Genomic DNA, 82,715 nt, shown 5'->3' on the forward strand with positions numbered 1-82,715 from the left:
GTATGCACCGGGAGGGTGGTCGTCGAGCGCGGATCGAGGACGAGTTCGGCGCCGAGCAAAGGCGTGAACGTCCGCACCGGGGAGGTGTCACCTGTGAGGGATCCCAGGAACACTCTGATTTCCGCCCCGCCCATCCGCACCGGGCTCGGCACGTAGTGCCGGAAGTCACGGCCGGTGTGCCGGTGCTCTTCGGGCAGAGCCACCCACAACTGGACGCCGTGCAGGATCGTGGTGCCGGCGGTGGAGGCTTCCGAATGGCTGATGCCGTACCCGCCCGTCATGAGATTCAGCTCGCCGGGCCGTACGAATGCATGGCTGCCCAGGCTGTCGCGATGCTCGATCTCCCCGCTGAACAGCCAACTCACGGTCTGCAGACCGGTGTGCGGATGGGGAGCGACGTCCATGCCGCCCGTGTCGGCGACGTCGTCCGGCCCATAGTGGTCGACGAAGCACCAGGCCCCGATCAGCGTTCGGGCCCGCTGCGGCAACGTGCGCCGCACCGTCATCGCTCTTGGGCCGCCCAGCGGGACGTCCCGCGCGGACAGCACGTCGACCTGCGGCTCGGGCCGGCCGTGGTCGCCGGTAGCGCAGCGCAGCGCGGTGGGATCCACTTCGACGTTGCTCATCGAGCGCCCTCTCCATCCGGATGTGATTTCATATTCAACAATCATGTCTGATAGTAAGTCCGTGTCCCCTCGTATGCGCTGCGGAGCGAGCGAAGGTCGGGGGCGGCCCTGAAGGAGTCCAGATTGACTGACACCACAGCAGATCCGGCGACCCGGCGAGTCTTCATCGACAAGCAGAGCCCCAAGGCCTACCACGCACTGGTCGAGACGGCGGAGGCGGTCCGTGCGGTCGCCGCCGAGGCGGCGCTGGACCGTAGCTTGGTAGAGCTGATCAACCTCCGTGTGTCACAGATCAACGGCTGCGCCTACTGCCTCAACGTGCACACCAGGGCCGCGTTGCGCGCCGGCGAGACCCCTCAGCGTCTGGGCGTGCTGGCCGCGTGGCGCGACACCGAACTGTTCACGGAGCGGGAGCAAGCGGCCCTCGCCCTGGCGGAGGCAACCACCGAACCCGCGAACGCCGTCGCTCAGGAACGCGCCTACGAATGCGCTCGCCAGCTCCTCGACGACGACGAGATCTCCGCGGTGATCTGGGTGGCGATCGCCATCAACGCGTTCAACCGGGTCTCCATCCTGAGCAAGCACCGTGTCACCGCCTCCCCTGACAGTCGGTCCTGACGTGGGTGATCGCTGCCTCTGCCCGCTCAGCAGGCAGCGCGCAGGATCAGGTCGGTAACGGGGCCGGGGTCGCTCACGGCGACCGCGTGGGGTGCGCGGACCGTGATGGTCCGGGCGCCGGCCCGTTCGGCCATCCCCTGCTCGGCGGCCGGTGGGATGTTGCGGTCCTCGGCAGCCACGAGATACCAACTGGGGATCTCCTTCCACGCGGCGGCGATGGCCTTCTCCTGGAGGGCGGCCACCGCGACCGGACGCTGACCCGCGGCCATCACCTGAGCGGTCGGATCAGGGACGCCGGCCGCGAACTGTGCGCGGAACAGGTCTCTTTTGATGATCAGCTCCTCACCGGTGCCGCCACCGGGCAGCGGGTAGGACTGGGTGGACGTGGCCTGCGCCAGGGTGCTGCCCGGGTACTTGTTCGTCAGCTCCAGCGCGCTTTCACCGATATCGGGGACGAAAGCGGCTACGTAAACCAGGGCCTTGACACGCGGAAACTCAGCTGCGGCCTGGCTGATGACGGACCCGCCGTAGGAATGGCCCACGAGCAGGATCGGTCCCGGAACGCTGTCCACCACGCTGCGGACATAGGCGGCGTCGCTCGCCAGCCCGCGCAACGGCAGCGCCGGCGCCAGTACGTGGTGCCCCTGCCGCAGGAGGCGCTCGACGACAGCGCCCCAGCTGGAGGCGTCGGCGAACGCACCGTGGATCAGGACGATGGTGGGCTTGGCCGGGTGCCGGTGCGGGTCGGCCCGCTGGTTGTCCGCTGTTGACGTCGCCGAGAAGGCGGCACCGGGGGTTGCCAGGACGACGGCGCCAGCCAGGAGGGAGGCGGTGACAGCGCGGCGGGAGATCGATGATTTCATCGGTGACTTCCTACGGGGTGGCGAAGGGGGACGCGTCCCCGGGACGGACGGGGACGGGGACGGCGTGTGCGCCGGGCACCGCAAGGTTCGGTGACAGCCCGGGTCGGCCGCGTTCGTGGATCACCGCGGTCGGGCAACGAAAGCGCCGTGTGCCGATGCCGGCCCGCGGAGCCCGGCCATGAGCGCCCGGGTGGCGGAGGAACCGCCGCCGGCCGGCTGTCCGGGCAGCGGCCGCCCATCGAGGGAGAAGCCGGGTCAGTCGGCGGCGGTGGCCCGTACGGCCTCCTCGATCAGCTGGATGACGCGCTCGGGGTGGGCGAGCATCACCAGGTGCGAGGAGTCGACCTCGACGGTGGTCATGCCGGCCCGCTGGTAGCCATATCGCTCCACATCCGGATTGATGGTGTGGTCGGCTGTGGCGACTACACCCCACGAGGGCTTGGTCTTCCAAGCCGCCTTCGGTGCCTTCTCGCTGAAGGCACCAGCGGCCAGCGGACGCTGGGAGACGGCGAGTACGGAGGCGAGGCGGGGTTCGACGTCGGCGGCGAAGATGGACGGGAACTTCTCGATCTGGACCGACACATCGGTGCCGGGAACAGAGGAACCCTCGATCGGGAAGGGGGTGTAGACGAGCGCGGCGGCGAGGTCGGAGTCGGGGAAGCCGCCCTGCAGCTCGCCCAGGCTCTCGCCTTCTTCCAGGGCGTAACCGGCCAGGTAGACCAGCCCTCTGACGTTGTCCTCCACGCCGGCGACGGTGATGACGGCACCGCCGTAGGAGTGTCCGACCAGGACGACAGGTCCAGGTATCTGACGGACGATCGAGGCAATATAGGCGGAGTCGCCGAGCAGGCTTCGGTTGGGCACCGCCGGCGCCACCACGTCCAGGCCGCGGGCGATCAGGCCCGGGATGACGCGGGCGAAGCTGGAGGCGTCGGCGAAGGCGCCGTGGACCAGGACGACGGTCGGGCTGTCGGAACGGGACAAGGCACAACTCCCTGTTGATGTCATGGTGATCGGCGTTGCACTGCCGGGCGGTCGGGAACGGGTTCACTGCCTTGCCGGGAGCGAGTGGCAGCGGAGAAACGAACGCTGCCTCAGCCGTTTTGCTTCGCCGGGCCGGATCGGCGCGCGCGGCGGCCGGGCCGGGGATGGACCGCGGGCGTGAACAGCACATTAGAGGCGACCGGAGGAGGTGACTTGTCTGTCGGTGCATCGCCCGTGGTCTGTCGGCGCCCGCGGGGAGTGCCGGCGAGGGACGCCCTCGAGGAGCCTTGCACAGCAGCGTGCCGGAGCACGTCCCCGTCCTGGCACTCCCAGGCAATAAGAGGTGCGCTCGATGACAACACGCGGTGGAACGCTCGCCCTAGCGTGCTGACATACCGCACCGCGCAGGCCACGAATGCCCGGACGTCGGCAGCCGATGCCCCGATGCCGTCCGTACAGCACCGTCCCCCATCGAGACGGAGCGTGGTCCTGCGTGCGCCAGTCACTCCGGAAGAAGGAACGAGATCTTGCCGTACATCACCGTGGGCCAGGAGAACTCCACCAGCATCGACCTCTACTACGAGGACCACGGCACCGGCCAGCCGGTCGTCCTCATCCACGGCTTCCCGCTCGACGGCCACTCCTGGGAGCGGCAGAGCGCCGTACTGCTGGACGCGGGCTACCGCGTGATCACCTATGACCGCCGCGGCTTCGGGCAGTCGAGCCAGCCGACGACCGGCTACGACTACGACACTTTCGCAGCGGACCTGAACACGGTGATGGAGACCCTCGACCTGCGGGACGCCGTCCTGGTCGGCTTCTCGATGGGCACCGGTGAGGTCGCCCGCTACGTGTCCGCCTACGGCTCCGCCCGGGTCTCCAAGGTCGCTTTCCTGGCCTCGCTGGAACCCTGCCTGCTCAAGACGGACGACAACCCCGACGGGGTCGCCCCGAAGGAGTTCTTCGACGGCATCGTCGCGGCTGTCAAGGCGGACCGCTACGCGTATTACACGGACTTCTACAAGGACTTCTACAACCTGGACGAGAACCTCGGTACCAAGATCAGCGAGGAAGCGGTCCGCAACAGCTGGAACGTGGCGGCAGGTGGCGGCTTCTTCGCCGCCGCGGCCGCGCCGTCGACCTGGTACACCGATTTCCGGGCCGACATCCCGGCCATCGACGTGCCGGCCCTGATCCTGCACGGTACAGGCGACCGGATCCTGCCCGTCGAGGGAACCGCGCGGCCGTTCCACAAGGCGCTCCCGTCCGCCGACTACGTGGAGATCGAGGGCGCCCCGCACGGCCTGCTGTGGACCCACGCGGAAGAGGTCAACACCGCGCTCCTCGGCTTCCTGGCGAAGTGACCCTGCCGCAGGCCCGCCCGACGGGCCTGCGGCCCGAGACTGCCGTCGGGGTATAAGGACCAGCCCGCCATGGGCACGTCGCACACGGCGACGTGCCGCGGATCCCTGATGGGTGTGTGCGCCTTCCACGATCGAGCGGTAAGGGCGATAAGTGCCGCGCCTTCACAAGAGTGGCGGTCTCGCCATCATGTCTGTCCATCCATGACACCCCTGACGTGCGGCGCGCTGACAGGAGTGCCCCCGGGCGGGGTTGTGGCGCCCATCCGCCCGGGGGGAGGCAGCAGGCGCCTTTGTGCCGGGGCAGGCTCGGTATCCCCCGTAACCGGGTCTGCCCCTTGCATGCAATGCCGCCGCAATGGCACTGCCGAATCCTGGACTTCCTGGCGCGCACGCTCCCTCCCTTTCGGGCGGGCGGTCACTCATGAGGGGCAGCGGGGCGCCCCCCGCCGCCGGCCTGCCTCATGCGCGCGGCACGGGCCCTACGGCTCTCTGGGGAAGGGGCCGTAGCCTGGGCGCCCGTGATCCGAATGACCGCAACGGGGACGACGCCGGGGACCCACGTAAAGCTTCCGGTCCGGTGGTCTTTGCGGTTGGGCAGGAAGATGGGCACGATGCTGCCGGTGGCGGCGCCGATGATGGTGCGGCCGACGGTGACGCCGAGCCGATCGCCTTGGTCGCCGGTGTAGCCGCTCACGATTCCGTCGGAGGCGCGTGGGGTCTCCCAGAACAGGTGGCGTTTGCCGCATCCGGTCTTCAACTTGCCGGTCGGGCACGGTCGCACGGCTGCCGCGATGCAGAGCCAGTCGGCGAGGACGCGGAATCCTCCGATGAGGGGGAGGTCGGCGGCGTTGTCGATCTCGCGCCAGGTAACGTCGCGGATCAGCATCCACTGGGCCCGGTCGACGAGGTGGAAGGTGTCGTCGTGGGTGATGGCGCTGGCCCAGTGTCAGGAGGATGGCGAGCGGGCGTCCCTTGCCGTCACAGGCGAGGTGGATTTTGGTGGTCAGTCCTCCTCGGGATCGGCTGCCGAGGGCGTGATCGTCCGGTTCGTCCGCTTGTTGCTGCCCAGGACTGCTGGGTCGTGAAGAAGACTTCCCAGAGGCTCCGGGTCTATAGGAGCAGCCTGACCACGAAAGCGGCCAGACGTAAGCCATGACTGAGGGAACTGGGCCAACAATCACTGGCTTTCACCACCTGTCCTTCGCCGTCACGAGCCTGGAATACCACGTATCGTTCCAGGTGGTACGCATGCCGACCTGGAAGCCTGGATGACGTGGCTGGACGAGTTGGGAGTCGAGCACACTCCGATCAGGGATGAAAAGAAACCGTTCGTGTACTCGGCGGCCGTATTCCGCGACTCGGAAAAAAATCAAAATCGAGTTCGTTGCCGTCGGCCGGGCGGGGAAACCGAAGGCACCGGGATAAAGTGGCGTCGAGGCCGGCGACCTCCCGGGAATTCGGTGACGAACCTTTGCCCACCACAGTCCGCGGCAGTGATGTCGTGATTCTGAGTTCACTCGAATGGCCCCTGCGCCAGGACGAGCCGTCAGGTGCCATCGAATATGGAATCCCGGGCGTCGTCCGACGTCCCCGCACCGAAGGACCGGCATGCGAATATCCCGCGAGTCCCTCCGTATCGTGCACACGGCCCGTTGGACTGCGGCTCTTCTGGCCGTATCGGGATTCACCTCCGCACTGACAGCCGAAACGGCGCCGGCCGGTGGTCCGGGCGGCGATCCCGGCCGGGAGAAGCCCACCATCGTGCTCGTGCACGGCGCCTTCGCCGACGCGTCCAGCTGGAACGGGGTCGTACAGCGGCTCCAGCAGAACGGCTACACCGTGGACGCGCCGGCCAACCCGCTCCGCGGCATTCCCCAGGACTCGGCCTACCTCGCAAGTTTCCTGAAGTCTGTCAAGGGACCGATCGTCCTGGTCGGCCACTCCTACGGCGGAGAGGTGATCTCCCAGGCCGCCACCGGAAACGACAACGTCAAGGCCCTCGTCTACATCAACGCGATCATGCCGGACACGGGAGAGTCCTTCTCCAGCCTCTCCGCGAAGTTCCCGGCCGCGCCGCTCACCAAGGCCCTAAAGCGGGTGCCCTTCAGCAACGGTGACAGCACCACCGGCACGGACGTCTACGTACAGCCGGACAAACTGCACCAGGTCTTCGCCGCCGACCTGCCCACCAGCCAGACCAACCTCATGGGAGCCACCCAGCGACCGATCGCCCTATCGGCGTTCGCGGACAAGCTCACCGGCGCCGCCTGGCGGAACAAGCCCGTGTACGTACTCGTCGGCAGACAGGACCAGGCGATCAACCCGGCCCTAGAGCTGTTCGAGGCGAAGCGCGCGAACGCCCGCAAGACAGTGGAGATCAACTCCTCGCACGTCTCCCTCGTTTCCCACCCGCAGGCGGTCAAGAACCTGATCGTCGACGCCGCCGAGGACTATGTGCGGAAGAAGTGAAATGAAAGGCTAGGCCCGCTCAAAGGTGCCGTACAACGTCGCTCTCGCAAGTCCGTGGCTGAACAGGAGAAACTCCAGGTAGGCAGGGGTCGTTTTCCCGGACACCTCCAGTTCTTCCACGTCGACGGCGTGTACCACAAGGAAGTAGCGGTCCGGACCGTTGCCCATAGGCTTTGATCATGGCAATCCTCCGAAATATTCTGCTGTCGGGGCCGCGCGCATCCTATTTTTCGGCGCCAGAATTCCATTATCGTTTTGACGCTCACATACGATACGCGTAAACCAATCGGCCGCAAGTTGCAGTTTCCGAGTTTTCTGCTCACGCTTGATATGGAAGTCTCAAACTGGCCATACTGCACCCTCCCCGGGTGGCATCTTCTAGAGGAGCATCCCATGGCCAAGATGTTGTGCGTGATGACCGGCGCAAGCTATTGGACCTTGAAGGACGGGCATCGGCACCCCACCGGCTACTGGGCCGAGGAGTTCGTGGCGCCTTACACCGTGTTCACCGATGCCGGACACGAGGTCACCGTGGCAACTCCGCGGGGCGTCATTCCCGTTGTGGACACGATGAGCCTGCGGCCCGGTATGGCAGGTGGCGAGGAAAACTCCCTCCGGGAGGAAGCCGTCATCGAGAAGGCCGAGGAGCTGCGGCACCCCATCTCCCTCAAGGACGTGCGTCTCGATGACTACGACGCGGTCTACTACCCGGGAGGCCACGGCCCGATGGAAGACCTTTCGGTCGACCCGGATTCTGGGGCGCTCCTGCGGGAGGCACTTGCCTCCGGCAAACCCCTTGGCGTCGTGTGTCATGCCCCGGCCGCTTTCCTTGCGACCCGTGACGCGAACGGCAACACGCCCTTTGCGAACTACCGGGTGACGGGTTTCTGCAACGAGGAGGAGGCCGGTGTCGGTTTTACCGACAAGGCAAAGTGGCTGTTGGAGGACGAGCTGAAGGAGCTGCCTACCGACTATTCGCGTGGCCCTGCCTGGGAGCCCTATACGGTCGCGGACCGCAACCTCATCACGGGCCAGAACCCGGCGTCCTCGGGGCCCCTCGCCAAGGAACTCGTCAAGGCTCTGTCCTCCTGAAAGCATCTGCTGACTCTCGGTCACAGGAGCCGGGCTCCCGCCGGGTTGAGGCCCGACAGGGCTGACTGTTCTGATCAAGGGGCGTCGGCGGACGCCTGATTCCCGGATGCCGGACCGTGCTCGCGCCACCCGGGGTGACTGCTGCCGGCGGCAGGCGAGCGGATCGCCGACGCCTCAGCAGCCGTGCTGGAACAGCTCAGTGTCCCCCGTCACACCGGTCGATACGCGAGACCCCTCGCGTCGGAGCAGCCTCTCGAAGCTCCCTCCTACCTGGGGCCTGCATTTGGGGACGCCACGCAAGCCGCACACCGGTCCGCCGCCGGCACAGGCGCAGTTGACTTGATCGACCCACGGAGGTGGAGTCCGGCCGCGTAACTGTCGGGTGCCTTGTCGTAGCGTGTGGCCAGGCCGCGCCAGGTCTTGATCTTCTGGAAGCAGAGTTCGACGGTATTGCGCTGTTTGTAGCGTTCCTTGTCGTAGGTGACGGGCCGTCCGCCGACCGAGCCCTTCTTCTTCCGGCTCGGCTGCTGGTCGATCTTCTCCAGGATCACCGCCGTGATGCAGCGCCGGCGTAAGTAGGCCCGGTTGCCCTTGGAGGAGTAGGCCCTGTCTGCAGCGATGGGCTCCGGCCGGGTGCGGGGGCGACCAACCGGCCCCGGTATGCGGATCTTGCCCAGCACGGTCTGGAACTGAGGGCTGTCCCCGGCTTGTCCGGGGGTGAGGACGAACGACAGCGGCAGTCCCGTGGCGTCGACCGCGGCATGGACCTTGCTGCTCAGCCCGCCTCGGGACCGGCCGAGCCCGGCGGCCTCCGCCCTGGCCCTGCGACGCCGTCGCACTGCGGCCCGGTCCGGGTCCGGCGCGCGCGTGCCGTTCGCGTCCGCACCGGCCGTCGACGGATCACCCGCAGCACGGGCGGCTGACCAAAGGACGCCCGCTCGCCATGCCACCCTGCTGGGCGAACACTTGCCCCGCACCCCGCAGGAGATCATCCCGGAGCTGACCGAACTGGCCGACCCGCTACACGAACACCTCACCGCCCTGGCCCGCGCAGCCGCCGGAGCCGAGACCGTGGCCCCGGACGGGGCGTACGTCATCAGCTTGAGCGTCATGGCAGAGCGGTTGATCGTCTCCCTCAGCCGTCCGGTGTAGCGCGAATGCGCCAGCCAGTTGTGCCAGAACGCTATGGTGTCCTCCAGAAGGCGCTCGCATTCCTCCGGCGGAACGATGCGGGGCGGACCGTCGGCGAACGTCTCCAGCACGGGGCCGCAGGTCATACCGGCTCGCCGGCCTAATGGACATGAGCGCGTTACCTGCGCGGATTCTCCGGTCGTCCAGGCGCTCGTTGTCGAGTGTGTCCACCACATGGATGGTCAAGTCCGTGCCCTGGCCGGCGAAATGCCAGCCGCCCATGGACGACGTGACCTCATGCGGTTGCCGCGCGTAGTCGAACCGCGGGGCGATCTCGATGTCGAACGAGATCTCGCCACGCGTGCAGCGCAGCATGCGGACCAGCCGGTGCTGGTTCGTCGGACTGCGTGGCGAGGCGGGAGGCATGAAATCCACGACCGAGCCGACGCCTTGCTCGGTCATGAATCTGGTGAGCAGCACACAGGTGTCCGGGTAGTAGAGCTGCTTGGTCGCATACGTCGGCGCGTGGGGGGGTGATCGCCCAGTGACCGCCGCTGTCACCGTCGAGCAGTGCGGCGAAGATGCTCGGCGAGTCGTCGCGGGCTGCAGAACCAGTCGATCGTTCCCCCGGTGGACACCAGCGCGGCCGTGTGCAGGTCACCGATGAGTCCGTGGTCTTCGATCAGCGGATGTTCGTTCATGGGGCCTCTTCCCGACGCGCCGGGCGTCAGCGGTGACGTCGCCACTGCCAACCGTGCGACTTGAGGACATGCCATGCGCCCCACCTCCAGACTGCCCGGGGTGCGCAGGCTTCGCATTCCTCCTGGAAGCGGTGCGACTGCGCGCCCCTTCTTCTCAACCGGTGTGAGGGATTCGCGCAGTGCGCCTTCCTCGCCCCGGACGTCTTCCCGCTGCACGGCGATGAGGCGCTGCTCTACACCTCACGCTTCGACGAGGCACTGCGTGACCAGGTGGAACAAGCCGCGGCTGCCTGCCCGGTCCAGGCCATTCTCGTCGACTTCTCCGACGAGCCGACGAAGGGGGTGGAGGGCCGTGTCGGCTGACACCGATGCCGAAGCCCTCCGGCGGGAGGGGCGCATCGTCGTCGGCGCCTCGCTGGCCGGACTGCGCGCGGCGGAGGTCCTCCGCGACCGGGGCTTCACCGGCTCGCTCACCCTGATCGGCGACGAGCCGTACGACCGGCCCCCGCTGTCCAAGCAGGTGCTGCTGGGGCTGGAGGATGCCGAGGCCACCGCGCTGCCGCGCAGGCGTGACATCGACGCCGAATGGCGTCTGGGCCTGGCCGCCGCGGGCCTGGACCGAACCGCCAAGCAGGTGATCCTGACCGACGGCGACACCGTGCCCTACGACCGCCTGCTGATCACCATCGGTACCAAGGCCCGGCCCTGGTTCCACCCGGACCAGGCGGCGCTGGACGGGGTTTTCGTACTGCGTACACGCCACGACTCCGCTCGGCTGGTCCGGAAACTCGCCACCGGCCCCGTCGGACGCTGGTGATCGGCGCCGGCTTCACAAGCTCCGAGATCGCCTCCGACTGCCGGGAGCGCGGCCTGGAGGTGACGATCGCCGAACGCGGCCCGGCACCGCTGGTCGGCGCCCTCGGCGGGGTGCTCGCGACGGTGGCGGCCCGGCTCCAGCGGGATAGCGGAGTGGACCTGCGCTGCGGAGCCAGTATCACCGCGCTGGAGGGCGACCAGGCCGGACGGCCGCGGCGCGCCCACCTGTCCGACGGATCGGCGATCGACGTCAACGTGGCGGTGGTCTGTCTCGGCGCCATCCGGAACACCGAATGGCTCGCCGGCTCCGGAGTGGCCGCCGGCCCCAGGGGAATCGCCTGCGACGCGGGATGCCGGGTGTTCGACGTCAACGGCATCGTCACCGACGACATCTATGCAGTGGGCGACGTCGCCCGCAGCCCGCACCCGCTGTTCGGATACCAGTTCCTGTCGCTGGAGCACTGGGGCAACGCGGTCGAACAGGCCCGGATCGCCGCCCATGACATGATCAGCCCGGGCCCCGAGCGCCGCCCGCACCTGTGGGTGCCGATGTTCGTGGGTGTGCCGACGCTGGGCGACCAACTGGTCCTGGCGCAGGGGGCACTCGCCGAGGAGCGGTTCGTCGCGGTGTACGGGTATCGCGGCCGGGTCATCACCGCGACTTCCTTCGACGCGGGCAAGTGGCTGGGGCACTACCGGCAGCAGATCGAGACCGGAGCGTCGTTCCCGGCGGACTACCCGGTGGTGGACGGCCGTACCGACGCCGCGCAGCCGGTCGATCCGGCGTTCCCGACCCCCACCTGCCCACCCACGAACCAACCGTCACCCTGACCGGCCACTCACCGACCGAGCGGCGTGTCCTGCCACCTCGTCCGAGCGATGACAAGCGTTCCCCGGCGAGAACCCGGTCATCCGCCAGACCCAGGCCCCGACACCGAGGCGGGAGCACCGCCTGGGCCCGAGCCGCCTCCCCGTACCGCAACGGACCCGCCCCGGCGCGACCCCCGTCGAGACCCTCGACCGGCACGGCCACCACCACTGACGTGCCTTGGCCGACCCGGTCGCCAAAAGGGTGTCGGCTTCCGGAGCGGCCGCGCTGGTGAGCGCCGGATTACCGAAGAGGCGCTTACCTTCGGCAGGATGGGCGCATGACCGAGATCCGCACACCCCGTCTCCTCCTCCGTAGCTGGCACGACGACGACCTCGCGCCGATGGCGGACATCAACGCGGACCCACGGGTCATGCGCTGGATCGACGACGGCTCGGTGCGCGACCTGGACCACACGGCCGGGGACATCGAGCGGTGGGAGGAGGAGTGGGATGAAGAAGGCTTCGGACTCTTCGCCGTCGAGCTGCTGGCCTCGGGCGAACTGATCGGCTTCACGGGACTGTCCGTGCCTGAGTTCCTGCCGGAGGTGATGCCAGCCGTGGCGATCAGCTGGCGGCTTGGCTCACAGTTCTGGGGCCAGGGATACGCGTCCGAAGCCGCCCACACCACGCTGGAGTTCGCGCTCCAGGACCGAGGCCTGGACCGCGTCGTCAGCATTAACCGGGTGGGGGACAACGCCTCCGAGAACGTCATCCGCAAGCTCGGCATGGTGCCCGAGCGGGAGACGGTACACCCGGTGTACGGCTATCCACTGCGCGTTCACGCCATCGATCTCACCGAGTTCCAGGCATGATCGGGCCGAGCCGTCGATCACCACAAGGCAGCCGACCAGCTCCTCACCACCATCGAGCGCATCGGCCAGTTGTTCTCCGTACTGTCAGCTGAAGTGGATGTCGCTGAGGACGAGCGAGACCATGACCTGATCGAGGGTGGGATGGCCATCGGCGGCACGGCGGTACGCCCGGCGCTTGGTGGGCAGCACGATGCGTCCGCCTCCACGATGTCGTAGACGTACTGCACGGCGGCGAATCCGCCTGCCACATCGACGTGATAGTCGTGTCGGCGCAACAGCCGGTCGGGGCCGAAGTAGAAGTCCTGGTGGGTGCTGTGGCTGGCAATCTCGTGGCACGCAGTCCTCGCCAGAATTCGTCTCCTTCCCGCCACGGCTCGATCTCGGTGACCGTGAAGCCGGGCATGGCCAGCAGGAACGGGGTGGTGAAGTAGGTCCACAGGGCATAACCGTTGAAGTAGGTAACCGTTGAAGTAGGCGCGGTCCAGCGGGTCCCAAGGGGTCTCCAGAGTGTGGCCGGTGAAGGACGACCGTGGGTCCTCGCGTTCGGCCACCACCCACCCGTCGAGCTTGTCGATGCTCACACGTCCGGGCATGAAGTGGGTTCTTCTGGTCCGGAGCTCCGAAGGGCCTGACCGACGCGTCGTGGAGGAGAACGGTCATCTCGCGCGGCGCGGGATCCTGCGGCAAACCTTTCACGGCGAACAGATCACCGCCGCTGACAAGCGTGGCTCGCGCCCGGGTGAGGCGGCGCCAGCGTGCCTTCCCGCCGTGGGCTTCGATCGCCTCGGTGGGCAGTTCGTTCATTTGGTCTCCTGGGTGCGGCGCCAGGGGAATCCGTGGGCCCGTGATCATCGAAGCCCCGAACGAGAGCCTGAATTCCGACAACCGCCGGTGACCAGCACCGACCGCCACCTCACAGCAGGCCGTGACCGGACAGCTGCAAGATGGTGGACCTTCATTGTGCCGAGACTGATCACGGGATGTCAGAGCAGTGCGACCGCTCCCGTGCGGATGGCGCGCATGGCGCGCTCGGCGGTCTCCCGGTTTTCGCCGACCGGAGCAACGTAGCCGATGACCTCGCGCGCGGCTTCCTCCCCGAGCATCCGGGTGATAACCCAGGTGGCGAGGTACTGGGACGCCATGCAGCCTCCTGCCGTGGCGATGTTCCCCTCCGCATGGAAGGGCGCGTCCAGCACGGTCACGCCGCAGGCTTCGATGAAAGGCCGGCTCTTGATGTCGGTGCAAGCCGGAATGCCGCCCAGCAACCCCAGCCGGGCAAGCACCAGCGCGCCGGAGCACTGCGCACCGACGAGCTGTCGCGAAGGGTCGAGCGGCAGCAGGGAGATCAGCCGGTCGTCGGCGACCACGTCTCGTGTCTTCACGCCACTACCGATCAGCACGACCTCGGCTTCGGTCACGAACTCCATCGGGCGCTGCCCGGTCACCTCTACACCGTTCATCGACATGACCACCGGTGTCGGCGTCGTGATGAAGGCTTCCAGACCGTCCTTGGAGCATCGATTGATCAGCGCGGAAGCGATGAAGCTGTCGAGTTCGTTGAACCCGTCGAAGGTGACCACGGCTACCTGCATCACATCTCCTTCAAGCACGGCGTCAGATCTGCACTCTTCCCTGGCACGCCGTTCCGGGACCAGAGCCAGTCAGCGACTGATGGCATGTCTGTCGCCCGTCCAAACAGTAGATCCGGCCCGAGGAGGTTGCGATAGCCTCGACCAGAGTCGACACGAGCGCAGTCATGCCAAGGCCGACCTGGCGCTCGCCGCCTAGGAACATGCCCTTGAGCCCAAGCGGCTGCAGCTGACCCCAGACGGCCACTTCGACCGAACAGTAGATCGGGCAGGTCCGCCCCACCTACTGCTGACGCTCATCGCCGAGCACCACGGCACCACCGGCGCACGGCCCTGGAGTGGTTCCAGTCGAACCTCGGCCCTTTCCCAGCTCCCCTCCGCTCCCTTCACCCAAAGAAGAGATCATGAGCTTCGCCTACTCGTCGATTCGGACCCGAGAGGAGGCCGGTGTCCTGTTCGCCACCCTCAACGCCGGCTCCCTCAACCTCATCGGCGTCGACCTCGTCCGTGACCTGGTCTCGCTCGTCGACACGCTGTACACAGACCCCGGCGACGTGCGGGTCGTCGTCATCGACAGCGCCTCACCCGAATTCTTCTCGGCGCACGTGAACCTCACGGCGATCCCGCAGTACACCGCAGAAGCCGCCAAGGCCGGCGGCCCCGGTGACGCCTCGCTCGGCATGTTCCTGTACAAACTGGCGCACGTCCCGCTGATCACCATCGCCAAGGTGCGCGGCAGGTCCCGCGGCGGTGGCAACGAACTCGCCCTGGCCTGCGACATGATCTTCGCCGCGCGCGAGAACGCGGTCTTCGGGCAGTTCGAGTCCGGCACCGGCGCCCAGCCCGGCGCCGGCGGAATCCAGCACCTGACCCGGCGGCTGGGCAGAACGCGTGCCATCGAGGCCATCACCGGCACCGACGACTTCGACGCCGACCTCGCAGAGCGCTACGGCTGGATCAACCGCGCCCTGCCCGACCTGGAACTGGACGGCTTCGTCGAGTGCCCGGCCAAGCGCATCGCCGGATTCCCACCCGCGGGGGTCAGAGCCGCCAAACGCGCGATCAACGATCTCACGCCGCCACACCCAGCGAATGTCCGCTCCGACTCGGCCACGTTCCTCAGCCTGGTCGCACTGCCCGGAACCCGCGAGCGCCTGGACTACCTCGCGAACCGGGGCCTCCAGACGCCTGGTGATCTCGAACGCGACCTCGGCAAGGCCGTGGCGGAGTTCCCTCGCTGACAGCGCCAGCGGCTGCCACGTCGCAGAATCAGCACCTTCTCGGCGAGTGTGATGACCCCACACAGGCTAGACGCAGGACCCTGCTGGCCTCATCCTCGCCGCCGACCCGACCAAGCCGGTCAGCGCCAAGGTCGGGGGAGTCGCTGCGAACGGTGAGGTCGGCGATCCGTCGTGTGCGTCGAACGCTGGACGTCCGCGCCCTTTCCGTCTCGTCGCTGGAAGGACGCCGTGACCGATCCCGACGTGCAGACCTCCGATACACCCTGGGTATCGCGCCCGGCTCGCTCCCGGCCGTGGGGCACGCCCCGCAACTCGTGCGGAACCCGCTCGGCTCCTTCCGCAACCGCGTCAAGGTCCTCGCCAAGGCGTGGACCGACCCCGACTACCGGCGGCGCCTGCTCCAGGACGGCACCGCCACCATCAACGTCTTCCCCGGCTGGCTGCACACCTACTGGCTCACCAACACGGCCGCCTCATCAGGGCCATGGCCGAACGCAACGCCAGCATCGTGCGCTGGACCGAGTTGGACCGCGGTGGCCACAAACGATGAAAACGATCAGGCAGGACATTCCTTCGTGGCCTGGACGGCGCTGCAGCTCACCGAATGCAGCCACCCCTCGTGCGGTACCACGAGCTCACCGTCGAGCACGAGGGCCTCGCTCAGCTCGGCGGCCGCGGCGGCAATGTCAGGATCACCACGAGTCCGGCACGCGCGAAGGGCTGGCCCGGAAACCGTCCACTTTCTGCTCCGCGATCCCGTACGCCGCGGAGGCTCATCCCCAGGCGGCGATCGTCGTGCTTCGGCGAGTGTCGGCTCGACCGGGGGGGCCGGCGCCACACCGTCACGTAGGCCATCTGGCAGCCGGCGCTTGCGCCTAGTGCGGGCATGCGTTCGGCCGGCAAGCGGATGCCAGAGCATCCCTCTCTTCCACCCGGCCTGCCCAGATAGCCGGCCGGCGCTGCGCCGACGGAGGCCACATGCCCATCTGCACCACCCGCGACGGTGTCGAGATCTTCTACAAGGACTGGGGCCAGGGACGTCCCGTGGTGTTCCTCCACGGCTGGCCGCTCAACGGCGACGCCTGGCAGCACCAACTCAAGGCCGTCGTCGACGCCGGATACCGCGGAATCGCGCACGACCGCCGCGGCCACGGACACTCCACGCCCGTCTGGGACGGCTACGACTTCGATACCTTCGCCGACGACCTCAACGACCTGCTCATCCACCTCGACCTGCGAGACGTCACCCTGGTCGCGCACTCCATGGATGGCGGCGAACTCGCGCGCTACATCGGCCGACACGGTACCGGGCGGCTGCGCTCGGCGGTGCTGCTGTCCGCCATCCCACCGGTGATGATCAAGTCTGACAAAAATCCCGAGGGCGTTCCGGACGAGGTGTTCGACGCCCTCAAGAACGGCGTCCTCACCGAGCACTCCCAGTTCTGGAAGGACACCTCGGAGGGCTTCTTCTCCGCCAACCGCCCCGGCAACAACGTCACCCAGGGCAACAAGGACGCCTTCTGGTACATGGCGATGTCGCAGACCATCGAAGGCGGCGTGCGATGCGTGGACGCCTTCGGTTACACCGACTTCACCGAAGACCTGAAGAAATTCGACATCCCCACCCTGGTGGTGCACGGCGACGACGACCAGGTCGTGCCCATCGACGCCACCGGCCGCAAGTCCGCCCAGATCATCCCGAACGCCGAGCTGAAGGTGTACGAGGGCAGCTCCCACGGCATCGCGATGGTGCCGGGCGACGAGGAGAGGTTCAACCGGGACCTGCTGGAATTCCTCAACAAGTAGAAGCCGACCCTGTCAGCCGCAAGTTCTTGCTCGCCGTCGCCCAGGACGACGAAGGAACGCCCGCGCCCTCGGACTCGGGCCGGCCTCCCGGCTCGCCTTCGACGACACCGGCTTCTGGCTGGCCGCCGACGGCACACCCGATGTGGCCGTCTGGGACTTCTCCGGCAAGGGCCCGGAGGGCACCGCACCGCGCTCGCTCCGCTGCCACGAGACGGTGACCGCGCCGGCCTGGCGGCCATCTGGCCAGCCGCGGCGACGGCACCGTAGCCCTGTGGCACACCACAGCCGGGCGACCGCAGGCACGCCTGCGCCGGATGCGCGAACTGGACGGCACGGGCGCGGCGGTCGCCGCGCTGGCCTGGGCGGGCCCGCGCCTGCGTGCTGTCGCGTGGCGGGACGGCCGGCTCCGGACGTACGGCGTACCGTCCCGGACCTCGCTGTGAACCGGTCCGTGATCCGGGCAGCCGCTCCCCGCCCCTGCGGAGCGCGCGCGCCCTCACCTGGTCAGCAGTGCAACCTCGCGGTCTGCGGGAGAAATCTGGGAGGGGTTGAGTCGGCCGCGTGGCTTTCGTCATCGACAATCACAGCGCACCACCGGCCGTCGCTACGACCGTGCTCCCCCGGTCTCCACCCTCGAATCCACGACAGATCCAGGCATCACGACGCACTCCACACGTTGAACCGCCAGGACCCGGAAACGGTCGAGCAGAATCTACCGGATTCATGAATATGCAGGTCGGCGATCCAGCGCCATAGCTGGACCCACGGTGACCGCACCACAGTTCATCAGGGCCGGCAGGACGGCCGGACGCTGAGCAGCTCGGTCCGCAGCACGGGCATGCCGTCGACAGGCGCCGGGTCCTGCGAAGTTGGCTCGATTCCGCCAGCAGCGATCTTGTCGAGCGTCTTCAGGCCGGCGCCACCGACGGTGCCAAACACCGTGTAGTTCGGTCGGAGCGCGGAGTCGCCGTAGACGACGAAGAATTGCGAACCGTTCGTGTTCGGCCCGGCGTTGGCCATCGCCAGCAAGCCGCGCCCGTAAAGGCGACGGACGCCGGTCGGATCGCTCGGTGCCGGCGGCAGGTCCACCGGCAGCTCGTCTTTGTACTTGTACCCCGGCCCACCCTCGCCAGTGCTGGTCGGGTCGCCACACTGCAGGACCTTCAGCGTCGGATACGCCGTCAGCCGATGGCACACCGTACGGTCGTAGAACCGGTGCCGCGCCAGGTGCACGAAGCTCTGGACCGTGCACGGCGCCTTCGCCCGGTCCAGACGCAGCGGGAGCGAGCCCTGGCTGGTCCGGACAGCCATACCGACCGTGCCGTGACTGGGGGTGTGCCGCGGATCGGGCGGCAGGGGAACCGGCCGCGCCGCCGGCTCGTCCGGGGTCTGGGTGTACTGGCAAGGACCGTGCGTGGTTCGCGGCGTGGCATCGGAAGCGGAGGCGGTAGTGCTGCCCCCGGACACGACCAACGCTGCTGTCGCCAATGCGGTCATGAGAGCTCGGTTCATCCTGCACACCCTCCAAAAGATCGTCAGATTTCGGAGCGGTCGCAGTCTAAAGTGCGGCCCGGCGGGTGAGGACCCGTCCGCAAGCCACATCCGCCTCCCAGCCTTCGGCCCGCGGCCGCAGGCCACTTCGTTCGGATGCGGCAAGCGCCGGCTGGCCGATCAGGGCGTCCACCCGGTGCACCACGGATGCTCCCCGAACCAGCCCTGTCCTCCCGAAGCTACGGCGAAGTGACGAGTAGCACTCTGAAATCAGCGTGACGCCCGGTCAGGGGTAGCGGGGCGGGGTCCGGGGACTTCGCCGACCTGGAGGGAAGTGAAGTCGGCGTGGGCCTGTTCGACGGCTTCGGGGTGCGCCTCGCGCTTGGCGTGCTCGGTCAGCGCCCGATAGATGCTCGCCACCGAGGGGGGCTGGCCCTTGCGCTTGCCGGTGGGAATGATCAGGTCGGGCTGGATCTGCTCGTCGGACGCGCCGCCCGCGCGGCGCCGGAGCACGGTGTGGAGCATGTCGTCGGTGATGACCGGGGGCCGGCCGCCGTGCTTTCCCTTGCGTGCCGCGGTGTCGAGCCCTCCCAGGGTCGACTCACGGATGTTCGCTCGAGCGGAGGTGAACGGGGGCCCCGCGAGATAGCTGGGTTGACGGCAGTGTTCGCGTTCAGGCAGATCAGCTGTTCCTCGGCCCGAGGTCGACCCGGTTACCCCCGTCGTGCCAGTCACTCTGCCCAGGTGCACCGGCCACGGTCCTTTCAGGACGTAGGACCAGTCACCGAAGGTCCCGTACATGCAGGGCGCCCCGTCGCTTTGGTCGAAGTCCCGGTAGGGGACGGCCGCGGACATCTGACGTGGGTAGCGCCGAGCTGAAGCAGCACATCCGCGACGGGCATCCGGTGCACTGCGGTCAACGAGATCCCGCCCGACGTCCCGTACGCGGACGTCCCACCGTAGGCGTGCGCTCCGATCCACTCCAGACTGTCGCCCATCAGAAACCTCCCGGCGTGGGGTGGCCCGCTGCGTTTCCCCGCCACGGAATGTGACGGGCAACGGCTCGGTCACCGGGAATCCGGACCCACCACTGGGAAGACCACCCCACCCGCGACCCTGACCCCCGTACCTATCCGGGCGAGCCCCTAATATCATCGGGCGTTCTCCGACGGACGCTGACGCCCGCTGGATCGTGCCCGCCGCCCAACGCCCGGCACGACGACTCCACCGCATGGCATGGAGTCGAGCATCGAGAGAGGAAAGTTCATGCGCGTCCGGAGCATCGCCACGGCCACCGCAACAGCATTGGCGCTGGTGGCTGTTCGTGACCTTGTCCAGAAGAAGCACGCATTGCTCCGGAACTTCCCCGTGCTCGGGCACGCCCGGTACTTGTTGGAGACGATCGGGCCGGAGCTGCGGCAGTACATAGTGACCTCCAACGACGAGGAGCGCCCGTTCAGTCGTGACCAGCGCACCTGGATCTACGCGTCGGCGAAGGGGGAGAACAATTACTTCGGGTTCGGAACCGACAACGACGTCGAGCACACGCAGGGGCACGCCTACCTGAAGCAGCGCACGTTTGCCGGCACGCTGCCCGACGTGCACGACCCGCAGGCCCCACTGCCGTCGGCCAAGGTGCTGGGCGGGCCGCGCGGGCGCGCCAAGGCGTTCCGACCGGCGAGCGTGGTGAACATCTCGGCGATGAGCTTCGGATCGCTCTCCGGCGCGGCGATCACGGCGCTCAACAAGGGGGCGGCGCTGGCGGGCACCCTGCACAACACGGGTGAGGGCGGTCTCTCGCCGTACCACCGCAACGGCGGCGATCTCGTCCTTCAGATCGGTACGTCCTACTTCGGCTGCCGCAACGAGAACGGCAGCTTCAGCATCGGCAAGCTCAAGGATGTGGTCGCCGGCGCTCCGGTCAAGGCGATAGAGATCAAGCTCTCCCAAGGTGCCAAGCCCGGGCTGGGGGGAATGCTGCCGGGCGCGAAGGTGACCCCGGAAATCGCCGAGATCCGCGGCATCCCGCTCGGCGAGGACTGCGCTTCCCCGTCGCGGCACACCGCGTTCGGCGACGTCGACTCGATGCTCGACTTCGTCGAGCTGATCGCCGCCGAGACCGGCCTGCCGGTCGGGATCAAGAGCGCGGTCGGAGAGATGGAGTTCTGGCAGGAGCTGGCCACGCTGATGGCGCGTGGTGACCGTGGTGTCGACTTCGTGACCATCGACGGCGGCGAGGGCGGCACCGGGGCGGCGCCGCTCACCTTCTCCGACTCGGTGTCGCTGCCCTTCCGGATGGGCTTCTCCCGGGTCTACGGCGTCTTCGCCGAGCGAGGGCTGACCGACGACCTGACCTTCATCGCCTCCGGCAAGCTCGGCCTGCCCGAGAACGCCGCGGTCGCCTTCGCTCTGGGTGCCGACATGATCAACGTGGCCCGTGAGGCGATGCTGTCGATCGGCTGCATCCAGGCCCAGAAGTGCCACACCGACAAGTGCCCCACCGGCATCGCCACCCAGAGCCCGTGGCTGGCCCGCGGCCTCGACCCCTCCTCGAAGGCCACCCGGGCCGCCGTCTACCTGCGCACCCTCCGCAAGGAGCTGCTGAAGGTCTCGGCGGCCGTCGGCGTCGCCCACCCGGCGCTCATCACGGCCACGGACATCGAGATCATGAACGGCGACTACGAGGCGCGCACCCTGGCCGGCGTCTACGGCTACAAGGACGGCTGGGGCGAGCTCGGCCCGCACCTCGCCGACGAGATCACCGCACTGCTCACCGCCGGGCAGTCCTCCGACCAGAAGCCGACCGCCTGACGCGCCGATCACGGCAGGCACCGCGCCCGCTGCTCCCCTGCCCTGAGCGCGCGCGTGCCGCCGGCCGGTGGCACCCTTGTCTTCCCTGCTCCACGAACAGCCCCTGCCTAGGTGATCACAACATGAGCGAAAAAGTGCGATTCCCGAGCGTCGTCGGCCCTGAACTGGCCGGAGTGATCGACCTGCCGGACGGCGAGATCCGCGGCTGGGGGATCTTCGTGCACGGATTCACGCTCGGCAAGGGCTCGCCAGCCGCGTCGCGTGTCAGCAAGCAGCTGGCACGCGAGGGGATCGGCATGCTGCGCTTCGACAACCTCGGGATCGGGGACTCCGACGGCGACTGGGGGGACGGTTCCTTCACCGTCAAGGTCCAGGACACGATCCGTGCCGCAGCCATGATGGCGGAGCGAGGGACCCCGGCGGACCTGCTGGTGGGGCACTCATGGGGAGGCGCCGCCGTCCTCGCCGCGGCGGCCGAGGCGACCGGCGTCCGCGCGGTCGCCACAATCGGGGCGCCGGTCGATCCCAGCCACGTCGAGCGACAGTACGACGCGGTCGTGGATCGCGTGCTCGATGAAGGGTCGCACGAGTGGTTCGTCGGCGGGAGGACCCTGGTCCTCAAGCGCGCCTTCGTCGAAGACGTCCGCCGTGCTCACCTGCGGGACCGGATCGGCGAGTTGGACCTGCCGCTACTCGTCCTGCATTCGCCGACCGACAACACCGTGGACATCGACAACGCCGGCGAGATCTTCCGCGAGGCACGACATCCGCGAAGCTTCGTCTCGCTCGAAGGAGCAGACCACCTCCTGACCGCCCGGGGACAAGCACAGCGAGCCGCCCACATCATCAGCGCCTGGGCCGATCAGTACATCCCCGGGTAACGGCCCGCAGGAGACATCTCAGGTGGTTAAGTGCTCGCTCTCGCTTCAGGCACGCGGCGGACGGTGGCCATGATCACCGCTCTCGTGTCTCGTGACGGTCCTGGCACAAGTCGGTGTACTCGGGGTGTCGGCCCACGGACTCATCGGCTTCCGCCGCCTGGTCTGCCCGGCCGGCAAGACTGTGCATAGTGCCGCGGCCGAGCCATCCTTTGGTGACGCTGCCAGGGCGGGCTGGTTTATCGGCCACCTTGTGCATCGTGTCGTCCAAGACGCGCTTGCCGATGGCCGTGCGGTCGGCCGCCGGAGTGTCGTCCTCGACGCCGTCTCCTGCACCACCTCCACCAGGGGGTGAGCAGGCTCTGCCACGGCGTTTCGTCCTGGTGTTCTGCCGCTGCGGCCCCCCTTTGAGGTGGGCGCCGGCGGTGGTTCGGTGCGGGCGCCGGCCGCGTGCTGATGTGCCCGCACGATGGTGGAGTCGACCGAGATGTCCCAGGCGGCCTCCCCGGCCGCGTCCGCCTCGGCTTGAACCTGCTGGAGCAGGCGTTCCCAGGTTCCGTCGGCCGACCACAGGCGATGGCGTTCATAGACGGCCTTCCATGGGCCGAACCATTCAGGTGGATCACGCCACCGAACGCCGGTCCGCATCCGGTGCAGAATCCCGTCGATCACCTGCCTGTGATCGCGCCACCTGCCACAACGCCTGTTGCTGACCGACAGGAACGGCTGCAGCCGTCCCCACTCGGCATCCGTCAGATCACCCCGCCCCATGCCCACATCAACGGCACGATTGGGGAATCGTCACATGATCGGCCGGACAAGTCCTAGGCGGAAGGAAGGCCGAAGCCGCGACGGATGGAAACCGCGGACAGAGCCTCTTGAGCAATGTCTTACGCCCCTGAAGGAAACCCGTAGGAAGCATCCCAGTGGCGAGACGGCGGCATGAACCCACCTTCTCCATGCATGCATGCCCGTTGAGTACACCCGAGCAGCCAGGACCGTCCTCGGAGACGACGGCCTGTTGGCCATCACACAGCTCTGCCTGCTCAGCCACGACCACGCGGACACCGCCGACCTGGCCCGCACCACAGCCGCGGCCGCCCTGCCGAACCGCCGCGACCTGCTACGAGGACATGGACACGCAAACCCGGACGCGCTCGACGACCGGCTGGTCGACGCACTGGTGGCCCACGGCAGTGCCGCGGACATCGCCCACCGCGTCCAAGAGCATTCCGACGCCGGTGCCGACCACGTCAGCCTCCAACTTGTGACCACCACACCCGACTCCCCGTCCGTACGGCAGTGGGAGCAACTCGCCGTGTTCCTGCCCGTCTGACGCAGCACACCCGCGTAGGGACCGGCACGAGTGCGGCGCCCTGAAAGCCGTCGCGGCCGGTTCAGGACCGGCCGCCGACCGGCACAGCCGACGCCGACTGGCGGGCCCTGTTCGATGGCGTCCGGCCCGTCGGTGACGGTCAGGGGTTCGGTGCAGGTGCCTGCACCAGGTTGAGCGCTGCCTCGCTGAAGGCAAGAACGCGCGCCGTCGCACCGTCGGCAGGCCATACCAAGCCCCAGTCCACCGGAGCGGCGTCCTCGAAGGGGACATAGACGACATCCGGGCGGGCGAAGTAGCGCCTTGTGTGGGCGCCGACGACGAAGACCCCCTCACCGGCACCCACGAGCGTCAGCGTCTCGTTGAACGTCATGGCCGACGGACCGAGCGCGATCGGTCTCCCGGCGGGGGTCCGGCGCGGCGCCCGGTCCTCGCGCAGGGATTCCGGCAGCGTCTCGGGAATCCGCAGCACGGTCACGCGAGCCAGATCTTCCACGGAGACGGTCTCCCGGCGGGCGAACGGATGCCCTGCAGGCACGGCGAGCATGCGTGCCTCCCGCACCAGGACCGGCCCCATGACGATGCCCTCTTCGTGCATCGGATAGCAGGTCAGCGCGATGTCCACCTCGCCGCTGCGCAGCCACGGCAGGACTTGCGGCAGGTGCGCCTCTTTGATCTGGACCTCGCAGTCGGGGTGCCGGGTGCGGAACGCCTGCTTGGCCCCGACCAACAGCTGGCCCGCCGCCGGCCCGGTGAAGGCGACCCGCAACAGCCCGGTCAGACCCCTCCCGGCGTCGACGGCCCGCTCGAACGCGTCGGTGATCCGGGCCCAGGCGGGGCGTATCTCTTCATACAGCTGCCGCCCCGTCAGGGACAGCTCCACCCGGCGGCTGGTGCGGTTGAACAACGGGACGCCGATGCGGCGCTCCAGTTTGGCGATGGTCTGGCTGACCCGGGCAGTGGAGACGTGCAGCCGCTCGGCGGTGCGGCCGAAGTGCAGCTCCTCGGCGAGCATCAGGAACGCCTCCAGCTCGTGCCGCTCCAGCATCCCGGCACCCTCCCATCGTTAATCGAGGCTTCACGGTCGTTGCACAGGTGCGCATTGATGCCCCGTCCGGACCGCAGCAGGATCAGAGGCGTGGAAAGGCCACCTCACCTGCACAGGAGAACATCATGTACGTCACCCGCGACCGCGCCCTGACCGCCCCCGCGCACGACACCGCCGCGGCCGTCGCAGAACTCAGGGACCGGGCGGAGATCACCGACACGCTCTACCGCTTCGGCCTGGGCCAGGACCTGAAGGACAAGGAGCTGTTCGCCTCGGCCTTCGCCACTGACGCCGAGCTGGACTTCCGCCCGGCCGCCTCCAAGTGGGGAGCCAAGCCGCCGCTGATGTCCGGGCGCGACACCATCGTCACCACCATTCTGGACATGTTCACCGGCCGGGTGGACACCACACACCAGATCACCAACACGCGGATCACCATCGATGGCGACAACGCCCGGCTCACGGCCCTGATGGAGGCCCAGCACCTGCTCATCGCCGACCCCGCCACCCACGCGCTGCTGAAGAACCCCTACGACGTCGACCTGGTCCGCGACGGCGACCGCTGGGTCATCCGTCGGCTTCGCATCGACAACGCCTGGTACACCGGCGACCCCACCGCGATCTTCGGTTGACGCCCGCCCCACCGCACAAGGGCCTCCTGACCCGGAGACCTCATGGCCCGCTCGACTCCCTGCACAACTCCCCACCCTGGACCAGGAAGGACACGACATGAAGATCACAGTGACCGGCGGACGGCCGGTACTGACCCGTCACGCCGAGGCGGAGACCTGTGCCGACCCCAGCAGTGTGATGACGCTGCTCGCCGACTCGGACAGCACCGCAGACGGCTTCACCAGCTACCGGTCCACGTTCGCCAAGGGCGCGGTGGGGGCACCCGCCCACTTCCACACCAAGGCGACGGAGCTGTTCTTCGTGATCAGCGGGTCCCTCCAGGTACTGGTGGGTGAGGAAGTCACCGTCCTGGAGGCAGGCGACTTCCTGGCCGTGCCGCCCCACACCCCGCACGCCTTCGCCGCGGCGCCGGGCTGTGAGGCGGACGTGCTGTTCGTGTTCACGCCGGGCATGGACCGGTTCGACTACCTGCGCCTGCTCGGCCGGGTGATGCGTGACGAGGCCGACGCGAAGGAGATCGCCGCCTCCGCGGAGCGGTTCGACAACCACTACGTCGACAGCCCCGTCTGGCGGGCTGCCCTGGAGGTCTCGGCGTGATCAACTCCACCGTCCCGGTCCGGGTGGCCCGGCCCTCGCGGGACCTCGCCGCCGCCGAACGCTTCTACGTGGACGGCCTCGGCCTGGCCGTCCTGTGGCGCACGACCGAGCGCATGCCGGGCGAGCACGACCTGCTGATGGTCGGCCCGCCCGGTGCCGCCTGGCATTTCGAGCTGACGCACGATCCGGAGCGGCCGCTGGAGCCGACCCCGACGGTGGACGACCTGTTCGTCGTCTACCTCGGCAAGCCGGCGGACGAGGCCCTGATCGACCGCCTGGTCGCGGCCGGCGGTACCCGCGTTCCGGCGCACAACCCGTACTGGGACGAGCACGGTGTGACGATCACCGACCCGGACGGCTACCGCCTGGTGTTGTGCTCCCGCACCTGGGCCTGAGCTGCATGAGCAGGCACTCGATCAGGTAGACGGCCCCCTGGCTTTGTTCGTGAATGACGAGAGCGCCTGCTGCTCAGCGGCGAGAGCACCCTCGTTCACGGGAGAGGGATGGCGCTGAGTTTTGGGATCTGGCACAAATTCCGTGAGGACGATCAGCGGGGTCTGGTCCCGGTGACGTAGCGTCATCCGGGACCGCCCAAGTGATCAGCACATCCGATTGCCGGCGAGCAGGACAGTGGGCAGAATCCCCGCTGTGATCTCTCAACGTCGCGACCACCGCCATCAGGACTACGCCACGCACATTGAGGATCACCGTTTTGCACCACGTCATACGTGAGTACCGCCCTGCGGACGAGACTTCCTGGCTGCGGTGCCGGGTGCTCTCCTTCTTGGGGAGCGCCTACTTCGACGATGTCCTGAAGGCCAGGCCCGAGATCCTCGCTCCCGGCTTCGGGCTGGTCGCCGGCGACGAATGCGGGACAGTCACTGGGATCATCGACATCACCGTCAAGGACCAGCTGGCGACCATCGACACCGTCGCCGTTCACCCTGACTACCAGCACCAGGGCATCGGCCGCCTCCTGCTCGCCGAGGCGCTCTCCCGCGTCAGCGCACTGGGCGTGCTGACGCTAGGGCGTGTGGTGAAAGTGCTTGCTGTGGATTCGGGGGCGAGCGGAGCGGTGGCCCTTGATCAACGCGGCCGGGCTTCATAACCTCGCTCGATGGGACATGACGACCTTCCGACCCTTGAACTCGCCTTCCCGGGTCCGGAACGTGACCGTGGGGTGGCGGCGATCCTGAGCGGTCAGAAGACCGCGCTCACGGGTCTCCTGGAGATCTACGAACACGCCGGCGAGGCAGTACCGGTGACCGGACAGCGATTCTGGGTGCTTGATTCCGAAGGTCGTCCGGCCGTCACGATCGAACTCGTCGACGTGCGCGTCGTTCCCATGAAGGAGATCGACGACGACTTCGCGCGAGCCGAGGGACGCGGCTACTCCGACGTGGCGGAGTGGCGGTCAGCGCACGAAGAGTTCTTCCGGAGCGATGGCGTGAGCGAGTACCTGGGACGCACCCCGGTCATTGATGACGACACTCTTGTCGTTGCAGAACGCTTCCGAGTGGTCGAGCCCGACGACTCGGGTGGTCCGTGACCCGGGTCCGACTCGATGGGAGTCCGGAAGGATCAACCGGACAGGCCCTGTGGGTGCTGGGACGGCTGCTGGTCATAGCCACTCGTTGATGGCTGCGACCAGTACGGTTGCCTCGTAGCGGACGGCGAGCTTGTCATATCGCGTGGCGACGGCTCGGTGGCGCTTCGGCCGGTTGATGCCGCATTCCACCGCGTGGCGCTCTGTGTAGTCGGCCTTGTTGAACTGGGGCGGTCGGCCGCCTCGGGAGCCGAGCTTCTTGCGGTTGCGGACCTGGTCAGCCTTCTCCGGAATGGTGCACGCGATACCTCGTCTGTGCAGGTAGGCGCGGTTCGCGCGAGAGCCGTAGGCCTTATCGGCACGGACCTTGTCCGGCTTGGTGCGGGCTCGGCCCGGGCCAATACGGGGCACCCGGATGCCCTCCAGCACGGGCTGGAACTGCGGGCTGTCGTGCCTCTGCCCGGCGGTCACGAGCAGGGACAGAGGCTTCTGTCCCTGCTCGACCGCAAGGTGCAGCTTGGTGCTCAGTCCGCCGCGCGAGCGGCATGTGGAAGCGGATCTTCGAGCGCCCGCGCGCACCAGCACGCCGCCGGGGCCCATCGATCTTCACGGACAGTGCTGTCGCGAGGGCCTTGAGGTTTGTCGTCACAAACGAACCAACGAGACCCTCGCTTCATGCACCCGAAGACTTCGGACTTACTCGTCTAGGAGTCCTGCCGCCGCCACTCCTGCGGAGACTGACGAGCCAAATCCTCGTCGTCTCCCACGAAGTCCGCCAGGTCCATCCGCCCGGTGTTGTGGAACGCCAGGATCTCTCCGTCCCGCACGATCTTCGTCTGGATCGCATGCCACTCCCCCGCTCGCGGCCCTTCGGGAACCCGCAGGGTCGAGACGGTGTGTATGAGCAGGAGTCCGTCCGCGAGTTGGCGGCTGTCGAGGCATCGGATCGCTAGACGGCTGCCCTGGTAGACGGTGTCGAAGATTTTCTGATGTTCCGTGGCAATCACGTCCCGGCCGCGCTGGACGCGACCCACCACGTCGACGAAGTCCGCGTCCTCCGCGAAGTGCGCAGCCCAGGCTGGCCCCGTCACCCGTGTTCCAGGCACGTGCCATCCCGGCGAGCATCTCGTCGACAGGCATGGAAATGGGGGAAAGGCTCGATCCGTCACCACAACTCATCGCTCACCAGACACGGTTGAGGATTCCGACTACTCACACAAAGACAACCGATGCACCCACCTCAAAGACACGGCTACACCGTTGCGTTAGGAGTTCTTAGCCGGCCCGCGGGCAACCTGGTGTCTGCTCGCGGACCGCCGGAATCGCCGCGGCGGCAGGGCATCGCAGCAGGACCTTGCCACCGTGCTGAGAAGATTCACTCAGGTTGTGCGCGGTTGGGCCAACCACTTCAGGCACGCAGTCGCCGAGCATGTCTTCTCGAAACTTGACGCCTTCGTGCAGTGACGCCTGTTCCGCATGTTGCGGGGCGCGTCCCGCTGGAGTTGGGCGACGTCCGCCACCGGTTCACCCCCCTCAGTGGGTGGTGCCTACTGATCGCGGCGGACGGGATCGAGTTGTTCCCGATCTCCTCGGTCCGGTGGGCCGCTACCGATACCGGGCGAGCACGAGTCCCAACCCATGGCAGCCTGTGGGCCCCGTCTGCCGGGCAGAGACCGTGGAGAGCCGGTGGCGCTGAAAGGCGCACGGCGGGTTCAACGAGAGGTCCGAGAAACGGACCGGGAGCAATCCCGGCAGCGCTCTCCGGGCCTACCCAGCAGAGTGATCACTAGTAGTCAGATCTTCGAAGCGAGACGGTACCAATGTGGATGAGCCTGGAGTCGGGGTGAGGTGAGTTCCAGGGCTCGGTTGTCCAGTCCGGCGGCCATGTGGTCGAGCCATCGTTCGTACCATGCGAGGAAATCCGGGGCTGAGGAGACGTTCGGGCCCCAGAAGCCGTCGGCGTTGCCGATGAGCATGCGCCCGGTGAGAGGGCCGGTTACGCCTATGAGGACGAGATCGCTGCAGCCACGTTCGATGACGTGCAGGAAGAGGTGACCGTCGCGTGTGGGGCGGTAGGCCCGGCTGAATCCTCTTGGACCGGTGCGGGTACCACCGGGGTTCATCGTGAAGAGGGTGCAGCTCTCCAGCGGGATCAGTCCGTAGTACGGGGACGCACCGCTGCCGCCCATGTTCGCGAGGAAGTCCCGATAGGGCTTTGGGAGTTCCACGTCGTGCTCGGCTTCAAAGGCGTCTGCCCGAGCTTGGGGCAGGCGGGGGCCGAGGCGAAATTCGTGCCGCTCCTCGCCGAAGGAGTGGCTTCGGTTGGGCGTGTAGGGGATGCGTGCCAGCTTGCGTCGCAGCCGCGGGATGCGGGAGTCCATGCGGGCTCTTCTCTCGTGTCGCCCGCAATCTATCGTGCGACGCAGAGATCATCCTGCGAGTAGGACTCGCTTCCGCAGGAGCTGGAAGCCGGCACGGCGAACACCTGGCGCTTGAGCCTCGTGATCCGGTTGACGTGGCCTTCGACAACTCCTGAGGCCCAGGGAAGAAGCCGCGTTCACACCCAGCCTCGCCGACACCTGCGGGCCGCAAGTCACCTCACGTTCGTGATCTTGGACCGCTCGCTGCTGCCGATCAGCGGGATCGCTGCCAGACCATACTTCTCGGGCAAACTCCGCACACGACCTGCCTGTGGCCAGCAGGCACAACATCATCGAGATGCTTGCCGCCCTGAACCGCAAGTGCCGGTCAGGCAAGGGCACTCGGGGGCGCCGATGTCGATGAGCCTTTCCAGACTCAAGCTGGCGTGAGATGAAAGGCGAGGACGGCCCATATGAGGGCGGATGATGCGGGTGCTGCCGCAGCGGAGTTTTCGCAGGAGGCGCCAGCCCTTCAGGGCGGCACCACGGCTTGCTCGCCGACGGCGCGGATGCGGGCATGGGCGATGCTGACGGCCTGCTGACCGGCGGGCAGGTTGCGGTGACGACCAGGCAAGGACACCCGTACTGATCGCCACCGCATTGACGCTTCCGCTGGGGTCGACGAGCGTCTTGCGGATTCATCCCGTGGCTGGGTCCCACAGCCGCACCCTCTTGTCCGCGCCGCTCCCGGCGACGAGAGTACGGCCGTCCCGACTGAATGCCACCGACCAGACGGAAGCGCTCAGATCAGTCAGGGGCCTCATCGGCCACCCAGTCGCCACATCCAACAGCCTTACCTTTTCGCTGCCGCTGATGGCACCAGGGCGAGCCCTTCCCGCACACCGGCTACCAGCCGAGCGACCCGCGCTGCGTCCCACGCTCGCCCGCGTCTCCGTTCGGCTGCTTGAGCCGCCGCGCGATCCCCCATGGTTCCCTCCGCTGTGGGTGCAGTGTGCCCATGCGCTGACAGACAACGACGTCCACGACATCCACGATCAACGCATGGCGGCTGGTGCCCAGGCTCCACCCCGACCCATGGCCGGTCCGTGGTGTCCAACCCGGTCCGACGGCGACAACTGCAGAGCTGCACCCTTCTGCAGCGTTGCGCCCGGCTGTGGCACGTATAGGCCGTTCGGCACCGGCGTCGAGGTGGCAGCCACCGCCTGACTACCCAAATCGGTACATTTACCCGCCAGGGTGGGCCGGGCCGCCAGGCGCGCCTCTGGTCGTACCCGGGTGCTTATGAACCTCGCAGGCGAGGAGAATATGTTCGATTTGAGTGCGCCGATCGTGATCACGTTCCTCGTGTACGCGGTCACCATGATCGGAGTAGGTGTCTGGGCATATACCCGCACTCACACCTTCGCCGATTTCGCCCTGGGGAGCCGCAGGCTCAGCGCGTTGGTCGCCGCCCTGTCCGCAGGGGCCAGTGACATGTCCGGCTGGCTGTTTCTCGCGTTTCCCGGAGCGGTGTACGCGGCCGGCATCGGCGCCAGTTGGATCGCGGTCGGCCTGGCGATCGGCACCTACCTCAACTGGCGGTTCGTCGCGCCGAGGCTGCGGACCTACACCGAGCGCGCCGAGAACGCCTTGAGCCTGTCGGCCTACCTGGAGGAGCGGTTCGAGGACGGCACCCGGATGCTCAGGATGGTCTCGGCGGTGGTCACCCTCGTGTTCTTCACCGTCTACGTTGCCAGTGGTCTGGTGGCCGGCGGGTTGCTGTTCGAGCATGTCTTCGACGTCCGTTTCGGGCTCGGGGTGACCCTGATGGCCCTGGTGATAGTCATCTACGCGAGCCTGGGTGGCTTCCTCGCCGTGAGCCTGACGCACGTGGTGCAGGCGACGCTGATATTCCTCGCCCTGCTCGTGGTCCCCCTGACCGGCATCGGGGCCCTCGGAGGCTTCCGGGAACTGGCCGATGCCCTGCACAAGAAGGCGCCGGGCCTGCTGGACATGGCGACAGAGGTCAACTACGCCGACGGGCAGTGGTCGGCAGGCGGGTCGCTCGGCGCCGTCGCGATCACTTCGCTGCTCGCCTGGGGCCTCGGCTACTTCGGTCAGCCACACATCCTGGCCCGCTTCATGGGCATCCGCAGCATCCGGGCAATCCCCGCGGCCCGCCGTATCGAAACCGGGTGGGTCGTCGTCGTACTCGCCGGCGCCACACTCGTCGGCCTCGCGGGAATCGGGCGGCTCGGCACGCCGCTCCACGACCCCGAGGCGGTCTACATCGTCCTCAGCCGCATCCTGCTCAATCCCTGGATCGCCGGGGTGATGCTGATCGCCGTACTGGCCGCGATCATGTCGACCGCGGACAGCCAGCTTCTCGTGTCGTCCGTCGCACTCACGGAGGACTTCTACCGCGCGTTCCTCAACCGGCGTGCCCCGGACAGGGTGCTGGTGTGGGTCGGCCGCGGCGCCGTCGTCGCGGTGATCCTCGTGGCCTTCATGATCGCGCTCAACGGCGGCGGGCTGCTGGGCATCGTCGCCTACGCCTGGGCGGGCTTCGGGGCTGCCTTCGGGCCGGTCATCCTCCTCTCGCTGTACTGGCCACGGATGACCTGGGCGGGAGCCATGGCCGGGATCGTGTCGGGCGCGACCACGGTGCTCTTCTGGAAAAAGATCAATGCGCTGCTCGGTCCACTCGAATCAGACATCTACGAAATGGTCCCGGGTGTACTGGTCGCCACGGTCGCCGCACTGGTCTTCGGCCGTTTCGTCGGCCAGCCACCGAAACGGGCCTTCTGGCGGATGCCGGGAGGCGGGATGAGCCAGCTGATGCTCACGCCGTTCCTCACCCATGCACCGGTCGGCATGGCCGTCCTGGACACGGATCTGCGCTACGTCTGGGTGAACGAGCCTTTGGAGCGCCTGATCCCCCTCGAACAACGACTGGGGCGGCAGGTGGGGGACGTACTGCCGAGGGCCGAGGCGGAAGCCTTCGAGGAGCGGATGCGCCAGGTTCTGCGGACCGGGTACCCGGTGCTGGACTACGAGTTCCGCCGCCCCAGCTACGCCGATCCCGACCGCACACGCGCCTCCTCCGCCTCCTTCTTCGCCATGAAGGACCGCCAAGGCCGGTACGTGGGCATCTGGTACATGGTCATCGACGTCACCGAGCGCTGGCGGGCCCAGGAACGCCTGGCTCTGCTGAACGACGCCGGTGCCCGCATCGGCAGCACACTGGAAGTAACGCGGACCGCGCAGGAACTGGCAGACGAGGCCGTACCGTCCGTCGCCGAGTTCGTCGCCGTTGACCTGCTGGACTCGGTCATGCGGGGCGAGGAGCCGGCTCCCGGACCGGTCGGCATGACGCCCGTCATCCGCCGAGCCGGGCAGCAGTCGGTGCGCGAGGGCTGTCCGGAGGCGTCTCTTGCCGTGGGCGAAACGGTCCGGCGCGCTCCCTCGTCGCCCGTGACCCGCTGCCTGCTGGAAAGCAGGACTCTCGTGGAACGGACCCTGGACCTCTCCACCAGCGCCTGGATGACCGAAGACCAGTCACTGGGCGCCTCCATCCGCGAGTTCGACTTCCGCTCGCTGATGGTGGTTCCGGTGCGGGCACGCGGCGTCACCCTTGGCGTGGCGACGTTCGCCCGCTCCCGGCGTCAGGGTCCCTTCGAGGACGACGACGTGCGTCTCGCCGAGGAACTCGTCTCCCGCGCGGCGGTCTGCGTCGACAACGCGCGCCGCTTCACCCGCGAGCGCACAGCGGCCCGCTCCATGCAGCGTTATCTGCTGCCGCAGGAGCTCAGGGGAGAGTCCGCTCTGGAGGTGGCGTCGTGGTACCTCCCGGCGGATGCCCCCAGCGGTGTGGGCGGAGACTGGTTCGACGTGATTCCCCTTTCCGGCGCCCGGGTTGCGCTGGTCGTCGGGGACGTCGTCGGACACGGAATGAACGCGGCAGCGACCATGGGACGTCTGCGCACCGCCGTACGCACGCTCGCCAATCTGGACCTCCCCCCGGATGAACTGCTGGCTCATCTGGACGACTTGGTCATCGGCCTCATGGGGCCGGCGGAGGCCGAGGAGGAGACCGCGGGTGCCGGCTTCATGGGTGCCACCTGTCTGTACGCTGTGTACGACCCGGTCAGCAGGCGGTTCACACTGGCCCGGGCCGGTCACCTCCCACCCGTGATCGTCGGCGCCGACGGCACCGCCCACGTGCTCGACCTGCCCGCCGGGCCACCACTCGGCCTCGGGTACCTCCCCTTCGAGTCCGCCGAACTGGAGCTGGCCGAAGGCAGCCTCATCGCCCTCTACACCGACGGTCTCATCGAGACCTTCGACCGGGATCTCGACATCGGGCTCTCCCGACTGGGCGACGCCCTCGTGGTGCCCAGGCGGACGCTGGAGGAGATGGGCCTGGGTGTGGTCGGCTCCCTGCTGACGGGTCCGCCGTCCGACGACGCGGCCCTGCTCCTCGCCCGGACCCGCGTCCTGGCTCCGGACCGGGTCATGTCATGGAATCTGCCCAGTGACCCGGCGGCCGTGGCCAACGCCCGCAGCCTCGTCGGCCGGCAGTTGGCGGAGTGGGGCATGGACGACCTGACGTTCACCACGGAGCTCATCGTCAGTGAGCTGGTCACCAACGCCATCCGCCATGCGACCGGACCGGTGAGTCTGCGCCTGATCCGGGACCGCGGCCTGATCTGCGAGATCTCCGACACCAGCAGCACTTCGCCGCGCCTGCGCCATGCCCGGACCACCGACGAGGGAGGACGGGGCCTACTGATCGTGGCCCAACTCGCCCGGCGATGGGGCACCCGTTTCACGACAACGGGCAAGATCATCTGGACAGAGCAGGACATTCCCGCCGAAATGAGTGCCCGGTGGTGAGCGGGTCCCACCTTGCCTGCCACTCCTGGGGCCGCGGCACCACCCGTACCCGACAGCCCAGTGCCTGGCCGCTGGTTACCCGATACCGCGGCCCCGGCAGCCGGGTCCACCTCCGTGACCGGTCTGGACCCGGGCAACGGCCGCAAACGGCGGGGCCGGCCGTCGACGTACTGAGCCTTGGCATCGGCATCGGCATCGGCATCGGCATCGGCATCGGCATCGGCGAATTATGAGTAGCTGTTGTCGTCGACAGGCACGGCGTTGTTCGTTCAGCTCTCACGCCGCATGGCCGGTTGGCTCGTCCACCGTCCGTCAGGGCCGTGGTCCCTGCCACTCCAGGGCGATGATCACGGCAGCCGCGTCGTAGGGCCGTTGTACTTCGAGGCCGGTGTACGCCTCGAAGGCGTTCAGCCGGTTCAGCACGGTGTTGCGGTGGCACTTCCAGCACGCGGCCCGTGGCGCCCAGGATTCCCTTCTCCAGATAGGTGCTGACGGTTTCCAGGATCTTTCTGCGCTCCAGGTCCGTGCACCTCTTCAGGTACGGGAAGACGATCTGGCCCAGGTCGCACCCCACCCCGGCGAGAAGATGCCGCGTCACCGACCGCCAGCGGTCCGACAAGGTGGCCACGTCCGAAGTGTCCATCGGTAGATCGATCATGATTTCCCTGGCGGCCGCCGCAGACTCCCGGACTCGCGCCAGGCCTCTGGCCACCGGCGCGACCGCGACCGCCACGTCGGCGAAAAGGTCCTTCGCTGGAGGCGAGAGCCGTCCCAGGGCCACCTCGTCCGTCGGACAGATGAACAGCGTGTGGTGGCCCATGTCAGGGGCGCACCGGGCGGAGCCACGGACCCGCCGGCGCACCACGACTCCGTCGTCACATCATCGGCCCGTCGTCGCACTGGCCTCGGTTTCCGCCTGCGGCCTGCCCTCCGCGGGTACGACCGAGGACTCCGGTGAGTTCCTCACCTCGACGCTCGGCTGCAAGCAGCTTCCACCGCCCACCGGATCCCCAGGCGCCACGGCATCGCCGCCACTGGCCGTCACCGACCGGGCCACTCTCCCCCACGTCCCGGGCATCGACCGGCCCGCGCGGGCTGGTCGCGATCCTCGTGGTCACGGCCGCACTCATCCGTGGCCCCTGCGGATACAGGGTGCCCTTCATGTCGTACGACGGAGAGCGCGACCTGCGGGTACGGCCTGCGCCTCTCGCGTGAGCAGAACGCCTCGCTGAGCGTGCACTTCACCAAGACGGACCACTTCGCACACAGCATCGACGGCCTGCCTGGGCTGCCTCTTCCGCTGCCGCCCAGTAACTTCTGAGCAACCGTCCCTCTCCCTTCGGGAGCTGCCGTGGCCGTCCCACCTGCCGGTATCGCGCTCTCTGCCGTCCTGTTCACCCTGACCTCGGACGCTAGCGGTTCGCCGCTGCCGGACCGGCTGGCCGACACCGGCGGAGGCAACCAGCTGATCACCGCCGTCGCGCCCCGCGGCGGCGCCACAACGGGGACGCTGACCTGGTGGGACCGGCGAGGCGGCAAGTGGGTCGTGGCCGGCACCGCGCCCGCCCGGTTCGGGTCCAAGGGTCTGGTCGAGGGCGGCAAGCGCAGACAGGGCACTGACACCACTCCCACCGGTCTGTACGACCTCCCCTACGGCTTCGGGATCAAGGCCGCGCCGAGCGGGACCTCGATGCCGTACCGCCGGGTGAACCGGCAATCCTGGTGGTGCCAGGACAATCGCTCGCGTTCCTACAACCGCTGGGCCGAGCCGCTGCCCGCCGACTGCCGCGCCGCCGAGTCCGAGCATCTCGCCGACTACGGCACCCCGTACGCACATGCGCTCGTCATCGGCTTCAACTACAGGAAGCCGGTACGCGGCCGGGGCGCGGGCATCTTTCTGCACGTCAACGGGCGAGCGGCAACGGCTGGTTGTGTCTCGACGCCCGCGGAGGCCATGCGCCGGATCCTGACCTGGGCCGAGCCCCGGCAGCGGCCGCACATCGCGATCGGGACCACCTCGGGGCCCACCGCGATCACTCGTTACTAGATGAGCCCATCGATCGCCTCATCGGCCCGCCAAACAACAACACGACCTGTGGCTCTCCCCCTGGGCGGTCGCCGGCGCGGGACCCTTGCCGTGCTGCGGCGCATGGAACTCGACCTGCCCAGGTTCGCCGCCCTGTCCGTAGCCGAGCAGGAAGCGGTCTTCGGGCGGCGCCTGGCCAGCGGCGTCCCTTCTTCGGCGGCACCGCCGCCTCGGGCCCCTGACCAGTCGGCGGTACTTGTCGTGGTCGTAGCCGCGGGCGCCCAGCACCACGTCCGGGCGGCGCCGGGGCCTGCCTCGCTTGCCCCGCACCGGCGGAACCGCCCTGAAGCAGTGGGATGAGCTGGGTGACGTCGTTGCGGTTGCCGCCGTTCAAGGCAGCGGCGAGCGGGATACCCGTGGCATCCGTGATCAGATGCTGCTTGCTGCCCGTCCTGCCCCGGTCGACGGGGCTTCGTCCGGTCTTGGAGCCCCCTTTAACGCCCGGACGTGAGACCCTTCGACCGCCGCCTGGGAGAAGTCCAGGGCATTCGCTCTGCGGAGCCTGGCCAAGGGGAGCTCGTGCAGCCGGAGCCAGACCCCGGCCTCGGTCCACTCGGCCAGGCGGCACCAGCAGGTCATGCCCGAGCTGAAGCCGAGTTCCTGCGGCAGGTGCTCCCAGGCGATCCCAGTGTGCAGGACAACAGGATGCCCTGGAACACCGGTCTGTCCGGATGCCGCCTACGCCCGGGATGCCGAACCCGACGCTCCGCCTTCGGCAACCGCGGCTCGATCACCACCCACAGCTCGTCATCAACTTCCCACGGCTTAGGCCGCGCCACCCGCACCCCCAGATCACCAGGTCCGGAGCAATCCAACCACCTCGAAGATCATTTCGTTAGGAGTTCTAAGTCTGGCTGTGACGCACAGCTGGCGCCTCCCGGTGAGGAGAGCTACTGCCACGGGTGCCTTCGATACGAAGATGTGCTGGGGACACGTCATACTGATCGGTGTGGACCAGCAGCCTGAGCTCATCGGGGGCCGTGAAAAGCGTGTCATCCGCCTCGCCGAGTACGACCCCGATTGGCCATCCCGATTCGCCCGCGAGCGCATACGCATACTTGAGGCTCTCGGTTCCACGGCGCGCCGCGTTGATCACATTGGGTCCACGTCCGTTCCCGGACTCGCTGCCAAACCGATCATCGACATCGATGTGAGCGTGCCCGACGTGGAGGCCGAGGACGATTACCTCGGCGCGCTGCTCGCCGTCGGCTACGAGCTGCGAGTCCGACAGCCCGGCCACCGTATGGTGCGGGCCCCCGCTCTCGACGTCCACGTCCACATCTGCGGCGTCGGCAGTGACTGGGAGCGTCGCCACCTGCTCTTCCGCGAGTGGCTTCGCCGTGACGCCGGGGACCGGCAAGCGTACGCGGATCTCAAACGGCAACTCGCGCGACATGACTGGGAGGACATGAACGCCTACGCCGACGCCAAGAGCTGCCTGATCGGCCAGATCATGGCCCGAGCCGAGGAGTGGGCGCGCGCAGTCGACTGGGAGCCTTGTTCGGCGGAGTAAGGCCGGTGCGTTCAGGGCAGCTCCCCGTAACGGCGAAGGGGCCAGTCACGGCAGATCAATGCATCGTCCGGCATGCGTTGCGTACGGCTTAATGAGACGCTACCTTCCTGGCCCTCTACCTCACCGTCGAGCGCGGCTACTCCGCCCCGTACGCGGGCCTGGTCGGCGCGCTCTAGGTGAGTCCGAAGTATCGGGCGATTCGTATGGCCAGCGGTAGCGACGGGTCGTAGCGGTCCTGCTCGATGGCATTCACTGTCTGCCGAGACACTCCCAGCGCCGCACCCAGTGCTTGCTGGGAGAGCCCTGGCGCGGCGCGCAGGCGGCGAACCTCATTTCGCATGGGTGTAAAGTAAGCTTTACACCTCCAACTGTCAAAGGTGACTTGCGCGTTCAGATCACCGTCGTACTCTGAGGGCTGGCCGGCCACCTTCAAGGCAGCGACTGGGGCCGGCCGCATGCATGCCCTTGACGGGATGCGGGGCGCGGAGGTCGCTGGCTGTACGCCCCGTGCGCCCTGGCCACCGCAGGGGCAGCCACAATGACCGAGTCGGCAACTGAGCCGTGTTGCGCATAGCCCCCGGCGGGACCGGAATGCTTGGACGATCGCCGCGCTCCCAGCCTCGTGTGCCGGGCGACAGCAACTAGTGCAGCGACGCGTTGATCCTGCGAGGGTCTTGATCGCCCCAGCTGATGAGGCTGGGGCGATCGTGCGTCAGCCTTGGATCAGGACGGATTGGTAGTCGGTGAGGGCCTTGTTGGCCTCGGCCAGGTCGAACGCGGCGGGGTCGAACTGGCCGGCGGAGTCGAGGCCGAGCCACTCCAGACGTTCCTCGTGCTCTTCATGGTTCGGGTCGGCGAGGATCTCGACGAGGTAGCCGTATCCCCACACCCCGCCGCAGTCCTCGGGGGGACAGGCGCGACGCCCGGTCAGGCAGCGGGGGTAGGCGGTACCGGGCTGGGCCTCGCTGACGGCCTCCACGAGGATGTCGTGTTCCCAGTTGTCACCGAAATCGTAGGTGTAGCCAAGCCGGCCACCGATGATCGGGGCGACGTCACCCAGACGCTTCGAGGCGGCACTGCGGATGCTCAGCTCTCGGTCGGCGAGGCCGTACCGCTCCCGCCCGGCCTCGAAGGCCCACATGTGGTAGTCCTCCCAGCCGAAGGCCGCTTGGATGAGGTGGTGCAACCGCTGCAGGGGCGTGCTCGACGGCACCTCCAGCCGGCGCCAGATCGGGGGGCGGGAGCCGTGGAGAGTGACCTTGATCGTGTGGACGGCCGTCGCCGGCACGGCCCGGGCCTGGGAGATCGGCTTCGCGCGTCTGGTGTTCGCCATGGCGGCCATCCTGCCAGCCGTCGTGGTGCCGTAGAGCAGGTTGCCGCTCGCCGTACTCGTCCAGGCGACAATGATCGACACTGTCGAGTCCCGGGGTGGGGTCATGCCGGCGCGAAGCCCGTTCACGGTGGTCTGGGACACGGAACAGCGGGAGATGCTCCGGCAGTTGGCCCGCTCACGCACAGCTCCGCTGCGACGCATCCTGCGCGCCCGGGCTGCGCTGGCCGCCGCTGGCGGGCTGCCCACCGCGGCGATCGCCCGCGATCCGGGAGTACACGTTGCCACCGTCCGACGCTGGCGCAAGCGGTTTCACCACGAAGGCATCGCCGCGCTGGAGGACCGCAGCCGCCCGGGCCGGCCGCGCCGCTACGGTCCCGAAGTCCACCTGGCGGTCGTCGCCACGGTCACCTCCGCCAAGCCGTCCACCGACAGTCAGTGGACCCACAAGTCGGTCGCCAACTCCCTTGAACATTACGGAATATCCGCCCCCCAGGTCGGCAGGATTCTGGCCAGCCCGGATCTCAAGCCTCACCTGGTGAGGGGGTGGCTCACCCGTCCCGACGACCCGGACTTCCACAAGAAGGCCGCCGAGGTCTGCGCGCTCCATCTGCACCGGCCGGCGCGGTCGATCGTGCTCAGCATTGATGAGAAGACCGCTATCCAGGCGCGCTCCCGCCGCCCCCCACCCGTCCCGCACGGCCCTGCGATGTCGAACGCCGTGAGTTCGAATACCGTCGCCACGGCACGGCCTCGATCATCGCCGCCCTGGACGTGTACACCGGCCAGGTCCTCGTCGAAGACATCACCCGCAACAACTCCGCGGCCTTCATCCGCTTCCTCCGCCAGCTGGACCAGGCCATTGATGCCGGCTTGACCATCCACCTGGTCCTCGACAACGGCTCATCACACGTTGCCAAGGCAACTCGGACACCGCGCGCACGCGGGAGCTGCATGTGGAGACGGCGTCCGGGGCTTCGGTGCCGGTCTCTTTGGACGTGCTGGGACCCGACGAGCGCGAACGCCTGTTCCGTCGGGCTCCGACGGGGCTGGAGCCGCTCGCGGTGTGGCTCTCGCACGATGGCGTGCCGAAGAAGGTCGGTGGGTGGGAAAACACGTTCCGGGACGCCAACGAGCGCATCGCTGACCTTTGGGCCGACCTCTCGGCAGAGGAACTGACACCCGGACAGCGCGAGCGCCGCCGGTCCGAGTGCCCCGTGTGGGCTCGCGCCCATATGCTGCGCCACTCGTTCGCCCTGCGCTGGTACCTGGTGCTGTCCCGGGTGTGGCAGCCCCACCTCGACGGCTTCAGCGACGAGCAACTCAAGGACCTCCACGATCAGTTCGGCGACGTCTGGTATGCGCAGGTTCAGGCAGATGCCGAGGCTGTCGCTCCGGTATCGGCCCGCGACTGCTCGGCCAGCCGGTTCAACACCCACTCCGCGATCGCCAATGCTTGGCCAATTCCTCAGCGAGAGCGTCCAGTTCACTAGACGACCGGTAGCCGTCCGGCAGGCTTGCCTGTGTGGCTGGGCCGTTTCGTTGTCAGCAGTTCCGCAGCAGCGGTTCCGGGCCAGGTTCGGCCTCGCCTTCGCGGGCCTGGGCCGCCAACGCGTCGAACATCTCCTGGGTCGGCGGGGTGAAGACGTACTGGCTTCCGTGGACGCCGATGGCCTGGTTGTGCTCGACATAGGGGCGCAGAGCCTTGTCGTAGGCCGTGAAGGCGGCCGTGTAGTCGCCGTCAGCCGCGGCCAGTTCGGCCGCCAGGATGTACGCGCCGATCAGGGCCTGGGAGGTGCCGCGTCCGGATGTGGGGGCGGCGCAGAACGCGGCGTCGCCGACCAGGGCGACGCGACCGGCGGACCAGGTGTCCATCCGGATCTGGACCATGGCGTCGAAGTAGAGGTCTGCCGCATGGTCCAGCTTCTCCAGCAGCACCGGGGCCTGCCAGCCCAGGTGTGCGGCGCGGGCTTTGAGGACCTCTGCCTGGGCGCGCCGGTCGTGGCGGTCGACGGGCAGTAACTGGTCGGACTTGAACAGCAGGCCCGCTCGGGTGCGCTCGTTGTCCTTGACGGTGAACACGCTCAGTGCCGCGCTCCGGCCGTCGCCGGTGGCCATTCCCTCGTGGTCGAGTCCGAGGTGGTTGTCGGTCTCCCAGTAGGCGTAGTAGCAGCCGAGGTAGTGCGCGAACTCGGTTTCGGGGCCGAACGCCAGGCCGCGGACCGCCGAGTGCGCCCCATCGGCGCCGATCACCACGTCGAAGCGCTCCGGCGGGGCGTGCTCGAAGGTGACGTCGACGCCGTCGTCGTCCGGAACCAGTGCGGTGATCGAGTCGCCGAAGCGGTACTCGACCCCCGTCTCGGCGGCCCGGTGGTGCAGGATCGCGATCAGCTCGTCGATGAGCACCTCCAGCTCGCCCGAGTAGACGACGGCCGGTATCACGGCATACGGCTCGCCTGCGGCATCCACGACGGTGCAGTCGCCGATCCCGGTGTCCCGCTCGCGGACCCGGTCGAGGATGCCCATGCGCTCGAGAAAGGTCAGGGCCGGGCCGCGGAAGTCGACTGCCTGGCCGCCGCGCCGCAGCGTGGGGGAGCGCTCGACGACCGTGGGGGCGTACCCGTGCCGCTTGAGCCAGTACGCCACTGCGGAGCCCGCCACCCCGCCCCCGGAGACCAGCACCCTGGGCGGCTCGGGCCGCACCCCTGCGAACAGATCGTCCTCCGGAAGGGAGACCGGGACCCGGGAGTCGGCCAGGTGGTAGTCCTCGGTGGGCCACACCTCCCGCTCCACCGCGCGGTCGTGGAGCATGAAGTCGGCGTTCGGGTCGATCTGAGTGGCGTGGGCCAGCAACGCCCGGTCGCGGGTGGGGAAATGCTCCGCGCACGGCACCCGGGTGGTGAACTCCGCGGTCGCGTCGGTGCCTTCGTCACCGAACTCGGCGAGCACCTCCTCCATGCCGGAGGGAATTCCACGCGCGGTCATGCCGTCGTGCAGGGCCTTGAACCAGGCCCTGGACAGCGCCCCGTGGTAGTAGAGCTTGGACGGCTGCCAGGCCGGCCCCGCCTCCGGGAAGCGGTCACCGTCTCCCGCCGCCTGGTAGGCGGCGACGGCCACCTGGTGGGTGCGGATGTGGTCGGGATGCGGATAGCCCCCGGTCTGGTCGTAGGTGAGCAGCACATGGGGGCGGAACTCGCGGACCAGCGCGACCAGCGCCGCCGTCGACTCCTCCAGCGGAACCGCGGCGAAGCAGCCTTCGGGCAGCGGTTCCCCCTCGGGGGGCAGGCCGGAGTCGGTGAAACCCAGGAACTGCTGGCGGACGCCGAGGATTTCGCGGGCGGCGGTCATCTCCTCGCGGCGGATCCGGGCCAGGTCGGCCCGCACCTCGGGGCGGTCCATGGCGGGGTTGAGCACGGTACCGCGCTCACCGCCTGTGCAGGTGACCACCAGGACCTCGGCGCCCTCGGCGGCGTATTTGGCCAGCGTCGCCGCACCCTTGCTGGACTCGTCGTCGGGGTGGGCGTGGACGCTCATCAGGCGGAGCGTTTGTTCTCGGCTGACGCGCAGGTTCATGCGGCGTTCCTTTCGGTCCACTCCGCCAGGCGGTAGAGGAAGGTGTCGGTGGCGGCGGTCGGGCCGGCCAGCAGAGCCAGGTGGAAGACGTGCGGCAGGTCCTCGTAGAGGTCAAGCTCTGTAACCGTCCCTGCCGCCCGGGCGGCAGCGGCGAGGCGGCGGGCGTCATCGGCGAGGGCCTCGGCGCCGCCCGCAGCGATCAGCAGGGCTGGCAGCTTGGACAGGTCGCCGTGCAGGGGGGATTGGGGCGCGGCATCAGGCCGCGCCCCGGCCAGATACTGGGCGCAGACATGCTCCAGGCCCTCCCTGGTGACGGTGTCCCGCCCCCGGTTGTCCGTCAGGGAGGGGGAGGAAAGGGTCAGATCGGCGAGCGGAGAGACCAGCACGGCCGCGCCGGGCAGCGGCTCCCCAGCCGCCTTGAGGGTGAGGAGGGCGGAGAGCACCAGGGTGGCGCCGGCCGACTCACCGAAGTGGACGATGCGCCCGGCGGGCACCCCCTGGTCGACCAGTGCCCGGTGGGCGGCGGCGACGTCGTGCAGGGCCGCCGGGTAGGGGTGCTGCGGGGCGAGCCGGTAGTCGACGCCAAGGACGGGGCGGTTGGTGGCACGGGAGAGGTGGCGGGCCAGGGCCCTCTCCGCTTCCGGCTGCCGGCCGGAGAACCCGCCGCCGTGGACGTAGAGGAGCGCACCTGCCTCGCCGGGCGTCCGGCCGGAGGCGTCGGCCCAGCTACCGGACGGGATACCGGGGTCGGGGAACGCGGGCGCGAGGTCGGCGTCGGCGGGTGCTTCGGGGATGCCGTCGGCAAGTTGGGCGAGCCGCTCGCGGACGGCGGCGGACTGTTCCGGGGTGATGCGCAGGTTCACACGGTTCCCTTCTCCTGTCTCACTCGGACAGACATAAACTTAGGTCAGACCTATTCAGAGGTCAACTACAATAGTTGATTGGACCTAAGTTAAGCTGGCCGACATGGCAACCGGACTGCGCGAACTGAAGAAGCACCAGACCCGCCAGACCATCTCCGACACCGCGACGCGGCTGTTCCTGGAGCGCGGCTTCGAGGCGGTGACCATCGCCGAGATCGCCGCCGCGGCGCAGGTGGCCAAGATGACCGTCACCAACTACTTCCCGCGCAAGGAGGATCTGGCCCTCGACTTCCACGAGACCTTCCGCGGCAGCCTGGCCGCCGCACTGGGCTCCCGCAGGGAAGGCGAGTCCGCGCTCGCCGGGCTGCGCCGCGAGTATCTGGCGGCCGTCGACCGGCAGGACGCCCTCGCGGGCTTCTCCGGACCGGAGTTCGCCCGGATGATCACCGGCAGCCCCACTCTCGCCGCCCGCCTGCGCGAACTCCACCAGCAGCGCGAGGACGCCCTCGCCGAGGCCCTCGCCGCTGAGACCGGGGTACGCGCCGGCTCGCTCGCCCCCCGGGCCGCCGCAGCCCTACTCGCCGCGGCCCACCGGACTCTGTTCCACCACGCCCTGGACCTCACCATTGCGGGCCGCACGAACGGCCAGCTCGCAGACGCCCTACCCGAGGCGGCCGAGGAGGTCTTCGCGCTGCTGGAACCATCCCTCGCCGATTACGCGGTACGCGAGGCCGCCTGATCCGGTCCGTGTCCTCCACGACGGGCCATTCCGCGTGACCCCAGCGCGCTGCGCAGCGACGAGAATCGGCGACGCCCGACAGTGTTTCACGGGTGGTCGCTCGTGAAAGAGGCGATCACCTGGCTGTCCACCTGTGGAGATCACGTTTCATGAGTTGTTGCAAACGGCTGGATGCCTGAAACACCCTCATGAAACGCTCCGGGATCGTGAGCCAAGCGGCTCGTCATCACCACCGGCACGAAGAAGGGCCGGCACCCCTCATCCGCCACCGTCATGCGGATGCTGCGCGAACACGACGAGAAGGTGGCCACAGCGGCGAGCGCCGGATCAACGCGCTACTTTGCGGCTGGTGTCCGGGCTAGGACTCTGGGGGACACGCACTGGTCGACGCGCGCGGCAGTCCGCAGGCATTCCCTCCCCCCCCGGCGCCCGTCGGCGACCTGCGGCGTTGGCGAGTGCGCGGCAGGGCACGGGAGACCGTGAGCGGCGCGGTCACTTACGCGCCCATTCCCATTCTTCAGGGGTGAGGACAGGCAGTGGAACATCCGGCGCGTTTTCCGGGCGCGGAAAGATCCACCTCGGCCGCTGAAAATTGGCAAGTACCGCAAGAGCAGAGCATGAACTCAGCAGGAATACCACGAAAATGACCGCCCAGGAGATATGAGAGGAGACCAGCAGCGCGGCCATGCCCAACAAGGCCCCCGCGATTCCGATGGTGGTGGCCCACGCAATATTCCTGAAGTAGCGTTCGAGCAGCCATTTGTCTTGACGCTGAAATCTCCGGATATCTTCCATTTTCTCCGACTGCCATCTGGCTTCCGGCTCCCACTCCAGCCGCTCCCTGGGGCTGGAGGTGTAGCGCGTCGCCATGAGAATGAACAGCAGGGCACAGATCAAGAACGTGACGGCGACCCCGAAGCATGCAATGGCTATCTCACGCCACACCCCCTGGGGTTCGTTCGCCGCTACCACCGCATTGCTGAGCGAGAATCCCCCCAGAATCGCGATCGGCGTTCCCCCGACAGTCGAGATGGCACGGTCCGAGTTGAGCTCACGGGCCCACCTCCATACCCCGGGCCTTGGTTCCTGGCCATTCTGTGCACCTTCCGGCCGGGAGGGACGCTGCTCACCCGACATGTCTACCTCCTACCGCACGGGCATGGACCACCTGCTTGCCCAGGACGAAACGGTCTCCCGGCCAGCACCTTCCCCTTTATCAGCCTGCTCGCTCATGACCTCGGGTCTCTCCGGCTCGACACGGAATGCGAGAGCAGACTCGTAGTCAAGCTAACTTCCTGAAACCACCGCCGCGAGGGAAGTGGGGCCATCAGGGTGAAGGCCGCCGTCATGGGTGCCCAGCCGTCTCCGGGCGTGACGAGCACTCGGCAGAGCCGTGCCGGTCGTCCGACCTTCATCGTTGGCGGTCGCGACGGCAGCGAGGACGGAGAACCCGGGCCTCGGTCAGGGGCCGGCCAGGGGCAATGGCCCTCTCGTCTTTCCGTGTGGTGCCACCAGAGCATCCAAATGGCCCACTGCAGGGGCATCCAACAGGCGCAAGCCCGCGGTGGCGCCTAACTTCGCCAGGGGCGACAGCTCAAGCGACGTGGGCGGAGACGGAGACAGGACCGTGAGGAGACGGGACATGGCAGTGCCTCGCCCCGGCCGGCTCGCGACCGGGCCCACCACGGCCGTGGCGCGACCTGGTTCGCCACGGCCGTGCGCGACCTGGCCCGCTCTGCCGTCCGGCAGCGCGGTCACCGCTTCGCCGATCCCGTCGGGCCGCGGTGTAGGGAGCTTCGTCTCCGAGCCCGGCCCGCATCCGCGGCGGGTCACGCTGACGACGAGGCGTCCGGGCACGGCCCGCGGCACGACCTTCGTCGGCCCCATTGCGGTCGGCACCGCGGTGTACGGCCGGCTCGAAGAGCGACCTCGCCTTCGTCCCCCACCCGGGCTCCTCCTGGCACGCCGGGCGGGCCGGCTTCGAGACGGCGGCCCCGAGGGACGCCCCAGGGCCGTACGACCGGGTCAAGGCGTTGGACGAAGAAGGGCGTGTCCTCACGCCCTCCGACGTCATGAGCTCGTCCGGCTGAAAGAGGACCGATGACCGAGTCACGTCCCGATCCCGCCCGTCAGACCCATCTGGGAATGCGCCCCGGCGAACTGGACGGCAAGTGGTACGCGAAGTACTGGAACCCTGTGATGGCTCCGCTGCCGGAGCACATCAAGGAGGCGATCGGTCTCGGTCCGCAGGCGCCTCCGCTGTGTCTGCGCCTGGACGACGTGGGCACACTGGACGAGGCCGGATACCAGGAGCTGGAGAACGGATACAGCCTCTTCGACGACGGTTCCATGCACGTCGCCACGCTCACCTACATGCCGGGGGTCTCCCCCGAGATGGTGGACTGGTGGTTCTGGTGGCACGCCACGGAGACCCAGCGGTACAAGCTGTGGTATCCACGAGCCCACCTGTACGCGGAACGGCCCGGTGGTGCGGGGGAACAAAGCGCTCCCTATCGCGAGAGGTACGTCGACGGCACGTCGTTCGTGGACGAGTACGTCGGCAACGTACCCGGCCGTCTCGCCATTCGTTTCGTCCGTCCCAGCCGTCTGGGATTCGACGAGGACGGGCTCGATCCGCTGAAGGCGACCGCGGTCTGCGCGAGGGTCGGGTTCTCGGACGTCCCGCTCGACTGGGGCCATCTGGTCCACTACGTGCGGCGGGTGGACGGTGGCGCCGAGATGCGTTCGCGCTTCTGGATGGGCGGAGGCCACGTCGCCGCCCGCGGCGGAGCCTCCCCGACCGGTGAACTCGAAAAGGTCGCCGAAGGGGTGAGAAATCTCGGGGACGCGCAGGCCCGCGCCATGGTCGTGCACTGCGCGCAGGAAATGAACCACCTCGCCGTGTTCCTCCCTGACCTCTTCGACGAGTTCCCGCGCAGCGGCCCAGAGTGAACCAGTCCGACGTCTCACGGTCCGGGATTCGGGCGGCAGGTGATACCGATGCGATTCCGCGAAGGGAGCGGACATGGCGAACCACATCGAGGGCAGGGTGCTCCGGCGCCGTGACTACCGCTACGAGAGCCTGCGCAGGGAGGCTTGCTGGCACGCGGGGGTCCCCGACCGACACCCCGAGGTGATCGTGCTGGCGAACAACGAGGACGATGTCGTCGGAGCAGTGAAGCTGGCCAGGGAGGAGGGCCTGCGCATCGCGGTGCGTTCCGGGGGACACAGCTGGTCCGGTTCGCACCTGCGCGACGGCACGCTGCTGATCGACCTCTCCAATCTGCGCCATGTGTCCGTCGACCCCGAGGCGATGACCGGCACGGCGCAACCCGGAATCAAAGGGTCCGAACTCAGCTCAATGCTGGCGGAGAAGAACCTGTTCTTCCCCACGGGGCACTGCACGGGCGTCTCCATCGGCGGCTATCTGCTGCAAGGCGGATTCGCCTGGGCCGGGCGGGACTACGGACCGGCCTGTATGTCGGTCACCGGCATCGATGCCGTCACCGCCGACGGGGAGCGGATCCACGCGGACGAGACCCATCACGCCGACCTGCTCTGGGCCGCCCGAGGCGCCGGTCCCGGCTTCTTCGCCGTCGTCACCCGGTTCCACGTCAAGCTCTACCCGCGCAAGCGCATCACCATGAACAGCGGCTACTTCTGGCCCGCCTCGGCCGCGCGGGACGTCTACGCCTTCGTCCACGAGATCGGCCGTCGGACCCCTGCGGAGATCAACCTCATGTGCAACCGGGATCCGATGACGCACGACCAGCCGCTCATCTCCCTGAATGCCACCGCCTTCACCGATACCGAGGAGGAGGCCAGGGAGCAGCTGTCGGTCTTCGAGTCCTGCCCGGCACGCGCACAGGTGCTCACCACTCGGCTCAACCAAGTGACGGACACCGGCACCCTGAGCCGGCTCGGCACCGATCCGCACTACGACGAGACCAAGCGCTACCTGGCCGACAACATGTGGACCCACGCGTCCTTCGACGACCTGTGGCCCAACTTCCAGGCCATGCTGAGGACCTGGCCCCCGGCGCCCTCGCACATGGTGCTGTACAACTGGGGAGGGTACGAGGGACAGCCCGAACGTCCGCCGATGGCCTTCTCGGTGGAGGACGAGCTGTACTACGGGCTGTACGCGGCCTGGTCCGATCCGGCCGAGGACCGGAGGTACACGGACTGGGTGACCGAGCACATGCGTGCCTGGGAGCCGTACGCCACCGGTATCCAACTGGCCGACGAGAACCTGATCAACCGCCCCTACCGCTTCCTGACCGACGAGAACCTCCGACGCCTCGACGACCTCCGCACCACTTGGGATCCCGACAGGCTCTTCATCTCCTGGCTCGGCCGCCCCGAACCGGCCGCCAACGCCTCGGAGGACGCGCCGAAGTAACGACATCGAGGGAAGGCGGACGGAACCTGCCTTCGCGCTGCCCCTCCGGCGCACGCGCCGCTGGCGTAGGCGAAGGCGCCATGGCCGTCACCCTCGCCCACCGCTACCGGGCGGCGAACGGAGCAGCGCCACAGCCGAACCGCCGCTGAACTCCCCGGCCCCTGTTGTCGTGACCCATACGGCCGGTACGGCCACCAACGGCGCCTCGCCATCGGACAATTGATCCCATGGTCTTCTCAGCTCCCGTACGTCTGTAGCTGCTTCCCAACGCCGCACTGCTCGCCGCCATGGTCCTCTGGGGCATCGTCCGCTATCCGCACCTTCCCAGCCGGATTCCACAGCACATCGGAACGGATGAGGTGGATGCGTGGGCGGACTGGTCGATCGGCAGCGCGTTCGTGCTCGTGTTCGTGTACGTCGGGGTGACGGTGCTGCTGACCGCCTGCGCCGAGCTGACCCTGCGGGTGACCCCGCACGCCGAGCTGCCGAAGGAGGCCGCGCCGTTCGGCAACGGGCTGGTGAGGTCCTCGCTCAACCGTCCTCGCACCCGCGCCTCCGCCCTGCCCACCTTGGCACCGCGCGATGAGCGTCGCCCCCGAGAACTGTCCCTCGTCGACATCACTCAGTGAAGGCCTCGGTGACTTCCCCGCCACCGCTGTGCCTGGGGATGTCGGTGCAGTGACGCGAGACAAGAACGACCCGGGAACTCCTGACTCCCTCACGATGCGTACCGGTTCGGCGCGGCCGGCCAGGACCCGCAGCCGCGGAGATTTCGGTGCTGCGGCGACAGAGGGCCTCCGCGCCTCTAACCTGATGTCGACGCGACGGTTCACCGAGAGGCGGTCGAAGGTGGAGCCTGCGGCTCTGGGGATGGCGGCGCGGGTCGCCTCGACACTGATCAAGCCGCTCGTGGCGAAGCTGTTCGTGCGGGAGGAGAGCGGCGCCGACCTCGTGAGCAAGCCGATCCGTGTCTCCAAACTGGTCAGCTGGCGTGGCCAGAAGCGCACCCTGGACGAGCGAGACGTACGCAAGATCAGCGAGAAGCTGATCAGCCGGACCCTCGCCGCAAACCCGTACGAGCCGGCGGTGCACGACGGTGACCGGATAGCCGTGGTCGACGCGCTGACCAAGACCCTGCTCTCGCTCGGCGACCTGGAGATGGAGGACGTCCAGGCAGTCCACCTCGGGCACGTCGAGCTGGCGCGCAAGCTGTCGGCCGCGGCGGACGACTCGACGCGGAACATGAGCGCCGACGCAACGAACCTCTACCGTTCCCTGCTCGACGTCTGCTGCCTGCACATCCTGCAGTTCTTCACGCAGCGCTCGGCCTTCATCCCGGCCACGCTGATCACGCAGACCCGCATGATCGACGAGACCATGCGCCGCATGGAGGTGCTGACGGCGCGGCTTCCCCCGCCACGCAGCCAGGATGCCGATTTCGAGCAGCGCTACCTGGAGCACCTCGGGCTCAAGTACGGAAAGCTCGCCATCTTCGGGCTCGACCTCAGCGCTCCCGGTCAGGCCCGATGGCCGCTCGACACGGCCTATTTGAGCCTGGAACTCTCGGCGCAGAACCGCGACGGAGGTGTCTCGGCCACCCACCGGCTCCGGGTCGAAGGGGCCCTGACCGGGAAGCACCGTGTAGTGCTGCGGGGCCCCGCCGGTTCAGGCAAGACGACACTGGCCCAGTGGCTCGCCGTCAGCGCCGCGCAGAACGACTTCGACGACGAGCTCGCCTTCCTCCGCGGCCGTGTCCCGTTCATCCTCCCGCTCCGCAGCCTGGCGCAGGAGTCCACGCTCCCCACCGCTCACAAGTTCCTCGCCATGGCCGGCAGCATGCTGGACGGCGCGCAACCGGAGGGCTGGGCCGACCGGGTCCTGCACAGCGGGCGCGGCATCGTCCTCGTCGACGGCATCGACGAGATCTCGGAGTCGAAGAGGCTGCTGACCAAGCGGTGGCTCACGGAACTGACCGAGATCTACCCGCGCACGTTCTTCCTCGTGACCACGCGCCCCTCCGCGGTCCCGATCGGCTGGGCGGCGGACCTCGGGTTCGTCGAGTTCGACCTGCTGCCCCTCAACCAGCGCGACATCGACAAGTTCGTCAACCGGTGGCACGACGCGGCCCTGTCGACTCTCGAGGACGCCGAGGAGCGCACCGAGGTGGAGCAGTACCGGGCCGCCCTGCACGTCACCCTGCGCCGCAAGCCTGACCTGTACCAGCTCGCCACCAATCCCCTGATGTGCTCGGTGATCTGCGCTTTGCACCGCGACCGGCACTCGCAGCTGCCCGACGGGCGCATGGACCTGTACGCGGCCGCGCTGCGGATGCTCCTGGTCCGCCGCGACAAGGAGCGGGAGGTCATCGCGCCGGAGGGCTTGCAGCTGACCGAGGAGCAACAGGTCCAGCTCCTCCAGCGGCTCGCGTACTGGCTCATCCGCAACGGGCGCTCCGAGGCGACCCAGGCGCTGGCCGTTCGCATCATCCGGGAACGGCTGCCCTCCATGCCGCACGTCGTCCCGCTGGACGGCGCGCACCAGGTGTTCCGTCATCTGCTGCTGCGCAGCGGGCTGTTACGGGAACCCACGCCGGACACGGTCGACTTCATCCACAGGACCTTTCAGGACTACCTTGGCGCGAAGGCGGCCGTCGAGACCTCGGACCTGGATCTGCTCGCCAAGAACGCCGGCGACGACCAGTGGGAGGACGTCATCCGCATGGCCGTCGGCCACGCCCGCGAACGCGAGCGCGCCGAACTGCTCCGCAAACTGGTGGCAATCGGCGACCAGCGTCCCTCCCAGCGGCGCCGCTATCACCTCCTGGCCGCGGCGAGCCTGGAGAACGCCACGACGCTCGACCCGGCGGTCAGGGCGGAGGTGATCAGCCGCGCCGCCTTCCTCATCCCTCCGGCCACCCGCGAGGAGGCGGAGAACCTGGCGCAGGCGGGCGCGGTGGTCCTCGACGTGCTGTCGGGGCCGGCCGACATGACGGAGGAGCAGGCCGTTGCGAGCGTGCGCACGATCGGGCTGATCGGGGGCCCGGCCGCCCTGCAGCGGATGCAGGCGTACAAGGACGCGCCCCAGCGCGGTATCCGGCAGGAGGTCGTCAACGCGTGGCCGCGGTTCGACACGGTCGAGTTCACCGAGTCCATCCTGGCCAGCTGCCGCTGCGACGACATCGAGATCCCGGTGACGAACGCGGAGCAGGTGGCGTGTCTGCGCCAGCTCCCCGAGGCGCCGAACCTGTCGCTCCCCCAGCCGTCGCTGATCCACGAGCTCTCCGCCGTCCTCGACCGGGACTCCGTGGTGTCCCTCGCGCTGGGCACGGCCGACCACCGCACATCGGAGCTTCCCGCCCTCGGCGGTCTGACCGGACTGCGACGCCTGCACGTACACAATCCGACGTCCACGCTGTCCCTGAAACCACTCGCCGACAGCGGCATCCGGGAACTCGTGCTCGACTGCGTACCAGTCGGCCTGGACCTCTCCGCGCTCCAGGCCATTCCGCTGCTGACCACGCTGAGCCTCGGCTTCGCCGACCGCGTCGCCCTCCCGGAGGTCGCGCTGCCCTCGATCACGTCCCTGCGGCTCAAGGGGGTGGCGGAAACGGCAACGTTGCCCGACTTCGCCGCCCTCTTCCCCGGACTCACCCGGCTGCACCTGAATCTGCACCGCAGGCCGCGCCGGGCGCCCCTCGACGTGTCCCGGGTGCGGGGCATCAACTCCGTCACCGTCCGCGTCCGGAACACGACGAAGGTCATCGGCCTCGACGGGCTCGACCCGGGGCGGGTGTCGGTCACCGTGGAGGGCCGCCGCACGGGCGGTCTCCTCACATCGTTCCGCGACCAGCGCCCCTGACCCGGGCGGCCGCCGGGAAACAACGCACCGCGCACACTGCGGCTGGCCCGTCCACCGGCCCGCAGGTGTGAAGGGCCCGGGAAATCCTGTGCGCGCGGCGCGGTCGTGCCGGATCCGTGGTGCAGTGGTCCGGGGTCCGTATCGGCCGCGGTCCACTCAGGTGCTGAAGGCCCAGCAGGCGCTGGTGCGGGTGGTGGAGCAGGCCCGGAGCCTGCGGCCCGGCGTGGGGCCGTGGCTGCGACCGGCGGTGCTCGCGCTGATGAACTGGATCATTGATGCCGCGTGCCCAGCCGGCTGCCTGTGGGCGCTGGGCATTGCCGTGCTCTGGCACGGCTGCACCTCGCCTACGCGTTCCCGCAGATCCCGGCAGCCTGGGCGTGGTCGAGGCCGGCCTGCCCGCCCTGCCCGTGTGGTACGGCCTGACGCCCGGGTCGGCGATCGGCGCGACGCTGCCGTACCGGGCCGTCAGCTACTGGGCGCTACAGCTGGTGGGCTGGGCCGCCTGGCTCGGCATGACTCTCCGCAACGAGCAGTCCGAGGCTTCCGCTCCCCCGGGGGAGTCCTCCGGGTGAGACATGTGCGGTAAAGAGGGAGAATTCCTGTACGGGTTCGGGCGTGGAGCGGCCACCGAGTACCCCTCGCTGGTGCCGCGTACCGGCCACCGTCCGGGTTGGCCATCGCACCTTTCGCACGGGAAGTACCGACATGCTGGAGAGAGCCGAGGACGCACCCGCCGGCGTCGACGCGGTGAAGGCGATCGGAACCGTGTCGAAGAACGACTACGTGACCGTGATCGAGCCGCTCATCGACAACGCACGCAGGGAAGGCCGCCGGATCCGACTGCTCTTCGAGATCGGACCCGAGTTCAAGTCGTTCACCCCCGCGGCCGGCTGGGAGGATCTCAAGGTCGGCCTGGGTGCCATGCGGCTGTTCGAGGGGTGCGCGCTCGTCACCGATACCCGCTGGATGCGCGAGTCCACCCGCATGACCAGCTTCCTGATGCCCTGCCCGGTGCGCGTTTTCGGCACACAGGATCGTGCCGAGGCCCTGCACTGGCTGGCGTCGCTGCCCGAAGGACCCGGTATTTCCCATCGACTCCTGACCGAGTCCCAAGTGGTCGTGGTCGAAGTGGAGAGCCCGCTGCGGACAGCGGACTTCGACGCCCTGGCCCTGACCGCGGACGACTGGCTGAACACCCACGACGAGTTGGCCGGCGTGGTGTTCCATGCGCGCGAGTTCCCCGGCTGGGAGAACATCGGCAGCATGATCCGTCACGTGCGGTTCGTCCGCGACCACCACCGCAAGGTCAGGAAGATCGCGCTGGCGGCCGACAGCAAGGTCGCCTCCCTGGTACCCCAGCTCGCGAAGCACTTCGTCCAGGCCGACATCCGACGGTTCGGATACGACGAACTCGACGCCGCCCTCGCATGGGCCGCCGCCCCTCCGGATCCGCAGGCATCCGAGGCGGGCTGACCCGGGGGCGTACGCCGGGCAGCGCACGGGCCGGTCGCCGGAGGTGTACTTGAGGCACCACCATTCTCTCCGGCCACTGAACGAGGGGAGCGGTCCATGCCGCCTGCGGACGCCACTGCCCACCCCGCCAAGCACGACCGTCTGTTCGACCGGGAATCCGAGTGGGCCGAGCTGATGGGCTTCCTCCGCGACCCGCAGCCCAAGGCCACCCTTGCCCTCGTCTCCGGACAGCCCCGACACGGCAAGACCTTCCTCTTGGAGGCTGCGGCCCAGGCGACCGGCGGCTTCTACTTCGACGGCAAGGCAGCGGCCGAGAAGGAGTCGCTGCGCCGCCTCGCGGAGCGTCTGGCCGAGTACGCCCGGGAACCGAATCCACCGCACTGGCACGGCTGGGAAAAGGCCCTCGACGCGCTCTTCGCCCTGGGGGACCGGCAGCCGGCCACCGTCGTCATCGACGACTTCCCCGACCTCGTCGGCCAGAGTCCCGCTCTCCCTTCCATGCTGTACGGCGCCTACCGCCGGCTGGACCGGGAGGGCCGCGACAACCGCACCCGCCTGGTCCTCAGCGGAGGCAGCCCGGCCATCATGAAGAGGCTGTTCTCCGGCCCGTCCCCGCTCCACGGCCTCACCTCACTGGAACTCGTGGTGCGGCCCTTCGGCTACCGCCAGGCAGCACGCTTCTGGGGGATCGACTCCCCCCGGCTCGCCGTGCAAGTGCACGCCGTCGTGGGCGGAGTCCCCGCATACCGGGGCGATCTGGTGTGTGACGACGTGCCGTCCGGTCCGGACGACTTCGACGCCTGGGTCTGCCGGACCGTTCTCAACCCGCGGGTTCCGTTGTTCTGGGAGGCTCGCTATCTGCTGGAGGGCCAGGCCGACCACGCCGACCGGGCGCTGTGCCACTCCGTGCTGGTCGCGATCGCCGACGGCCGGTCCACTCCCGGCGGGATCGCCGACCGCATCGGGGCGTCGCTGGGCGATGTGTCCCATGTCCTGGCAGTGATGGGCAACCAGCAGCTGCTGTACGGGGAGCCCGACGCGTTCCGCCCCGGCCTGACGCGCTACCGCATCGCGGAACCGCTACTGGCCTTCGAGCACGCCGTTGCCTGGCCGCACCGGGCGAGGTGCGAGCAGGAGGACGCCGCCGGCGTGTGGCACCGGGTTCGCGCCACCTTCGACTCAGTGGTGGTCGCACCGCACTTCGCCCAGCTGTGCCGGGACTGGGCCACGCACCACGCGGCCCGGGAGACCTTCGGGGGCGAGCCGCGGCAGGCGGCGCGGGGCACCATCGCCGATCCCGGTGGGCGTACCCGACTCGATGCCGACGTGGTGGTCCGCGGATCGGTCGGGGGCGTCCCGGGAAGGCTGCTCTCGGTCGGGCTCGCCCGCTGGAACGAGACCCTGGATGTCCACCATCTGGAGCGGCTGCGCCACATCATGTCCCTCCTCGCCGCTTCCGGGGAGTACGCCCGGCAGACCGTGCCCGCCTGCTACAGCGGGGTCGGCTTCAGCTCGGAGCTCCGGGCTGCGGAGGGCAGGGGCGAGGTCGTCCTGGTCGGTGCCGACAGGCTGTATCACGGCGAGTGACCGGCAGCGGTGATCGATCCGCCCGTGCGCCTACTCCCCCGGAGAGGAGGACGCGCAACCGCGTGCGGTCTGTCACGGGCTTCGGTGACACCCCCGGGTCATCGCCCGTGCGGCCAGGTCCCGGTCGATGAGCAGGCCGACCACGTGATCATCCTCGACCACAGGCAGGGCAGGGCTCTCACCGGAACGCCGGCCGGCGGACTGATCATGAGGTCTTCGGTCAGCATCTGTTGCGCTGCCGTTGCGAGGCGACGGGTCGACGCGGGACCATCCGGCGCGGCAGGTGCTCGGGCCGGGCCCGGAGGGGCCCGCTGCTGCCCGTACCCCGGTTCCGGGGCCCCGGCGGAGCGCCCCGCTGCGCCGCATGCCTACAGGCCCTGCGAGAGCAGCAGGCCGCATGCCTACAGGCCCTGCGAAAGCAGCAGCTCGTGCGCCATCCGGGCGCCACGGGCCGGCTCCTCCCCTGACGGGTCCTGGGTGGGGATCTTCTCCAGGCCCTGCGCAAGGGTCCGGACGGCTTCGGCCAGCGTCTGCACCTGTGTCTCCAGCCGGTGCAGACGCTCTTCGCTGCGCCCGGCCTGGGCGTCCCGGCCCGGGCCGTCGGCGGATTCGTGGGAGTGGTGCGAGCACATGGCGGTCTCTCCTTCCCGATATGGGCAGCGCTCCCGGTGGTTACGGCGTTCCCGCAGGGCGGACATGTCTCCGGCAGCCCGGGCCGGGGAGCAGTACCGCCCGGTTGTTCCGAAGGCCGGAAGGGCTCCCGGCGGTGGCGCCGCTGGGCGCGTGCTTCCAGAGTGGCCCCGGCCGGGCCGGGCGTGGAGGGCCGATCGTCCCCCACCCCGGGACACCTGGTCCAAGCCGGCCCGGCGGGCGTGCCGTGCGGGTGTCCGGCCCGCGGCGGCACCGGAGCGCGGACCGCCCCCACTCGTACTGCGAACCGCGGCGAAAAAGCTGATCGTGGGAGGGAGACGCGGCCGCGGTCCCCAGCGCCGAAAGCACGGAAACCGGGCTCGTCCAAGCCCTCCCGGTAGCGAGGAACCAGCAGTGATCAGCGCAGTCCGCATGCCGCGGCGCCACCCCACCCGCTCGGCCAAGCCCGGGCCACCGCGGGAGCCGCCCAAGGCCCCCGTTCCGTCGTCGGGGCCGGGCTGGCGGCCGTGGCTGCTGCCGATCGCCCTGCTGGTGATGCTCGTCATCCTGCTCGGCCGGGCCCAGACCTCCCCGGGCACCTCGTACTCCTACACCGGCTTCCTCGGCAAGGTGGACACCGGCCAGGTCAAGACGGTCGACATCAACGACAAGGGGAGCGTCAGCGGCACCCTCAAGGACGGCCGGAAGTTCACCACCCACATTCCTACGGCGTTGGGCAACAGCAACCTGGAGCAGCAGCTTCGGTCGAAGGGCGTGAACATCACCGCCTCCAGCAGCGACGGCAACAGCTGGATGGGGACACTGCTGGCGGTGCTGTTGCCGCTGTTGCTTCTGGGCGCGCTGTTCCTGTGGACCGGACGGCAGGCGGCGCGCTCGCTGTCGGGCGGGCTCAGCGCGATCGGGCGGTCCCGCGCCAAGATCATCGAGGCTGAGCGCCCGACCACCCGCTTCGACGACATCGCCGGCTATGAGGGGGTGAAGCAGGAGATCAGCGAGGTCGTCGACTTCCTGCGGCACCCCGAGCGGTATGCGGTGGCAGGCGCCAAGGGCCCCCGTGGTGTCCTCATGGTAGGGCCGCCGGGCACCGGCAAGACGCTGATCGCCCGGGCCGTCGCCGGTGAGGCGGAGGTCCCGTTCCTTTCGGTGACCGGCTCGGCGTTCGTGGAGATGTTCGTCGGGGTGGGCGCCTCCCGGGTCCGTGATCTGTTCGCCGACGCCCGCAAACGCGCCCCCTCGATCATCTTCATCGACGAGATCGACGCCGTGGGAAGCCGCCGCGGCGGGGTACGGCTGGGCGGCAACGACGAGCGCGAGCAAACCCTCAACCAGCTCCTGGCCGAGATGGACGGCTTCGACGAGAGCAGCGGCATCGTGGTGCTCGCCGCGACCAACCGGCCCGAGGCGCTCGACCCCGCTCTGCTCAGGCCCGGCCGCTTCGACCGGCACGTGACCGTACCGCTGCCCAACCAGGCCGAACGGGCGGCGATCCTCGCCGTCCACGCCCGTGGCAAGACGCCGGGTCCCGACGTCGACTGGAACGTCGTCGCCCGCGCCACCCCGGGCTTCTCCGGCGCCGACCTCGCCAACCTCGTCAACGAGGCCGCCATCAACGCCGTCCGCGCAGGCAGTTCGGTCATCTCGGCCCGCGACCTGGACAACGCCCGGGACCGGGTCCTGCTCGGTCGCCGGGAGACGTCGAACGCCCTGCTGCCCGAAGAGCGCCACGCCGTCGCGGTCCACGAGTCCGGGCACGCCCTCGTCGCCGCGCTGTGCGAGCACGCCGACCCGGTGGCCAAGGTGACCATCCTGCCCTCCGGGCCGACGCTGGGCGCCACCGAACAACTACCGGAAGCCGAGCGCCACCTCTACAGCGAGGGCTATCTGAACGACCTGCTGACCGTCCGGCTCGGCGGGCGGGCCGCCGAACTCGTCCTGTTCTCCGAGGGCTCGACCGGTGCCGCCGACGACCTGGCAGGCGCCACCCAGATCGCCGGCCGCATGGTCCGGGATTTCGGGCTGTCCCCCGTCCTCGGCCCGGTCGGTTACTCCCGGGGCACGCCGCACCACCTCGGTGACGAGGTACCCGGAGACCCCGGGCAGCGCCCGTACTCCGAACAGACGCAGCGCATCGTCGACGAGGAGACCGCCCGGTTGGTCCGGGAGGCGGAGGCACGCGCCGTGAATCTGTTGCGCGAGCACCGTACGGCGCTGAAGAGCCTCGCCGAACTGCTGACCAGCCGGGAAACCATCGACGGCTCCGTCGTCCTCGACGTCCTGCGACAGCACCCCCGGGCGGAGGACGCGGACTGACACGGGACAGGTGGCCGGTCCGTGCCACCCGTCTCCTCGTCCCTGTGCGATCGGGGCAAGAGTTCCGTCGCCGCGGGCGGCGACGGCCCGACGCGGGATCGTCCATACGGTCGTGACCAGGGCCGGGGCGATTGCGTCGGTCGGGTGGACCCGGCCCGGACGCGGTGGGCAGGTGACGCCCCCCCCCGTTCACCGTGGCCGTGCTGGCGAACCTGACGCTTGCTGAACCTGGTGGTGAACATCGACCGCCTCCGCGACGAGGAGGAGCGACTGCTCGCCGAGGCCCTGTCCGGCCAACAGGACGGATACATCACGGCGGAGCTGCTCACCTCGTCGGCCGTCCGGGCCCGCGGCACGGTCGGCATCGGCCGACTCGCCGGGTTCCTCGTGGTGCAGCCAGGTGGTCACCTCCCGCGGCAGGAAACGCTGCGGCATGCGCTGGGGACGTGGCGCGAGAAGTACCCGTCCGTGGAAGTGACCGAGCAGGCGGTCATCGGGCAGCCAGCCCGCCATCTCCTGGAATCCGGTGGCCAGGCCGAGCTCGTCGTCATCGGCCGGCAGACGCGCTCCCCCAAGGCTCCCCCGCCTCGCATCGGTCACGTCGCGCACGCCCTCCTCCACCACTGCCCGGCTCCGGTCGCCGTCGTCCCGCACGGCTGACCGCGCAGGCGCCGTCCGGCTGCTGTCCCGCGACATCGTGAGGTCTCACAGTCCCGGCGCCCGGCCGCGTTCCGGTGTCCGGTGCGGCCCGTTCGGTTCCTCGGGGGTGTGCGGAGGGCCCGGGGGCTCGGCCAAGGCGCACCAGGAGAGGGGCTCCAGCAGCTCGCCGATACGCCGTGAGACGTCCATGAGCAGGTCGTCCATGGTCACCGTCCCGGTGAGCCGTCCCCCTGCCAGGACGGGTATCCGGCGCACTCCCGCCCGTCGCATGGCGTGATAGGCCATCTCCACGTCGTCGTCGGCCCGGACGGTGACGACCGGCGATGTCATCACCTCACTGACCGGAGTGCCGGCGCTCATCCCGGCGGCGACACCGCGCACGGTCAAGTCCCGGTCGGTGACGACCCCTTGAACCGTCTCGCCGGACACCACCACGATGTGTCCGACGGTGCACTCCCGCATGCGCCGTGCGGTCTCCATCAGCGTGGTGTGCGGCGAAACCGTCACGACCGGGGTGCGCATCACATCGCGCGTACGCATGGTGGCTCCTCCTTACGGGTCCGGGACGAGGCCGCGGGGGTCGGCCGCCCGCACGCGCTGCCGCCGTTCACTTCCGATGAGAGTGAGAGAGGTTGCCACGCCGCAAGCGCCGGGCACGGTCACACCAGCTGCGGTACGACAGCGACGGAGTCCTCGGCGGAGTCGCCGACGCCCAGCAGGAGGCGTTCGTGCATTCCGGTGAGCCCTAACACTCACACCGGGAGGAATGCACCAGACGCAACGGCCATCCGTGGCAACTCCCACATCGCCGAAGGCCACGGAGGTCGTGGTAACCAGATTTTCGCCGAAGACGGACAGGGACGTCGCGCTGAAAGGCCCTGTGTTGGGAGTTAGAGAAGTGACCTTCGGCGGGCCGATGTAATAGAACGGCAGCGAGTTGCTCGTCAGACTCCCGGCGGCCACAGAGACGTTGTACTGGCCGGCAGGCAGTTCCGGGATCATACAGGTCACGGTCGTGCTGGTGACACTGGTCGGCGTGACTGACCTGGTGCCGAAATTGACCCTGATCACCCTCGACGGCCCCGTTCCCATGATGGTCATGGGGACAGCGTGATGGCTCTGGGTAGTGGGGCTGATCGACGTGATGAAGGGCGTCATGACGTCTCCTTTGTTTTGATGCGAGTCGCGAGACAGATTGCGCAAGACCGTGGGCCCACCCGTCGTCCATCAGCGGTTTCGGCCACGAACAGCGCACGCCAAGTCACACCCAGAAAGGGCAACCCGCTTATTCGGATACCTTCACTTACGTAACCACCGAACTAATCTCTGGCCGCAATAGGCAGAATATTCATTCACCCCTCAGGGCGAGCGTATGGTGACTCGCACCTGCAAGTGCGCGCACTACTGACATTCATCGGGCGGACCGGTGCACTTATCACGCCTCAGCGCATAGGTACAAAGGGGGCTCACCTGTCGTGGCCGTCCCGGAGCATCCCAGACACAGGCGATCGGCTCTCAGGGTCTCGAAGTGCCGAGTTCACGATCGCGCCAGCCGTATCCCAGCGAACCAGCCCACGTGAGACGAGGAGAGTTTGACCGCGACGGGCTGCTTCAGGAGCCTGGCGTACTCGATCTTGTCGGCGGGGTGGGCAACTCGGGCTCGTTCGTTCGCGTTCATTCACCCGGCACCGCGACCCCCGACCGGGTCCCAGAAGCTGCTGTCCCGCAGCGGGAGCCATGCCCGCCGACCAGGCCGCGGCTCGTTCACGCAGCCGAGGCTGAGCCAGAGGGATGCGGGCTGGAGGAGTCTCCGCCGGAGGCGTCGGCAAGCCTTCTGGAGCGACGAGTTCCCAGCGCTGTTGGTATCGCAGAGAGATCGCCGGAAGCGGCAGCCAGGGCGACGGCACCGATCTGGAAACTCTCCGTTGACCACCTCCCGCCAGGCAGTACGAGGCTGGGTGGAGTGACGATGGAGGGGTACCGATGCACCCCTCTTCCGGGAGGGTGAGGCGGCATGACATCCTGCTCCGCAACCCCAGCAGGCACCGGCACCATGCCCCCGCACGGCGCCGCACCACAGGACCCATCCTCGGCGGAAGCCTGGCGACCTTGGCGAACATGGGCTGGCAATTCCTTCTCACCTCCTGAACACCGAGAGTGGATGCGGTGATGGCCGGCGCTCGGACGCGTGCCCGGGTGGTGATCGTGATGAATCCACGCTCAGGCGGCGGCAAGACGGCTCGTTACGGCCTGGGACAGCGAGCCGAGGGCATGGGAGCCCAGGTCTGGACGACCAGCACGGAGGAGGACGCGGCGTCGCTCGCGAGGAACGCCGTGGTGGAGGGGGCGCAGGTGCTGGGGGTCGCGGGCGGTGACGGCACCGTGTCGGCGGTCGCCGCGGTGGCCGCCGACACGGGCCGGTCGCTGGTCGTGGTCCCGGCGGGCACCCGCAACCACTTCGCCCGGGACCTGGGCCTCGATCTGCGCGATCCGGGGCGGGCGCTGGACGCCCTGGTCGACGGTGAGCCCGCGCAGGTGGACCTGGGGGTGCTCGGCTCGCGTGTCTTCGTCAACAACGTCTCTTTCGGTGTGTACGCCGACGCCCTGCTGGAGCCCGGGTACCGGGAGGACAAGCCTCGCGCGTTCGCCGCAGTGGCTCCCGACTATGCCAAGGGCAAGCAGTGGGTCGAGGCCCGCGTGGACACACCATGGGGAACCGTCGAGTTCCCGCAGGTGGTGCTGATCTCCAATAACCCTTACCACCTGGCCACACCGCGTTGGCTGGGGCGTCGCCTCTCCCTCAGCACGGGACAGCTGGGCGTCATCGTTCTCAAGTGCCCGGCGCAGGCTCCCCCGGATCTCCTGCGGCATCTGCGCGGCGAACTGCGACAGGACAAGCGCGGTGCCGGGTCGGCGGGAGATGGGCCCGTCATCTGGTCTGCTCCGGGCATCACGCTGCATGGTGAGGTGCGGCATCTTGACGCGGGCGTCGACGGCGAAGCGGTGCGGCTTCCTATGCCCGTCGTGTGCGGTATCCGGCCGGGTGCCCTGCGTCTGCTGCTGCCGAAGGACCGGCCGGGGATGCCGCCGGAGCGCGCGATGCGCCACTGAGGGGACGTCCCTGAATGCCAGGCTCCCGTATCCCTTGCTCACCGGGTCGGCCGAGCTCGACGTCCGCGCTGCGGGCGGCGAGGTCCACTCCTGGACGGGCGGCGAGCACCAGGGACCGGGCACTTTCCAGCTCGCGGGCGGTTGGACGGCCAAGGTCACGAAGGTCGGCGAGCTGCGCTACCGCGCGCAGATCAACGGCTTCGAGGGCGTGGCCGCCACGCTGGAGACGAAGGGGCACGACGTGGGGGTCGACGCCAACGGCGTGTACATCGTGCTCAGCGCCGGCGGTGTGATCAGCGCCCACAAGTAAAGACCCACCCGGCTGTGGCGGTGCAGCCACCTCCGGCTGGGCAGCCCCACCGCCACAGCAACAGAAGCAATCTGCGCGCTCGCGCACACCATGCGTCATGCACAGGCTGACCATGACGAAAGTCAACCTGTGCCACTGCCCCAGTGCGTGCATCAAACCTGGTGAACGACGCACAGAGCAGGTGGCTTTGGCCGCGGTGTCGCTCCCGGAGAGCTGTTGCGGAAAAGATCTTCCCGTGAGCGGGGCCAGGGCTCGAACCGGCGCCGCCGTTCCCAGCCGGGCGGCGCCCTCGTCGGCAAACGGGGGCCCGCACGCGATCTCATCATCGCGGTGGGGTTGGCGCGTCGACGTGTCAGCGGACCGCTGAGGCCGATGACTTGCGGTGCCCTCTGAGTCCTGTGGGGAAGCGACGTTGCCGTTCAGACCCGCGTTTACCGCTCAGACCCTGTTCACCGGAGCGATCATCTCCTCGTCGGATCCCGGTAGAACGGTATGAGCCTGCGTGCTGATGAGATCTCCGGCCTCCAACGAGCCGCTTCCGGCGAGATCCACGTGCACGCGAAGTCCGTAGGCACCCCTCGGATCAAGGTCCGGTACGTCCACACGGAACGGGATCCGGCCCCGCGGGGCGAGGGGGACGTCCGTCTGAACCGGGGCGGCCACCACCCTGGAGGGGGCGTCGGCGAAGGAGACGTCACGGATCTCCACCAGGACCCGGGCCCCGCCTGGGTGGCAGGGGCGTCGCCGGGCAGGGCCACGATTCCGCGGACGGTAGGCATCACGCTGCCCTGCCGGCCAAGGTCTGCGATGTCGTCGCGCGTTCCCGATCGTGGGCGTCAGCCGGTGCGTCGAGCCGTGCCAGCAGCGCGGCTAGCCGGGTCTCGGGTCATGCCGATCCGGCGCATCACGCCTTGGGAACGGAGGTTGGTGGCAGTCGTCACTGCAAGGATCTCAGGGAGTTCGAGCGTTTCGAAGCCGAAGGCCAGGCCGGCCAAGGCGGCCTCGGTGGCGTAACCCTGGCCCCAGGCCGAGCGAGCGAGCCTCCAACCGATCTCTACCCCGGTGAACGGCATGCCCTCATCCACCTGGTCCAAGCCCGCGAAGCCGATGAACTCGCCGGTGGCCTGCAATTGAACTGCCCACCAACCGTAGCCTCGCTGGTCGAACTCGGCCTGGAACTGCGCCACGGAGGCATCGCTCTGTTCACGGGTGAGCAGGTCGCCCAAGTGCTCCCGGACCTCGGGAGCAGCATTCATCGCCGCCCACGGTTCAAGGTCGGACTCTTGCCATCGACGGAGCACGAGGCGATCGGTATGCAGTTCGGCCATGCTGCCCAGCCAACGGGGACTGCTACCGCCGCGCAGAAGGAGAATGCACGGCTGGCTCCAAGACCGACTGGTTGCTTGGGCTCAGCCTGTGGGCAGTTGGGGGTTGAGTGGGTGCGGCGTCGGTGTCTTGTGGTGCTCTCCGGCTGCGCGGCCGGTTTGCTGGGTGGGGATCTGGCGTACGCATTCGATGAGGTAGTCGCCGGTATCGGGAGCGACGGTGACGCCGTGGGTCTCGCTGCGGAAGCCGGGGAAGCGCCGGTCGAAGGACTCCAGGGCGGTCAGGTAGCGCAGCAGCGGGCCGTCGGGGGTGCCGGTGTTTTCGCCGGGCATGAGGACGGGGATGCCCGGCGGGGTGACGGTGACCATGGCGGCGGCCACCCGGTCGGCCGCGTCGGTCAGCCTTACGCGCTCCGTGCCGCCGCGGATGAGGCGCTGGTAGCAGTGCTGGGGCGGGGTAACGGGCTCGGGCAGGTCGTGAAAGGCGGTGTCGAGCAGCTCGACCAGGCGGGCATCGCGTAGGTGGTGGTGCATCTCCTGGCACAGTTCGCGCAGGGTCTGGCCGGTGTAGCGGTGGGGGTGGGCGGCGACCAGCTCGGGCAGCACCTGCTCCAGGGGTGCGTTGTGGTCGTAGAGCGTTTTGAAGTCCATGAGGGCGTCCATCAGGGTTCCCCACTTGCCCTTGGTGATCCCCATGGAGAAGAGGATGAGCGTGGTGTAGCTGTCGGTCTTCTCCACCACGATGTCCCTGGTGGCCAGGTAGGCGGTGAGGACGCGGGCGGGGATGCCCCAGTGGGACATCTGTCCGGTGGCGTCGATGCCGGGGCAGGTGAGGGTGACCTTGATGGGGTCGAGCAGGCAGTAGCCCGTGGTCAGTCCGGTGAAGCCGTGCCAGTCGGCGTCTGGCTCCAGCTGCCAGCAGGACGGTTCGGTGCGCAGCAGTTCGGGCGGTGCGTCGGCGAAGGGTAGACGCTCGCTGGTGGCCGGGTCGGTCACGGTCTCGGGTTGCCAGACGCCGAAGAACCAGTCGGGCCGGTCGTCGGCGGCGGCGATGCGCCGGGCGACGCGTACGACCGTCTGACGAAAGCGGATGGCTTCGGTCACCGCTTCGTCGATGAGGCAGCGGCCCTGGGGGCCGTCCATCATCGCGGTGGCCACGTCGAGGGAGGCGATCATCGGATACAGCGGTGAGGTGGTGCCGTGCATCATGAACGCCTCGTTGAACCGGTCGTGCTCCACCGGTGCCCGGGGTGCGGATTTGATGTGGACCATGGCGCTCTGTGACAGGGCGGCCAGCAGCTTGTGGGTGGACTGGGTGGAGAAGACGGTGGGGCGTTCGGGGCCGGGGAAGGTTTCGGGGCCCACCGCCATGCCGTAGCGGCCGGCGTAAAGGGGGTGGAAGCGGGCGTAGGCGAACCAGGCTTCGTCGAAGTGGAGCCGGGGGGTGCTGGGTGCGAGGGCCCGGGCGACCTGGAGGGTGTCGTAACACAGGCCGTCATAGGTGGAGTTCGTCAGCACCGCGTACTGGGCCTGGGGCGAGACGGCGCCCTGGGTCAGTGGGTTGCGGTTGGTCCGGGAGGCGACCGACTGTGCCTGAATCTCGGCGGGCGGCAGGGGGCCTGCCAGTCCGTAGCCGTTGCGGGTGGGGACCAGGTAGACCGGCCGGGCTCCGGAGAGGACCAGGCCGTGCAGCACCGACTTGTGGCAGTTGCGGTCCACCAGTGCGATCTCGTCCTGGGTGACGCTGAAGTGACCGACCATCCGGTCGCAGGTGGAGTCGCCGTGGAGTACGAAGTAGGTGCGGTCGGAGCCGAAGACACGGGCGGCGTTGCGCTCGGCGGCACCGACCGGGCCGGTGTGTTCGAAGAGGGAACCGAGTTCCCCGACGGAGATCGACAGGTCGCTGCGCAGCAGCCGTTCTCCGAAGTAGTCGTGGAAGGCCCGGCCGACGGGGGACTTGAGGAAGGCGACACCGCCGGAGTGCGCAGGGGTGTGCCAGGAGTACTCGTGCGCGTGGTCGAAGCGGCGCAGTGCCTTGAAGAACGGTGGTAGCAGGTTGTGCTGGTAGTCGCGGGCGGCGCTGGCGATGCGTCCGGCGATGAAGGGTGCGGTGTCCTCGAGCGGCCAGATGTAGCCGATCACCGTTTCGGCCACCCACAAGGGCAGGTGTTCCAGGTCTTCGCCGTCCGTGACCAGGAAGACGGGGAGATTCTGGAAGCGTCGGCCGGCGTGGCGCAGTACCTCGGCGCCGCCTGCTTCGCCGCCTTCTCCGGCGGTCTGGGGAAGGTTCCAGTCGATCACGGCGGCGGCCGTGCCTGCCTCGGTCCGCAGCACTGCCTGGGCGTCGTCGGCTGTGGTGGCCCAGCGCACGTCAAAGCCTCGGCCCGCCAACTCATCGCGGATCCTGCGCAGTTGCTCGGCGGCGACACCTTGCCCTTGTGGGAACTCGTGTACCGCGAACAGAACCGTCCCATCGGTCATAGTGGCCCCTCTGCTGTGCGCGTGTCGGCGCATGGACTGCTCGTGCGCGCCATGCCTGTTGTCCGAGAGACAACCGGAAGATCACCGGATGCGGCCCCGTGTCTGGGCGAAACCACTCCGGGGAGGGAAATGGGAACATCGCCGAACACCCACCGGTCACGCGGGAACGGGTGGAATCTGGCGACTCGTTGAAGCGAAGGCCCCTCGGCGCCAGCCCTCCACCGGCTTGAACGTGGTGGGCTCCCGAGAACCCGGAAACCGGAAAGGACGGAGTGGGAGACCTGCAGCCGCTGCTTGCCGTTCGATGGGGTGGTCGCGCCGGCCGTCTCTTCGTTGTCTCGCGCTCTCGGCACGGGACACCGCTCCGGCCTGTCGTCCTTCATGACGTCTCATGGCAGGTGTCATTTCCCTGGGGCGTCGAGTTGCCAACCAGGTGTCGATGACGGCTGACGAGGTGGATCAGCCAGCTGATGACGGCGGGGCCGGCGAGCATGCCTACGTATCCGAGCCCGGCGACGCGAAAGACGGTGGCCCCGGCAGCGGAGGGGTCGGCATGTCCGGCTGCACTGAACAACTGCGGGACACAGCCGGACAGCCCGAGACCGAACAGTGCCCAGCCTGCGAATGCAGCCCACATCCACGGGGAGAGGGCCACGATCGTGATCGGCCGTGGGGACCATCAGTACAACCGTTGGCGCCAAGGACTTGATCTTGAGCGGTGGAGGGGCCCGGCCTGACTGCGGCTAGCGGTGGTGCGGCGGGTGGGGTGGCGGTGGCGGGATGGTGGCTGTACTGGGTGCGGTCTCCGGCCAGACCAGCAGGACGGGGCAAGGAGCGTGGTCGACGATGAAGCGGCTGGCGGGGCCGAGGCTGCGGGGGCCGAGGTGGGTGCGGTCCCCGTCGCGGGCGAGGATGAGCAGATCGGCGCCTTCTGCGGCGGCCACGACTTCCCGTTCGACACGGCCCGAGCGCTCTTGCCGGGTACACGGGCGTCCCAGTCGCTCGGCCGCGCTGGCCAGGAGCTGTTCTGCTGAGGCGGCGGCCAGGTGTTCCACTGCGGTGCCGGGGTCGCGGTCGGGGCGTGCGCGGCCCAGCAGTCCGGCAAAGGCACCGTGCGCGGCGCCCGGCACCGCGTGGCCGGTGACGTGCAGCAGCACCAGGTCGGCGTCTGCGGGCGCGTGGGTGCGCGCGGCATCGACGCAGGCGGGCCACGTGCCCTCCACGGTCCAGACGATGACGGTCACGGTGTTCAGCCTCCGATCGCTTGAAGTGAGACCCACAGTGCCACTACCGAGAGCATCAGGGCGGCTGGCACGGCGAACAGGCCGAGCCGGGTGAACTCGCCCAGTTCCACGTCGGTGTCGTGTTCGCGCACGATGCGCCGCCACAGCAGGGTGGCCAGCGAGCCGGCGTAGGTGAGGTTCGGGCCGATGTTGACCCCGAGGAGCACGGCCAGGACGGCGCCGGGTCCGGTGGGGGCGGTCAGAGGCAGCAGCACCAGGACGGCGGGCAGGTTGTTGATGACGTTCGCCAGTATGGCTGCCAGTGCCGCGATGGCCAGAAGGGCCGCCAGGTCGGTGCCGCCGGGAACCAGATGGCCCAGCGCGCCCGCGAGGCCGTTGTCGACCACGGCGCGGACCACGATGCCCAGCGCCAGCACGAAGGCGCAGAACGGCAGGGCTGCGGCCCTGACGATCGCCGTGGGGGTGGTGCGGCGCTGGGCCAGGGCACGGGCCGCCAGGACGGCCGCGCCTGCGGCCGCCGCCCAGGCCGGGTTGATGCCGACCGCCGAGGTCAGCACGAAGCCAGCCAGGGTGCCCGCCACCGTGAGCAGGGCGAACAGCGGCAGTTCGCGGGGCTCGTCGGCGGGCGGGGCCTCGGCGCCCGCGTCCAGGTCGGTGGCGAAGAAGCGGCGGATCACCACGTACTCGGCGCCGATCGCGACCAGCCACGGCAGAACCATCAGCGCGGCGAAGCGGGTGAAGCTCAGGCCGCTGGCGGCGAACGCCAGCAGGTTGGTGAGGTTGGAGACCGGCAGCAGCAGCGAGGCGGTGTTCGACAGGTGGGTGCAGGCGTAGACGTGCGGCTTCGCGCGGGCGCCGAGCCGGGCGGCGGTGGCGAACACCACCGGGGTCAACAGCACCACCGTGGCGTCCAGACTGAGCACCGCGGTGATCAGCGAGGCCGTCACGAAGACGAGGACCAGCAGGCGGCGGGGGCGGCCGGCCGCTCTGCGGGCCATCCAGACGCCGCAGGCATGGAACAGGCCTTCGTCGTCGCACAGCTGGGCCAGGACCAGGACGGCCGCGAGGAAGCCGATCACCGGGCCCAGCCGGGCGGCCTCGGCCGCCGCGTGCGAGAGGGAGATCGCGCCGGTAGCGATGACCACCCCGGCGGCGGGGACGGCCACGACCGCCTCCGGCCAGCCCCACGGCCGGGTCACCGCGCAGGCCAGCACCGCCAGGAGCAGGACGACGGACAGTGCTTCTGCGAGTGAGGCGTTCAGGGTCGGAGCCTTTCCGGGTGGAGTGCTGGCGCGAGGAGTTCGTCGTACACCTTCGCGTACTCCTGCGCGCGTACGGTCGTGAGGTCATCCACGGCGGGTGCCTGTGGCGTTCGGGTGGGGCTGGGTCTGGAGCCGGTCGCGCAGGTCGATCTCTTCGAGGGTGAGCGGGTCATCGGGCCGGCGGATGCGGACGGGCTTGGGCCTGAGTGGCAGGTGGTTGTCCTCTGCGAATCTGCTCGGCTTCGGCGAGGGCTCGGTAGAGGGAGGCGACCGACGGAGACTTGCCCGCATTCTTGCCGGTCTTGATGGTGAGCTTCTTCGCGATCTCGGGGACGGGGACGCCCTTGTCCTTCAGAGCGACGGCGAAGGTGAGCATGTCGTCGTCGATGACCTTCGGCCGTCCGCCGTGGTTGCCCTTGGACGCGGCGGTGACCTGGCCTTCGAGGGTCTTCTCCCGGATGTAGTTGCGTTCGATCTGGCCGGCGACGGCGAGCACGGCGAAAAACATGGCGCCCATGCCGTTGGGGTCGTAGATACCGGTGAGCGGGCCGGTGAGGAGTTCGAGCTGGATGCCGCCGGCCTGGAGTTCGGCGGACAGCGTCATCAGCTCGGCGGCGTTGCGGGCGAGGCGCTTGAGCTCGTGGACGGTGAAGATGACCGGCGTCTGGGGCGCGGCCTCCTTGAACTGATGGGCCAGCGCGAGCGCCTTCTCCAGTTCGGGACGCACCTTGACGCGGGTGCTGATCTGCTCCTGGAAGATCTTGTGGCACTCCGCCCGGCGGAGGGCTTCGAGCTGGCTCGCCAGCTCCTGGCGGGCAGTCGACGTGCGGGCGTACCCGATCCTCACCGGCCGCTCCGTGCGGGGCGCCGGGACCACCGCGAGCGCGGGGCCTTGCTTCCACGCGCGGCCGGGCCCGCGGCCGGCGGGGACCAGGACTTCGAGTTCCTCGCGCAGCGCGGCCACGAGCACGAAGCGCGGGGTGTCGCGGCGGTCTTGCCGCTTCGGGTGCGGCAGGCGCTGCCCGCCGGGGCCTCACCGTTCGGACGATCGAATCTTTCTACCGCCAAAGCGACCTGATCGGGCGTCACATCCATGATCAGAGTCTCTCAGAACTCCGTCGCACAACACGCTCCCGCCGCGGTGTGCGACGGGGCGTCGGAGGCGCAGGCCAGGTCAGTCGCGGCTCAGGCGCCGCGCCAGGCGCTCTGCGCCTGGATGGCGGTGATGGCAACGGTGTTGACGGCGTCCTGACCCAGGCGCCGCGTGAGACTCGTTGCAGGCGGGCCGTTTCTGGGCACGCCGAAGACGGGCGCAACTCTAGGTCACAGATTGGTAACGTTGCAAGTGGAGTCACCGTTGCAAGTGGAGTCACCGCGCCTTGTTGCGTCCCAAATCGACGCCCCAACGTGAGCCCAATGAGCATCACATGCAGGCCGCGAGTTGACCGCGCCCGAGGCTGATCGACGCTATGCGCGGCCCTCATCCTCGGTGCAGCAGACGAGGTTTCGAGCCTCGAAGCACGCGCCGTGTCGAGGGGACACCACAGGTCGTACCAACACTCCCTCCGGCTGACCGGACCGCGGTTCAGGCCGGCGCCTTGGTCGCCGGTGTGACCTTCCCTTCGGGTGACTGCCGAGGGAAGGCGCGGCGGTAGTCGGCAGGGGGGATGCCGATGTGCTTGAGGAAGTGGTGGCGGAGGTTGTTCGCCGTGCCGAGGCCGCTGAGTTGCGCGATCCGTTCGACCGGGAGGTCCGTTGACTCCAGCAGGCTCTGGGCCCTGCCGAGCCGCTGGTTGAGCAGCCAGCGCAGTGGCGTCGTGCCGGTGGCCTGCCGCAGCCGCCGGTAGAAGGTGCGCGGGCTCACCGCGGCTCGCCGGGCCAGGTCCTCGATCGTAAGCGGCTGGTCGAGGCGCGCCTGCGCCCACTCCAGCACGGGCGCCAGGCCCTCGTCATCAGTGGCGGGCACCGACAGGTCGATGAACTGCGCCTGGCCGCCGGGCCGGTGGGCGGGCACCACCATGCGGCGGGCCAACTGGTTGGCGACGTGCGCGCCAAGGTCGCGGCGGACCAGGTGCAGGCACAGGTCAAGCCCGGCGGTCATGCCGGCGCTGGTGAGCACGTCGCCGTCGTCCACGTAGAGCACCGAGTCATCCACCCGTACCTTCGGGTAACGCTCGGCGAGCTGGACGGTGTGCATCCAGTGTGCGGTGGCGGGGCGGCCATCGAGCAGCCCCGCCTCGGCCAGCGCGAACGCGCCGGTGCACAGGGACACCATTCGAGCGCCCGCCTCGTACGCCCGGCGCAACGCCTCGATCAGCCGCGGTGGCAGCGGGACGCCCTCCTCGACACAGGGGTCCGGCACCGACGGCACGATGACCGTGTCGGCGCCGACCAGGTCCTCCAGCCCGTAGGGGGTGCGCAGCCCGAAGCCCGGCACGCCCGGTGAGCCGGGCGAGTCCGGCGACCGGTCCCCCGTTCCGCACAGCCGCAGGTCGTACCACGGGTCGGCGAGATCGGGCTGCGGCTTGCCGAACACGGTGGCAGGGATGCTCAGTTCGTACAGGTCCCAGGACGGGACCTCGATGTCCTCAGTCACCACCAGGGCGACGGAACCGGCGCTCATGCCCGCCATCGTACGACCACGAAGTGGCAGGAATTTGGTGGGAGTCGTCATCAGTGTCACTGGTGGGCTCAAGCCCGCGCTGCGACTCTCGTACGCAGCTGATCAATAGCCAACCGCTCAAGGAGAACTGACATGACGTCTGCCCTACAGCCGGTGACCGTGCTCGGGCTGGGGAACATGGGCTTCGCACTGGCCGCCGCCCTGCTGGACCGCGGCCACCCGGTGACCGTGTGGAACCGCTCGCCGCGCAAGGCCGTGCCGCTGACCGACCGGGGCGCAAGCCTCGCCGCGACCCCCGCGGAAGCGATCGCGGCGAGCCCGCTCGTCATCCCCTGCGTTCTCGACTACGACACGCTGTATGCCCTCCTCGACGGAGCAACCGGCTCCCTCCCGGGGCGGGCAGTCGTCAACCTCACCTCCGGTAGCCCGGAGCAGGCACACCAGGCGCTGGCGTGGTTCCGCTCGCACGGCGCCGACTACCTCGACGGCGCGATCATGACGACCCCGCCGGGCGTGGGGAGTTCCGAGGTGATGTTCCTGTACAGCGGCCCACGCGAGGTGTTCGGCGCCCACCGCGCCACCCTGGCGGCCCTGGGCGACCCCCTGTACCTCGACGCCGACCCCGGCCTGGCATCCCTCTACGACGCCGCCCTGCTGGGCCTGATGTGGGCCACCATGACCGGCTGGCTGCACGGCACCGCGCTGGTCGGCGCCGAAAAGGTCACGGCCACGGCGTTCACGCCCGTCGCGATCCGCTGGCTGAGCACAGTGAACAGCTTCCTCACCCGGTACGCCGGCCAGGTGGACACCGGCCGCTACCCGGGCGACGACGCCACCGTGGACGTGCAGATCGCGGCCATCGACCACCTCATTCACGCCACCGCCGCGCGCGGCCTGGACACCGCGCTGCCCACGCTCCTGAAGTCCACCATGGAACGGGCCAAGACCGCCGGCCACGGCTCGGACAGCTTCGCCAGCGTCATCAAGGTGCTCGCCGAAACGGAGTCGAAGTGACCACCGCCCCCGAACCCACTCCCGTCGCCCTCCCGGCCCCCGTCACCGTCATCGGCCTCGGCAACCTCGGCCGGGCGATCGCCGGGACCCTGCTGCGCGACGGCCACCCCGTGACCGTCTGGAACCGCTCCCCGGCCAGGGCCGAGCCGCTCGTCACCCGCGGCGCCACAGCAGCGGCTACGGCCGCCGAGGCCATCGCCGCGGCTGACCTCGTGATCGTCGCCCTACTCGACTCCCCCGCCGCCCGCGAGGTGCTCACCGGCGCGGCCGGCGCCGTACGCGGCCGGGCCCTGGTGAACCTCACCTCCGGCGGCCCCGAGGACGCCCGGGAACTCGCCGCCTGGGCAGCGGAGCACGGCGCGGAATACCTCCACGGAGCGGTGTACGCCGTGCCCCAGACGATCGGTACCGCCCAGGCGTCCGTCAGCTACAGCGGCTCGCCGGACGTCCACCGGCGCTGGCGGGCGCCGCTCGACCTGCTCGGCAAGGGCACCTTCCTCGGCGCCGACGCCGGCCGTGCCTCCGGCTACGACGTGGCCGTGCTCGCCGGCATGTACGGCATGCTCGGCGGCTTCTTCCACGCCGCGGCGATGGCCAAGGCCGCCGGCATCAGCACGGCCGAACTCACCCCGAGGCTGGTGTCCTGGCTGACCGACTTGTTCCCCGCACTGGCCACGTTCGCCGAGGAGATCGACAGCGGCGACTACACCACCGGCGGGTCCAGCCTGGCCATGAACGCCACCGGCCTGGAGACGATCATCCGGGCCAGCCGGACGCAGGGCATCCCAGCGTCCACGCTCGCCCCCCTCAAGGCCCTGATCGACCGCCAGGTCGCAGGCGGCCACGGCCCGGAAAGCCTCGCCCGCGTCGCCGAACTGCTCCTGAGCGGCCCGTGAGCGGCACCTGAGCAGCACCATGCGGCCCTTCGCGGATCTGTACGCCGACTTCAACGCCTGCGCCGGGTCCCTCGTCCACGCCACGACGGTCACGGTCGACGCATCGAACCTGCCCACGACGCGGGTGCTCAGTGCTCATCCGGTGTGGGAGATCGTCGACGGACAGTGCCGGGATCCCGCGTCCTTGTTGGGGTCAGCAGAGTGATGGCGCTCCCGCCGACTGCGTACTACGGCGCCAGGCAGAGGTCCCGCCACAGCAGGCGGGGACGCTGACCAAGGGACCGGCGGAGTGAACGCTGGTGACGATCCAGGTGGCCTGAGCGCCGTGGGCCACCTCGCCCTTGACGGCGAGGCGCCCGCCCGGCGAGGCGGGCGAGTGCGACGACCAGGTCGCCGCCGTGGCGCAGGGCATGGGTAACGAGTTCGGGGACCACCAGGGCCAGGGTTTCCGCGGTCCGAAGGCCAGGGCCCGCGTCGAGACTGTCAGCGACAGCACGAGCGGACGTTGCGGGCGCAAGGGAGCCTGCCGGGCTGTGCGCTGACACCCGGTCCGGGCCGGTTGTGCCGCCGGCTCAGCGTGGGCCCGCCGTGCTGCCCCTCAGTCCCCATGCCACTCTTCCGGGTGTACGTGAGGCAGAACTGCCATCACTCGTGATTGAGAAAATCTGCCATGGAGAGAGTAGACATTGGCGCGTGCGGGAGTTAGCGTTTTCTCGTAGCCCAGAAGTCGAAGAGGGCACGGCAGAGATGAACTGCCGTGCAAGCAGGTCAGGCAGAACGCGGAACGGCAGTGGAGTGGCGGGGCCGGAAACGGTGGGCTCCTTCACTGACTGCCGGGCCGAGCGGCCCCAGGGGCCGCATGCAGTACACATGCAGTACCCGCGGTATCCAGCAGTACAACCGAGTAACCGAATGAGGTAAGGAGCAGACGCCATCAGGATCGCCCGGGCGAAGCAGAACGCCGCTCGGGTACCGCAGGCCCCGGATTGGAAGGTGGTCCCCGGTCACGCAACCGCGATCCCCGCATCTCCGCCCTCCCAGGCGGACCAGCGGAACAAGAAGGCCGGCGCAGTCAGCCGGTAGATGGTGTTGAAAGCTCGGGGCCCGGGTGCCAGTACGGCACTCGGGCCCCTCGATGCGTCCCCGAAAGAAGAGGTCTATGCCCCCTCGCAGTACCCGCCCCGTCGACAAGCTCGACGACGACGACTACCCCGCCTACACCATGGGCCGGGCCGCCGAAATGCTCGGCACCACCCCCGCCTTCCTCCGCGCCCTCGGCGAGCACCGCCTGATCACCCCGCTGCGCTCCGAAGGCGGCCACCGCCGCTACTCCCGCTACCAGCTGCGCATCGCCGCCCGCGCCCGCGAACTCGTCGACGCCGGCACGCAGATCGAGGCCGCCTGCCGCATCATCATCCTCGAAGACCAGCTCGAAGAGGCCCAGCGCATCAACGAAGAACTGCGCACCCGCGGCGCCACCTCGTAACGGCGTTTCGATACCGATCTGCCGAGCTGATCACCCCCGCAGGCACGACCTGACCCGCGATGGCGGACGCACCCCCGGCGGACGGGCCCACACCACGCACCAGGCCCGTCCGCGGCACCGAGGTTCCGAGCGCCTGACATCGCTTGACCGACCGGCACCCCCGCCATGACCGGCCGGCGGGACAGCCAACTCCCACGCCCAGCCAACCCTGGTGCCGCTGCGCGAGCCGGACAGGGTCCACCCGGTGCCCACCGATACCGACCTCACCAACTCACCTACGACAGCGAACAGCGACGGCAACGGCAACGGCGGCGTCGAGAGCGCGGTCGGGGCTCGCCGACCGGCGACCTGCCGTCGATCGTGTGAGGCCCCACACAGCATTGAGCCCGGCTCCTGCACCGGCCGGCCGCCGGCCAAGGCGGGCTCTCAAGGGACCAGACCCGGCAACCGTGACCACGCGACACTTCGACAACAGGGCCTCTTGCTCCTCGCTGGACTCGACATCCGCGAGCTACCAAGAGGCCCTTCCTCCATGCCCGTGCACCCGACAACTCACCCGGTCCAGCACCCTGTTCGAGGCCCGGCCGACCACGCACACGGAGAGAGAACAGCCGGTCAGGTCTTGCGGGACGACACGGACGTGACCGCGTTGGAGCCGATCCGGCCCAGGAGCGCGGCCAGTTCGGTGGGCGCGGACAGGAATGGGGAGTGGCCGGTGTTCAGACGCTCGACCTGTGTGGCGCGGGTGGACATCCGCTCCTGCAATGCGGGCGGGAGCGCTCTGTCATCCTCGCAGAGCACATAGGTGGAGGGCACCGTCCGCCACGCTGTCCGGGTCACCCGTTGCTGGAAGGAGCGCCGGCTCTGCGTGACGAGCCGGCTGACGGCGTCCGCGGCCTGCTCGTCGGGCAGGTCCCCGAACAGCGCGGTGCGGGGGTCGTCGAAGACGACGGGGGCTGTGCCGCACAGGTCCTCGGCCGTGTCGCCGCCGTGACCGTGCACGCTGAGCAGGGACTCTCCCTCCTCGGGCAGATACGCCGCCAGGTAGACGAGATGAGCGGCGGCAGGAAGGCCGGCGGCGGCCTGGGTAACCGGGAGGCCGCCGTAGGAATGCCCGACGACGATCACCGGACCGTCTGCCTGCCGCAGATGAGCGGCTATCGCGTCGGCGTCGTCGTACATCCCGGCGGCCGGTGTGCGCTGAGGTCCGGCACTGGGCAGGTCGACCGTCCGGGCCGTCCAGCCATCGGCCGCAAGGGCCTTCCGTACGAGGTCCCAGCACTCTGACCGGTGCCAGGCACCGTGGACCAGGAGGAACGAGGGGCGCGGTGCGGCGGTGGGGAAGGTGTCGGCAGTGGCCGTTGCATCGGTGGACATGATGAGACTCCTGAAGTGTGCGGTGAAACGCATGCCGGGAGCGGTGGGCCGGATGTGCGGTGCAGCCGTCGGCGGCTCGCGGAGACGGGCTCTAGCCTTGCTGCGCCACGCGCGCCTCCAGCCGGGGACCGCCGTCGTGCTCCCCGCCGTCGCCAGCCCCTGCGCCTCGGCCGGTTTCCAGGCCCCCGGCGTCACCCGCGCCTTGCCGGCCATCTTTCGCGCTCTGACCGACATCATCTTTCGGCGTGCCCTGCTCGCGGGCCGTGGCGTGCCCCGCGGCGGGGACTGCGGCGGTCCTGTGCGACGGCCGTACGCAGATCAGGACGATCAGTCCGCCGATCGCCGCCGCCAGTGCCGAGGTCAAGAACACCCGATCGAGGCCGGTGGCGAACGCCGTGTGCACCAACTGGTGCACCGCGCCCCGGTCGGCGGCGGGCACCGAGTCCACCAGGCGCCGGGCCTGCCCGGCGGCCAGCGCCGAGCCAGCCTTCTGCGGATCCGGCACCGTGCCGGGCCCGGCGAGCACGGCGGCCGCCCGGCTGGTGAAGACCGTGCCGAAGACGGCGATGGACAAGGTCATGCCCAGCTGACGGAACGTGTTGACAGCCCCGCCGGCCATCCCTGCCTGCTGCGGCGGCACGGAGGAGGTGGCAGCCGAGACCAGCACCGGCGTGGCCAGGCCGACGCCGATCCCGGTGACCGCGAGCCCTCCCATGAGTGCGCTCTGGCCTGCGTCGGCCGACATACCCACACGCAGCACCAGCATGCCTGCCGCGACGGACAGGAGTCCGATGCCGATCGGCAGGTGCGGCGCGAGCCGCTGGAGGTGACGGCCGGCCACGGCGGCCACGAGGAACGAAGCACCGGCCAGCGGGGTCAGGGCGAGGCCCGCCCCGACCGGGCTGAGGCCCAGCATGGACTGCAGCCACAGCGAGACCAGGACCAGGCAGCCGAAGGCGCCGCCCTGCAGCAGCAGCGCACCGCTCATCAACGCGGCGAACGAGGGGCGGCGAAGCAGCGCGAGGTCCATCATCGGGACGCCCCCGCGTCGCGCCGTACGGTGCTCGATCACCACGAACGCGATCAACGCTGAGGCGGTGACGGCGAAGGTCGTCAGGGTCTCGACCGAGGCCCAGCCCACCTCCCCGCCACGGATGAGCCCATAGGTGAGCGTGGCCACGGCGATGGTGAAGGCCGTCGCGCCGGGGATGTCGACATGGGCCCGGGTTCCGCTGAGCCGCGCACCGTGGCCGGAGGTCCCGACGGGCTGGTCGGCGGGTCGGTCGGCACGCACCACCCGCAGCGTCGTGGCGATGGCGACAGCGGCGATCGGAAGGTTGACCCAGAAGATCGTCGGCCAGCTGAAGTGCTCGGTGAGCAGCCCGCCGAGCAGAGGCCCCGCGGCTGCGGCGGCCCCGTTGGCCGCGCCCCACACACCGAAGGCCGTGCCCCGGTCCCTGCCCTGGTAGGAAGTGAGCAGCAGGGCGGGAGCGGTGGCGAACATCGCGGCGCCGCCGATGCCCTGCACCACGCGGGCCGCGATCAGCATTTCCGCGTTGGGGGCGAGGCCGCATGCCAGTGAGGCCAGGCCGAAGACGCCCAGACCGCAGACGTAGGAACGCCGGTGGCCGAAGCGGTCCGCGAGGGAACCCGAGGCCAGTAGCAGGGCGGCGAGCGCCAGGGCATAGCCGTCGATCACCCATTGCAGAGAGGTGAAGGAGGCGCCGAGGTCGGCAGCCATGCTGGGCAGTGCGACGTTCACGATCGTCACATCCACCAGCAGGATGAAGGCGCCCAAGCAGACCGCCGTCAGGGGCCACCATTTGCGCATGTTGGATTCTCCGTTCGCATTGAGCAGGTGTTGCGGGACCGAGCCCCGACCCGTGATGGGGCCGGGGCGAACTGCGGCGGGCCGAGCAGGCCGGCGGGTGATCCCGTGAAACAGCTTCGAGCTCTCACAGGCGATATCGTGAGCCAGAATGCCTGTCATGCGCGGATCCGACAGGATGGGGTCCATGACGACCTATCTCGACACCCCGGGCCATGTGTGCCGCAGTCTGTCGGAAGAGGACATGGAGCTCGTGCACGCGCTGCAGATCAACGGGCGGGCCTCGTTCCGGGAGATCGCCGACGTCCTCGGAATCTCCGACCAGACCGCCGCGCGCCGCTGGGCACGGCTGCGGTCCGCCGGGAAGCTTCGGGTCCTCGGCCTGACCGATCCCCTACGGCTGGGGAACTCTGTCTGGCTCGTACGTGTACGGTGCACGCCGGATGCCGCGTCCTCCCTCGGGAAGGCGATGGCACGGCGTACGGACACCACCTGGGTCAACCTGGATTCGGGCGGCACCGAGATCTCCTGCTCGGTACGCACCCGCAGTCCCGGGCCGGAGGAGTCCCCGCTCCTGCAGAAGCTGCCGCGCACACCACAGGTGGTGGACCTGTCCGCGCACTGCTCACTGCACGTCTTCTTCGGCCACGACCTCGGCCCGATCAACAAGCGCGGCCCGCTGACGGCCGCGCAGGTCGCGGCACTCACGCCCCCTGACACACCGGACCGGGCCACGGACGCCACCCCACCGGTGCCGCTGGACGACAGCGACCGGCAACTACTCGACCTGCTGGCCCGGGACGGGAGGGCCGCAACGGGAGACCTGGCCGCCGCGACCGGCCTGTCCCCCTCCACCGTGCGCCGGCGCATCACCGAACTCAGATCGGCCGGCGCCCTGTACTTCGACGTCGAGTACCACCCGGACATCCTCCAGCGGAACTTCCGGGCCGCCCTCTGGCTGGAGATCGACCCGTCCCGCCTCGCCGAGGCGGGAGCGGCACTCGCCGCACACCCCGAAGTCGCCTACGCCACCGCCACGACGGGCACGGCGAACCTCTACGCCAGCATCGACGTGGCGACCGCCCAGCTCTTCTACCGCTACCTCACCGAGTCGGTCGCGACCCTCCCCGGCCTCCGCCACACAGCGACCGCCCCCATCCAACGCACCCTCAAAGGACCCGGTCCCTACCTCCCGACGACGGCGTGAACGACGACCGGCATTCGCCACCCCGGGGACTGTAGAAGGCGGCCTCGGCTTTCTTGGTTTGTCCCCACTGTGAGAAGCCCACGCCGGCCACGGTGACCAGCGAGGCCAAGGGCGGCGGTGACTACGAACCGCCGTACCTCCCGGAGTCGGCTGAGTGCGGCAACTGCAGCAACCCCTTCCTGATGGTGGAAGAGGACTCCGGCCAGGGATGGGACGGAGGTTCTTGGCAACCAGGGCGTTCACTTCACCGGGACCTCAGTGAGTCGTGAGGAGGCCGCCGATGGCCTGGCGCTTGCCGAGGCCCTACTGGACTACCTATATGCGCTTTCGACCCAATTTGAGGTGTTTTAGAGGTCGTTCTCTTTCCGAACCTTCTGTGCGGTTTCTGCTGGTCAGGCGTGAGATCGCCGGTGTCGTGGGAGTCTCGGTCCGTTGCTGGCCGAGATGTCGTGGGGGTGGCGGGTGCCATCGATGCGGGCGGTGTTGGAAGCGCGGCAGAATGCCGCGGCGGTGCGAGTGGAGGAACTCGAAGCCGAGCTGGAGCGGGTGCGGGCGGCTCTGGCGGAGGCGGAAGAGGGCTGTCGGTGGACTACCAGGCGTTGATGGCCGCCGAGCCCTTGATGAGCAGCATAGGCATGGCCACTCCTCAGCAGTGAACGTGTGCTCGACGCCCGGGCCACGCGGACATGCGAGTAAGGGCGGTTGGGGTGGGCGGCGGAACGTAGCAGCGACCGTCAGATCCCCCGACGGTCATGAGGGATCCCAGACGAGGGTCACGTCGAGCCGTTGCTCCACCATGGTTATGTCGCTCATCATGGCCCGTCGCCCGCCCTCCCTGACGCCGCCCCACAGCAGACCGACGTGGTGACGTCCGATCCACAGCCGTCAACTCGCATACGAATCCCTATGATTCGTGGACTCGCGTACGGGTTCCCGTGGCCTGAGGTTCAGGATTCCAGGAACTCGCGCGGTTTCAGCTGCGGATCGGCGAAGCCGCGGCGAAGGTTCTCCAGGACAGCCAGCTCCACGTCCTTCCGAGCCAACCGAGGCCGTCAGCGCACGGGGCTGGCTACCGGTCGATGTGAGTCAGCTGCCCATCTGCAGCTGCCAGTTGGTCGGGGCGAGGAGCGGGTGTTCCGTGTTCCCTGCCGGGAAAAAGAGAGCAAGACCAGGCCGTGAGCTCGGGGCGCCCGCTGCGGTCCCACTCCGCGGCATGCTGCTCAACCTCGTCGGCCAGCACCTGGGCTTTGGGGCCGGGGGTGGGGTGGAGTCCGCCGGACTGGACGAACACCGCGACGTCGTCGTCGACGAGCGCGCATCCGGTGTAGTTGGTGGTGCCCTCGGCACCGGCACAGGTGGTGCGTGCGTCGCGGGCTGCCAGGTGCATCCACAGGTCGACGTAGGAGCCGCGCGGGTCCAGACCTTCGGGCACGGCACGGGAGCGGGCGGCAGCGGGGTCCGGGGCCGGGAGGTGCCGGCCGCGGGTGGCCGGCGCTGCGGTGACTACACCGTGCACATCTCCGAGATGTTCCGCCTCGTACGCGGCACCGGCCACATCCTCGACGTGCAGAAAACACGAGAGCCCCCGTCCTCCTGGTCGCGGAGGCGGGGGCGCTGCGTGTGCTGAGGCTCAGATCTGGCAGCGTCAGGTCTGGCACTGGGAGGTCGCGGCGCTGCTCCAGTTGGACCAGGCGCCCCTTGCGGGCCTGACATGGACGCGGATCTGGACCTTGACGTTGACCGGGCCGCAGACGCGGTCCGTGGAGCCGATGGCGATGGGGCCGACCGTGGACCGTCGCTGGACGACGGTACGCCCGTTGCCGATCTTCACCCAGTGACCGCCCGAGACGACGCGGAAGTACGCCTCGTACTCGACCCAGGAGGCGTGCGGGCGCGTATTCGTCAGGACCGTGTGCGCGGTGATGTTGCGCATGAAGACGTGGCCGTCCTTCCACCGCTCCGCGCTGATACAGCCGTTACCGGAGATGCCCTGGGTCCAGACGGACCCGCCGCAGGCGATGGCGGCGGCGTGGGCGTCGGCCGGGAGGGCAAGTGCGGCAACGGCAGCAGCGGCCACGACAGTTCCCGTACGTTTCAGCATTCAGGTACTCCTTTGGGTTGGGTGCGTTCGGCGAGCAGCAGGGCGAGGGGACCGCCGGGGAGGTGGAACCGGCAGTCCTGCGCGGCCTGGATCGCCTCGTTCATCGGCCACCAGGACAGCTTGAAGTCCTCTTCGGTGTCGTTGAGTTCCTGTGGTCCGAGCGTGTGGTGTCAGGCGAAGAACAGCGACAGGCGGGCGTAGTTTCCGAGGGTGATCGCGTAGGTGCCGAGATGCTGCCACCAGGTGGCCTCGACCCCGGCCTCTTCCTTCAGCCCCCGCCCCGCACAGTCCTCGGTCTCCCCCGGATCGCGCCGGCCACCGGGAAGGAAAATCTCCCCGTGTTCGGCGCTGCGGGAGGACAGGACGGCTACCCGGCCGTCTTTGGTGCGGGCGACGACCACGGAGGCGTCCTGAAGCTGGGGCATGGACTCGTTTCCGTGAGGTAGGCGGTGATGGTGTCGGCGAGTTGGGCGGGGGTGTTGTCGTCCGTGTCGATGATGACGCCTGTGGGGTCAGCGGCGGCGGTTTTGCCGAAATTGGTGCGGAGTCGTGTCAGCCGGCCGGGGACGTCGACCATGTCGCCGTCCTGGTTGTAGTCCTGTTTTCCGGCCGTACGGTCGCGCAGGGTGGCGCCCGCCTCAACTCGGATATCTCCTTGCTGCGTGGCCGACCCCTGCCCCTACCATGCCCGCCCGGGCCCGAAGGCCCGTGGTGGCAACGCCGAGCGGTGGGGGGGGGGGGGGGGGGGGCGGGCGGGCCCCGCCGGGGGGCGGGTCGAGCCCGCGGGGCGGGCTGTGGGTGGGGCGCGGGGTCCGCATGGTATGGGAGGG

76 protein-coding genes and 11 pseudogenes (1 of these 87 only partly in view) are annotated in these 82,715 nt (G+C 68.9%); 46 read left to right on the forward strand and 41 right to left on the reverse strand.

Annotated elements, in window-relative coordinates:
* Positions 1–626: the 5' portion of a pirin family protein gene (locus ACFV1J_RS19870; protein ID WP_385859865.1), read on the reverse strand. It extends 355 nt beyond the left edge of the window; the window shows 626 of its 981 coding nt (coding positions 1–626); it begins with the start codon at positions 624–626; its stop codon lies beyond the left edge, outside the window.
* 123 nt (positions 627–749) lie between these two features.
* Between ACFV1J_RS19870 and ACFV1J_RS19875 the strand changes: the two genes are divergently transcribed.
* Entirely contained in the window at positions 750–1,244 is a 495-nt protein-coding gene (locus ACFV1J_RS19875; RefSeq protein WP_385859867.1) for a carboxymuconolactone decarboxylase family protein, read from the forward strand.
* A gap of 26 nt (positions 1,245–1,270) precedes the next feature.
* Here ACFV1J_RS19875 and ACFV1J_RS19880 read toward each other — a convergent pair whose 3' ends face one another.
* Both ACFV1J_RS19880 and ACFV1J_RS19885 read right to left on the reverse strand, forming a co-directional pair.
* The gene (locus ACFV1J_RS19880) at positions 1,271–2,107 is read right to left on the reverse strand and encodes an alpha/beta fold hydrolase (RefSeq protein WP_385859869.1); all 837 of its coding nucleotides are present in this window, start codon (positions 2,105–2,107) and stop codon (positions 1,271–1,273) included.
* Positions 2,108–2,362: 255 nt separating this feature from the next.
* A complete protein-coding gene (locus ACFV1J_RS19885; RefSeq protein WP_385859871.1) occupies positions 2,363–3,091 on the reverse strand; it encodes an alpha/beta fold hydrolase in 729 nt (242 codons plus the stop codon).
* Between the two features lie 527 nt (positions 3,092–3,618).
* Here ACFV1J_RS19885 and ACFV1J_RS19890 point away from each other — a divergent pair.
* Positions 3,619–4,455, forward strand: coding sequence for an alpha/beta fold hydrolase (locus ACFV1J_RS19890; RefSeq protein WP_385859873.1), 837 nt, complete (start codon positions 3,619–3,621; stop codon positions 4,453–4,455).
* Between the two features lie 415 nt (positions 4,456–4,870).
* Here the strand turns inward: ACFV1J_RS19890 and ACFV1J_RS19895 are convergent, their stop codons facing one another.
* Positions 4,871–5,341: a hypothetical protein gene (locus tag ACFV1J_RS19895; RefSeq protein WP_385860017.1), complete on the reverse strand. Its 471-nt coding sequence runs from the start codon at positions 5,339–5,341 to the stop codon at positions 4,871–4,873.
* A gap of 43 nt (positions 5,342–5,384) precedes the next feature.
* A pseudogene (locus ACFV1J_RS19900) lies at positions 5,385–5,495 on the reverse strand (IS5/IS1182 family transposase); the annotation flags it as partial.
* 568 nt (positions 5,496–6,063) lie between these two features.
* Between ACFV1J_RS19900 and ACFV1J_RS19905 the strand changes: the two are divergent.
* Positions 6,064–6,924: an alpha/beta fold hydrolase gene (locus ACFV1J_RS19905; protein ID WP_385859875.1), complete on the forward strand. Its 861-nt coding sequence runs from the start codon at positions 6,064–6,066 to the stop codon at positions 6,922–6,924.
* Positions 6,925–6,933: 9 nt separating this feature from the next.
* On the opposite strand, the gene ACFV1J_RS19910 is transcribed toward ACFV1J_RS19905, so the two are convergent.
* On the reverse strand, positions 6,934–7,092 hold the full coding sequence (locus ACFV1J_RS19910) for a hypothetical protein (RefSeq protein ID WP_385859877.1): 159 nt from the start codon (positions 7,090–7,092) through the stop codon (positions 6,934–6,936).
* A gap of 225 nt (positions 7,093–7,317) precedes the next feature.
* Between ACFV1J_RS19910 and ACFV1J_RS19915 the strand changes: the two genes are divergently transcribed.
* A complete protein-coding gene (locus ACFV1J_RS19915) occupies positions 7,318–8,016 on the forward strand; it encodes a type 1 glutamine amidotransferase domain-containing protein (RefSeq protein ID WP_385859879.1) in 699 nt (232 codons plus the stop codon).
* Positions 8,017–8,282: 266 nt separating this feature from the next.
* Here ACFV1J_RS19915 and ACFV1J_RS19920 read toward each other — a convergent pair whose 3' ends face one another.
* Positions 8,283–9,008, reverse strand: a complete 726-nt coding sequence (locus tag ACFV1J_RS19920; RefSeq protein ID WP_385860007.1) for an IS5 family transposase — start codon at positions 9,006–9,008, stop codon at positions 8,283–8,285.
* On the opposite strand from ACFV1J_RS19920, the gene ACFV1J_RS19925 reads away from it, so the two are divergent.
* Positions 8,983–9,168 carry a hypothetical protein gene (locus tag ACFV1J_RS19925; protein ID WP_385860019.1) on the forward strand — a complete coding sequence of 62 codons (186 nt, stop codon included), beginning with the start codon at positions 8,983–8,985 and terminating at the stop codon, positions 9,166–9,168. The two genes, ACFV1J_RS19920 and ACFV1J_RS19925, sit on opposite strands and share 26 nt — an antisense overlap.
* A gap of 536 nt (positions 9,169–9,704) precedes the next feature.
* Here the strand turns inward: ACFV1J_RS19925 and ACFV1J_RS19930 are convergent.
* On the reverse strand, positions 9,705–9,848 hold the full coding sequence (locus ACFV1J_RS19930) for a hypothetical protein (protein ID WP_385859881.1): 144 nt from the start codon (positions 9,846–9,848) through the stop codon (positions 9,705–9,707).
* Positions 9,849–10,001: 153 nt separating this feature from the next.
* Between ACFV1J_RS19930 and ACFV1J_RS19935 the strand changes: the two are divergent.
* The 3 genes and pseudogenes from ACFV1J_RS19935 to ACFV1J_RS19945 form a co-directional block, all read left to right on the forward strand.
* Positions 10,002–10,211: pseudogene (locus tag ACFV1J_RS19935) on the forward strand (ferredoxin); the annotation flags it as partial.
* Positions 10,201–11,524: pseudogene (locus ACFV1J_RS19940) on the forward strand (NAD(P)/FAD-dependent oxidoreductase); the annotation flags it as partial. The pseudogenes ACFV1J_RS19935 and ACFV1J_RS19940, both read left to right, overlap by 11 nt.
* 288 nt (positions 11,525–11,812) lie before the next feature.
* Complete coding sequence (locus tag ACFV1J_RS19945) at positions 11,813–12,346, forward strand: GNAT family N-acetyltransferase (protein ID WP_385859883.1); 534 nt, start codon at positions 11,813–11,815, stop codon at positions 12,344–12,346.
* Positions 12,347–13,329: 983 nt separating this feature from the next.
* Here ACFV1J_RS19945 and ACFV1J_RS19950 read toward each other — a convergent pair.
* Positions 13,330–13,938 (reverse strand): DJ-1/PfpI family protein, encoded by a 609-nt coding sequence (locus ACFV1J_RS19950; RefSeq protein WP_385859885.1) that lies wholly within the window; start codon positions 13,936–13,938, stop codon positions 13,330–13,332.
* A 401-nt stretch (positions 13,939–14,339) separates the two neighbouring features.
* Here ACFV1J_RS19950 and ACFV1J_RS19955 point away from each other — a divergent pair, with 401 nt between their 5' ends.
* The 3 genes from ACFV1J_RS19955 to ACFV1J_RS19965 all read left to right on the forward strand — a co-directional run bounded on the left by ACFV1J_RS19955 (position 14,340) and on the right by ACFV1J_RS19965 (position 17,425).
* Positions 14,340–15,176, forward strand: a complete 837-nt coding sequence (locus ACFV1J_RS19955) for an enoyl-CoA hydratase/isomerase family protein (protein ID WP_385859887.1) — start codon at positions 14,340–14,342, stop codon at positions 15,174–15,176.
* A 978-nt stretch (positions 15,177–16,154) separates the two neighbouring features.
* A complete protein-coding gene (locus ACFV1J_RS19960; protein WP_385859889.1) occupies positions 16,155–16,982 on the forward strand; it encodes an alpha/beta fold hydrolase in 828 nt (275 codons plus the stop codon).
* 314 nt (positions 16,983–17,296) lie between these two features.
* Positions 17,297–17,425 (forward strand): hypothetical protein, encoded by a 129-nt coding sequence (locus ACFV1J_RS19965; protein WP_385859891.1) that lies wholly within the window; start codon positions 17,297–17,299, stop codon positions 17,423–17,425.
* 343 nt (positions 17,426–17,768) lie between these two features.
* On the opposite strand, the gene ACFV1J_RS19970 is transcribed toward ACFV1J_RS19965, so the two are convergent.
* Both ACFV1J_RS19970 and ACFV1J_RS19975 read right to left on the reverse strand, forming a co-directional pair.
* The gene (locus ACFV1J_RS19970; protein ID WP_385859893.1) at positions 17,769–18,479 is read right to left on the reverse strand and encodes a peptidylprolyl isomerase; all 711 of its coding nucleotides are present in this window, start codon (positions 18,477–18,479) and stop codon (positions 17,769–17,771) included.
* A gap of 264 nt (positions 18,480–18,743) precedes the next feature.
* Positions 18,744–18,998, reverse strand: a complete 255-nt coding sequence (locus ACFV1J_RS19975) for a hypothetical protein (RefSeq protein WP_385859895.1) — start codon at positions 18,996–18,998, stop codon at positions 18,744–18,746.
* A 741-nt stretch (positions 18,999–19,739) separates the two neighbouring features.
* On the opposite strand from ACFV1J_RS19975, the gene ACFV1J_RS19980 reads away from it, so the two are divergent.
* Both ACFV1J_RS19980 and ACFV1J_RS19985 read left to right on the forward strand, forming a co-directional pair.
* Positions 19,740–21,284: an FMN-binding glutamate synthase family protein gene (locus ACFV1J_RS19980; RefSeq protein WP_385859897.1), complete on the forward strand. Its 1,545-nt coding sequence runs from the start codon at positions 19,740–19,742 to the stop codon at positions 21,282–21,284.
* Between the two features lie 122 nt (positions 21,285–21,406).
* A complete protein-coding gene (locus ACFV1J_RS19985) occupies positions 21,407–22,165 on the forward strand; it encodes an alpha/beta hydrolase family protein (protein WP_385859899.1) in 759 nt (252 codons plus the stop codon).
* A gap of 73 nt (positions 22,166–22,238) precedes the next feature.
* Here the strand turns inward: ACFV1J_RS19985 and ACFV1J_RS19990 are convergent.
* Together ACFV1J_RS19990 and ACFV1J_RS19995 are read right to left on the reverse strand one after the other, a co-directional pair.
* Positions 22,239–22,472, reverse strand: a pseudogene (locus ACFV1J_RS19990) (ABC-three component system protein); the annotation flags it as partial.
* Between the two features lie 62 nt (positions 22,473–22,534).
* Positions 22,535–22,933 (reverse strand): annotated as a pseudogene (locus ACFV1J_RS19995) (IS5 family transposase); the annotation flags it as partial.
* Positions 22,934–23,129: 196 nt separating this feature from the next.
* Here ACFV1J_RS19995 and ACFV1J_RS20000 point away from each other — a divergent pair.
* Positions 23,130–23,498, forward strand: a complete 369-nt coding sequence (locus ACFV1J_RS20000) for a hypothetical protein (RefSeq protein WP_385859901.1) — start codon at positions 23,130–23,132, stop codon at positions 23,496–23,498.
* Positions 23,499–23,637: 139 nt separating this feature from the next.
* Here the strand turns inward: ACFV1J_RS20000 and ACFV1J_RS20005 are convergent, their stop codons facing one another.
* Positions 23,638–24,543 carry a LysR family transcriptional regulator gene (locus ACFV1J_RS20005; RefSeq protein WP_385859903.1) on the reverse strand — a complete coding sequence of 302 codons (906 nt, stop codon included), beginning with the start codon at positions 24,541–24,543 and terminating at the stop codon, positions 23,638–23,640.
* 125 nt (positions 24,544–24,668) lie between these two features.
* On the opposite strand from ACFV1J_RS20005, the gene ACFV1J_RS20010 reads away from it, so the two are divergent.
* From ACFV1J_RS20010 to ACFV1J_RS20030, 5 genes are all read left to right on the forward strand, one after another.
* Entirely contained in the window at positions 24,669–25,175 is a 507-nt protein-coding gene (locus ACFV1J_RS20010) for a nuclear transport factor 2 family protein (protein WP_385859905.1), read from the forward strand.
* A gap of 97 nt (positions 25,176–25,272) precedes the next feature.
* A complete protein-coding gene (locus ACFV1J_RS20015) occupies positions 25,273–25,773 on the forward strand; it encodes a cupin domain-containing protein (RefSeq protein ID WP_385859907.1) in 501 nt (166 codons plus the stop codon).
* Positions 25,770–26,168 carry a VOC family protein gene (locus ACFV1J_RS20020; protein WP_385859910.1) on the forward strand — a complete coding sequence of 133 codons (399 nt, stop codon included), beginning with the start codon at positions 25,770–25,772 and terminating at the stop codon, positions 26,166–26,168. The genes ACFV1J_RS20015 and ACFV1J_RS20020 overlap by 4 nt, the downstream gene beginning before the upstream one ends.
* A gap of 302 nt (positions 26,169–26,470) precedes the next feature.
* On the forward strand, positions 26,471–26,881 hold the full coding sequence (locus ACFV1J_RS20025; protein WP_385859912.1) for a GNAT family N-acetyltransferase: 411 nt from the start codon (positions 26,471–26,473) through the stop codon (positions 26,879–26,881).
* A 9-nt stretch (positions 26,882–26,890) separates the two neighbouring features.
* Positions 26,891–27,322, forward strand: a complete 432-nt coding sequence (locus ACFV1J_RS20030) for an ASCH domain-containing protein (RefSeq protein WP_385859914.1) — start codon at positions 26,891–26,893, stop codon at positions 27,320–27,322.
* 72 nt (positions 27,323–27,394) lie between these two features.
* On the opposite strand, the gene ACFV1J_RS20035 is transcribed toward ACFV1J_RS20030, so the two are convergent.
* Positions 27,395–27,919 (reverse strand): IS5 family transposase, encoded by a 525-nt coding sequence (locus tag ACFV1J_RS20035; protein WP_385859916.1) that lies wholly within the window; start codon positions 27,917–27,919, stop codon positions 27,395–27,397.
* 104 nt (positions 27,920–28,023) lie between these two features.
* Complete coding sequence (locus tag ACFV1J_RS20040; RefSeq protein WP_385859918.1) at positions 28,024–28,410, reverse strand: SgcJ/EcaC family oxidoreductase; 387 nt, start codon at positions 28,408–28,410, stop codon at positions 28,024–28,026.
* A gap of 295 nt (positions 28,411–28,705) precedes the next feature.
* On the opposite strand from ACFV1J_RS20040, the gene ACFV1J_RS20045 reads away from it, so the two are divergent.
* Entirely contained in the window at positions 28,706–28,783 is a 78-nt protein-coding gene (locus ACFV1J_RS20045; protein ID WP_385860009.1) for a group II intron maturase-specific domain-containing protein, read from the forward strand.
* A gap of 329 nt (positions 28,784–29,112) precedes the next feature.
* On the opposite strand, the gene ACFV1J_RS20050 is transcribed toward ACFV1J_RS20045, so the two are convergent.
* The 3 genes and pseudogenes from ACFV1J_RS20050 to ACFV1J_RS20060 all read right to left on the reverse strand — a co-directional run bounded on the left by ACFV1J_RS20050 (position 29,113) and on the right by ACFV1J_RS20060 (position 30,728).
* On the reverse strand, positions 29,113–29,700 hold the full coding sequence (locus ACFV1J_RS20050) for an SMI1/KNR4 family protein (RefSeq protein WP_385859920.1): 588 nt from the start codon (positions 29,698–29,700) through the stop codon (positions 29,113–29,115).
* Between the two features lie 415 nt (positions 29,701–30,115).
* Positions 30,116–30,328, reverse strand: a pseudogene (locus ACFV1J_RS20055) (IS5/IS1182 family transposase); the annotation flags it as partial.
* A gap of 49 nt (positions 30,329–30,377) precedes the next feature.
* A complete protein-coding gene (locus tag ACFV1J_RS20060) occupies positions 30,378–30,728 on the reverse strand; it encodes a WD40 repeat domain-containing protein (RefSeq protein ID WP_385859922.1) in 351 nt (116 codons plus the stop codon).
* Between the two features lie 277 nt (positions 30,729–31,005).
* Here ACFV1J_RS20060 and putP point away from each other — a divergent pair, with 277 nt between their 5' ends.
* Positions 31,006–34,575 carry a sodium/proline symporter PutP gene (gene putP, locus ACFV1J_RS20065; RefSeq protein WP_385859925.1) on the forward strand — a complete coding sequence of 1,190 codons (3,570 nt, stop codon included), beginning with the start codon at positions 31,006–31,008 and terminating at the stop codon, positions 34,573–34,575.
* Between the two features lie 312 nt (positions 34,576–34,887).
* On the opposite strand, the gene ACFV1J_RS20070 is transcribed toward putP, so the two are convergent.
* Entirely contained in the window at positions 34,888–35,058 is a 171-nt protein-coding gene (locus ACFV1J_RS20070) for a helix-turn-helix domain-containing protein (RefSeq protein WP_385860011.1), read from the reverse strand.
* A 575-nt stretch (positions 35,059–35,633) separates the two neighbouring features.
* On the opposite strand from ACFV1J_RS20070, the pseudogene ACFV1J_RS20075 reads away from it, so the two are divergent.
* The 3 genes and pseudogenes from ACFV1J_RS20075 to ACFV1J_RS20085 form a co-directional block, all read left to right on the forward strand.
* A pseudogene (locus ACFV1J_RS20075) lies at positions 35,634–35,896 on the forward strand (pyridoxamine 5'-phosphate oxidase family protein); the annotation flags it as partial.
* Between the two features lie 51 nt (positions 35,897–35,947).
* Positions 35,948–36,622, forward strand: a complete 675-nt coding sequence (locus ACFV1J_RS20080) for a L,D-transpeptidase (protein ID WP_385860013.1) — start codon at positions 35,948–35,950, stop codon at positions 36,620–36,622.
* A gap of 102 nt (positions 36,623–36,724) precedes the next feature.
* Positions 36,725–36,772: pseudogene (locus tag ACFV1J_RS20085) on the forward strand (hypothetical protein); the annotation flags it as partial.
* A 66-nt stretch (positions 36,773–36,838) separates the two neighbouring features.
* On the opposite strand, the pseudogene ACFV1J_RS20090 reads toward ACFV1J_RS20085, so the two are convergent.
* Positions 36,839–37,440, reverse strand: a pseudogene (locus tag ACFV1J_RS20090) (IS5 family transposase); the annotation flags it as partial.
* Positions 37,441–37,610: 170 nt separating this feature from the next.
* Here ACFV1J_RS20090 and ACFV1J_RS20095 point away from each other — a divergent pair.
* A complete protein-coding gene (locus ACFV1J_RS20095; protein ID WP_385859927.1) occupies positions 37,611–38,174 on the forward strand; it encodes a GrpB family protein in 564 nt (187 codons plus the stop codon).
* Between the two features lie 172 nt (positions 38,175–38,346).
* Here the strand turns inward: ACFV1J_RS20095 and ACFV1J_RS20100 are convergent, their stop codons facing one another.
* Positions 38,347–38,631, reverse strand: coding sequence for a helix-turn-helix transcriptional regulator (locus tag ACFV1J_RS20100; RefSeq protein ID WP_385859929.1), 285 nt, complete (start codon positions 38,629–38,631; stop codon positions 38,347–38,349).
* Positions 38,632–38,886: 255 nt separating this feature from the next.
* Complete coding sequence (locus tag ACFV1J_RS20105) at positions 38,887–39,507, reverse strand: plasmid pRiA4b ORF-3 family protein (protein WP_385859931.1); 621 nt, start codon at positions 39,505–39,507, stop codon at positions 38,887–38,889.
* Positions 39,508–39,610: 103 nt separating this feature from the next.
* On the opposite strand from ACFV1J_RS20105, the gene ACFV1J_RS20110 reads away from it, so the two are divergent.
* The 3 genes from ACFV1J_RS20110 to ACFV1J_RS20120 are packed head-to-tail and all read left to right on the forward strand — an operon-like array spanning position 39,611 to position 40,997.
* Positions 39,611–40,381 (forward strand): helix-turn-helix domain-containing protein, encoded by a 771-nt coding sequence (locus ACFV1J_RS20110; RefSeq protein ID WP_385859933.1) that lies wholly within the window; start codon positions 39,611–39,613, stop codon positions 40,379–40,381.
* Positions 40,279–40,683 (forward strand): hypothetical protein, encoded by a 405-nt coding sequence (locus ACFV1J_RS20115; RefSeq protein WP_385859935.1) that lies wholly within the window; start codon positions 40,279–40,281, stop codon positions 40,681–40,683. Before ACFV1J_RS20110 ends, ACFV1J_RS20115 begins: the two co-directional genes overlap by 103 nt.
* Before the next feature lie 56 nt (positions 40,684–40,739).
* Positions 40,740–40,997 (forward strand): hypothetical protein, encoded by a 258-nt coding sequence (locus ACFV1J_RS20120; RefSeq protein ID WP_385859937.1) that lies wholly within the window; start codon positions 40,740–40,742, stop codon positions 40,995–40,997.
* A gap of 52 nt (positions 40,998–41,049) precedes the next feature.
* On the opposite strand, the gene mca is transcribed toward ACFV1J_RS20120, so the two are convergent.
* Positions 41,050–43,077: a mycothiol conjugate amidase Mca gene (gene mca, locus ACFV1J_RS20125; RefSeq protein WP_385859939.1), complete on the reverse strand. Its 2,028-nt coding sequence runs from the start codon at positions 43,075–43,077 to the stop codon at positions 41,050–41,052.
* A complete protein-coding gene (locus ACFV1J_RS20130) occupies positions 43,074–43,940 on the reverse strand; it encodes an alpha/beta hydrolase fold domain-containing protein (protein ID WP_385859941.1) in 867 nt (288 codons plus the stop codon). The genes mca and ACFV1J_RS20130 overlap by 4 nt, the downstream gene beginning before the upstream one ends.
* A 103-nt stretch (positions 43,941–44,043) precedes the next feature.
* Here ACFV1J_RS20130 and ACFV1J_RS20135 point away from each other — a divergent pair, with 103 nt between their 5' ends.
* Positions 44,044–44,679 (forward strand): TetR family transcriptional regulator, encoded by a 636-nt coding sequence (locus ACFV1J_RS20135; protein WP_385859944.1) that lies wholly within the window; start codon positions 44,044–44,046, stop codon positions 44,677–44,679.
* A 492-nt stretch (positions 44,680–45,171) separates the two neighbouring features.
* Here ACFV1J_RS20135 and ACFV1J_RS20140 read toward each other — a convergent pair whose 3' ends face one another.
* Complete coding sequence (locus ACFV1J_RS20140) at positions 45,172–45,816, reverse strand: hypothetical protein (RefSeq protein WP_385859946.1); 645 nt, start codon at positions 45,814–45,816, stop codon at positions 45,172–45,174.
* A gap of 963 nt (positions 45,817–46,779) precedes the next feature.
* Between ACFV1J_RS20140 and ACFV1J_RS20145 the strand changes: the two genes are divergently transcribed.
* The 7 genes from ACFV1J_RS20145 to ACFV1J_RS20175 all read left to right on the forward strand — a co-directional run bounded on the left by ACFV1J_RS20145 (position 46,780) and on the right by ACFV1J_RS20175 (position 55,999).
* The gene (locus ACFV1J_RS20145; protein WP_385859948.1) at positions 46,780–47,631 is read left to right on the forward strand and encodes a DAPG hydrolase family protein; all 852 of its coding nucleotides are present in this window, start codon (positions 46,780–46,782) and stop codon (positions 47,629–47,631) included.
* Between the two features lie 73 nt (positions 47,632–47,704).
* Positions 47,705–49,081, forward strand: a complete 1,377-nt coding sequence (locus ACFV1J_RS20150) for an FAD-binding oxidoreductase (RefSeq protein ID WP_385859950.1) — start codon at positions 47,705–47,707, stop codon at positions 49,079–49,081.
* A gap of 287 nt (positions 49,082–49,368) precedes the next feature.
* Positions 49,369–49,710, forward strand: a complete 342-nt coding sequence (locus ACFV1J_RS20155; RefSeq protein ID WP_385859952.1) for a hypothetical protein — start codon at positions 49,369–49,371, stop codon at positions 49,708–49,710.
* 220 nt (positions 49,711–49,930) lie between these two features.
* The gene (locus tag ACFV1J_RS20160; protein WP_385859953.1) at positions 49,931–52,939 is read left to right on the forward strand and encodes an NACHT domain-containing protein; all 3,009 of its coding nucleotides are present in this window, start codon (positions 49,931–49,933) and stop codon (positions 52,937–52,939) included.
* A gap of 377 nt (positions 52,940–53,316) precedes the next feature.
* A complete protein-coding gene (locus ACFV1J_RS20165; protein ID WP_385859955.1) occupies positions 53,317–53,511 on the forward strand; it encodes a hypothetical protein in 195 nt (64 codons plus the stop codon).
* A gap of 133 nt (positions 53,512–53,644) precedes the next feature.
* On the forward strand, positions 53,645–54,412 hold the full coding sequence (locus tag ACFV1J_RS20170) for an STAS/SEC14 domain-containing protein (RefSeq protein ID WP_385859957.1): 768 nt from the start codon (positions 53,645–53,647) through the stop codon (positions 54,410–54,412).
* A gap of 96 nt (positions 54,413–54,508) precedes the next feature.
* Complete coding sequence (locus ACFV1J_RS20175) at positions 54,509–55,999, forward strand: ATP-binding protein (RefSeq protein ID WP_385859959.1); 1,491 nt, start codon at positions 54,509–54,511, stop codon at positions 55,997–55,999.
* Between the two features lie 401 nt (positions 56,000–56,400).
* Here ACFV1J_RS20175 and ACFV1J_RS20180 read toward each other — a convergent pair whose 3' ends face one another.
* On the reverse strand, positions 56,401–56,631 hold the full coding sequence (locus tag ACFV1J_RS20180) for a hypothetical protein (RefSeq protein ID WP_385859961.1): 231 nt from the start codon (positions 56,629–56,631) through the stop codon (positions 56,401–56,403).
* Between the two features lie 412 nt (positions 56,632–57,043).
* On the opposite strand from ACFV1J_RS20180, the gene ftsH reads away from it, so the two are divergent.
* Together ftsH and ACFV1J_RS20190 are read left to right on the forward strand one after the other, a co-directional pair.
* The gene (gene ftsH, locus ACFV1J_RS20185; RefSeq protein ID WP_385859963.1) at positions 57,044–58,960 is read left to right on the forward strand and encodes an ATP-dependent zinc metalloprotease FtsH; all 1,917 of its coding nucleotides are present in this window, start codon (positions 57,044–57,046) and stop codon (positions 58,958–58,960) included.
* A gap of 231 nt (positions 58,961–59,191) precedes the next feature.
* Entirely contained in the window at positions 59,192–59,620 is a 429-nt protein-coding gene (locus tag ACFV1J_RS20190; protein WP_385859965.1) for a universal stress protein, read from the forward strand.
* Positions 59,621–59,665: 45 nt separating this feature from the next.
* On the opposite strand, the gene ACFV1J_RS20195 is transcribed toward ACFV1J_RS20190, so the two are convergent.
* Both ACFV1J_RS20195 and ACFV1J_RS20200 read right to left on the reverse strand, forming a co-directional pair.
* Complete coding sequence (locus tag ACFV1J_RS20195; protein WP_385859967.1) at positions 59,666–60,160, reverse strand: CBS domain-containing protein; 495 nt, start codon at positions 60,158–60,160, stop codon at positions 59,666–59,668.
* Between the two features lie 12 nt (positions 60,161–60,172).
* The gene (locus tag ACFV1J_RS20200) at positions 60,173–60,778 is read right to left on the reverse strand and encodes an IPT/TIG domain-containing protein (protein ID WP_385859969.1); all 606 of its coding nucleotides are present in this window, start codon (positions 60,776–60,778) and stop codon (positions 60,173–60,175) included.
* Positions 60,779–61,789: 1,011 nt separating this feature from the next.
* Between ACFV1J_RS20200 and ACFV1J_RS20205 the strand changes: the two genes are divergently transcribed.
* Together ACFV1J_RS20205 and ACFV1J_RS20210 are read left to right on the forward strand one after the other, a co-directional pair.
* Positions 61,790–62,731, forward strand: a complete 942-nt coding sequence (locus ACFV1J_RS20205; protein ID WP_385859971.1) for a diacylglycerol/lipid kinase family protein — start codon at positions 61,790–61,792, stop codon at positions 62,729–62,731.
* Positions 62,732–62,804: 73 nt separating this feature from the next.
* Positions 62,805–63,041: pseudogene (locus ACFV1J_RS20210) on the forward strand (hypothetical protein); the annotation flags it as partial.
* 438 nt (positions 63,042–63,479) lie between these two features.
* Here the strand turns inward: ACFV1J_RS20210 and ACFV1J_RS20215 are convergent.
* From ACFV1J_RS20215 to ACFV1J_RS20250, 8 genes and pseudogenes are all read right to left on the reverse strand, one after another.
* Positions 63,480–63,749: a hypothetical protein gene (locus ACFV1J_RS20215; RefSeq protein WP_385859973.1), complete on the reverse strand. Its 270-nt coding sequence runs from the start codon at positions 63,747–63,749 to the stop codon at positions 63,480–63,482.
* A 128-nt stretch (positions 63,750–63,877) separates the two neighbouring features.
* Positions 63,878–64,369 (reverse strand): GNAT family N-acetyltransferase, encoded by a 492-nt coding sequence (locus ACFV1J_RS20220; protein WP_385859975.1) that lies wholly within the window; start codon positions 64,367–64,369, stop codon positions 63,878–63,880.
* Positions 64,370–64,450: 81 nt separating this feature from the next.
* Positions 64,451–66,847 (reverse strand): Orn/Lys/Arg decarboxylase N-terminal domain-containing protein, encoded by a 2,397-nt coding sequence (locus ACFV1J_RS20225; protein ID WP_385859977.1) that lies wholly within the window; start codon positions 66,845–66,847, stop codon positions 64,451–64,453.
* 445 nt (positions 66,848–67,292) lie between these two features.
* Positions 67,293–67,511: pseudogene (locus ACFV1J_RS20230) on the reverse strand (MFS transporter); the annotation flags it as partial.
* 79 nt (positions 67,512–67,590) lie between these two features.
* Positions 67,591–68,091 (reverse strand): universal stress protein, encoded by a 501-nt coding sequence (locus ACFV1J_RS20235; RefSeq protein ID WP_385859979.1) that lies wholly within the window; start codon positions 68,089–68,091, stop codon positions 67,591–67,593.
* A gap of 5 nt (positions 68,092–68,096) precedes the next feature.
* Positions 68,097–69,353: an SLC13 family permease gene (locus ACFV1J_RS20240; RefSeq protein ID WP_385860015.1), complete on the reverse strand. Its 1,257-nt coding sequence runs from the start codon at positions 69,351–69,353 to the stop codon at positions 68,097–68,099.
* 169 nt (positions 69,354–69,522) lie between these two features.
* Entirely contained in the window at positions 69,523–70,323 is an 801-nt protein-coding gene (locus tag ACFV1J_RS20245; RefSeq protein ID WP_385859981.1) for a recombinase family protein, read from the reverse strand.
* Positions 70,324–70,938: 615 nt separating this feature from the next.
* On the reverse strand, positions 70,939–71,976 hold the full coding sequence (locus tag ACFV1J_RS20250) for a GlxA family transcriptional regulator (RefSeq protein ID WP_385859983.1): 1,038 nt from the start codon (positions 71,974–71,976) through the stop codon (positions 70,939–70,941).
* A 132-nt stretch (positions 71,977–72,108) separates the two neighbouring features.
* On the opposite strand from ACFV1J_RS20250, the gene ACFV1J_RS20255 reads away from it, so the two are divergent.
* From ACFV1J_RS20255 to ACFV1J_RS20270, 4 genes are all read left to right on the forward strand, one after another.
* Entirely contained in the window at positions 72,109–72,990 is an 882-nt protein-coding gene (locus ACFV1J_RS20255) for an NAD(P)-dependent oxidoreductase (protein WP_385859985.1), read from the forward strand.
* Positions 72,987–73,886, forward strand: coding sequence for an NAD(P)-dependent oxidoreductase (locus tag ACFV1J_RS20260; protein ID WP_385859987.1), 900 nt, complete (start codon positions 72,987–72,989; stop codon positions 73,884–73,886). The genes ACFV1J_RS20255 and ACFV1J_RS20260 overlap by 4 nt, the downstream gene beginning before the upstream one ends.
* A gap of 19 nt (positions 73,887–73,905) precedes the next feature.
* A complete protein-coding gene (locus ACFV1J_RS20265) occupies positions 73,906–74,091 on the forward strand; it encodes a hypothetical protein (protein ID WP_385859989.1) in 186 nt (61 codons plus the stop codon).
* Between the two features lie 954 nt (positions 74,092–75,045).
* Positions 75,046–75,372, forward strand: a complete 327-nt coding sequence (locus tag ACFV1J_RS20270; RefSeq protein WP_362135474.1) for a MerR family transcriptional regulator — start codon at positions 75,046–75,048, stop codon at positions 75,370–75,372.
* Between the two features lie 615 nt (positions 75,373–75,987).
* Here the strand turns inward: ACFV1J_RS20270 and ACFV1J_RS20275 are convergent.
* Complete coding sequence (locus tag ACFV1J_RS20275) at positions 75,988–76,749, reverse strand: alpha/beta hydrolase (protein ID WP_385859991.1); 762 nt, start codon at positions 76,747–76,749, stop codon at positions 75,988–75,990.
* Between the two features lie 91 nt (positions 76,750–76,840).
* A complete protein-coding gene (locus ACFV1J_RS20280; protein WP_385859993.1) occupies positions 76,841–78,766 on the reverse strand; it encodes an MFS transporter in 1,926 nt (641 codons plus the stop codon).
* Here ACFV1J_RS20280 and ACFV1J_RS20285 point away from each other — a divergent pair.
* Complete coding sequence (locus ACFV1J_RS20285) at positions 78,765–79,784, forward strand: Lrp/AsnC family transcriptional regulator (protein WP_385859995.1); 1,020 nt, start codon at positions 78,765–78,767, stop codon at positions 79,782–79,784. The two genes, ACFV1J_RS20280 and ACFV1J_RS20285, sit on opposite strands and share 2 nt — an antisense overlap.
* Before the next feature lie 1,213 nt (positions 79,785–80,997).
* Entirely contained in the window at positions 80,998–81,411 is a 414-nt protein-coding gene (locus tag ACFV1J_RS20290; protein WP_385859997.1) for a hypothetical protein, read from the forward strand.
* Between the two features lie 18 nt (positions 81,412–81,429).
* Here ACFV1J_RS20290 and ACFV1J_RS20295 read toward each other — a convergent pair whose 3' ends face one another.
* Together ACFV1J_RS20295 and ACFV1J_RS20300 are read right to left on the reverse strand one after the other, a co-directional pair.
* Positions 81,430–81,885 (reverse strand): hypothetical protein, encoded by a 456-nt coding sequence (locus ACFV1J_RS20295; protein ID WP_385859999.1) that lies wholly within the window; start codon positions 81,883–81,885, stop codon positions 81,430–81,432.
* A 170-nt stretch (positions 81,886–82,055) separates the two neighbouring features.
* Entirely contained in the window at positions 82,056–82,310 is a 255-nt protein-coding gene (locus tag ACFV1J_RS20300) for an NUDIX hydrolase (RefSeq protein WP_385860001.1), read from the reverse strand.
* Positions 82,311–82,715 lie beyond the last annotated feature (405 nt).

The sequence above is a fragment of the Streptomyces sp. NPDC059649 genome, assembly GCF_042734445.1.
Classification (GTDB): domain Bacteria; phylum Actinomycetota; class Actinomycetes; order Streptomycetales; family Streptomycetaceae; genus Streptomyces.

What these genes read in the sequence shown, in the direction of transcription:
- ACFV1J_RS19880 (WP_385859869.1), bottom strand. Translation starts at nt 2,107, where the DNA reads ATGAAATCATCGATCTCCCGCCGCGCTGTCACCGCCTCCCTCCTGGCT.
- ACFV1J_RS19895 (WP_385860017.1), bottom strand. Translation starts at nt 5,341, where the DNA reads ATGCTGATCCGCGACGTTACCTGGCGCGAGATCGACAACGCCGCCGAC.
- ACFV1J_RS19905 (WP_385859875.1), top strand. Translation starts at nt 6,064, where the DNA reads ATGCGAATATCCCGCGAGTCCCTCCGTATCGTGCACACGGCCCGTTGG.
- ACFV1J_RS19910 (WP_385859877.1), bottom strand. Translation starts at nt 7,092, where the DNA reads ATGGGCAACGGTCCGGACCGCTACTTCCTTGTGGTACACGCCGTCGAC.
- ACFV1J_RS19915 (WP_385859879.1), top strand. Translation starts at nt 7,318, where the DNA reads ATGGCCAAGATGTTGTGCGTGATGACCGGCGCAAGCTATTGGACCTTG.
- ACFV1J_RS19920 (WP_385860007.1), bottom strand. Translation starts at nt 9,008, where the DNA reads ATGATCTCCTGCGGGGTGCGGGGCAAGTGTTCGCCCAGCAGGGTGGCA.
- ACFV1J_RS19930 (WP_385859881.1), bottom strand. Translation starts at nt 9,848, where the DNA reads ATGAACGAACATCCGCTGATCGAAGACCACGGACTCATCGGTGACCTG.
- ACFV1J_RS19945 (WP_385859883.1), top strand. Translation starts at nt 11,813, where the DNA reads ATGACCGAGATCCGCACACCCCGTCTCCTCCTCCGTAGCTGGCACGAC.
- ACFV1J_RS19950 (WP_385859885.1), bottom strand. Translation starts at nt 13,938, where the DNA reads ATGCAGGTAGCCGTGGTCACCTTCGACGGGTTCAACGAACTCGACAGC.
- ACFV1J_RS19955 (WP_385859887.1), top strand. Translation starts at nt 14,340, where the DNA reads ATGAGCTTCGCCTACTCGTCGATTCGGACCCGAGAGGAGGCCGGTGTC.
- ACFV1J_RS19960 (WP_385859889.1), top strand. Translation starts at nt 16,155, where the DNA reads ATGCCCATCTGCACCACCCGCGACGGTGTCGAGATCTTCTACAAGGAC.
- ACFV1J_RS19965 (WP_385859891.1), top strand. Translation starts at nt 17,297, where the DNA reads ATGCGCGAACTGGACGGCACGGGCGCGGCGGTCGCCGCGCTGGCCTGG.
- ACFV1J_RS19970 (WP_385859893.1), bottom strand. Translation starts at nt 18,479, where the DNA reads ATGACCGCATTGGCGACAGCAGCGTTGGTCGTGTCCGGGGGCAGCACT.
- ACFV1J_RS19975 (WP_385859895.1), bottom strand. Translation starts at nt 18,998, where the DNA reads ATGCTCCACACCGTGCTCCGGCGCCGCGCGGGCGGCGCGTCCGACGAG.
- ACFV1J_RS19980 (WP_385859897.1), top strand. Translation starts at nt 19,740, where the DNA reads ATGCGCGTCCGGAGCATCGCCACGGCCACCGCAACAGCATTGGCGCTG.
- ACFV1J_RS19985 (WP_385859899.1), top strand. Translation starts at nt 21,407, where the DNA reads ATGAGCGAAAAAGTGCGATTCCCGAGCGTCGTCGGCCCTGAACTGGCC.
- ACFV1J_RS20000 (WP_385859901.1), top strand. Translation starts at nt 23,130, where the DNA reads ATGCCCGTTGAGTACACCCGAGCAGCCAGGACCGTCCTCGGAGACGAC.
- ACFV1J_RS20005 (WP_385859903.1), bottom strand. Translation starts at nt 24,543, where the DNA reads ATGCTGGAGCGGCACGAGCTGGAGGCGTTCCTGATGCTCGCCGAGGAG.
- ACFV1J_RS20010 (WP_385859905.1), top strand. Translation starts at nt 24,669, where the DNA reads ATGTACGTCACCCGCGACCGCGCCCTGACCGCCCCCGCGCACGACACC.
- ACFV1J_RS20015 (WP_385859907.1), top strand. Translation starts at nt 25,273, where the DNA reads ATGAAGATCACAGTGACCGGCGGACGGCCGGTACTGACCCGTCACGCC.
- ACFV1J_RS20030 (WP_385859914.1), top strand. Translation starts at nt 26,891, where the DNA reads ATGGGACATGACGACCTTCCGACCCTTGAACTCGCCTTCCCGGGTCCG.
- ACFV1J_RS20035 (WP_385859916.1), bottom strand. Translation starts at nt 27,919, where the DNA reads ATGGGCCCCGGCGGCGTGCTGGTGCGCGCGGGCGCTCGAAGATCCGCT.
- ACFV1J_RS20050 (WP_385859920.1), bottom strand. Translation starts at nt 29,700, where the DNA reads ATGGACTCCCGCATCCCGCGGCTGCGACGCAAGCTGGCACGCATCCCC.
- ACFV1J_RS20060 (WP_385859922.1), bottom strand. Translation starts at nt 30,728, where the DNA reads ATGTCGTGGACGTCGTTGTCTGTCAGCGCATGGGCACACTGCACCCAC.
- putP (WP_385859925.1), top strand. Translation starts at nt 31,006, where the DNA reads ATGTTCGATTTGAGTGCGCCGATCGTGATCACGTTCCTCGTGTACGCG.
- ACFV1J_RS20100 (WP_385859929.1), bottom strand. Translation starts at nt 38,631, where the DNA reads ATGCGGCCGGCCCCAGTCGCTGCCTTGAAGGTGGCCGGCCAGCCCTCA.
- ACFV1J_RS20105 (WP_385859931.1), bottom strand. Translation starts at nt 39,507, where the DNA reads ATGGCGAACACCAGACGCGCGAAGCCGATCTCCCAGGCCCGGGCCGTG.
- ACFV1J_RS20110 (WP_385859933.1), top strand. Translation starts at nt 39,611, where the DNA reads ATGCCGGCGCGAAGCCCGTTCACGGTGGTCTGGGACACGGAACAGCGG.
- ACFV1J_RS20120 (WP_385859937.1), top strand. Translation starts at nt 40,740, where the DNA reads ATGCTGCGCCACTCGTTCGCCCTGCGCTGGTACCTGGTGCTGTCCCGG.
- mca (WP_385859939.1), bottom strand. Translation starts at nt 43,077, where the DNA reads ATGAACCTGCGCGTCAGCCGAGAACAAACGCTCCGCCTGATGAGCGTC.
- ACFV1J_RS20135 (WP_385859944.1), top strand. Translation starts at nt 44,044, where the DNA reads ATGGCAACCGGACTGCGCGAACTGAAGAAGCACCAGACCCGCCAGACC.
- ACFV1J_RS20140 (WP_385859946.1), bottom strand. Translation starts at nt 45,816, where the DNA reads ATGTCGGGTGAGCAGCGTCCCTCCCGGCCGGAAGGTGCACAGAATGGC.
- ACFV1J_RS20145 (WP_385859948.1), top strand. Translation starts at nt 46,780, where the DNA reads ATGACCGAGTCACGTCCCGATCCCGCCCGTCAGACCCATCTGGGAATG.
- ACFV1J_RS20150 (WP_385859950.1), top strand. Translation starts at nt 47,705, where the DNA reads ATGGCGAACCACATCGAGGGCAGGGTGCTCCGGCGCCGTGACTACCGC.
- ACFV1J_RS20155 (WP_385859952.1), top strand. Translation starts at nt 49,369, where the DNA reads ATGGTCCTCTGGGGCATCGTCCGCTATCCGCACCTTCCCAGCCGGATT.
- ACFV1J_RS20170 (WP_385859957.1), top strand. Translation starts at nt 53,645, where the DNA reads ATGCTGGAGAGAGCCGAGGACGCACCCGCCGGCGTCGACGCGGTGAAG.
- ACFV1J_RS20175 (WP_385859959.1), top strand. Translation starts at nt 54,509, where the DNA reads ATGCCGCCTGCGGACGCCACTGCCCACCCCGCCAAGCACGACCGTCTG.
- ACFV1J_RS20180 (WP_385859961.1), bottom strand. Translation starts at nt 56,631, where the DNA reads ATGTGCTCGCACCACTCCCACGAATCCGCCGACGGCCCGGGCCGGGAC.
- ACFV1J_RS20195 (WP_385859967.1), bottom strand. Translation starts at nt 60,160, where the DNA reads ATGCGTACGCGCGATGTGATGCGCACCCCGGTCGTGACGGTTTCGCCG.
- ACFV1J_RS20200 (WP_385859969.1), bottom strand. Translation starts at nt 60,778, where the DNA reads ATGACGCCCTTCATCACGTCGATCAGCCCCACTACCCAGAGCCATCAC.
- ACFV1J_RS20205 (WP_385859971.1), top strand. Translation starts at nt 61,790, where the DNA reads ATGGCCGGCGCTCGGACGCGTGCCCGGGTGGTGATCGTGATGAATCCA.
- ACFV1J_RS20220 (WP_385859975.1), bottom strand. Translation starts at nt 64,369, where the DNA reads ATGGCCGAACTGCATACCGATCGCCTCGTGCTCCGTCGATGGCAAGAG.
- ACFV1J_RS20225 (WP_385859977.1), bottom strand. Translation starts at nt 66,847, where the DNA reads ATGACCGATGGGACGGTTCTGTTCGCGGTACACGAGTTCCCACAAGGG.
- ACFV1J_RS20250 (WP_385859983.1), bottom strand. Translation starts at nt 71,976, where the DNA reads ATGAGCGCCGGTTCCGTCGCCCTGGTGGTGACTGAGGACATCGAGGTC.
- ACFV1J_RS20255 (WP_385859985.1), top strand. Translation starts at nt 72,109, where the DNA reads ATGACGTCTGCCCTACAGCCGGTGACCGTGCTCGGGCTGGGGAACATG.
- ACFV1J_RS20265 (WP_385859989.1), top strand. Translation starts at nt 73,906, where the DNA reads ATGCGGCCCTTCGCGGATCTGTACGCCGACTTCAACGCCTGCGCCGGG.
- ACFV1J_RS20270 (WP_362135474.1), top strand. Translation starts at nt 75,046, where the DNA reads ATGCCCCCTCGCAGTACCCGCCCCGTCGACAAGCTCGACGACGACGAC.
- ACFV1J_RS20275 (WP_385859991.1), bottom strand. Translation starts at nt 76,749, where the DNA reads ATGTCCACCGATGCAACGGCCACTGCCGACACCTTCCCCACCGCCGCA.
- ACFV1J_RS20285 (WP_385859995.1), top strand. Translation starts at nt 78,765, where the DNA reads ATGACGACCTATCTCGACACCCCGGGCCATGTGTGCCGCAGTCTGTCG.
- ACFV1J_RS20280 (WP_385859993.1), bottom strand. Translation starts at nt 78,766, where the DNA reads ATGGACCCCATCCTGTCGGATCCGCGCATGACAGGCATTCTGGCTCAC.
- ACFV1J_RS20290 (WP_385859997.1), top strand. Translation starts at nt 80,998, where the DNA reads ATGCTGCTCAACCTCGTCGGCCAGCACCTGGGCTTTGGGGCCGGGGGT.
- ACFV1J_RS20295 (WP_385859999.1), bottom strand. Translation starts at nt 81,885, where the DNA reads ATGCTGAAACGTACGGGAACTGTCGTGGCCGCTGCTGCCGTTGCCGCA.
- ACFV1J_RS20300 (WP_385860001.1), bottom strand. Translation starts at nt 82,310, where the DNA reads ATGCCCCAGCTTCAGGACGCCTCCGTGGTCGTCGCCCGCACCAAAGAC.